This window comes from Kribbella lupini, from assembly GCF_039529595.1.
GTDB lineage: Bacteria > Actinomycetota > Actinomycetes > Propionibacteriales > Kribbellaceae > Kribbella > Kribbella lupini.
The window spans coordinates 2,327,601-2,438,260 of record NZ_BAAANC010000002.1; the positions used below are offsets into that span (position 1 = coordinate 2,327,601).

The following is a 110,660-nucleotide window of genomic DNA, read 5'->3' on the forward strand; positions in this document are numbered from 1 at the left end:
GCGTTGATGCGGTTCGTCGCGCCGATGGTGTCCGCGACCGCGGGTGCGGCCGGCGCCGGTGGGCTGGCGGCCAAGATGGTCGGCGCGGACAAGCTCGCCGACGGAGCCACCAAGAGCACCTCGAGCGAGAGCGACGGACCGACCGGTTCCCGCAACGTCGGTCGCCCCAGCACCAGCAACTCTTCCCCGCCGAGCTCCGGCCCGCGCGGATCCCAGAACTCCGGGCAGGCGAGCGGTAGCAGCGGTAGCAGCGGCGGCAGCGGTGGTGGCGGTGGCGGTGGCGGCGCGGGCGGCGGTGCCGGAGGCGGGGCCGGTGGTGGAGCCGGAGCCGGTGCCGGCGGAGGTGCTGGTGCCGGAGCAGGTGGCGCCGCGGGCGGAGCGAGTGGTGGTGCGGCCGCGGGCGGTGGCGCAGCGGCAGGCGGTGCCGCGGCCGGTGGTGGCGCCGCGGCCGGTGGCGCGGCAGCCGGAGGTGCGGCGGCCGGTGCGGGTGCGGCGGCAGGCCCGGTCGGCATCGCGGTGGTCGCCACCGCGGTGGCCGTCAAGAAGGGCGTGGACGGCGCGAAGGCAGTAGCAAGCGAAGCAACCGACGGTGCGGATGAGGGACCAAGTGGCAGCGGCTGACAGCGTACGAACGGCGCCGAGGACCTACGGCAACTGGCGGGCGCCCGCTTCGGCGGGCATCGCCGGGATGGGCACGCTCGGCACCGCCATCATGATGTTCGGGCTGGTGGTCACGATGATCGCCACCCTGACCAGCGGCGTGGCCGGCGCGCTGGTGTCACTGCTGATCGTCGGCACCGCGTTGCTGCTGCTGATGACCAAGGACAAGCACGGGCACTCCGCCCTGCAAAGGCTCTCGACCCGGATTGGATGGCAGCGAGCGAAGATGGCCAGGCACAACATCTACCGATCGGGACCTCTCGGCCGTACGGCGTGGGGCAAGTTCCAGCTCCCCGGTCTCGCCGCGGCCTCTCAGCTCAGCGAGTACCAGGACTCCTACGGCCGCCCGTTCGCGCTGCTCTTCTACCCGAGCACCCGGCACTTCACCGTGGTGATCAACGCCGAGCCGGACGGCGCGTCGCTGGTCGACGAGGACCAGGTCGACGTCTGGGTGGCGCACTGGGGTCAGTGGCTGGCCTCGCTCGGCCACGAGCCGGGCATCGTCGCCGCCTCGGTCACGGTCGAGACCGCCCCGGACACCGGCATCCGGTTGCGCCGTGAGGTCTCCCAGAACATGCAGGACGGTACGCCGGCGATCGCGCGCGCGATGCTCGCCGAGGTCATTCAGACCTACCCGGAGGGCTCGGCGCTGGTGTCGGCGCGGGTCGCGCTGACGTTCAAGGGCACCGACCGCAACGGCAAGCGCCGCAAGGAAGACGACATGGGCCGCGAGCTGGCGTCGCGGCTGCCGGCCCTGACCCAGAGCCTGAACTCGACCGGCGCGGGCGCCGCCCGTCCGGTCACCGCCCAGGAGCTGTGCGAGACCATCCGGATCGCCTACGACCCGGCCGCCGCGGTGCTGATCGACGAGGCCCGCGGCCAGGGCATCGCGCCGGAGCTGCAGTGGACCGACGTCGGCCCGGCCGGCGCCCAGGCGTTCTGGGACAAGTACCGGCACGACAGCGCCTGGTCGATGACGTGGCAGATGACCCAGGCGCCGCGCGGTGAGGTGTTCTCGTCGGTGCTGGCCCAGCTGGTCGGGCCGCACCCGGACATCGACCGCAAGCGGGTCACCCTGCTGTACCGGCCGCTCGACGCTGCCACCGCGGCCCGGATGGTGGAGGCCGACAAGCGCAACGCCTCGTTCCGCGCCACCGCGTCCGCGCGGCCGTCGGCCCGCTCGATGGCCGAGGCCCGGGCCGCCGATCGCACGGCGCAGGAAGAGGCCCGCGGCGCCGGCCTGGTGAACTTCGGCATGGTCGTCACCGGCACGGTGATGACCGCCGAGCAGCTGCCGGACATGATCGCCGCGATCGACAACCTCGGCGCCACCGCGCGGGTCCTGCTGCGCCCGGCGTACGGGTCGCAGGACTCGGCCTTCGTCGCCGGGCTGCCGCTCGGTGTCGTGATGCAGAGCCACCTGTCGGTTCCGGCCGGCCTCCGGGAAGCGCTGTGAGTCGACAGGAGAGCTTGTGAGCAAGAAGAAGAAGCCGGTCGACCCGAGCCGCGGCGGCCGCCGCCCGATGCCGCGCGGCTGGCCGGGAATGGGCGGCGGCTACTCGACGTACCTGCAGGCCCCGGCCGAGTGGCGCGGTACGACGGTGCAGGTGTGCGGCATGTGGCCGTTCGCGTCCGGCACCGGCAGCCCGATGGTCGGCGTACCGATCGGCCGCAACATCCTGTCCGGCGCGACCATGTGCTGCGACCCGATCAGCTGGTTCATGCGGGCCAAGCTGATCTCGAACCCGTCGATGTTCGTGCTCGGCAAGCCCGGTCTGGGCAAGTCGACGATCACGCGGCGGATGGCGCTCGGCCTGGCCGGGTACGGCGTGATGCCGCTGGTCCTGGGCGACCTGAAGCCCGACTACAAGGACCTCATCGAGGCGCTCGGCGGCCAGGTGATCCAGCTCGGCCGCGGCCGCGGCCACCTCAACGTGCTCGACCCCGGCGAGTCCCGCCAGGCCGCGCTGCGGCTGACCGGCTCGGCCCGGCAGGCGATCGAGGCCGACGCGCACGGCCGTCGGCAGACGATGGTCTCGGCGCTGATCTCGATCATGCGCTCGGCGCCGCCGACCGACCGCGAGGAGACCATCATCGACGAGGCCCTCAAGGTGCTCGACGAGCGCCACGAGGGCACGCCGGTGCTGCGTGACCTGCTCAAGGTCGTCCAGGACGCACCGGACCGGGTCCGCAACGTCACCCTCGACCGCGGCAGCCTGGACCGGTACCGGCAGATCACCGAAGGCCTGGAGGCCTCGCTGATCGGTCTGGTCGGCGGTGGCCGGCTCGGCGAGATCTTCTCCGAGCAGACCGACAACCCGATGAAGCTGGACCGCCCGGTCGTCTTCGACGTGTCCAACATCGACGACTCCGAGACCAACCTGCAGGCCGCCGTACTGCTGGCCTGCTGGTCGTACGGGTTCGGCGCGGTCGCCGTCTCGCAGGCGCTGGCCGACGCCGGCCTCGAGCCGCGGCGGCACTACTTCGTCATCCTCGACGAGCTCTGGCGCGTACTGCGGGCCGGGCGCGGCCTGGTCGACCGGGTCGACGCGCTGACCCGGCTGAACCGGCAGCGCGGTGTCGGGATGGCGATGATCTCGCACACCATGTCCGACCTGCTGGCGCTGGAGCACCCCGAGGACCGGATGAAGGCCAAGGGCTTCGTCGAGCGCTCCGGCATGGTGATCTGCGGCGGTCTGCCGCGGGCCGAGATGGAGAACCTGACCGAGGTCGTGCCGATGTCCGAGGAGGAGCAGAACATGCTCATCGGCTGGCAGGACCCGCCCGCGTGGGACCCGGCCACCGGCGAGGAGGCCGCACCGCCCGGGCGAGGCAACTTCCTGGTCAAGGTCGGCGGGCGGCCGGGCATCCCGGTGCACGTCGGGCTGACCTCGGTCGAGCGCGAGATCAACGACACCAACAAGCTCTGGAAGACCGGCGCCGACGGCCGCCCGCTCAAGGTGGAGATCGCCGACGACGGGACCGAGGAGGTGGTGGCCGAGTACACCTTCGACGACCCGGCCGCGCTGCCTCCGCCCGACCCCACCACCCGAGTGGTCGCCCGAAGCGGAGTTGACGACTGATGGCACAGGGACGCAAGAGCACCGGCGGGGCGGCGATCTCGCCCGAGGCGATCGCGCTGTTCGCACTGATCGGCATCGTCGCGCTGGTCTCGGTCGGGACCTGGGTCGCGGCCTCGATCGGGGCGGCGATCAGCGGGGACAAGAAGCCGGGCGGCAACCCGCTGTCGGTCCCGATCGACCTGATCTCCGGGGACTACGAGTGGCCGGGCGCGGCCACCGGCGTACTGATCGCCGAGATCGTCGTGGTCGCGGCGCTCATCGTCGGCGTCTTCGTGCTGCTGCGGCGACGGACCAGCAGCAAGTCCCGGGTCGACCGGCACGCGTTCCTGATGTCGAACCGCAAGGACCTGCGCAAGATCCTCCGCGAAGGCGCCCAGGAGACCGCGAACCGGCTCGGCGCCGGGCACGCCGGTCCGGGCGTCTTCATCGGCCGGACCGTGCGGGACGACCTCGAGCTGTTCGGCTCGTGGGAGGACATGCACATCGACATCTGGGGACCCCGGACCGGTAAGACCACGACCCGCGCCGTACCGGCCATCCTGGACGCGCCGGGCGCGGTGATCGCGACCTCCAACAAGCGCGACATCGTCGACGCCAGCCGCGGCCCGCGCAGCGCCAAGGGCCAGGTCTGGGTGTTCGACCCGCAGGGCGTCGCCGACGAGGAGCCCACCTGGTGGTGGAACCCGCTGAGCTACGTCACCGACGAGGTGAAGGCCCGGCAGTTCGCCGACCACATCGTCAACAGCCAGCGCCAGGAGGGCGCCCGGTCCGACGCCTACTTCGACACCGTGGCCGCCGACCTGCTGGCCGGACTGCTGCTCGCGGCCGCGCTGGCCAAGCGGCCGATCAACCAGGTGTACCTCTGGCTCGCCGACCAGCTGAACGACGAGCCGGCCCGGATCCTCGACAACACCCCGGGCTACGAACTGCCCGCGCAGCAGATGGCCAGCCTCTACAGCCTGCCGGACAAGCAGCGCGCCGGTGTCTTCGGCACCGCCCAGCCGAACGTGCAGTTCCTGCTGAACCGCCAGGTCGCCAAGTGGGTCAACCCGAACGGCCCGGCCGACAACCGGCCGCAGTTCAACCCGCACGACTTCGTCCGCAGCAGCGGCACGCTGTACAGCCTGTCCAAGGAAGGCACCGGTACGGCGGGCCCGCTGGTCGCCGGGCTCACCGTCGCGATCGTCGAGGCGGCCGAGGAGTACGCCAAGACCTGCCCGATGGGCCGGCTGCCTACGCCGCTGGTCGGCGTACTGGACGAGGCCGCGAACGTCTGCCGCTGGAAGGACCTGCCCGACCTCTACAGCCACTTCGGATCCCGCGGCATCGTGCTGATGACGATCCTGCAATCCTGGGCCCAGGGAGTGGAGTGCTGGGGCGAGCACGGCATCGAGAAGCTCTGGTCCTCGGCCAACATCCGCGTGTACGGCGGCGGTGTCTCCGACTCGAACTTCCTGGAGCGCCTGAGCAAGCTGATCGGCGAGTACGACATCAACTCGAACACGGTCTCGTACGAGGGTGGCAAGCGTTCGCACAGCAGCCAGGTGCAGCGGCACGCGATCATGGAGGTCTCCGACCTGACCTCGATGCCGCCCGGCCGCGCGGTCGTCTTCGCCTCCGGTACGCCGGCGACGATGATCAGGACGATCCCGTGGATGGCCCGCCCGGACGCCGCCTCGGTCCGGGCGTCGCTGGCGCAGTTCGACCCGGGCGCCGCGTCGACCGCAGGCCCGGCCGGCGCCGGATCGAACCCGTGGATCGCGGCCGGTCAGAAGGCGAAGCACAACCCGCTCGGTCCTGCCCAGGCGACCTGGCCGGCGGCGCCCGACAACCAGTCGCAACCTCCGCAGCCGGTGCAGCAGCCCGGGCAGCAGCAGTGGGGTCAGGCGCAGTGGAGCCCGCCGAACCCGAACGATCGCCGCGGGTGACAATGAGGTCTGCAACAAGGCGGCGTGACCGGAGTGGTCGCGCCGTCCGGCCGATCGGTAGCACTGGGCAAGGAGTGGAGCCATGGACGACGACGACGTGATGGAGCTGTACTACCCGCACGTCGCGGCCTTCGTGGAGGACCGGCTGGTCTACCTGTACGCGCGTCGCCTCGGCCAGACCTTCGTCTGGTGCCCCGAGTGGTTCCGGCACGCCGAGGCGCTGAGCCGGCTGGACTCGATCTGGCGCGCCTGGGAGCACCTGCGGCTGGACCCGGCGACCGGGATGTCGGTCTGGTGGCGCGACCACGCCGACCCGCACATGCACGTGCTGCTCAACCCGGACGGCCCGTTCGCCGGCTGCCGGGGCGCGCACAGCGAGTACACCGCCCGCCCGCTCGCGACCGTGCCGCCGCCCGAAGGCCTCTTCTACGACCAGCGCGAGCCCCACCTGCGCAGCATCTGATCCAGCAGCCGACAGGCTCTGGGAGAATAGAGATATGGCTATGGAATCCGCACGTCCGGTGTCGCTGACCGGGATCAAGCCGACCGGCGACCCGCATCTCGGCAACCTGATCGGCGCGATCCGGCCGGCGCTGCAGCTGGCCGACTCCTACGACGCGATGTACTTCATCGCCGACTACCACGCGCTGACCGTGCTGCGGGACGCCGAGCAGCTGCGGCACTACACCCGTTCGGTGGCGGCCACCTGGATCGCGGCCGGGCTCGACACCGACCGGATCACGATGTATCGGCAGTCCGACGTACCGGAGACGTTCGAGCTGCACTGGGTGCTGTCGACCGTGGCCGCGAAGGGCCTGATGAACCGGGCGCACGCGTACAAGGCGGCCCGGGACAAGAACGCGGAGGCCGGCAAGACCGACCTGGACGCGGGCGTCAACATGGGTCTGTACAACTACCCGGTGCTGATGGCGGCGGACATCCTGCTGATGGACTCCGACGTCGTACCGGTCGGCAAGGACCAGTCGCAGCACGTCGAGTACGCCGCGGACATCGCCGGGACGTTCAACCACCTGTTCGGCGAGAACAACCTCAAGGTGCCGCGCCTGGTACTGCCCGAGGACGACGCGGCCAAGACGCTGCCGGGCATCGACGGCCGCAAGATGAGCAAGAGCTACGGCAACACGCTGCCGCTGTTCGCGCCGGAGAACCAGCTGAAGAAGCTGGTCCGCCGGATCGCCACCGACAGCACGCCGGTCGAGGAGCCGAAGGACCCGGACAGCTCGTCGGCGTTCCTGATCTACGAGCAGTTCGCGTCGCCGGAGCAGCTGGCCGACATGCGCAAGCGGCTCGAGGCCGGCGGGATGGGCTGGGGCGACCTGAAGAACGAGCTGTTCGAGGTGATCAACGCCCAGATCGGCCCGCTGCGCGCCCGGTACGACGAACTGATGGCGCCGGGCAGCGACCTGGACGACCTGCTCGAGGCCGGCGCCGTCCGGGCCCGGGCCCGCGCCAAGGTCGTGCTGGACCGCGTCCGCGACGCGGTCGGCATCTCCCAGTAGGCGGCGACGCCGGCGCGGTCAGCGGACCGCGCCGGTGACCAGCCACGCGTCCCGGCGCTCCCGGGTGAGCAGGGTCAGCAGGCGGAGCAGCATGAACCCGCCGAACGCCCACCACAGGGCCACGACCCCGCCGTCGAACCAGATGACGCTGAGCGCCAGCGGGACGTACAGCACGAGCGCGATCACCCCGGCGACCGCCAGGTACGGGCCGTCGCCGGCGCCGATCAGTACGCCGTCCAGCACGAACACGACGCCGTTCACCGGCTGCCAGAGCGCCGCGACCAGCAGCACCGCCGAGAGCGAGTGCCGGACGGCGGGGTCCTCGGTGAACCAGGGCACGTAGACCGTGTGCAGGCCCCACAGCGCGAGGCCGCCGACGACGCCTGACCAGAGTCCCCACCACATCATCCGCCGGGTGATCGCGCGCGTGCCCTCGACGTCACCCGCGCCCAGCGCCCGCCCGGTCAGCGCCTGCGCGGCGATCGCGATCGCGTCCAGCGCGAGGGCCAGAAACGACCAGAGGGTGAACGCGACCTGGTGCGCCGCGACGGACGTCGTACCGAGTGAGGTGGCGACGAAGGTCGCCAGGATGATCGCGACCCGCAGCGTGAGCGTGCGGACCACCAGCGGTACGCCGGAGTGGGCCGAGGCGCGGATGCCGGGGAAGTCCGGGCGCAGCTTGGCGCCGTCGCGCCGGGCGCCGCGGACGACGACCACGACCAGCGCGACGCCGGCGGCGGTCTGGGCGAGCGCCGTACCGAGGGCGGAGCCGGCGATATCCAGGTCGAGCCCGTAGACCAGGACCAGGTTGAGCACGATGTTCAACAGGTTGGCCGTGATCGCGACGATCATCGGCGTCTTGGTGTCCTGCAGCCCGCGCAGTACGCCGGTCGCTGCGAGCAGCAGGAGCATCGACGGGATGCCGAGGCAGCTGATCCGCAGGTAGACCACCGCGTGGTCGGCGACGTCCGGCGAGGGGTTGAACGCGCCGATCGCGGCTGGCGCGAGCAGGACCCCGACCACCGCCAGTACGACGCCCAGCAGCAGCGCGAGCCAGAGGCCGTCGATGCCCTGGGCCAGCGCGCCCTTGTGGTCGCCGGCGCCGATGCGGCGCGCGACCGCCGACGTAGTGCCGTACGCGAGGAAGACGCAGATGCCGACCAGCGTCTGCAGGATCGTGCCCGCGATCCCGAGGGCGGCGAGCTGCGGGGTGCCGAGGTGACCGACGATGGCCGAGTCGGCCAGCAGCATCAACGGCTCGGACACGAGGGCGAAGAAGGCCGGCACCGCCAGCCGGAGGATCTCCCGGTCCTGGCTGCTGGTAAGGCGCATAGGCCTCATTGTGCCTGGCGCGGGCTGTGCACAACGCACCGGACCGAACTGTCTCGAATCTTTTTCTCCTCCACACCTGTGAGTTCGCAAAACCGCAGGTCAGAGGGATGTTGTGGAGCTTTCCCCACAGATATCCACAGGGTTGTTCCCAACCTGTGCACAGGAGTTCGCGGGGTTTCCCACAGGTGATCCACACCCCCTGTGGACATCCGGCTACCGGCTCGCGACCGTTCCGGCGTACCGTCGCGTGACCGACGCCGTCCGCCCGACTCGGGGGCCTGGGTGGGTCGGGGAAAACTGTCGGCGACGCCGGATACGGTTCGATCACGTGTTCGACCCGTTGGGCGGGTCGGTGGGCGGACGAGGAGGTCGGGCAGTGAGCGTTGCGGAGTTCCGCGGGGGGCCGGACGGCGGGAACGAGGAACGCAACCCGGCGATGGGCTTCGACCGCACGCCACCGCAGGACCTGGCCGCCGAGCAGTGCGTGCTCGGCGCGATGATGCTGAGCAAGGACGCGATCGCCGACTGCATCGAGACCGTCCGCGGCACGGACTTCTACCGGCCGGCGCACGAGTCGGTCTACGACGCGATCACCGACCTGTACGCCCGGGGCGAGCCGGCCGACGCGATCACCGTCGCGGCCGAGCTGACCAAGCGCGGCGAGATGGCCCGGATCGGCGGCGCGCCGTACGTGCACACCCTGGTCGCCTCGGTGCCGCTGGCCGCCAACGCCAGCTACTACGCGCACATCGTCCGCGAGAAGGCGATCCTGCGCCGCCTGGTCGAGGCCGGCACCAAGATCGTCCAGCTCGGGTACGCCGGCGAGGGCGAGGTCGACGACGTCGTCGACGAGGCCCAGGCCGAGATCTACCAGGTCACCGAGAAGCGGACCACCGAGGACTACGCGCCGCTGAAGGACATCATGGAGGGCGCCCTCGACGAGATCGAGGCGATCGACTCCCGCGGCGACGCGATGATCGGGGTCCCGACCGGCTTCACCGATCTCGACGAGCTGACCAACGGGCTGCACCCGGGCCAGATGATCATCGTCGCCGCGCGTCCCGCGATGGGCAAGGCGCTCGCGCTGGACACCCCGCTGCCGACGCCGTCCGGCTGGACGACGATGGGCGAGGTGGCCACCGGTGACGTGCTGCTCGACGCCGACGGCCGCCCGACCCGCGTGGTCGCCGCGACCGAGGTGATGGACGACCGGCCGTGCTACCAGCTGACCTTCTCCGACGGTACGACGATCGTCGCCGACGCCGAGCACCAGTGGGTCGTCGAGGACGGCGGCCAGCCGGTCGTCTGCACGACGCTCGACCTGCACAGCGCCATGTCGGCGTACCCGGGCCTGACCCCGGCGGTGCCGAAGTCCGCGCCGCGGGAGATCGCCGGGCACGGCGTCACGACCGGTGTGCTCGGTGAGCCCGACCGCCGGATCGAGCGGGTCGAGCCGGTCGCATCGGTCCCGGTCCGCTGCGTCGAGGTCGACAACCCCGACCACCTCTACCTGGCCGGCAAGACGATGGTGCCGACCCACAACTCCACGCTGGGCCTGGACTTCGCCCGCTCCGCGTCGATCAAGCACGGCCTGACCTCGTGCATCTTCTCGCTGGAGATGAGCCGCAACGAGATCACCATGCGTCTGCTCTCGGCCGAGGCCAAGGTCCCGCTGCACCACATGCGCAACGGCAAGATGACCGACGAGGACTGGGCCCGCCTGGCCCGCAAGATGGGCGAGGTCTCCGAGGCCCCACTGTTCATCGACGACTCGCCGAACCTCACCATGATGGAGATCCGCGCCAAGGCCCGCCGCCTCAAGCAGCGCCACGACCTCCGCCTGATCGTCATCGACTACCTCCAGCTGATGACGTCCGGCAAGAAGGTCGAGTCCCGCCAGCTCGAGGTCTCCGAGTTCTCCCGCTCGATCAAACTCCTCGCCAAGGAGCTCGAGCTCCCCGTCGTCGCCATCTGCCAGCTGAACCGTGGCTCAGAGCAACGATCCGACAAACGCCCGATGACCTCCGACCTGCGTGAGTCGGGCTGCCTGACGGCCGACACCCGGCTGATGCGCGCCGACACCGGCGCCGAGGTGACGCTCGGCGAACTGCTGGCCGACGACGCCCGGGACGTCCCGGTGTGGTCGCTCGACGACCGGCTGAAGCTGGTGCCGCGCACCCTGACGCACGCGTTCCCCAGTGGGGTGAAGGAGGTCTTCCGGCTCAAGCTCGCTTCCGGGCGGGAGATCAAGGCGACCGCGAACCACCCGTTCCTCACCTACGACGGCTGGAAGCCGCTGGGGGAGTTGACTCCGGGCGCGCGGATCGGTTCGCTGCGGCACGTGCCGCCGCCGCTCGAGCTGAAGCCGTGGGACGACGACGAGGTGACGCTCCTCGCCCACCTGCTGGGCGACGGCTCCTTCGTCCGCCGGCAGCCGATCCGGTACGCCAGCATCGACGAGCACAACCTCGACGCGGTCGCCTCGGCCGCCAAGCGCCGATTCGGGATCACCGGGGTGCGCGACGAGTACGCGGCCGCGCGAGTGACCACCCTCCGGCTGCCCGCGCCGTACCGGCTGGCCCGCGGCAAGCGAAACCCGATCGCCGCCTGGCTGGACGAACTCGGACTGTTCGGCCTGCGCAGCCACGAGAAGTTCGTACCGGCCGGCGTGTTCGGCCTGCCCAAGGAACAGGTCGGCAGCTTCATCCGGCACCTGTGGGCAACCGATGGTTCGGTCCGCTGGGACAGCAAGGCCGGTCAGGGGCGGATCTACTACGCGTCGACCAGTCGGCGTCTGGTGGACGATCTGGCCCGTCTGCTGCTGCGGTTCAACATCTTCAGCCGGATCAAGGTCGCCCGCAAGGACGGCTACCGCGACAGCTACCACCTGCACGTCTACGGCGCCGAGAACCAGCTCCGCTTCTGCGACGAGATCGGCGTGCACGGCCTGCGGGGCCTCAAGGCGCTCGAGGTGGCGACGGCCCTGCGTGACATCCGGCCCAACACCAACCTCGACACGGTGCCGAAGGAGGTCTGGTCACGGGTCCGCGCGGCCCTCACCGAGCAGGAGATCACCCACCGCGAGTTCGCCGCGGCGATGAGCACCCAGTTCTCCGGATCGACCCTGTGGAAGCACGCACCGAGCCGGCAGCGTCTTGCCCAGGTCGCCGACGTGCTCGGCGACGCGGATCTGGAAGTGCTCGCCACCAACGACATCTTCTGGGACACCGTCACCGCGATCGAGAGCATCGGCGAGCAGGAGGTGTACGACGCGACCGTGCTCGGCACCCACAACTTCGTTGCCGAGGGCATCGCCACGCACAACTCTCTGGAGCAGGATGCCGACATGGTGATCCTGCTGCACCGTGAGGACGCCTACGAGCGCGAGTCCACCCGCCCCGGCGAAGCCGACTTCATCGTTGCCAAGCACCGCAACGGCCCCACCGCCGAGGTCGTCGTCGCCTTCCAGGGCCACTACTCCCGCTTCGTCGACATGGCCCACGACGGCTGACCGGTTGGCGCGCGGTGGTCAGCCCTGGACGGTCGGACGGATGGTGAGTTCGCCGATCTCGACGTCCCAGGGCTGGTCGATCACGTACTCCACGGCGCGGGCGACGCTGTCGGGGTCGAGGGCGAAGTCGGCCATGCCCTGGCTGACCTGGGCACGGATGGTGGGGTCGGTGACCGAGTTGCCGAACTCCGTGCGGACGTAGCCGGGTGAGATCGCCGTGGTCTTGATCGTCCCGTCGGTGGACTCCTGCCGCAGGCCTTCCAAGATCGTGCGGACGGCGTTCTTCGTGCCGCCGTACACGGCCATGGTCGGAGTGATCTTGAGGCCGGCGGTCGACACGATCGTGACGAAGTGGCCTCGGCCCTGGTGCTCGAAGACCGGAAGCGCCGCGTCGATGCCGTGCAGTACGCCGCGCAGGTTCACGTCGATCATCGCGTCCCAGTCGGCGGCGCGGCGCGCGGCCATCGGAGAGATCGGGCCGATGCCGGCGCTGTTCACCAGGACGTCGAGCCGGCCGAACTCCGCGACGGTGGTCTGCACGGACCGGCGGACGGCGTCAGGGTCGGTGACGTCGACCGCCACCGTCGCGGCCCGGCCGCCGGCGGCGCGGATCTCCTCGGCCAGCGCGACGAGCCGGTCGGTCCGCCGGGCGCCGAGCACGATCGCGGCACCGGCTCGCCCCAGCCGCCGCGCCGTCGCGGCGCCGATCCCGCTGCTGGCGCCGAGGATCGCCACTACCTTGTCGTCGAGCACTGCCATGACTAGTCTCCGTAACCACTGAATCGGACAAAGTGTCCACTTCATTGAAGCGGACACTTTGTCCGTTTGCAACCCAGGAGGTGTCCGCACCGTGCGAAGCGACGCGTCCCGCAACCGGGCCGCCATTCTCGAGGCGGCCCGCGTGCTGATCGCCGGACCCGGCGAACTCAAGCTCAGCGCGGTCGCGAAGCAGGCCGGCGTCGGGCAGGGCACGCTGTACCGCCACTTCACCACCCGCGACGAACTGGTCGCCGCCCTGTACGCCGAGGAGATCGACGAACTCGTCGCGGAAGCCCGCCGGCTGCTCGAGCAGCACGAGCCCTTGGCGGCCCTCGAACGCTGGCTCGCCCGGCTCGCGGCGTACGCGCAGGTCAAGCGGGGGGTGATCGACGCGGTCGACGCGTCGGCCTGGGCCGAGATCTCCGCGGAGACGCACACCAAGCTCGGCCAAGCGTTGGGTGCGCTCCTGACGGCCGGCGCCGCGGCCGGCGTACTGCGCGAGGATGTCGACCCGCGCGACGTGATCCTGCTGTCGTGGTTCCTCGCGCACGTGAAGCCCGAGGAGTGGGACGACCGGGTCCCGCGGCTGCTCGAGGTCTTGCTCGCCGGGCTGCGGTCGGCCCGCTAGTCCTTCCAGCGGTCGGCGGAGATGGATTCTTGGGCGAGCAGGCGCAGCGACGCGATCAGGGTCTCGCCGAGGATGGTGCCGATGACCACGCTTTCGGCGATCTGGTCGGGGTTGGTGCGGGCGGTGACCGCGGCGACCTCGAGGGCGGTGAACTTCTCGACCGCGTCGGCGTAGGAGTCGAGGAAGTCGGCCAGGTGGTTCTGGTCGAGGGTGCGGAGGGCGGCGATCGTCTCGATCAGCGTGGTGAGCGCGGGGGCGTCCGGCTCGACCTTCCAGCCGCGGCGGGCGATCAGGTCGCGGACCTGGTCGGCTGCTGCCGTGCGTTCTTCGGTGCCGGCGGTGGGGGTGCGGGCCGGGGTGATCGCGCGGTGGGCGCGGCCGATCTGGTCGTGCAGCGGCAGCTCGTCGGAGTCCAGGCCCTCGAGGATCTCCTTCACGCGGGCGACCGGCACCTGGCCGAGGTCGATCAGCGCGCGGATCAGCCGCAGCCGGCGGAGGTGGGCTTCGCCGTACGACGCCTGGTTCGGGCTGGTCAGCTCGCCCGGCGGTAGCAATCCCTCGCGCAGGTAGTACTTGATCGTCGGCACCGGGACGCCCGACTGCCGGCTCAACTCCGCGATCCGCATAACTGCCTTGCCTTCCCTCGACCTGTGATGGATAGTAGCAGTATCCATTAACGGATAGTCCGACTATCCATTCGAAGGGAAGCCCCAGATGCTCCTCGATCTCGTGCTCGTCCTCGCGACGCTGGTCTTCCGCGGGCTCGGAGCGCTCGGCGTCCGCCGGTTCGCCCGCTGGCCGGTGGCCGCCGCGCACGGGCTGGCCGTGATGCTCGTGCTGACCGCGAGCGCCCACTTCGTCCCGGCCGGTGTGACCGTCATGCCCAACCACGCGGACATGGTTCGCATCGTCCCGCCGTTCGTCCCGTACGCCGACGCGATGGTCTACCTGACCGGCGTACTGGAACTGCTCGGCGCGCTCGGCCTGGTCCTGACCGCCACCCGCTGGGCGGCCGGCTGGTCGCTCGCCGCGCTGTTCGTCGCACTGCTCCCGGCCAACATCTACGAGGCCGTCGAGCAGATCTCGTTCGCCAACGGGGAGACCGCGACGCCGCTGTGGCAGCGCATCCCCGAGCAGGTCCTCTACATCGCGGTCGCCGTCTGGGCGGCCCGATCAACCCGTATGCCGTCCGCCGAGCCGCACCGCGAGCTCGTCGAGACCCACTGAAGGAGCACCCCCAATGACCGACCCGACCCGCACGCTGGCCGGCGTCATCCTGCTGACGATCGTCACGATCGAGTTCGGCGGCTGGTTCCTGACCAAGATCGCCCGCGGCCAAGTGCCGATGACCGACTTTCAGAAGGCGTTCGCCCGCGCCGGTCACGCTCACGCCGGCGTCCTGGTGATCCTCAGCCTGGTCGGTCTCCTGTACGTCGACCAGACCGGCCTCAGCGGTTTCTGGCTGTGGATCGGCCGGCTCGCGCTGCCGGTCGCGGCGATCCTGATGTCCGGCGGCTTCTTCGCCTCGTCCGCCGGCAAGAACGTCACCCAGCCGAACAAGTTCCTCGCGATCCTCTGGGTCGGCGCGGCCAGCCTCGCCGTCGGCGCCCTGACGCTGGGGATCGGGCTGATCACCGCCTAAGCAGACGACGAAGCGACGAGCCGCGCGCCGACCGACCGGATGATCGCCGCCGTCTCCGGCGGCGCCTCCAGCGTGAAGTCGGCGCCCAGGGCAACCACTCCGGCGACGTACTGGATCAGCAGCTGGGCCGAGTCGGCGCTCAGCGTCAGCACGCACGACTCCGGCCCGGTCGGTACGACGGTGCCCGGCAGCCACCACCCGTAGAAGCTCTCCCGAACCGCCTCCTCCGACAGCGCGACGCGCAGCACCGCCGAGTGCTTGTACGTCGCCGCCGCGAACGACTCGGCCAGGTACGTCGCGGCGTCGGCGGCCGGGATCTCCCGCCGGGCGAACTTGTGCCGGCTCGGCCGGACGTCGCTGATCCGGTCGACCCGGAAACTGCGCCAGTCGTCGCGGTCCGGGTCGAAAGCGAGCAGGTACCAGGTCCCCACCAGCGCGACCAGGTGATGCGGCTCGACCCGCCGGCTGGTCGTCTCACCGTGCCGTGATTCGTAGCTGAAGGCAACGATCTCCAGATCGCGGCAGCACGCGGCGAGCACCGCCAGTCGCCCGGGATCGACCTGCGGCAGATCCGCCCGGGCCACCACCGAAGACGCCCCGACCGCCGCGACCTGTGGACGAAGCCGCGGCGGCAGCACCTGCGACAGCTTCGCCAGCGCGCTCATCGAGCTGTCGTACATCCCCGTCATCCCGCCGCTGCCCGCGCCGGCCAGGCCGACCGCGACCGCCACCGCCTCCTCGTCCGAGAGCACCAGCGGCGGCATCGCGCGCCCCGACACCAGGCGGTATCCACCGGCCGTCCCCGTCGTCCCGACGACCGGGTAGTCGAGCGACCGCAGCCGGTCGACGTCCCGGCGGATGGTCCGGTCGGTCACGCCCAGCCGCTCGGCGAGCTCGGCGCCCGACCATTCCCGGCGCGACTGCAGCAGCGACAGCAGCCGCAGCAGTCGTCCCGGCAGGTCGTTCATATCCACAAAGATATCCACAGCTTGAGGACAACCTCTGTCCGGAACGCCGTCTACGGTCGGCGGCATGAGGACTTGGACCCCTGAAACCGACGGCTACGACGACCAGCGCACCGGCTTCCAGCGCCGCGATCCGCACCGGCCGGCGCGCATCTTCGGCGCGACCAGCGCGGCCGACATCCAGGAGGCGGTGCGCTACGCCCGCGACCACGAGCTGCGGCTCGCCGTCCAGGCGAGCGGGCACGGCCACACCACCCCGACCGACGGCGTGCTCGTCACAACCAGGGGGTACGCCGGTGTGACCGTCGACGCCGCGCGGAAGACCGCGACGATCCAGGCGGGCGCGACCTGGCAGCAGGTGACCGCCGCGACCAGGCCGTACGGGCTGGCTCCGCTGTCCGGCAGTTTCCCCGGCGTCGGCGCGATCCCGTACACGCTCGGCGGCGGGCTCGGGCTGATGGCGCGCAAGTACGGCTTCGCCGCCGACCACGTCCGCCGGATCGACCTCGTCACGCCCGACAGCGAGCTGCGCTCGGTCACGCCGGACGACAGCGAGCTGTTCTGGGCGCTGCGTGGTGGCGGCGGCAACTTCGGTGTCGTCACCGAGCTGGAGATCGGTCTGTTCGACGTCGCAACGGTTGCGGGAGGCAGCCTGTACTACGACCTGGCGACGACGCCCGACGTGCTCCAGACCTGGCGAGAGTGGACGGCGACCGTGCCCGAGGAGGTCACGTCAGCGGTCGGCGTACTGGTGCTGCCGGACATCCCGATGGTCCCGGCGCCGCTGCGCGGCAAGCACATCGCGCAGCTCCAGCTCTGCATCCTCGGCGACCTCACGCAGGCCGAGCAGCTGATCGCGCCGCTGCGCGCGCTGGGGGAGCCGGTGCTGGACACCTTCGGCGAGATCCCGTACGCCGAGTCCGGCCGTATCTTCGCCGAGCCCGAGCAGCCGCACGGCTACCGCGCCCAGAACATCCTGCTCGCCGACCTCGACCCGGTCGCACTCTCGACCATCCCCAAGCTGGCCGGCCCGGAGGCCCGCGCGATGTGCGTCGTCGGCATCCGTCACCTCGGCGGCGCGCTGTCCCGTCCGCCCGCGATCCCGAACGCGGTCGGCCACCGCGAGGCGCAGTACGCGCTGACCGTGCTCTCGCCCGGCGAGCAGGACTTCACCAAGCTGCACCGCCACATCCTGGAGCCGTGGACGTCGATCGGCCGCCAGCTCAACTTCAGCTTCGGCCCACTCACCCCCGGGCAGGTCGCCGAGGCCTACGACGACATCGACCGCCTCAAGCGGCTCCGCCAACAGCTCGACCCGACCGGCCTGCTGCAGCCTAACCATGCGATCTGAACGGTCGCCCGCTGGTCTCAGCGCCCGAGCGCCTGGCCGACCAGCTCCCCGATCAGCGCCGCCTTGCCCTCGCCGTACGCCGCCCGATCACTCGTCAGCAACGGCGCCAGCTCGCGCTTCCGCGCCGCGTACCGCTCCCGCGCGCCGGCGTCCGCTCGCAACAGATCCCGCAGGACGACGTGATCCCGGTGCGCTTCGTTGCCCTCGACGACGACGTACAGGTGGTGGTAGTGCGTCACCCCGGCAGGCAGCTCGAACGCCTCGCGGCCGGTGATCCCGAGATCGCCTTGATGCCGGTAACCGCCCGCGGCCAGCGCGGCGACGGCCGGCTTCACCTGGTCGACCGATGGCACCACGACGTCCAGGTCGATGATCGGCTTGGCCGCCAGGCCCGGCACCGCGGTGCTGCCGACATGCTCGATCACGTGCGGTACGTCGGTGAGCAACCCGTCGAGCCCGGCCCGGAGCTCGTCGAACCACTGCGGCCAGCGTTCGTCGTACTCGACGACCTCGGCGGGTGGGATCACAGCGCCGCGGTGACGTCGATCTCGACGAACTGGCCGGGGAAGCCGAGCTGCGCGACGCCGAGAAGGGTGCTGGCGGTCGTGAAGGCGGGGGCCAACGGCGAGGCGTTGAGCTGGGTCCACACCGCGGCCAGCTCTTCGCGGTTCTGGCTGACGACGTAGATGACCGTGCGGACGACGTCCTCGGGAGTCGCGCCCGCGGACTCGAGGGCGGTGAGGATGTTGCTGATCACCTGGGCGGTCTGGCCTTCCAGGTCCTCGGCGGCCAGATCGCCGGCGGGGTCCAACGGGCACTGTCCGGCCAGGAAGACCAGGCGGGACGCCTCGACGGTCGTCACGTGGTGGTAGCCGGGGGTCGGGTGCAGGGCCGCGGGATTGCTGCGCTCGATCGTCACGGGCCCAGCCAAGGCCACCACTCAGGAAGGGTCAACAGAATTAGCGAGTGAAGCGCCGGACGTAGCGCTTTTGCCAGGGCGTCTCCACGGCGTGCGAGCTGTAGTTCGCCCGCACGTAGGCAACGGCCTCGTCCGCCGGCACCCCGTCAAGAATCGCGAGACAAGCGAGCGCCGTACCGGTTCGTCCGCGCCCACCCCCGCAAGCGAACTCGACCCGCTCACCCCGTTGCACCCGGGCCAGCGCATCCACGAAGACCTCACGCGCTTCCACGGCGTCGGCCGGCAGCCGGAAGTCCGGCCAGCGCAACCACCGGCTCTCCCACTCGACGGCCGGCGGCTCCTTGCCCAGCAGGTACACGGCGTACGACGGCAGCGGCCCCGCCGGCATTGGATCCCGCAACCCGCGTCCACGCACCAACTGCCCGGACGGCAGCCGCAGCACACCCGGGTCCTCAGCCCTCCACGTCATCCACAAACCCTAGCCAGAACCACCGCGGCCCCGGGCGGGTGAACCGCTCCGGGGCCGAGTGGCGTAGTACGTGTCGAGCCGCTAGGCCGTACTACGGGCTGGTGGAGGAATCAGGCGTTGAGCCGTTCCTCGGTGGTGGTGGAGAACAGGTGCAGCTTGCCGGGCTCCGGCGCGAGGTGCACCAGCGACCCGGTCTCGGCCCGCGTCCGCGTGCCGACCCGCGCGATGACGTGCTGCTGGGTCGTGGTGTGCTCGGCGTTGCCGTACATGTACGCGTCCGAGCCGAGCTCCTCGATCACCGAGACGCGGACCGGCAGGCCCTCGTCGGCGATGTGGAACGACTCCGGGCGGATGCCCAGCGTCACGGTCTTGTCGTCACCGGCCTTGGCCAGCAGCGCGCGCTCGACCGGTACGACGAAGTCGCCGATCTTCGCGCCGCCGTCGACGATCTGGGCCTCGATCAGGTTCATCGCCGGCGAGCCCATGAAGCCCGCGACGAAGAGGTTCTTCGGGGCGTCGTACAGGTTCAGCGGGGTGTCGACCTGCTGCAGGAGACCGTCCTTGAGGACGGCGACCCGGTCGCCCATCGTCATGGCCTCGATCTGGTCGTGGGTGACGTAGACGGTGGTGACGCCGAGGCGGTGCTGGAGCTCGGCGATCTGCGTACGGGTCTGGACCCGCAGCTTGGCGTCGAGGTTCGACAGCGGCTCGTCCATCAGGAAGACCTGCGGGTTGCGCACGATGGCGCGGCCCATCGCGACGCGCTGACGCTGACCGCCCGAGAGCGCCTTCGGCTTGCGGTCGAGGTACTCCTCGAGGCCGAGCAGCTTGGCGGCCTCCTGGACGCGCTTGATCCGGTCGTCCTTGTGGATGCCCTGCATCTTCAGCGCGAAGCCCATGTTGTCGGCGACCGACATGTGCGGGTAGAGCGCGTAGTTCTGGAACACCATCGCGATGTCACGGTCCTTCGGCGGGCTGTTCGTGACGTCGCGGTCGCCGATGAAGATCGCGCCCTCGTTCACCTCTTCCAGGCCGGCCAGCATCCGCAGCGCGGTCGACTTGCCGGAGCCGGACGGGCCGACCAGAACCATGAACTCGCCGTCCTCGATGTCGAGGTCGAGCTGGTTCACCGAGGGGGTGTCGTTCCCGGGGTAGACCCGGGTCGCGCCCTTGAACGAGACGGTTGCCATCAAGCACTTCCTTCCTCCGCCGGCAGGAACGTGCCGGACGATCCGTGGCAAAGGCTTGTCGGTGATACATCACCAAAAGCTGTAGACCACAACATCCACAGGTCTGTCCGCATTCCGCTAGTAGTGCCCCTCGCCAGGCCGGACACCGTCCGCCATCAGATCGAGCAGCGCCGCCACCGCACGGCTGGGCGGGCGACCACTCAACGTGATCGCCGACAGGGTCCAGGTCAGTTCGATCCCGGTCAGTCGCAGCCGGGCGATGCCCGGGTGCTCCGGCCCCAGATCCGGTACGACGGCCACCCCGAGTCCCGCCCGCACGTACTCCGGCACCGTGGTCAGATCGGGTACCTCGACCTGCACCCGCCGCGGCATCCCGGCCGCGTCGAAGGCCCGGTCGACGTTGGTCCGGTTCCCGAACCCGGGCAGCAGGTCGACGAACCGCTCACCGCGCAGATCCTCCAGTCGTACGTCGGTCCGCGCCGCCAGCCGATGCGTCGTCGGCACCATCACGACGAACCCGACGGTCGCGAGCTCACGCGGCTCCAGTCCGACCAGGTCGGACCGGTTCGCGCCGACCAGCGCGACGTCGAGCCGCCCGTGCCGTACGTCGTCCGCCAACCCCGTCGAACCAGTCGGCGACGTCGTCACCTGGACGTCGACCAGGGGATAGCGCTGGTAGAACGCGCCGAGCAGGCCGGCCAGGTCGACCAGTCCGAGGCGGGTCATCGTGCCGATCCGTACGCTGCCGCGCAGTCCCGTCGACGCCTCCTCCACGACGGCCCGCGCCCGGTCGAGAGCCTCCAGCGCGGCCTTCGCCTCCGGCAGCAACGCCTGCCCGGCCGGCGACAGGCTCACCCGCCGGGTCGACCGGTCGAACAGCGTCGTTTTCAGATCGCTCTCCAGGCCGCGGATCGCCGCCGACACCGTGGACTGGACGGTGAACAGCCGCTGGGCCGCGCGGGTGAAGCTCAGTTCCTCGGCGACCGCGACGAAGTACTCCAGCTGCTTCGAGTCCACAGCAGCAATTATCGTCGGAGGCGATAAGAGAGTGCAAGAATCTTCGTTTGATTCGATAGATCATCGGGGTCACCCTGAAGACATGACAACAATCACCGGACCGCGGGCGGTCGACGCCGTCGGCACGAAGGTCCGTTTCTCGCACGGTCCGGGGTTCTGGACGATCGCCGCCGCCTTCCTCGTCACGATGGCGTTCTCCACCGTGCCGACGCCGCTGTACGCGATCTACCAGCAGCGTGACGGCTTCCCGACCTTCCTGATCACGGTGATCTTCGCCGCGTACGCCGTCGGCGTGATGGCGAGCCTGTACCTGGCCGGCCACGTCAGCGACTGGCTCGGCCGGCGCCGGATCGCGCTGCTCGCCGTGCTGGCTGAGGTGGTCGCCGCGCTGATCTTCCTGTTCTGGCCGGAGGTCCCCGGCCTGCTGATCGCGCGATTCGTGTCCGGCGTCGGCGTCGGCATCCTGACCGCGACCGCGACGGCGCACCTGTCCGAGCTGCGCAAGATCGCCCGGCCGGACGAGGACCCGAGCCGGTCCGCGCTGATCTCCAGCATGGTGAACCTGGGCGGTCTCGCCTTCGGTCCGCTGATCGGCGGGCTGCTGGCCGAGTACGTCGGCCGCCCGATCGAGCGGCCGTACGAGGTGTTCCTGGTGCTGCTCGTGATCAGCGCCGTCGGCATCGCGCTGGTGCCCGAGACGGTCGAGCGGCGCGAGACGCGTCCGGCGTACCGGCCGCAGCGGGTCGCGCTGCCGGCGGCCGCGAAGCCGCTGTTCTTCGCGTCGGCGGCGGGTGCCTTCGCGGCGTTCGCGATCTTCGGGTTGTTCACGTCGCTCGCCCCGACCTTCCTCGCAGGCACGCTGCACCACACGTCCCGGTTGCTCGCCGGGGTGGTGACCTTCGCGGTCTTCATCGCCGGCGCCGCCAGCCAGGTCGTCTTCGTCCAGCTCACCCGCACGCGTCAGTTGCAGCTCGGCCTGGCGTTCATGTCCGCCGGCCTGGTCGGAATCGCGGCCGGCGGTCTGATCCCGAGCCTCGCGCTGTTCGTGATCGGCGGCGTCGTCGCCGGCGCCGGGGTCGGCCTGGTCTTCCGCGCCGCCGTCGCCACCGCCGCAGGCCTCGCCGACGCCGGCTCCCGGGGTGAGGTCCTCGCGGCTCTCTTCCTGATCGCGTACGCCGGCCTCGCACTGCCCGTACTGGCCATCGGCCTCGGCATCGCCTTGCTCCCGGCCGAAGTAGCGCTGGTCGTCTTCGCCGCGATCATCCTGGTCATGGTCAATGCGGCCGGACTCCGCATGCTGGCCGCCCACCGCGGCTAGTACCGTGCGGCGCATGGGTGACTACGTTTCCGTCGGAAGTCTGACCGCCTACCTCGCCACCGGCCGCGCCAACGGTCCGGGGATGCTGCTGCTCCCGATGATCACCGGGATCGGCGAGCAGATCCGCGACTGGGCCGACGAGCTCGCCGCCCGCGGGATCACCGCGCTGACCTGGGATCCCTTCCACCGCCGCAGTACCGACAACTCCACCGTCGACGAGCTCCACGAGCTGCTCCTGCAGATGGACGACGACGCCGCGCTCGCCGAGCAGACCCAGCTCCTGGACCACCTGCTCGGCGACCTCGGCGCGGCAAAGGCCGGCGTCGCCGGCTGGTGCCTCGGCGGCCGCTTCGCGATCCTGCTCGGCGCCCGCGACCATCGCCTGGCCAACGTCACCGCGTTCCACCCGACCGTCCCTGCCGAGCTCCGACCCAACCAGACGCACGACGCGATCGCCGACGCCGCCGCGATCACCGCGCCCGTCCTGGTCAGCTACCCCGGCGCCGACGCCGCCGTACCGGTCGCGGACTTCGAGGCCCTGCAGACCTCGCTCCAGTCCCGCCCGACCGGCGCCACCGTCGCACTGTTCCACCCCGGCGCCGACCACGGCTTCACGAACCGCGACCGCCACGACAAACCCGTCAACGCCGACGCCTACCAGCTCGCCTGGCCGCAGGCCCTGGCCTTCATCGACACCACCACCGCTTGACGCAAGCCCGAACTGTCCCCGGCCGGCGCTAGCCTCGCCCGCGTGACTGACTACCTCGCCGACATCGCCTGGTCCTACGACAACGTGGCCGTCTCGTACGCCGAACGCGTGGTGGACGGCGCCGACCTGGAGGTTGAGTCCTTCGATCTCGTCGCGTCGCTGGCCGGAGACCGCCTGGTTCTCGACGTCGGCTGCGGTCCGGGACGCACCACTGCCTTGCTGGCGTCGCGAGAGTTGGACGTCGTCGGCATCGACCTGTCGCCCGGGATGATCGAGGTCGCTCGGCGCGATCATCCCGGCCTGGACTTCCGCGTCGGCTCGATGACGGCGCTCGACCTGCCCGACGGTTCGGTCGGCGGGATCGTGTCCTGGTGGTCGATCATCCACCTGCCGCGGGACGTCGTCCCGACGGCGTTCGCCGAGTTCCACCGGGTGCTCGCTCCGGGTGGAGTGCTCCTGGTCGGCTTCCACGTCGGCGACGAGTCCACGCACAAGACCTCCGGGTACGGCGGCCACCCGATGAACATCCACGTCCATCGCTGGACGGCCGACGCCTTGACCGCGGTCGCCGAGGACGCCGGGTTCACCCCGTCGCCCCTCACCTTCACCGCCGACGACCGCCTCCTGTTCCGGAAGTAGCCTCCGCGGGTCCCGCTGTCATCAGGCAGCAGTCGAGGCCCGTCGGTGGGCTGTCGGGTTCGTGCCGCGCAGCCGCTTGAACGCCACCGACAACGCGAACGCGTTCGCATAGCCCACCCGGCGGGCGATCGACTCGACGGTCTGGTTCGTCTCTCGCAGCAGATCGGCGGCGAGCGTGATCCGCCAGCCCGTCAGATAGGCCATCGGCGCTTCGCCCACGAGCGCGGTGAAGCGCCGAGCCAGGCTCGCCCGCGAAACTCCCGTCCGATCGGCCAGCTCGACGACCGACCACGGATGCGCCGGATCCTCGTGCAGCAACCGCAACGCCAACCCCACCACGGGATCGGCCTGCGCCTGGTACCAGCCCGGCGCGTGCGACTCCGGCCGCGCGAACCACGCCCGCAACGTCGTGATCAACGCCAGATCGAGCCAGCGATCCAGCACACTCTGCTGCCCAGGCTCGTCGCGCTGGATCTCGCCGAGCACCATCTCCATCACCGGCCCGGTGACCTCCGCCGCCGGTACGACGAGCACCGGCGGCAACGCGGTCAGCAGCCGGCGGCTGACATCTCCCTCGAGCTGATAGGTGCCGCTGACAACCATCGCCTCGCCCTCGGGCCGGCCGCCGTACGTGCGCACCCCGAGCCGCGCACTGTAGTCAACAGGTGCCCCAGGCAACGGTTCGCAGATGCCGCCCGGGTGGATCCGCAACTGCGGCTCGGTCTCCGGAGTGTCCGCCACGACGTACGGCTCGGGTCCGCACAGCACCGCGACGTCCCGCTCGTTCATCCGGACGGGGTCCATGCTGTCGCGCATGATCCAGGCCGACCCGCGGACCAGCGTGGCCAGTGCGAGCGGCGCCTCGTCGACGATGTGCAGACCCCACGGTGGGTCGAGCACGGTCAGGTTGAAGACCCCGCCACGCGCCCGGGTGCCGGCCAGCAGATCGTCGAGAACATCCATGCCGACCACCATAGCTGAGACTCTCAGACATCGAAATGCGCCGGACAACCATGGTTACTCTCACGCAAACACGATGAAGTGAAGCCATGACAACGACACCGATTCTGATCCTGAGTGGCAAGGGCAAGACCGGCCGACGCGTGGTGGACCGGCTCGAGCAGCGCGACGTCCCGGTGCGGCTCGCCTCGCGGTCCAGCGAGCAGCGCTTCGACTGGTACGACGAAGACACGTGGTCCGGCGTCGCCGCCGGTATCGACACGGCGTACCTGGCACCGCCGGTCGGCCCGACCGGGCTGACCCAGGCGGGCCGCTTCGTCAAGCAGGCGGCGGCCGAGGGCCTTCGCCGGGTGGTGCTGCTGTCCGGACGTGGCGTCGGCAGCCCGGAGCGTGAGTTCGCCGTCTACGAGAGCAGCGTCGAACTGGAGAACGCGGTCAAGGAGAGCGGCGCCGAGTGGACAATCGTCCGGCCCGCGTGGTTCATGCAGGGGTTCAGTGAGGACTTCCTGCTCGACTACGTGCTGGCGGGGGAGGTCCGGGTCTCGGCCGGCACCGGCGGCGAGGCGTGGATCGACACCAACGACGTCGGGGACGTAATGGCGACCGTGCTCCTGGATGACTCGCACAGCGGTCAGCACTACACGCTGTCCGGCCCGCGCACGCTGACGATGGCCGAGGTCACGGCCGAGCTGTCCGCCGCGACCGGCCGCGACATCCGGTACGTCGACCTCGAGCCGGAGCAGCACGTCGAGGAACTGGTCGGGATCGGCCTGGACCGCGAGGACGCCGAGTCGGTTCGCGACCTGTTCGCGGTGATCCGGCACCACCGGTCGGAGTACGTCTCCGACGACAGCGTCCGGGAGCTGCTCGGCCGGGCGCCGCGCGACTTCTCCGACTGGGCCCGCGAGACCGCGGCGACCGGAGTGTGGTCCGCATGACCAAGATCCTGACGCTCGCGGGCCTGCTCGGCAGTGCCCTGATGGGCGGACTCTTCTTCGCCTTCGGCACCTCGGTGATGAGTTCGCTCCAGCGGATGCCGGCCGGCCAGGGCGCGGCCGCGATGAACCTGATCAACGTCCGGATCCAGAACCCGCTGTTCCTGCTGGTCTTCTGCGGTACGGCGCTGGTCTGCCTGGCCCTCCCGGTCCTGGCCCTGGTCCGGGACACCCCGGGCAAGGGCTGGATCGTGGCCGGCTCGGCGCTCTACCTGGTCGGCGTGATCGTGATCAGCTTCGCGATCAACATCCCGCTCAACGACGGACTCGCCGCGGGCACGACCGACTGGACGTCGTACCTGGCCAAGTGGAACCCTGCGAACAACCTGCGGGCCGTCGCCGGGGCGCTCAGCGTCATCGCCTTCGGACTCGCGCTGATCAGGGCCGAGTAGGGAGTCCGGATGACCGAGCAGCTGCTGCCCGTGAACGGTGTCGAGCTCTGCGTCGAGACCTTCGGCGACCCGGCCGATCCGCCGGTGCTGCTGATCCACGGCGCCGCTGCCTCGATGGACTACTGGGAGACCCCGTTCTGCGAGCAGTTGGCGGCCGGGCCGCGGTACGTGATCCGCTACGACCACCGCGACACCGGCCGCTCGGTCAGCTACCCGCCGGGCGAACCGGCGTACGAGGGGCCTGATCTGTTCAAGGATCCGGTCGGCATCCTGGACGCGCTCGGCATCGAGCGGGCGCACCTGGTCGGCCTGTCGATGGGCGGCGCGATCGCCCTGCAGATCGGTCTCGACTTCCCCGACCGGGTGCGCAGCCTGACGCTCGCCTCCACCAGCCCGCTCGGCGACGACCTGCCTCCGCCGGCCGACCGGATCCGCGAGAGCTTCAGCAGCGAGGCCCCGCCGACCGACTGGTCCGACACCGAGGCCGCGCTCGACCAGCTGATCGCCGACGAGAAGCTGTACGCCGGCACGCTGCCGTACGACGAACCCGCCCGCCGCGACCTGCTCCGCACGATGATCGCGCGCACCACCAATCTCGCGTCGGCCGTCACCAACCACTGGGTCCTCCCCGACGACGACACCCCGCCGGCCCGCCCCCGCCTCGGCGAGGTCAAGGTCCCGGTCCTCGTCCTGCACGGCACCGAGGACCCGCTCTTCCCACCCGCCCACGGCGAGGCCCTCGCCCGCGAGATCCCGGGCGCCCACCTTGTGCTCCTCCCCGGCGCCGGCCACGAGCTCCCCGCCCCGACGTGGAACGTCGCCGTCCCGGCGATCCTCGCGCACACGACCGGCTGAAGGTTCTGCAAAACTTATGCGCCCGCTAGCGTGGGCGAGGTGATCACCGTCGAGCGTTCCGTCACCGTGGACCGGCCGGTCGAGATCGTCTTCGGCTACCTGTCCGACTTCGAGACCACCACCGAGTGGGATCCCGGCACCGTCCGCACCACCCGGATCTCCGGCGACGGCGGTCCTGGTACGGCGTACCGGAACGTCTCGACCTTCAACGGCAAGCGGACCGAGCTCGAGTACGTCGTCGAGCAGGTCGACCCGAACCGGCTGTTCCAGGTCCGCGGCCAGAACAAGACGATCGCGGCGCTGGACACGATGACCTTTCACGCCGACGGCGACCGCACCACGGTCACCTACCGCGCCGACTTCACCCTCAAGGGCCTCGCCCGCCTGGCCGAACCGTTCCTCAAGGCCCCGTTCAGGAAGCTCGGCGACGAGGCCGAGACCGGCCTCCGCGACACCCTGAACAAGTTGCAGGGGTAGAGCCTGCTCCACCCCCGATCCGGGCGCGGACGGGATGGGGGCGCGGAGCCGGAGGCGGAAGGGTTGGAAGCAACAGATTCCGACTCTCCCGGAGGACCTCCGATGAAGCGAAACAGCCGTGTCGCCGCCGCGTGGGCGGCTGCCGCCCTGCTCAGCGCCGCCGCGTTGCCCGCGGCAACTGCCGTGGTCGCGCCGCCGCACAGCGCCGTCAGCGCGGCCGCCCAGAACCCGGTGCCGGCGCTCAACCGCGCGGCGTACCCGTTGCTCTCGACCAAGGCAGCCGGGCCGGTGTACGACCTCAAGCCGCTCGTCCGGATGGTCGGCGACGCGCAGGTCGTCGGCATCGGCGAGGCGACGCACAACTCGAGCGAGTTCTTCACGCTGAAGCACCGCATCTTCCGGGCGCTCGTCGAGCAGCGCGGCTTCACCACCTTCGCGCTGGAGGCGAGCTGGAGCACCGGCGTCGCGCTCGACCGGTACGTCGTGCACGGCATCGGTGATCCGCGGGCGATCATGCAGCACGAGTTCCAGGGCTCGTACGAGTTCTGGAACGCCGAGGAGTACCTCGACCTGATCGAGTGGATGCGGTCCTACAACCAGACCCACGCCCGCAAGCTGCACTTCGTCGGTGACGACCTCGGCTACATCTCGCCCGCGACGCTCGACCTGGTCACGGCGTACGTCGGCAAGGTCCGCCCGGCGCTGGTCCCGCAGCTCACCAGCGCGTACGCCGGAATCCGGTCCGACGCGAACGCCGCCGACTTCCTCACCGGGCTGGTCGCGAAGCCGCTCGCCGAACGGCAGCGGATCGAGGCGGCAACCCGGCAGGCGCTGGCCGCGGTCGAGTCGCTGCCGAAGAGCGAGGCGCAGGTCTGGGCCACGCAGCACGCCCGCGCCGCCTGGCAGGTCGCGAAGTTCGTCTCGTACGACATCGAGGACCCGAAGGTGCTGCCGTCGGCGATGCGGTTCCGCGACGAGGTGATGGCCGCGAACACGCTCTGGTGGACCCGGCACACCGGCGCCAAGGTCGTGCTCGGCGCCCACAACGGACACATCGCGCTGACCTCGTCGATGCCGGCCGAGTACCCGAAGATCCAGGGCGAGTTCCTCCGCGAGCAGCTCGGCAAGCGCTACGTGCCGATCGGCCTGAGCTTCGACCACGGCTCGTTCAACGCCCGCGACATCAACGACGTGAACGGCGCGATCCGCGAGTTCACGGTCGCGCCGGCCGCGGCGGGCAACAACGAGTACACGCTCGACAAGGTCGCCTACCGCGACTACTACGTCGACTTGCGCACCCTGCCGCGCACCACGAAGACCTGGCTGTCCACCGAGCGCCCGACCCGAGACATCGGCACGGCGTATCCCTGGCCGGACTCCCCGGTCGCCCTCGCGGCGTCGTACGACGTCCTCATCCACCTCAACAAGGTGACCGCCGCCCACCTGCGCTGAACCGCCGAAGGACCTCGGGAGCACCCCGAGGTCCTTCGGTGTCCGGTCAGTCGGCCGACCTCAGCATCGTTCGGATGCCCACCGTCAGGCCCAGTGCGCCAGTGACGATCGCGGCGGCGAAGCCCCAGAGGACTGCCGAGGACCACACCTCGCCGGCGAACAGCGTGCGCTCGGCCTCGACCAGGTACGACAGCGGGTTGAACTTCGACGCGACGCGCATCCACTCCGGGCCGGTCTCCAGCGGGAGCAGCATGCCGGACAGGATCATCAGCGGGAACAGGAACGTCTGCTGCACCACCCAGAACATCCAGTCCTGCTTCCGTACGGCGATCGCGAGCGCGTAGCTGAACGACCCGAGCCCGATACCGAAGGCCGCGAGCAGCACCAGCCCGACGATCGCGCCGTCCAGGTGCAGGTCGAAACCGAACGGCACCATCACCGCGATCACGATCACCGCCTGGCCGAACAGCGGCACCATCTCCTTCAGCGCCCGGCCGACGAGCAGCGACGACCGGCTCAGCGGCGTCACCAGCATCCGCTCGTGCGCGCCGGTCTGGAACTCGAACAGCAGGTTCGACCCGGTCGCCGACGTACCGAACAGCGTGGTCATCACCAGGATCGCCGGCACGAACCACTGCCAGACGCCGCCGTCCAGCGTGCCGCCCATCGACCCGGCCAGCAGCGGACCGAACAGCCCGAGGAAGATCAGCGGCTGGATCATCCCGAACAGCAACGAGAACGGATCCCGCAGTACGGGCTTGAGCTCGCGCACCATCACGATCCGGATGTCGCGCAACAGGCTGCGGTCCTGCACCCGGGAAGTGGATGCGGAGACGGAAGAAACAGTCAAGGTGGTCATGCGGCGGCCTTTCCATTCGCGTCGCGCAGGCTGCGACCGGTCAGATTGAGGAACACGTCGTCGAGCGTCGGCCGGTGCACCTGAGCAGCAGCCACCGGTACGCCGTACTGCTGGGCCGCGCCGAGCAGGATCGGCAGGGCGGCGGGGCCGTCGGTCACCCGCAGGCTGACCTGGTCGCCCGCAACCTCGAACTCCCTGGCCCCAGGCAGCCTCGACGCCAACTCCCGCAGCCGTGATTGGTTGCTAGGAGCAACCGTCAGGGCCAGCCGATCACCGGCCAGCCGGCTCTTCAGCGCGTCGGCGGTGTCGTCCGCGATCACCTCGCCGTGGTCGACCACGACCACCCGCTCGGCCATCGAGTCCGCCTCGTCCAGGTAGTGCGTCGTCAGCACGATCGTCATCGCGTACTGCTCGCGCATCCGCAGGATGTGGTCCCACAGGTTGGCCCGGTTCTGCGGGTCGAGCCCGGTCGACGGCTCGTCGAGGAACAACAACCCCGGCGCGTGCACGAGTCCCATCGCGACATCGAGCCGGCGACGCTGACCGCCGGACAGCTCGGACACCTTGCGCTGGGCGAGCTCCTTCAGCTCCAGGCCGTCGAGCAGCTCCTCGGCCCGGTGCTTCGCGGCCCGGCGGTCCAGGCCGTAGATGACGCCCTGGCCGGCGAGCTCGTCGCCGACGCGGTGCTGGTGGCCGGCGCCGTTGCCCTGGCCGACGTACCCGATCTGCCGGCGGACCTGGGACGGGTGCGACGTCACGTCGTACCCGGCGACGGTCGCGGTGCCCGAGGTCGGGGCGATCAGGGTGGTGAGCATCCGCAGCGTGGTGGTCTTGCCGGCGCCGTTCGGGCCGAGGACCGCGACGAGCTCGCCGGGGTCGACGTCCAGGCTGATGCCGCGGACCGCGTGCACGGTCTCGGTACGGCTCACCACGAAATCCTTGGTGAGTCCTCGGGTGCTGATCACGGTCGGTCTCCTTCGTCGGGGGCTTTCTCGAGGACGACATTTCCAGGAGAAGAGGACAGGTTCTGGCCGGTACTTCTGGCAATCTGAGGTCATGTCCGAGACCTCCGCACGACTCCTCGCGCTGCTGTCCCTTCTGCAGGCGCGCCGCGACTGGCCGGGTGCGCTGCTCGCCGAACGGCTGGAGGTGAGCCCGCGCACGGTCCGCCGCGACGTCGACCGGTTGCGCGATCTCGGCTACCCGGTCCGCGCGAGCAAGGGGCCGGACGGCGGTTACCGGCTCGACGCCGGGGCCGACCTGCCGCCGCTGCTGTTCGACGACGACCAGGCGATCGCCGTCGCGGTCGCGCTGCAGACGGCGACGACCACCGTGACCGGCATCGAGGAGGGCGCGTTGCGTGCACTCGCGACGGTCCGCCAGGTGATGCCGGCCCGGCTGCGGCAACGCGTCGACGCGCTGCAGGTGACGACGGTCGACCGCTGGGCCGACTCGAAGCGGACCAAGGTCGACTCCGAACACCTGATCGCAATCGGTACGGCGGTCCGCGCGCGCGAGGTGCTGCGCTTCGACTACGCGTCGCCGGGCGCCTCCGAGGACGAGTGGGTGCCGCCACGCAAGGTCGAACCGCATCACCTGGTGACGTGGGGAGGGCGTTGGTACCTGGTCGGCTGGGACCTGGACCGGAAGGACTGGCGGACGTTCCGCGTCGACCGGATGCAGCCGAAGACTCCGTCGGGTCCGCGCTTCACCCCGCGTGAACTGCCCGAACCCGACGTCGCGACGTACATCTCGGCGCGCTTCTCCGGCCGCGGTGAATGGCCGTGCCGAGGGGAGGCGATCCTGCAGGCGAAGGCGTCGGACATCGCCCGCTGGGCCGGTCGCGACGCCGTGGTCGAGGAGATCACGCCGACGAGCTGCCGCCTGATCCTGCCGGGCTGGTCGTGGACCGGTCTGGCCGCCAACTTCGGCATGTTCGAGTGTGACCTCGAGTTCGTCGGCCCGCCGGAGCTGAAGGCCGCCGCCGCCACGCTCGCCGCCCGCTACACCGCCGCCGCCTCGTGAAGCCGATGGAGGAGCACGTCTTCGCCGACGTGGCGGCGTGGCACGAGTGGCTCACGGCCGAGCACCAGACGTCGGACGGCATCTGGCTCGTCCTGGCGAAGAAGGGGACGACCGACCCGACCAGCCTGACGTACGACGAAGCGCTGGAGGAGGCGCTGTGCCACGGCTGGATCGACGGGCAACGCGTGAGCCGCGACGAGCGAACCTTCAAGCAGCGCTACACCCCACGCCGTCCCCGCAGCAACTGGTCGCTCCGCAACGTCGGCATCATCAAGCGCCTGCACGAGGAGGGCCGGATGCGCCCGGCCGGCGTCGCCGAGGTCGAGCGCGCGAAGGCCGACGGCCGCTGGGACGCAGCGTACGGGGAGGCGACCACCCGCGAGGTCCCGCCGGACCTGGCCGAAGCGCTGGCCGCCGTACCGAAGGCCGAGGCGATGTTCGCGATCCTCACCCAGCAGAACCGGTTCGCGATCCTCTACCGACTTCAGACGTCCAAACGCCCCGAAACCCGCACTAAGTGGATCACCCGCTACGTCGACGAACTGAGCCGCGGCGAAACCCCTTATCCCCAGAAGCGCCGGCTGGACTAGCGCTCGGCGAAGCGGGCCACAGCCTGTTTCACCAGGTCCGAGACGCTCGTGCTGCCCGCGCCGTGCCCGGCGTCCTCGACGATCTTCAGCTCGGCGTCCGGCCACCGCTGTGTCATCTTCCACGCGGCTTCGACCGGACTGCTGAAGTCGAGCCGCCCGACGACCAGTACGCCGGGAATGCCGGCCAGTTTGCCTGCCTCCCGCTCGAGCACGCCGTCCTCGAGGAAGCCCGCGTGGCCCCAGTAGTGCGAGACCAGCCGGGCGAACCGCAACCGGAACCGCGGATCGGCGTACCGCTTGCTCGGCTGGATCCCCGCGCCGTGGGTCGCGACGTGCGTGTCCTCCCAGTCGCACCAGTTCCGCGCCGCGCGGTCCCGCGCCGCGCGGTCCCGCACCGCCGGATCCGGGTCGTGCAGCAACCGGCTGTACGCCAGCGCCAGATTCCCGTCCCGCTCGCCTTCCGGTACGCCGTCCCGGAAGCGCCGCCACTCGTCGGGGAACACCCGGCCCATCTCGCGGGTGATCCACTCGACCTCGCGCGCGGTCGTGTTGGTGACGCTGAACAGCACGATCTCCGACACCGCCGACGGGTGCTGCTCGGCGTACGCAAGCCCGAGCGTCGCACCCCACGACGCCCCGAGCACCAGCCACTGCTCGATGCCGAGCTGGTGCCGCAGCTGCTCCATGTCCGCGACCAGGTGGGCTGTCGTGTTGGTGCTGAGATCGACCTCGTCGTCACCGGCGTCCGGCGTACTGCGACCGCAGTTCCGCTGGTCGAACAGCACGACCTTGTACGTGCTCAGGTCGAAGAAGTCCCGCCAGAACGCACCCGCTCCCGACCCCGGCCCACCGTGCACGACGACCGCGGGCCTTCCGTCGGGATTGCCGCAGACCTCCCAGTACACCTGGTGCCCGTCGCCCACATCCAGCATCCCGTGATCGATCATCCGGCAACTGTAACAGCGCTGTTAGACTCTCCGCATGGACGGAGCGATCGGGACCCGACTGCGGCACCTGCTGGAGCAGCTCGACGGCGACGTCGCCCAGCTCTACCGCGACCTCGACCTGGCCGACTACCGCCCGCGCTTCTCGCCGATCGTGCGCACCTTGGTTGCCCAGGGTCCGCTTTCGGTGCGGGCCCTGGCCGATGCCGTCGGCGTCACCCACTCGGCGGCGAGCCAGACCGTCGCGCAGCTCACCAAGGCCGGCTTCGCCACCCAGCAGCCCAGTCCGACCGACGCCCGCCAGCGCGTCGTCCACCTCACGCCGCGGACCGAGGCCCTGCTCCCACTCATCGAGGCCGAGTGGAAGGCGACCACCACCGCGATGACCGCTCTCGACGAGGAGCTCCCCGTGCCGCTCGAGTCCTACCTGGCCGAGCTCCAGGCGGCCCTGACCCGCCGCCCGATGCACGCCCGGATCTCCGAGCACTTCTCGTCAGGCGGCGTCGTGCAGAACCAGACCAAGCGTGTGCCGAAGTCCTGACCGCACCGTGCTCACGCCGTGCCGCACCGGCGCCATGTCGATCGTCGCGCGGAAGTGCTCGGCCTCGGCGTACCAGCCGCTGATCTCCTGGCACTGCGCCGGAGTGAGCAGCGGTGGGGTCAGGGCGCAGCCGACGTCGTTGAGCTCTTCGATCCAGTTCATGCGGGTGGAACGGGCTGGGCGTTCAGAATGTGAGGACGCCCGTGTAGGTGAGCGCGAAAGTCCCGCAGGGAAAGAGGAACAGGCTCGCCAGGACGACGACCTGCTGGAAGGTCTGCCCCGGGCCGATCAGCCGGCGGTAGGCGACGACGAGGACCGGGACCATCACGACCTCCAGCGGCAGCATGCCGCGCGGGATCACGTGGTCCAGCGCGGCCAGTACGACGGACAGCGTCGCCGCCGCGATCCAGGCCGCGTAGCCGATCCGGTACGTCGCACGGGCGCCCAGCCGGACCGCGATCGTCTGGTACCCCGCGGCGCGGTCGGCGGGCAGGTCGGCGAGCGTCGTCGGAAGGTAGAGCCCGATCGCCGCGAGCGTGCCCTGCAACGCCATCACCCAGGGGAAGTCGCCGAGGTCGGGCGTGAACGCGGCCCAGCCCGCGAGCGGGCCGAAAGCGCCCAGGGCCAGCGAGTTCGACCCGACGTCGAAGCCCGCGCGGGTCTTCAGCCTGAGCGGGGGAGCGCTGTACGCCCAGCCGAGCAGCAGCGCGAACAGCACGCCGGCCGTGAACACCCAGCCGACGAAGGCGGCGACGGTCAGCGAAGCGATCCCGGCCAGCGCCGCGAGCTTCTTCGCCTCGGCGACCGTCACGCGCCCGTCGAGCAGCGGGGACTTGGACTTGCGCGGGTTGAGCAGGTCGCCGGGCAGGTCGTACGCGTCGTTGATGGCGAGCACCGCCAGCCAGAGCAGCGGGCCCATCACGACCGCGCCGAGCAGGAGCCGCGGCCAGGCGTCGACCGGCGGAACCAGTCGATGCGTGGCCAGCAGAATCCCCACGTAGTACGGCACGACCGACACGATCCAGAACGCCGGCCGCCCGACCAGGAGCACATCCCGCAGCCGGGGATGGGTCCGCACCGCCACCAGTGTGGTCACGGGTCCACACTCCTCTTCAGCGCTGCGGAGCACCTCCCTCCAGCGGGTGAATCACCTCACTCCTGAGGCTGAATGTGAGCAATGGAACCTCGCTCCAGCGCCACCCACACCGTCCCGTCCGTCGCCACCACCAGCCCGTGCGGTTCGGAACCGTCGCCCAGGGCAACGGTCTGCCGGACGACACCGCCAGCGTCCAGCCGCACGACCGAAGCCGAGCCCCACAACGTCACCCAGCACCCGCCGTCGGCCGTCGCCGCCACCGCGTGCGGCTTGGCGTCCCGATCCGGCAACGGCACCTCGGTGATCACCCCGTCCGCGTCGATCCGCCCGACCTGACCCGCCAGGATCTCCACGAACCACACGCCGTCGGGCCCGCCGCTGATCCCCACCGGCCCGGCCGCGTCCGTCGGCAGGGGATAGGTGGTCACCTCGCCGTCGACCGTCATCCGCCCGATCGCGTTCCCCGCGTTGAGGGTGAACCACAGTTCGCCCCCGAAGCTCGTGATCAACGCCGGAAACGCACCCGTCGTCCCGATCGGGAACTCGGTCACCACTCCGTCAGCACTCACTCGCGCGATCAGATCGGCATCCATCAAGGTGCACCACACAGCCTCGTCCGGCCCGACACAAACCCCGTACGGCGAACCGCCGACCTTCACCACCGACGCAACACCGTCGCTGATCCGCCCGAGCGAGTTGTCACCCGACCGCGTGAACCACAGCGTCCCGTCCGGCCCGGTGGTGATCACACTCGGGCGACTCTCCGCCGCGCCGAGATCCACCCGCTCGACCTCGCCGTCCACCAACCGCGCGACCACCCCCGCGTGCACGAGCGTCGTCCACACCTCCGCGCCGCGCAGCGTCACGCCGTACGCGCCCTGCCCTACCGCGAACTCACTGACTGACAAGGGATTCCTCCTCGATCGTGTGGATGGCGCCGCGCCACCGCGAGATGAAGCGACGGTCGTGCGTGACCACGACCAGCGCGCCGGGGTAGTCGTCGAGTGCTGCCTCCAGTTCCTCCACGAGCACCAGCGACAGGTGGTTGGTCGGCTCGTCGAGCAACATCCCGTCGTACTGCGACGTCAGCAGCCGCGCGAGCGCGAGCCGCCGGCGTTGCCCGGTCGACAACGCCCCGACCCTGGTCTGCAACTGGTCCGGCCGAAACAACCCCAACCCAGCCGCACCCCGATGCCGCGCGAGAGCCTTCCGCAACGACTCGTCAGGCCGGGCCTCGACGACCTCCTGCGCCAGATACCCGAGCCGTCCACGCCGCTCGACCACTCCACGATCCGGCGCCAACCGCCCGGCCAGGACGTCGAGCAACGTCGACTTGCCCGCACCGTTCGCACCGGTGATCAGCAACCGCCCACCCGCCGGAACCTCAACGGACACAGGCCGCAGCCGCCCCTCGACAGCGACGTCGACCGCTTCAACCAGTACGCCGTCCGCAGCACCCGCCGTCCGCAACGACACAGCGAACCGCAACGGCTTCGCCGGCACAGACGGCGGATCCGCCTCCAACCGCCGCAGCCGTTCCTTCGCGTTGCGGATCTTGCTCCGCTCCGCCTCGTTCACCCGCCCGGTCGCGCGGTCGTACGCGACCTTGTTGTTGTCCTTCATCGGCCGCCCGTACGCCACCCGGTCCGCGGTCGTCCGCACGGTCGCCCGCATCGCCGCGACGTCGTCCTCCCACACCTGCCGGGTCTGCTCGGCTCGAGCGCGCTCAGCCGCCTTCTCGGTCAGGTATCCGCCGTATCCGTTGCCATACCGCGTGATCCGGTGTGTGTCCCCGTCCACCTCGAACAGCGTCGACGCGACCCGCTCCAGGAACGCCCGGTCGTGCGACACCACGACCGTCGTCCCGGCCCGCGCCCGCAGGTGCTCCTCAAGCCACACGGTCGCCGACAGATCCAGGTGGTTGGTCGGCTCGTCCAGCAGCAGCACCTCCGGCGAAGCAGTCAGTACGGCGGCCAGGTGCAACCGCGCGAGCTCACCACCCGACAGCTCGGCCAGTCGCCGATCGCCCGGCAGGTCGGACAGCCCGAGGCCGTGCATCGCCTTCGCCAGTCGCGCGTCCGCGTCGTACCCCTCACGCGCCTCGAACGACTGCTGCACCTCGCCGTACTCGGTCATCACCGAAAGGTTGCCCTCAGCAAGCATGACCTCCAGCTCGCGGAGCCGCGCCTCGAGCGCGCGCAGATCGGCCAGCGCGTGGTCCGCGACCGCGGCCACGTCGAGGTGCAACGGCAACGGATTCTCCTGCGCGAGGAAGCCGAACCCTCCGTCGGCGACCAGCGTCACCGATCCGTCGTCAGGCGCCTCGACGCCGGCGAGCAACCGGAGCAGCGTGGACTTGCCGGAGCCGTTCTCGCCGATCAGCCCGCCGATCCGTCCCGGCGGGAACGCGCAGTCGACCTGGTCGAGCACGAGCCGGTGGTCGTAGGACTTGGTGAGGTGGTGCACGGACAGCTGGGTAGACATACGGGTCCTCCTGACGCGCGGGTTCGGACGGCGGGCCGATGCGGCCACCGGAACATCAGCGGGTCAGAGGATCACGGGCTACTCCTAAAGGCGACGAATGTTGCGTTAAGATGAAACCATGAATGCCGAGGCCGACGCAACCCCCTTTCCCGAACGCCGGCGCCCCGGCGGCCGGAGTGCCCGGGTCCGCGCGGAGGTCCTGGCCGCGGTCGAGCAGGAGCTCGCCGAGCACGGGTACGACGGCCTCACCGTCGACGACGTCGCCCGGCGCTCCGGCGTACACCGCACGACGATCTACCGCCGCTGGAAGACCGTCGACGCCCTGCTCGTCGCCCTGCTGGAAGCCGGCGAGGACGACACCTGGGCTCCCGCCGACACGGGCTCCCTCGCCGCAGACCTCACCGCCCTCAACCGTGAACTCCACGCTTCCCTGGCCGGTACGTCGCCAACCGGTGCCGTCATCGCCGCCGCCTTCCGCGCCCCGGCGGCCGCGGCCGCGCTGACCCGCTTCTGGGACGACCGCTACCAGCGCAGCGCCGCAGTCGTCACCCGAGCCGTCACCCGCGGAGAGATCCCAGAAGACACCGATCCCGACCGCGTTCTGATGGCCGCCACCTCTCCGCTCTTCCACCAACTGGTCCTCCGCAGACAACCGATGACCCCAGCCGAAGCGGACCGCTGGGCCGCCGACGCCGCCGCAGCCGCCGTGGCAGGCATCTACCGGGCCTGAGGTCCGCCACATAGGCTGCCTTCTACACCGATGGAGGAGGCTGGAGTGGCTGGACGTCTGACCGGCGAGGTCGTACTGGTGACCGGAGCGGCTCGCGGAATCGGGCGGGCGATCGCTCTCAAGGCTGCCGAGGAGGACGCCGCGGTCGGCTTGCTCGACATCCTCCCCGACGAGCTGGCCACGACCGCCGAGGAGATCGCCGCCACCGGAGCGAAGGTGGCCGCGGCGGTCGGCGACATCACCGACGAGAGCTCGGTCCGGACCTCGGTCGACGACCTGACCGACAAGCTCGGTCCCGTCACCGTGCTGGTCAACAACGCCGGCAAGAACGCGTACGCCGACGCGACCGCGATGACGGTCGACGAGTGGGACAGCGTCTTCGACGTCGACCTGAAGGGCGCCTGGCTGATGGCCCGCCAGGTGCTGCCGTCGATGATCGCCCACCGGCACGGCGCGATCGTGAACATCGCCTCGATCCACTCCAGCCTGACCACCGCCGGCATGTTCCCGTACGCCGCCGCGAAGTCCGGCCTGGTCGGGATGACCCGCAGCCTCGCCCTCGACGTCGCCCCGCACGACGTCCGGGTGAACGCGGTCAGCCCCGGCTTCATCGCCACCGACCTGCTCGAGGAGTTCTTCGACACCATCCCCGGCGCCCGCGACTCCGCCCTCGCGGTCCACCCGCTGGGCCGGATCGGCACCCCGGAGAACGTCGCCGAGGTGGTCTGCTTCCTCGCCTCCACCGCGGCGGCGTTCGTCACCGGCGCCAACTGGGCCGTCGACGGCGGCCTCGGCATCCGCTACGCCTGACCCACCGCCCGGCGATGCTGTCCCCATGGACGTCATGGACCGCCGAGCGCTCAACCGCGCCACTCTCGCGCGCCAGCTCCTGCTGGCGCGCGAGCAGGTCGCGGCCCTCGACGCCGTCCACGCCCTCGCCGGCCTGAACGCCCAGAGCGCGAAGGACCCGTACGTCGGTCTCTGGGCCCGCCTCGCCGGCTTCACCACCGACGACCTCGCCGATCTGCTGCACAGCAGACAGGTCGTCCGCGCCTGCCTGATGCGCTACACCCAGCACCTGGTCACCGCCGAGGACTACCAGGTCTTCCGCCCGGTCATCGCGCCGGTCCTCGTCCGGGCCCACCACAGCGCGTGGCGCAAACGCACCGAGGGCGTCGACCTCGAACAGCTCGTCGTACAAGGCACGGAAGCCCTGAACGGGGTCACGCTCACCCGTCCGCAACTCGGCAAGAAGCTTCAGGAGTACTGGCCCGACCACGAGGGCACCGCCCTCGGCTGGACCTTCCAGTATCTCGCTCCGGTCGTGCACCCACCGCCGGACGGGCTGTGGGGACGCAAGGGCGGCGCCACCCCGTTCGCCCTCGCCGAGGACTGGCTCGGCGTCGAACTGGGCGAGCCCGATCCCGCCGCCCTGATCCTGATCTACCTGGCCGCCTTCGGTCCGGCCGCACTCCGCGACATCCACGCCTGGTCCGGCCTGAGCCGGCTCGGTGAGGTCGTCGACGAGCTCAGGCCGCGGCTCGTCACCTTCACCGACGACGCCGGCACCGAGCTGTTCGACCTGCCCGACGCCCCGCGGCCGGATCCGGGAACGCCGGCCCCGGTGCGGCTACTGCCGGAGTTCGACAACCTGATGGTCGGCTTCCGCGACCGGTCCCGGGTGATAACGAAGGCGCAGCAGGCGCGGGTCTGCGTCGGCGCGTACATCGCGGCCACACTGCTCGTCGACGGCTTCGTCCGCGGGATGTGGAAGCTCGAGCTCACCGACGACACCGCGACCCTGGTGATCGAGTTGCTCGACGACAACGGCGGCAGCGACGTCGTACTGACTTCGGCCGAGCGCGAGGCCGTCGAGGCCGAAGGGCTGGAGCTGCTGCGGTTCGTGGCGCCGGAGCTGGAGCACCAGGTTCAGCTGGTCTGACAGCCGCACGAGTTGCGGTGCACGAGCGCCGGCTCGACCCGGATCGAGCGGGCCGGCAGCTCCGGCTCGGCGATCCGTGACGTGATCAGCTCCAGCGCGCGCGTCGCGAGCTCGGCGTGCGGCTGCGCGATCGTCGTGAGCCGAGGCTCGAACAGGTCGGCCCAGTCGAAGTCGTCGAAGGCCGCCAGCGCGATGTCGCCGGGCACCGACTTCCCGGCCTGGCGCAGGGCTCGCATCGCGCCGATCGTCATCTGGTTGTTCGCGACGATCAGCGCGGTCGGCGGATCGGCCAGCGCGAGCAGCCGCGCGGTCGCGCCTTGCGCCGGTACGGCGTCCGAGGCGCCGTCGGTGCGCAGCTCCGCGTCGTACGCGAGACCCGCTCGCTCCAGCCCGAGCTGGTAGCCGGCGATCCGTTCCTCCGACGTCGCGATGCCCGGCCGTCCGGCCACGATGCCGATCCGCGTGTGCCCGAGGCCGGCCAGGTGCTCGACCAGCTGGGCCGTCGCCTCGACGTTCTCGGTGCCGACCTCGTCCAGCCCGGATCCGATCATCCGATCCACCAGTACGACGGGAACGTTGCGCTGCCGCAGGTAGTCGAGCGTCGGCTCCGGCCGCGCCGAGACCGCGATGATGATCCCGTCGGCCCGGCGTTCGTGCAGGTCACGGACCACCTGCAACTCGCGTTCGGGGTCGTCGTGGGTGTCCGCGATCAGGATCGAGTAGCCGCGCTGTTCCGCCTCGGACTGCAGGTGGTGGGCCAGCTCCCCGAAGTACGGGTTCGAGATCGAGCACAGCGCGAGGCCGATCGTGTCGGTCTTCGACATCACCAGCGACCGAGCCACCGTGTTCGGCACGTAGCCGGTCTCCCGGACGGCCGCCAGCACCGCCTCGCGGGTCTGCGGCGCCACGAAGCGGGTGTCGTTCAGCACGTGCGAAACCGTCGTCACCGACACCCTGGCCCGCCGCGCGACGTCCGCCATCTTCACCACCCGTCCATTCTCTCCCCGGACGAGGGCGGCGGGGTCGCGTCAGTTCGTCGGGTGGTACGCGCAGGAGTCGGACAGGTCGCCGGCGTCGGGGGAGGCGGGCGGTTTGGCCGCGGGCTTGCCGGTCGGCTTCGTCGCCGGCTTGGTGGTGGGCGGGGCCGGCGTACCGGACAAGGCCTTCGCGACGATCTCGCGCATCCCCGCGTAGTTGGGGTTCCGCCCGTTCGGGAAGTTCTTCTTCTTGTCCAGGTCGACGTTGCGGATCTTCGCGCCCTTCACCTTCGCGCCCAGACCGGCGAGGTCGCCGAGCAGGGTCTGCGGGATGTCGGTCCGGATCAGCTGCTCGCCGGCCGCGGCGATCTCCTTGTAGTGCGTCAGCACGTTCTGCGGCGTCGCGCGCTCGACGATCGCCTTGATCGTGCAGCGCTGCCGCGCCTGCCGGGCCAGGTCCCCACCGGGCACCTTGTACCGGCCGCGAGCGAACCAGAGCGCGTCGAACCCGTTCAGCTTCCGGTCCGGTCCGGGCTGGAGGTAGCGGCCCGGCGGTATGTGCTTGTCGTCGTTGCCACCGACCGGGACCGGGTAGTTGACGTTCACCGTGATCCCGCCGAGGGCGGTCACCATCTGCTCGAACCCGGCCAGGTTGATCTGCACGTAGTAGTGCAGCTTCAGCCCGAGCGCCTCACCGACCGACAGCTTCAGCACGTCGGCGCCGGGGTTGTCGGTCTCGCCGAGCAGGTCGCCGTACTTGGGCGGGATGTTGCGGTACATCGCGTCCAGGTAGTACTCCGACTGCTCCGGTTCCGGGTCGGAAGGGTCCCAGTAGCCGGTCGGGAACACCTTGTGCAGCGGGTGGTCCTTCGGGAACGGCATCCGCATGAAGTTCCGGGTCATCGAGATCAGCGAGGTCTCGCCGGTGCGGGTGTCGATGCTGGCCACCATCACCGTGTCGGCCCGCGCGCCGTCGCGCCCCTCGCCGTCGTCCGCGCCGAGCAGCAGCAGGTTGATCCGGGGCAGCGACGCCCACGGGTCCTTCCGGTTGATCGTGGGCACCGTCGCGCTCTTCGACTTCTCACCCGCGAACACCTTGGTCACCAGGCTGCGCTGGGCGACTAGGTTCTGCGCCCCGAGCGCCGAACCGGAAGCGATCGAGAAGCAGACCAGCCCGACCACCAGCGCCCCACCGAGCCGAGCCAGTACGCCGGTCTGCAGCGGCCGCAGCATCTTGTACGACGTCACGAGCACGACGACCAGGAACAGCCCGATCACACCCAGCCCGGCGATCATCCCGGTCAGCACGTCCGGGTCGAGCGCCCACTGGATCACGTCGTCGCGGCGCAGCAGCACGACGTACGCCGCGACGCCGTACAGCAGGACGCTGAGCGTGGTGATCACCCCGCCGAGCCGCCTGCGCCCGGCCGCCAGGTACGCCGTACCGGGGATCAGGACGCCGAGGACCGCGATCGCCAGCGCGCCCGAAGGACGGCGCGACCGGCTGGTCCGGGGTCTGGCTCGTCGGGCTCTGGATGCGCTCGGGGACATGGCTCCACTCGATGCTCGGCGGCAGGGCAGTGGACGCCGCCCCTGATCAGCGCCCGCAGGTGTGAGTCCGCCCGGGCCCGAAAAGTTCGGCAGAATTCTCCGGGTGACCGAGATCGAGGTACGCCGAGCCAAGCCCGACGACGCCGCAGCACTGGTTCACCTGCGGGCGCTGATGATCGGCGCGATGGGCACCGACGTCGGCGACGAGCACGCTCCGTGGCGGTCCCTGGCGCTGCGCTACTTCTCCGAGCAGCTCGAGGCGACCGACCGGTTCGCCGCCTTCGTCGTGGACGATCCCGCCGTCGGCGTGGTCGCCGGGGCGGCCGGCCACCTCAACGTGCACGCGCCGGGCCCGGCCGACCTCTCCGTCGTCCGCGGCACCCTCTACAACGTCAGCACCGATCCCGCTTTCCGCCGCCGCGGCCTGGCTCGCGCCTGCGTCACCACGCTGCTCGACTGGTTCCGCGACGAGACCGACGCCGGCCAGATCGAGCTCCACGCCACGCAGCAGGGCGACGAGCTCTACCGCTCCCTGGGCTTCGTCACCAGCCGCTACCCGGCCCAACGCCTGCGCATCATCCGCTGAGCCAGCCCAGCATCCGGCGGTACTCCGCGTTGTTCTGGATGTGCCCGCCGGCGTACTCGATGCTCTCCGCGGCCGGGATCGCCGCCGCCAGGTGAGCGGCCTGCTGTCGATCCCGCTCACTCGCTGACCCGAACCACAGACTCACCGGCACCTCGATCGCGCCCAGCTCGAATCCCCAGTCCTGAGCGAAGGCCAGGTTGTCGTCGATCCAGCCGTCGTGACTGTCCACGAACGTCGCCCGGACCCGAGCCATCGCCTCCGGATCCTCCAGCGCCGGCGGACCGACAGCCTCGCCGGGTCCCGGCGGGATCTCCGGCCCACCGGCCTCGATCAGCGCCATGATCTGCTGCGCCGTCTCCTCGACCCCGGGCCTCAGCGCCTCGTCACCCCCGTGCGCGGCCAGCCAGGACGTCCGGTTCCGCCGCGGGTCCTCCTCGTCCTCGCCCGGCTCCGGCCCGTCGACCAACGGGGGAGCGATCCCGCCGATCACCGCACATCGGATCACCCGCTCCGGCATCAACGCCGCACACGCCAACGCGTGCGGCCCTCCACCCGATCCGCCCGCGACCGCGAACCGGTCCCACCCCTGTGCATCGGCCAGCAGCCGCACGTCGGCGACCACGTCGGCGATGCTGCGCCCGACCAGCCGCGTCGACTCGCCGTACCCGGGCCGGTCGAACGTCAGCAGCCGGACCCCACACTCCGCGGTCGCCCGTACGACGTCCGGCCGCCGCCACCGCGTGCTCGGTGAGCCGGTGTGGAAGACGACCGGCACGCCGTCCGGTGCGCCGTACAAGCTGAAGGCAACGAGCCGGCCGTCCGGCGTACTGATCGAGGTCACACCCGATCCAACCACCACCGCGCGCTCGCCCGCGTGTCCCGCAGCGCGTTGGTCGCGCAGTGGACCTCACCGCCGCCGAGATGCGACCAGAAGAAGTTGTCCACCCAGTGCACCCGCACTCCCGTACGCCTCAGTGCGCTCTCCGCGGTCGCCTTGAACACGTCCACGCCACGCACCTTCGGCCCCTGCGGATCCGGCGCCGCGAACTGCCGATCGGTCAGCGACAACCCGTTGACCAGCCCCGGCGTCATCGCCCGCAGCCCCGGCAGCACCGGGTGCGCCTCGAAGAACACCGGCAGCCGCACCAGCTCTTGCGACCGCAACCCCGTCGCCTTCAGCAGGATCGCCAGCTGCTCGTCGATCCGCTCGGCTGCCGCGCGGTTGTCGGCCAGATGCTTGCCATCAGCAAGGATCTCGTCGACGCTCGGCTTGCGCGGCGAGTTCGTGTCGGCGAACAACCGCTGCTTCCCCGCGCCGGCCCGCTGAGCATCCCGCAGCAACTTCTCGGCCAGCCGCGGGTCCGCGACGGCCAGCGTCCAACCTCGCGCGTTGTCAGCCCGTACGACGTGCGTCGTCTCGTCCGCATGCCCGATCGCCAGCCAGGAGGTGTCGACCCGCACCGGCTCCTGGAACCCCTGCCCGGTGATCAGCTCCAGGAACCCGGGATCAGGTTTCCGCTCGCCCGCGCCGTACAGGACTCGCCCGTTCGGATATCCGGCGTACGGCGGCAGCGCCTCGATGTTGCCGCCCATGTTGAGCAGGTCATCGGCGTTGGGTGAAGCCGTCGCGCTGAGTTCCTGCACGACGCCCACGTCCGGCCCGCGCAGATTCCGGTAGATCAACCGCCCGGCCGGCCGCGGAGTCGCGATGCCGTCGAAGCCCCACACGTTGCCAGACCGGATCAGCACGCGCATCGTGTGCGCACCACCGACGGCCGGCATGCTCGCGGTGGCCGGCTCGAACGTGTCCTGCAACCACATGTCCTTCCAGCCGCCCGGCGTGCCCTGCACGTACTGGAGTTTCGCGCCGCTCGACCGCGTCGCCTGGCCGAGAGTCTTCGCGAACGCGTCCCACTCACCGGGCACACCCGGCGGGTACGGCGCATCGCCCGGCCACCCGACGCCCTTGGTCGGCTTGCCGGCCAGCACGGTCTCGGCGCGTTGCAGATCGTTCTGCAGCATCAGGGGTGCGACCCGGAGCTTCACCACGTCGGTCGCGGTCCGGCCGTGGTCGGTGACGGTCAGCGTGACCGCGATCGTCCCGTCCCACCGGGTGCGGTCGCGCAGTACGTCGCGCCCTTCGAGCCCGAGCCTGACGCCATGTCGCAGCTGGTCGGCGTTCAACGCGTCGGCTGGTCGACCGTTCGCGAAGATCCGCGCCTTGTCCGCCGGTACGACGTCCAGCCGGCCGGTCGCCGACCGGCTGAGTCCCTGCGCGGCGGGGATCTCGAGCGGCGCGAGATCGTCGAGGTCCCTGGGCCCGTTGATCCGCTCGTCCGCGGAGTCGTTGCATGCGGCAAGCTTCGCGTCGACCGCCGAACCGACGGCCTCCAGGTCGGCCGGGGCGACGGTGCAGCGACGCTCGTCGTCGTCCACGTTCGCCAGGAAGATCGCCCCGCGCCGCGCCGACCAGGACGCCTCGCCGGCCTCGTCCGCCCGGGTCAACAGACCGTCGCGATCCACATCCGCCCGAAGGTCCGCCGCGACGCCGCGGCCCGTCCGCAGGTCGGTGCCGGTCGTCGGACCGGCACCCCACGCGACCATCGCGGGCGTGGACGCGGTCACCACCGCGGCCGCCACCACTCCTGTCACCCAACGCTTCATGTCACAGACTCCCCAGGTATTTGACACGCCCGTGTGATTTCCGTTCGAAGCTAACACGCCTGTACCAAAACCAGCCGGGGGATTTCCGCGGTCCACCCAGCGGTGGAGAAGGGTTTCTGCCCGAACAGGCAAGAACAAGTGAGGACGCGCTCACCCCTGGGGCGCGGTGAGGAGCCTGTAGATGCGCAAGGTGAGGATCGCCGGTCTGGGTGTCGTCGCGGCACTCGTGGTGGTCGGGTTGTTCGAGCTACCGGACAGCCCGTTCGCGCGGCGGGACCTGCCCGATCGCACGCCCGTCGTCGCGTCGCAGCCGCTCGACGTCGGCGACGCCGTGCCCGAGAGCAAGCCCAGCAAGGGCAGTCCGCAGGTCCCGGCCAAGCCCGCTGAGCCGGCGATCACCTACCCGGAGCAGGGCAGCGTTTCGTACTCGGTGCTACCCGGCACCCCGGAGACGATCGGCACCGCGGGCCGCCTGCTCACCTTCGAGATCGACATCGAGAACGGCATCAAGGGAATCGACCCGGCCGAGCTCGGCCGTTTCGTCCGCGCGACGTACGGCGCTCCGGAGGGCTGGGCGGCCGGCGGGAAGTGGCGCTTCCGCCAGGTCGGGCCTGGTCATGATCCCGGCTTCAAGCTGATGTTCGTCACGCCCGCGACCCGGGACCTCCTGTGTGGCGGCGGGTACGACCACTACACGAGCTGCCGGATCGGAGAGCGCGTCGTCCTGAACATCGCGCGGTGGGCGAACGGCGTACCGAACTACGGCGCTTCGCTCACGGAGTACCGCAAGTACATGCTCAACCACGAGACCGGCCACCGCCTCGGCGAAGCGCACGAGCTCTGCCCCGGTCCGGGGCAGCCCGCGCCGGTGATGCAGCAGCAGACCCTCGGCCTGCACGGCTGCACCCCGTACGCGTGGCCGTACCGGGACGGTCGTCGTTACGAAGGCCGGCTCGGCAAGTACGACGACGCGATCCCGGCCAACTGAAATCCCGGGGTGAGCCGCCGCCCGGGCCAGGCTCATTCCTCGATGATCGAGAGCACGTTGCCCGCCGGGTCCTTGAACCAGGCGATCGGCGGCCCGTCGGTCCGCTTCACGCCGAGCTCGTCGTGCCCGTCGCCGTACCGCTCGAACGTCACGCCGCGCGACGCCAGCTCCCGAGCGGTCGCCGCGATGTCGGCGACCGGGAAGTTGAGCGTCGTGTAGGCGGCCGGCACGTGATCTTCCTTGGGGTAGACCAGCACCGGACGCCCGCCCGCGATCCGCAGCTGCAGCATCCCGTGATCCTCGTCGACCTCGAGCCCCAGCGTCCCGGCGTAGAACGCTTTCGCCGCCGGGATGTCGTCCACCGAGAACCCGCTGTACGCGTGAGTCTGTCCGAACATCAGCTACCTCCTACCAGGTCGGTCATTCACCCAGTACGTCGGCAGCACCTCCGCCTTCTCGACATCACCTCCGCGGTGGGCTCAGTTGTTGAGCGCCTGCGGAACGACCTGCCCGACCGCGGCGGTGACCGTGGCCGTCTCCAGTCCATCGGCCACCGTGTGCAGCAACCGCACCAGCTGCGCCGCGTCCGCCGGCCCCAGAATCCCCGTGATCACGTCCAGCACCCGAACTGTCAGCGCGTCGAGCTGTGACAGCCGCGCCTGACCCATCCCGGTCACCATCAAGGTCGGCTCGGTCTTCACCAGCCCGAGCCCGGCCAGCTCCGCGATCGCCAGCTCGGCCTCGCCGGTCGTCGTCCCGACCTGCTCGGCGACGGCTGTCGCCGAGTCCCGCCCGTTGGAGATCGCGCTGAGCACGAGCGCCGCCGGCATCTTCATCCCGACCGCGTCCTGCAGCCCCAGGATCAACGGGTGCGCGTGCCCCCGGACCCGCTCCACCGCGTCCAGCAAGCGCAGCGCGTCCCCCACGTCACCGATCAGCTGCTCGGTCTGCACCGTCGCGATCCCGCTCAACGGCACATCCCGCTCGGGCACGGCCAGCGCCCTGGTCCCCGTCTCTTCGATGGTCACCGTTCCAGCCTACGGACCCCCGCTGACAGTTCGGCGTGTCGTTCCTGAGGAAACCCTATGAATTACCCCTCACCCAACACCCGAACATCTGTTCCCACCGCGATCTTCGCCAGAAAGCGCTCGAATCCAGGATCGAACCGCCCGCACCCACCCGCGATCTCCGCCGGCGTCCACCACCGAACCCCCGCGAACTCACCGGACCCGTCGACCACCGGCATTCCCCGCCACCCCTCCAGCGCGAACCACAAACTCACGTCCACGTGCCCGCCACACGCTCCGACCGTCTCGGAAACAGTCACGAATGCAGGCCGCCGCTCCGGATCGTTGAACACGGCCCCAATCCCCAACTCCTCCCCAACCTCCCGAGCCGCCGCGTCCGCCGGATGCTCGTCGATCTCCACATGCCCACCGGTCGGCAACCAGCGCCCCGCCTTGACGTGGTCGACCAGCAGCACACTGCCGTCGGTGGGATCGACGACCACGGCGTACGAGACCAGGTGCGGCGAAGGCGTCGCCGGCTTCGCCCGCCGCCAGATGTCGTCGGTGCTCGCCAGCCACTGCAGGGTCCGGAGCCGGTCGGCGGCCTCGAGATCGTCGACCGGCTCGAGGGCGGTGACCAACTGGTGGACTTCTTCGACCGAGGTTCGCATCCGCCGACCATTGCAGCGGGCACCGACAATTCCCCGCGCAAAAGCCGGCCGCTCACCCGAACAAAGGAACATGTGTTCGAAGCAACTGGTCAAGAAATCCACTTTTCCGGCAGAGAAATCCGAACCCGGGCGTGACCTCCGCTCCCGGTCGTGCGTTGCAAGTGACGTGACGGTGAACACACGGCTAAACCGTCATCGCGCTCGCTCCGCGTCCTTGGCCGACCACCCCTCAGATCTGCCTCAGGAGGACCAGTGACAACCGCCACCGCCACCCAGACGTCCGAGCGCCGACGCGTGCGAGTCTGGTTCGGTGAGCACGTGATCGCCGACTACAACGCCGAGCCGGCGTTGGCCGAGCGGTACGCCCACGCCATGAGCCGTCGCTTCGCCGGACTGCGGGTCACCAACGACCCGATGCCCGCCGTGGACCGGCTCCCCGACCCCCTGCCCGGCGAGCGCATGTGGGACGTAGCCCCGCGCTGACCGAGTACGTACTGCGCACTCCCTGTTGACGCAGCACGATCGACCCGGTGCGAACCACGAGTACGACGACGAACCGCCCGCACCACGGCCCACAAGGCCGGGTGCGGGCGGTTCCTGCGTCCACCGGTGTCGAAGTACGCCGCAGGTCTCCGACGTCCCCGGCATGACCAACCCGGAGAACAGCACGGTGACCCGCCCCGTTCTGAACAGCATGCTGCTCGGCAGCACCGACCCCGACCGCCTGAAGACCTGGTACCGCGACGCCTTCCACGCCCGCGTCGACGGCTACGGCAACCTCGACCTCGGCGGCTTCGGCCTGGTGATCGAGCACCGCGACGACGTCGCCGCGCAGGCGCCCGAGCCCGGCCGGTTCATCGTCAACTTCGCCGTCGACGACATCGAGGCCACTGCCGAGCACCTGCGCACGCTCGCCGTCGACTGGCTGGTCGAGCCCGAGGACCGCGGCATCGGAAAGTTCGCCACCCTCACCGACCCCGACGGCAACTACGTCCAACTGATCCAGATGAAGCCCGAGTACTACGCCAACCGCTGACGTGCGGGGGCGGCCCGGCCGGCCCGGCCGTGCTCCCCGGCCCGGCCGCCGCCCCGCCGTCTCACCCTGGCCGCCGCCCCGCGTCTCACCCCGGCAGGATGTTCTGGTTCAGGTGGAACACGTTCGCCGGGTCCCACACCGTCTTCAGCGCCCGCAACCGCGCGAGCTTCGCCGCCGGGAACGCCCGGCGGACCGGCTCCCCGTTCAGCGTGTTCACGTACGCCCCCGACGCGTACGGCTCGAGCCCGGCGGCGTACTCGCGCACCATCGCGATCCGCGCGGCGTCGTCGGCCGGGTCCTCCCACCGCGTCGCGGTCACGAACTCGAAGGCCGTGTCCCGGTGACTGAAGGCCGCGTCCGCGTCCGGCACGTCCGCGATCGCCCCGCCGTACGCCTGCAGGCTTGCCCCGATCCCCGGGTTCCGCAGCAACGCTCGCAGCGCCTCGTCCGGCAGCGCCGTGAAGTAGTGGCCCTTCCAGTACCGCCGGTACCGGTGGCCCTGCACGTTGTCATCGCGCGTCTGCAAGGTCAGGTACGACATCTCCTCCACCGTCTCCTCCACAACGGTCCCGAGCCCGCGCAACGCCGGCAGCAACTCAGCACCGCGAGCCGGATCCCCGACCCACACGAACCCGACCCGTAAGACGTCCCCGACGACCGACGCCGTGAACGTCGCCTCCCGCGGCGCGGAAGCACTCAGATCCCGCCACCCCGCCAGCACGCTGAAGCCCTCCTCCGCGGCGTACGAGAACTCGGCGACCAGCGTCGACGTCCCCACCGCATGCAGCCGGAACTCGAACGACGTCACGATTCCGAAGTTCCCGCCCCCACCCCGCAACCCCCAGAACAGCTCCGCGTTCTCGTCGGCCGCAGCGCGCACCACAGCACCCTCAGCGGTCACGACCTCGTACGAGACGACGTTGTCGCAGGCCAGCCCGAACCGCCGAGCCAGCCACCCCATCCCGCCGCCCAGCGTCAGCCCACCGACCCCGGTGTGCGAGACGTTCCCAGCCGTCGTCGCCAGCCCGAACTCCTGCGCCGCCCGATCCAACTCGCCCAGCAACGCGCCGCCCTGCACCCACGCCAGCCGCCGCTCAGGATCAACAGATACGCCGCCCATCAGCGTCAGGTCGATCATCAGCCCGCCGTCCGGCACCGCGAGCCCGGCGATGTTGTGCCCACCGCAGCGCACCCCGATCTCCAGCGCCCGGCTGCGCGCGAACCGCACCGCCGCGGCCACCTCCGCGGTGGACGAGCACCGGGCGACGAACGCCGGCCGCCGGTCGACCATCGAGTTCCACACCGTGCGCGCCTCGTCGTACCCCGGGTCGCCGTCCTGCAGCAGCACCGGCAGCTGGATCTCGGTCATCGTCATCGCAAGGCTCCTTTGTCCACAAGTGCTGGTGTATTCACCCTGACAGCGCCCCACGGCGCGGATAAGGTCCAATTCCATGAGCCGTTCGAGGACCGGTTCCGGTACCGGTGAGCTGCTGGTCGAGATCCAGCGCAACAGCGCCGTGCCCTTGCACCAGCAGCTGGAGACCGGCATCCGCGAGCGGATCCGCGAAGGCCTGCTCCGCGCGGACGCCGTCCTGCCGTCCTCCCGCGCGCTCGCGAACGACCTCGGCCTGTCCCGCGGCGTCGTGGTCGAGGCCTACCAGCAGCTCGTCGCCGAGGGGTACCTGGTCAGTCGCACCGGCGGCTACACCCAGGTCGCCCAGACCGCCCGCCCTCGACCGGCGAATCGCACCGACCACAAACCGGCGGGCCCGCCGAGGATCGACTTCAAGTACAGCCGCCCCGATGTCACCCAGTTCCCCCGCGCGGCCTGGCTGCGATCCGTCCGCCGCGTGCTGAACGAGACCCCGCACCGGACCTTCTCCTACCTGAGCGGCCAGGGCTCGCTCGACCTCCGCGAGGCGCTCGCCGACTACCTCAACCGCGTCCGCGGTACGTCGGCCCGCCCGGAGAACATGCTGATCTGCCATGGTTTCGCCCAGGGCTCCCGGCTGCTCTTCCACGTCCTCGCAGCGGCCGGCTACCGGAAGATCGCGCTCGAGGACCCCTCCGACTACGACCTGCGCGACGTCGCGGTCACGGCCGGCCTGGAAGTCGTCGGCGTACCGGTCCTCGACTCGGGCGTCGACGTCGAAGCCCTCGACCGGTCGGGCGCCGACCTCGTCCTGGTCACCGCCGCCCACCAGATGCCGATCGGCGCCGTCACGTCGCCCGAGACCCGCGCCGCGCTGGTCGAGTGGGCCGTCCGCCGGAACGCGCTGATCCTCGAGGACGACTACGACGCCGAGTACCGCTACGACCGCGAGCCGATCGGCGCCATCCAGGGCCTGGCCCCCGACCGCGTCGTCTACGCCGGTACGGCGAGCAAGACGCTCGCGCCCGGTCTCCGCCTCGGCTGGCTGGTCCTCCCGGAATCGCTGGTCGAGCCGATCGCCGCCGCGAAGCTGGTCGACGACCGCGGCTCGTCGGTCCTGGACCAGCTGACCTTCGCCGACTTCATCGCCCGCGGCGAGTTCGACCGGCACCTGCGCCGGATGCGCCCGCGGTACCGGAACCTCCGCGATCTCCTGGTCACCCAACTGGCCGACCGGCTCCCCGACTTCAAGCCGGTCGGCGTCTCGGCCGGACTCCACCTGCTCACCTGGCTCCCTCCCGACCTCCCCGCCGAGGCCGTCGCCGAGGTAGCGCGCGCTCGCGACGTCGGCGTCTACCCACTGACGCCGTACTGGTTCGACCCACCCGGCCCACCGGGCCTGGTCTTCGGCTACGGCAGCCTCAACGAACAAGCCGTTGCCGAAGGCATCGACCTGCTGGCTGATGCCGTGCGCACGGTCCGATCATGATCGACGACTTCCGCATCGCCGTGCCGCAGGACGATCTGGACGATCTTCGGGATCGCCTCGCGCGGACCCGCTGGCCGCGCGAGCTGCCCGCTGCCGACGACTGGTCCCGCGGCGTCCCCGTCCGGTACCTCCGCCAGGTCGTCGAGCAGTGGTTGGACAACTACGACTGGCGGGATTGGGAAGCCCGACTGAACGCCTTCCCGCAGTTCACGACGACGATCGAAGGCCAGCCGATCCACTTCCTGCACGTCCGCTCACCCGAGCCGGACGCGCTCCCGCTGATTCTCACCCACGGCTGGCCCGGCTCGGTCGCCGAGTTCCTCGAGATCCTCGGCCCGCTCACCGACCCCAAGGCGCACGGCGGCGATCCCGCCGACGCCTTCCACGTCGTCGCCCCTTCGGTCCCCGGCTACGGATTCTCCGTACCGCTGAAGGACGTCGGCTGGAACCACCTCCGCATCGCCCACGCCTGGGCAACGCTGATGGACCGGCTCGGCTACGACCAGTACGTCGCGCAAGGCGGCGACACCGGCTCGGTCGTCTCCCCGCTGCTCGGCCAGGTCGCCCCCGACCACGTCGTCGGCGTCCACCTCAACGGCGGCCTCGCCCACCCGTCCACCGACCCCGGCTACCGCCCGGGCGACTTCGACGACCTCAGCCCGGCCGACCAGGCCAAGCTCGCCTTTGCCGACCACGTCCGCGCCACCGGTACGGCGTACGCGGAACTTCAGGGCAGCAAGCCGCAGACTCTCTCCTTCGCCCTGAGCGACTCACCGGTCGGGCAGCTCGCCTGGATCCTCGAGAAGTTCCACGACTGGTCCGACCCGGCCCGCCCGCTGACGGACCACGCCCTCGACCACGTCCTCACCGACGTCTGCCTGTACTGGTTCACCAACACCAGCGCCACGTCGGCCACCCTCTACGCCGAACCAAGCAGTCCGCTGACCAAGAGCGGAGTCCCGACCGGTGTAGCGGTCTTCCCCACCGACCCGGCGATGCGCCACATCCTCGCCCGCACCCACCACCTCACCCACTGGACCGAGCACCCCCGAGGCGGCCATTTCGCCGCCCTCGAGGTCCCCGACCTCTTGGTCGAGGACCTCCGGACGTTCTGCCGACTGCTCCGCGCTCACTGACGCCAGAACGCCTCGACCTCGGAGGCGGCGTACACCTGCTCGCACGGCACCCCGTCGCGGTCGGAATCCAGCCGGTCCGGCATTCCCGAGTACCACCAGTACGTCACCGCTTCCCCGTACGACGCCCCGAGCTCGGCCAGATCACGGCAGAGCAACCCGTCCGGGACCGAGTCCAGCGTGCTCACCTTGCGCCCCTGCCAGTACTTCCCGACGTCCGCGCGCGGGTACTCCGGCTCGCACGGGATGCCGTTGCGGTCGGCATCCAATCGCCGCGGTTGGCCCTGGATGCGCCAGTAGTCGACGGCGGCGGCGTACCCGTACCCTCGCTGCCTCAGGTCCCGGCACAGCAGTCCCACCGGCAGCTCCCGGACGTCCCCGAACGCCTTCACCGACGCGGCGGTCGAGGACGGCCGCGGCGTCAACGGAACGGTCGGGACCGGCGTCGGCTGGGCCGCCCGACCGGGCGCGACGGCTTGGGTCCGCGGGCCGCTGTCCTCGGGCTGATGCATCGCGAGCACGACGAGCCCGGTGACCAGTACGGCGACGAGCCCGGCGGTGATCCCCGCGACAGCGGCCAGCACCGCGTTGCCGGCCGAGAAGCGCGCGCCCGAGTTCCCCATGGTTTCCCCCTGCTCCCAGTGAAGCCACCCGGGACGCGGATGTCCATGGGTGAACGCGACGGGTCGCACGACAAGGGCGACGGGGCAACCAGTGGCGCCGGCGGTTCATCGGGAGAACACCTGCACGTCACGCAGAAAGGCGATGATCCCGGCGGACTCCGCCATCCGAGAGGACGCACGATGGGACACTCCCACGACCACGAAGGTCACGGCCACGGGCACGGTCATGGACACGGCCACGGTCATGACCACGACCACCACCACCCGAACACCGAGCTGGACGCCGCGACCCTGGCCGCCCTGGACGAGTCGATCCCGGACGCCGACCTCTCGCCGACGGAGGTGAGCCGCCGGTCGCTGCTGCGCTCGGCCGGCATCCTCGGCGGTACGGCGGCCCTGGCTGTCACCGGCGCGCAGGCGGCCGCCGCCGCGGCGCCGAAGAACGCGCCGGGCTGGATCTTCCAGCAGCACCAGCGCCCGAACGTCTGGCTGGCCGGCGACCACCACATCCACACCCAGCTGAGCTCGGACGGCCTGTACCGGGTGATCGACCAGGCCCGCCACGCGACGGCGTACGGGCTGGACTGGCTGGTGATCACCGACCACGGCGGCGCCACCCACGCCCGGATCGGCGTCGACCTGGTCAACCCGCAGATCAAGGCCGCCCGGACCGAGCTGAAGAACACCCTGATCTTCCAGGGCCTGGAGTGGAACATCCCGGCCGCCGAGCACGGCACGGTGTTCGTCGCGCCGGGCAGCCGCGAGGTCGAGGTGCTCAAGCAGTTCGAGAACAGCTACGACGGCAGCGTGAAGAACGCCGGCAGCAACACGCCGGCCAACGAGCAGCTCGCCGTGGCCGGCATCCAGTGGCTCGGCCGGCAGGTCGACCGCCGCCGGGTCCAGGACGCGCTGTTCCTGGCCAACCACCCGGCCCGCAACGGCATCGACAGCCCGCACGAGATCCGCAACTGGCGCGACGCCGACCCGCGGATCGCCGTCGGCTTCGAGGGCGCGCCGGGTCACCAGGCCGGTGGCCTGCCCGCCTCGATCGGCGCCGGCGGGGCGCGCGGCCTGTACGGCAACGCCCCGAACGCGAACTCGTTCCCCGGTTACCCGGCCGAGTCGTACCGGACCTGGGGTGGTTTCGACTGGATGACCGCGACCGTCGGTGGCCTGTGGGACAGCCTGCTCGCCGAGGGCAAGCCGTGGTGGGTCAGCGCGAACTCCGACAGTCACGTGAACTGGAACGAGACCGCCCGCCGCCCCGACGGCTCGGACCAGGCGCAGTTCGACCGCGACGGGCGCTACATGGACCCGGTCTACAGCGGCACCGTGAACCGGACCGCGGCCGACTTCTTCCCCGGCTACTACAGCCGCACCCACATCGGCGCCGACCGCCGCGACTACCTGTCGGTGATGGAAGGCCTGCGGGCCGGCCGGATGTGGGTCGACCACGGCATGCTCGCCAAGGGGGTCGAGGTCGAGGTCCGTGAGGTCGGCCGCAAGTACGGCGAGCCGCTCGGCGGCGCGCTGACCGTACGGCGCGGCCGCGCGGTCGAGCTGGTCGTCCGGATCACCACCCAGACGATGCCGAACTGGTCGAACTTCGTCCCGCAGCTGAACCGGGTCGACGCGATCCGCGGTGCCGTCAAGGGCACGGTCAGCAACCGCGACACGTTCACCGCTCCGGACACCAAGGTCGTCCGGCAGTGGGACACCTCGGGCAAGCGCGGCACGTTCGAGCTGGTGCTCCCGCTGGGCAAGGCCGAGGAGCCGTTCTACGTGCGGGTTCGGGGCACCGACGGCAACCGCAGCCAGCCGGGCTACCTCGGTGCGGCGATCGACCCGGCGGGCCCGCAGCTCGACGTGGTCGGCGACGCCGACCCGTGGGCGGACCTGTGGTTCTACACGAACCCGATCTGGGTGCTCCCGGCCCAGTGATCATCGCCGTCGACGCGGGCAGCCGCGACACCGCCGCGGCCGAGCACGTTCTGCACGAACTGCTCGGCCCGGCGCCGACCCCGGTGATCGCGTGCACGCACCGGATCACCGGCGGCGAGACGCCGCACGTCGCCGTCTCCATCACCGCGCCGACGGCCGAGCTCGAGAACCGCGTCCGCGCCTGGTGCACCGACCACGGCGCGGGCTCGGCCTTCACCCACCCCGGCGCGACCGCGCCCGACCTGGCCGGCCCGAGCAACCTCGTCCGCGGCGCGTACGTCGCCGCGGTCGAGACCGCCCTCGGCTCCGGCCGCCTGGTCCGCTGGCCCGGCCGCGAGCACGCGTACGGCGTACAGACTGCTGCTGCTCTGCGCGCCAAGGCCGGCATCGACTACGTCGAGGCCCTCGGCGGCCTGCCGATCACCGACGAGACCATCATCGACACCCGCGACTTCGTCCGCCCCTTACGCCGCGAAGGCCAGATCATCCTCCAGGTCCAACCGGCCGCCGGCGGAGTCCTGATCCCCTTCGAAGCCGAACACCAGCAGAAGTGCTGCGCCGACCACTAACTCCTGACGTCCCAGGCGTCTGACTCGGCCAGTACCTCAGGCAACTCACCGATCACGCCGAGGCGCTGGGTGCAGCGGGTCAGTGCGACGTACAGGTCGCGCAGGCCGCGCGGCGACTCGAGCATGATGCCCTCGGGATCGACCACCAGGACCGAGTCGAACTCGAGTCCCTTCGCGCCGGCCACCGTCAGCACCGTCACGTCGGGCAGCGCACCGACCGCCTCCTGCACCAGCTCCAGCCGCAGCCGCGAGGTGATCACCCCGACCTGCCCGTGCTGGACCTCCTCGCCGGCGACCTTGCTCACGTACGCCGCCTGCTCGGCCGGTACGACGTCGACGTGCCACGGCTTCACCCCGGTCGAACGGACCGACTCCGGCGCCTTCGCCGTCGGGTCCACCAGCTGCAGCACGTGCCCGGCGAGCTCCATCACCTCGGCCGGCGTCCGGTAGTTCATCGTCAGCTCGGCCAGCCGCCAGCGATCGCCGAACGTCGACTCCAGCGCCTGCCGCCAGCTCGTCCCGCCCCCGGCCGCGCTCGTCTGCGCGACGTCGCCGACCAGCGTCATCGACCGCAACGGGCACCGGCGCGCGATCGCCCGCCACGCCATCGGCGACAGCTCCTGCGCCTCGTCGACGATCACGTGCCCGTACGTCCACCGCCGATCGGCCGCGGCGCGCTCGGCGAGCGTCCGGTCGTCGTCCGCCTCGAACCGCTCGGCCAGCGCCTCGGCGTCCAGGATGTCCCGCGCGGTCAGCACCTCCGACTCGTCGTCCTCGTCGAAGTCCGTGGACCCCGAGCCACTCAGGACGTCGAGAGACCCTTGCGCGTAAGCGATCGCGCGAGCCCGCTCCGCCTTCAGCCGGGCCGCCTCCTGCCCGTCGTCACCGAGCAGCTCGGCCGCCTCGTCGAGCAGCGGTACGTCGGCCGGGCTCCAGTCGTCGCCGTACCGGAGCAGGTGCTCGCGATCCAGCTCGCTCAGCTGCGGGGCCGCTTCGGCGAGACGCCGCTCGTCGCCGTACAGGTCGACCAGCAGTTCGCGGGGGCTCAGGTTCGGCCACAACCGGTGCAGCAACTCCTGGACGGCCGGCTCGGCGATCACCTCCTTGCGCAGCTCGGCCAGGTCGTACTCGTCGAGCAGGTTCTCCCCGCCGAGCGGGTCGGCGCCGATGATCTCGGCGTACTGGTCGGTGAGCGCGTCGACGATCTCGGTCAGGAAGAACGGGCGAGCCTGGTTGTGCGTCAGCCGGCGCTCGCGCGCCCTCGCGCGGGCGTCCTCGGCAACGGTCGGGTCGAGCCGCAGGACGGTCCGGTCGACGGTCACCTCGAGCGGCTTCGCCGGAACCCACTGCCGGTTCGCGACCGCCTGCGCGATCACCTCGGCCATCACCGCCCGACCCTTCACCTCGGCCGCCTCCGCGGACTCCGGCCGGGTCGCGGTCAGGCCGGGGTAGAGCTCGGCCAGTGTGACGAGGCGAACACCGTCCTCACCCAGCGACGGCAGCACCTGCCCGATGAACTTCAGGAACGTCGGATTCGGCCCGACGACGAGAATTCCGCGCTTTTCCAGCTGATCACGATGCGTGTAGAGAAGATAAGCCGCGCGATGCAATGCGATCGCGGTCTTTCCGGTTCCCGGACCACCCTGGACGACCAGGACTCCGGGCAGCTCGGACCGGATGATCCGGTCCTGGTCGGCCTGGATCGTCTGCACGATCGACTCCATCGTGCCGGTCCGGCGGGCCTCGAGCGCCTTCAGCAGCACGGCCTCGCCCATCACGCCGGTGCCGAGCCGCGACTCGCCCTCCGCCGTCCGGCCGAGGTCGAGCTGCTCGTCCTGGACGTCGACCACCTTGCGCAGCCGGCTCTGGATGTGCCGGCGCCGTACGACGCCCTGGTTGTGCACCGCCGTGGCCACGTAGAACGGGCGGGCGGCGGGCGCGCGCCAGTCGACGAGCAGCGGTTCGTAGTCCTCGTCGTGCAGGCCGATCCGGCCCAGGTGCAGCACTTCGCCGTCGCTGTCGTCGAGGCGGCCGAAGTACAGGCCCTCCTCGGCGGCGTTCAGCCGGGCCAGCCGGGCGTTCAGGTCACGGACCCGGCCGTCACGCTGGTGCAGAGCCTGCGCGTTCCGCGTCCCGGCCACCTGCTCGCCCTCGCGACGGCTCTCGGCCTGGCCGCGCTCGCGGTCCAGCGCCGCGTAGAACGTGGTCAGGTGAATTTGTTCGGACTGGACCGGATTCTGCAATTCCAACCCCTTGTGATAAAATGCCGCAGGTCGGCTCCCAGAACAATTCTGGTTGATCCCACAAATCCTCGATTTTAGCCTAATTCCTCCTTTCGGCCAGCGGGTCGCTCCGTGGACGGGCTTGACCTCAAGTCGTGTTGAGGTATTACCGTCCGACGACGTGACCGTTCATCCGCTCCGCCTCGCCCTCCTCGTCCGCAGCGCGGAGCCGAGTCCGTTCTGCCGGACGCTGATGACCTGGTTCGCCCGGCAGGTAGAGAGCCGGGACGACTTCAAGCTCGATCTCGTCGACCTGTCGACCACCGGTGATCTCCGGCGGCGCATCGCCGACGCGGACGCGGTCGTGATCCTGGCGCCGGAGTACAACCACGCCTACCCCGGCGACCTGAAGACCGCGATCGACTCCGTCCGCGAGCCCTGGTACGGCAAACCGATCGGCTTCGTCGTGTACGGCGGCCGCTCGCGCGGACTGAGGGCCGCGGAGCAGCTGCGACTCGTCTTCGGCGAGCTGCACGCCGTCACCGTTCGCGAGACGCTCAGCTTCCAGCAGTACCCGGGATCGGACGACCCCGAGGAACTCGACGACCTGGCCACCGCCGCGGCCGCCACCGCGCTGTTCGACCAGCTCGCCTGGTGGGCCCGCGCTCTCCGCGACGCCCGCGCGGCGTCGCCGTACCCGGCCTGATTAGCTAGACCCTTGTGACCCACGTAGTCGACGTCACCGCGTTCGGCGCGGACCTTGGCGGCATCCAGGACAGCACTCCGGCCGTGGTCGACGCGCTGGCTCACGCGAAGTCCTTGGACGGGCCGGTCCGCCTGCTGTTCCCGCGGGGCACCTACCAGCTCTATCCCGAGCACGCGGTCGAGCGGGAGTTCTACATCTCGAACACGGTCGGCGCTGACCAGGCCCACCGCCACAAGCGCTTCGCGTTCCTGGTGGAGGACTTCGAGGACCTGACCATCGACGGCGACGGGTCGACCTTTCAGCTGCACGGGCTGATGGGCCTGTTCGCCGTGGTCCGCTCCGAGCGGGTCACGATCCGCGACTTCGCCTTCGACCACTCGGCGCCGAAGGTGGTCGACGTGACCGTCGCGGAGGCAGGTCTGGGGTACCGGGTGCTCAGCATTCCGCCGGGCAATCCTTATGCGGTCGATCGCGGTCTGACCTTCCTGGGCGAGACCAGCCCGGCCACCGGTACGCCGTACTGGCGGCACACCACCGACGAGATGTGGTACTCCCAGCTCCACGACCCAGCGACCCAGCGCACGTGGCGCGGGCCGAATCCGCTCTTCGTTGACGTTGCCGCGCTGACCGATCTCGGTGATCACCGCGTACGCGTCGACTACTCCGCCGCGGTGGTTCCTTCGGACGAGGGGCTCGTCTACCAGTTGCGCGAGCCCACCCGCGACACCGCCGCCGGCTTCATCTGGGAGTCCGCGCAGGTCACGGTCACGAATCTGAAGGCGGGCTACCTGCACGGCTTCGGCATCGTCGCCCAGCTCAGCACGGACATCACGGTGACGGACAACGAGTTCCACGCCGACCGCTCGATCGGGCGCAGCACGGCGGCGTTCGCGGACATCCTCCAGCTGTCGGGCGTGCGGGGCACGGTGACGATCACCGGCAACCTGTTCGACGGCGGCCACGACGACCCGATCAACGTGCACGGCACGTACGTCGAGGTGGTCGCCCGCTCGCGGGATCAGCTGAACCTGCGGTACATGCACCACGAGACGGCGGGTTTTCCACAGTTCCACCTCGGCGACGTCGTCGAGTTCGTCGACAAGCTGACCATGGTCGGCGTCGGCCAGGCAACGGTCACCAGGGTCGAAGGCCCGACCGGCGTCGACAGCAGCAAACCGCTGACCACGATGATGATCACGCTCGACCGCGCCGTACCGGATGCTGTCGTGCCCGGCGGACACGTCGTCGAGAACGTCACCTACGCGCCGAGCGTGCGGATCGCCGGCAACACCTTCCGCAACATCCCGACCCGCGGCGTCCTGCTCACGACGCGGGGGAGCAGCGTCATCGAGGACAACGTGTTCGACGGGATGAGCATGGCGAGCATCTACGTCTCCGCCGACGCGCACCAGTGGTACGAATCCGGGCCGGTGCGCGATCTCGTCGTCCGGGGCAACCAGTTCCTGCGGCCGGCGACGCCGGTGATCTGGTTCGACCCGACCAACCAGGTCGAGGGCGAGCCGGTGCACCGCGGCGTACGGATCGAGGACAACGAGTTCCGGCTGACCGGCGACGGCGAGGTACTGCGGGCGAAGAGCGTCGGCGGGCTCGTGTTCACCGGCAACCGGATCATGGGCGGCGAGCCGTCGTACACGTTCACCGGGTGCGTGGATGTGAGCGTGGATGGTGTCGACGTTCCGGTGGCCGGCGCCGCCGTGGAATAGGACGCCGTACCGGCCGGTTGGGGTTGAACGTGACGAGTGAAGCGATGCCGCTGTCCGTGCTCGACCTGTCTCCGGTGCCGACCGGGACCAAGCCGTCCGAGGCGTTGCACGAGACGCTCGAACTGGCGAAGACCGCGGAGGCGGCCGGCTACAGCCGCTTCTGGCTGGCCGAGCACCACAACATCCCGAGCGTCGCGAGCTCGACGCCCGAGGTGATGATCGCCGCGGTCGCCGGCGTCACCTCGACGATCCGCGTCGGCTCCGGCGGCATCATGCTGCCGAACCACTCCCCGCTGAAGGTCGCCGAGACCTTCCGCGTCCTCGCCGGCCTGCACCCCGGCCGCATCGACCTCGGCATCGGCCGCGCGCCCGGCACCGACCAGCGCACCGCGCTCGCCCTGCGCCGTAGCCGCGAGGCCCTGGCCGCCGACGACTTCCCCGACCAGTACGCCGAGCTCCGCGCGTACGCCGAGGGCTTCCCCGCCGACCACCCGTTCGCCCCGATCACCGCGCAGCCGTCCGACGTACCGCTGCCCCCGGTCTGGATCCTCGGCTCCAGCACGTACGGCGGCCAGGCCGCCGCGATCCTCGGCACCGGCTTCGCCTACGCCGGCCACTTCGGCACGCTCGACCCGGCCGGCGTGATCGGCAAGTACAAGGAAATCTTCCAGCCGTCGGCCGAGCGCGCGGAACCGCACGCCATCCTCGCCCTGGCCGCGATCGTCGCCGAGACCGAAGAGCGCGCCCAGCAGCTCGCCCAGGCCAACGCCCTTTCCATGCTCCGCCTCCGCTCCGGCCGCCCCGGCCCCCTCCCGTCCCCGGAGGAGGCCGCCGCCTACCCGTGGTCCGAAGGCGAAAAAGCAGCCGTCGAGGAGTGGACCAACGTCGTCTCGGTCGGCACCCCCGACCAGGTCGCCGCCGACCTGGGCCGCCGAGCCAACCAGGCCGGCGCCGACGAACTCATCATCACCACAGCCATCCACGACCCAGCCGAACGCCGCCACTCGTTCACGCTCCTCGCCGAAGCCTGGGGCCTGAAGCCCCGCTAACGGAGAGTTGTCCACAGGCCTGTGGGTGCGGAGTTATCCACAGGTCAGGTTCTGACGTGCTCGAAGATGAGGCTGGTTTCCGCGTGAACCACCGCGGGATCCGCCGTCAGGTGGTCGAGCACGAAGTCGCGCAGCGCGTCGGGGGACTCGGCCGCGACGTGCAGCAGGTAGTCGTTGGCGCCGCTGACGTGGAAGAGCGACAGGACGCCGGGTAGCCGCGGCACCATCGCGCGGAAGCGGTCGATCTCGTCGCGGGAGTCGGCGCCGATCCGGATCGCCACCATCGCCTGCAGCGGGCGCCCGAGCGCCGCCAGGTCGACGTCCGCGTGAAAGCCGCGGATCACCCCGCGGTCGCGCAGCGCGCGGACGCGCGCCAGGCAGGTCGACGGGGCGATCCCGGTCGCCTCGGCGAGCGCGTTGTTCGGCATCCGGCCGTCCGCGGTGAGCAGCCGGACGAGCTCCAGGTCGACCTCGTCGAGTCCCGCGGGGATCGGCCGGGGGGCCGGTCCGGGGCTCCGGCGATCCTTCGGCATGACCTCACTGTAAGGGCCATCCACAGAATCCACAGCGTGTGGATAGACCTGTGGACGAATTTTCTTCGGAACTATTGCCCGAAACTCGCAGAAGATTCCACCCTGGCCGCACCGCAGACGGACCAAGGAGGCTCGATGACCGCATCGGACACCCGCGCCGTGCACGCCGGCCGCGACGACCTGACCGCACTCGGCGTGCACGTCCCCCCGATCGACCTGAGTACGACGTACCCGCTGACCGACCTGCAGGCGGGCGGCGCGGCGTACGACCGCCTGGCGACCGGCGGCGACCCGGCCGACGGCAGCCTCGTCTACCAGCGGCTGTGGAACCCGAACGTCGCCCGCCTCGAAACCGCCCTGGCCGAGCTGGAGACCTGCGACGGCGCAGTGGCCTTCAGCAGTGGCATGGCCGCGCTGACCGCGGTCCTGCTCGCCACAGTCGCCGCCGGCAAGCCGCACGTCGTCGCCGTCCGGCCCCTGTACGGCGGCTCCGACCACCTGTTGTCCACAGGCCTGCTCGGTACGACGGTCAGCTGGGCCACCCCCGACACCGTCGCCGAAGCACTCCGCCCCGACACCGGCCTCGTGCTGATCGAAACGCCGGCCAACCCCACCGTCGAGCTAGTCGACATCGCCGACGTGGTCCGCCAGGCGTCCGGCGTACCGGTGGCTGTGGACAACACGTTCGCGACGCCCGTACTTCAGCAGCCCGCGCAGCACGGCGCGACGCTCGTGCTGCACTCGGCGACGAAGTACCTGGGCGGCCACGGCGATCTGATGGGCGGACTGGTCGCCGGACCGACGGAGTGGGTCGCCCGGCTCCGCCAGCTGCGTGCGGTAACCGGCGCGCTGCTCTACCCGCTGGCGGCGTACGAGCTGCACCGGGGGCTGCAGACGCTGCCGGTCCGCGTCCGCGCTCAGCAGGCCGGCGCGGCGAAGGTGGCTGACTGGCTGAGCACCCACCCGGCTGTGGACAAGGTCTACTACCCCGGTCTGCCCGAGTGCGATCCGCGCGGGCTGGTCGGTAGGCAGCTGAGCGGTCCGGGCGCGGTACTGGCGTTCCGGACGAGTCGGGCCGACCAGCTGCTCGCCAGGCTCGAGCTGATCACCCACGCGGTCTCACTGGGCGGTGTGGACACCCTGATCCAGCACCCGGCTGCTCTGACCCACCGCTTGGTCGCCGAGCACGCCAAGCCCGACCCGGACCTGCTCCGCCTGAGCATCGGTCTGGAGGACCCCGAAGACCTGGTCAAGGACCTCGCACAGGCCTTGGCCTGACAGCCGCCGGGGCCCGCAGCTCGGGGGAGCGGGCTCCGGCCAGTACGACGCCCGGCCGGCTCAGACGACGGTCCAGAAGCTGACCCAGCCGGCTCAGACGCTGACCGGCTGGGTCAGCACCCGGTCGATGATCCCGTAGTCCAGCGCCTGCTCCGGCGTGAACCAGCGATCCCGGTCGAAGTCCTCGGTGATCCGGTCGACGCTCTGCCCGGTCCGCTCACTCAGCAGCGACGCCAGCTGCTTCTTGGCCAGCAGCGACTGCTCCGCCTGGGTCTTGATGTCACTGGCCGTGCCGCCCATCCCGCCGGACGGCTGGTGCATCATGATCCGCGCGTGCGGCAGGCTGAACCGCTTGCCCGGGGCACCGCAGGCCAGCAGCACCTGTCCCATCGACGCGACCAGGCCCATCGCGTACGTCGAGACCTCGTTGCTGATGAAGTTCATCGTGTCGAGGATCGCCAGCCCCGCCGACACCGAGCCGCCGGGGGAGTTGATGTAGAGCGAGATCTCCGCCTTCGGGTCCTCGGCGTTCAGCAGCACCAGCTGGGCGCACAGCGCGTTGGCGTTCTCGTCCTTGATCTCGTCGCGCAGGACGACGATGCGCTGCCAGAGCAGGCGTTGGTAGATGTGCTGGTCGAGGTCGGTGGTTCGCTGGTTCTCGCTCATGGTTCCCAGCGTGACCGCCGCGGGGCCGGCCGTCCCGGGAATCTGCCCTTGGCAGATCTGCCCACCGCAGACCCGCCGGGGGTGGCACACTCGGTACAAGGACCACTGACCGAGGAGGACCAGACGTGCTGCTACGCCAGGTGATCGGGAACGTCTTCCGCCGGCTGCGGCGCGAGCGGGGGATCACCCTGCGCGAGCTCGCCGAGGTGGCCCAGGTGTCTGTGCCGTACCTGTCCGAGATCGAACGCGGCCGCAAGGAGCCCTCGTCGGAGATCCTGGCCGCGATCTGCCGGGCGCTCGACCTGGAGCTGTCCGACCTGCTGGCCGAGGTGCAGTTCGACCTCGCTACGGCCGTCCGGGCCACGATGCCGGTCCGCCTGCAGACGGCGGCGATCCGGGTCCAGGAGTCGGCCCCGCAGCGGATCGGGACCTCCTCCCCGCAGACGTACTCGACCACCGCGCAGGCGTTCGCCCTGGTCGCGTAGCCGGTGCTGTACCGGGCAGAAGCCCGCACTCGGCCTACGACGCCGGCATCTGCAGAGGTGCTGGCGTTCCACCTGACGTTGGCCGATTACGCCCCTACACCGCTGCACGACGTACCAACGCTGGCAGCTGAGCTGGGAGTCGGACGCCTGCTGGTGAAAGACGAGTCCCGGCGCCTCGGCCTGCCCGCTTTCAAGGCCCTCGGCGCGTGGTGGGCGATCCACCGCGCGCTTCAGCCCGACACTGAGGTCCTCGTCACCGCGACCGACGGCAACCACGGCCGCGCCGTCGCCCGCCGGGCCCGCATGCTCGGCCTCCGCTCCCACGTCTTCATCCCCGACGTGGTCAGCACTGCAGCGATCGACGCCATCCGCTCCGAGGGCGCCGAGGTCACCGTCCTGCCCACCTCGTACGACGACGCCGTGCGCGCCGCCGCGGACTCGATCACCACCGGCCGCCTCCTGATCCAGGACTCCGCCTGGCCCGGCTACGAGGAGATCCCGCAGCTCATCGTCGACGGCTACTCGACCCTGTTCCACGAGCTCGACGTCGACGCCGACCTGGTCGTCGTACCGATGGGCGTCGGCTCGGTCGCCCAAGCAGCAGTCGCCCACTGCAGCACTGTCCTCGGCGTAGAGCCCAGCAGTGCCGCCTGTGTCACCACCAGCTTGCTGGCCGGTCACCTGGTGACAGTGGAAACCAGCAGCACAGTCATGGCCGGCCTGAACTGCGGTACGCCGTCCAGCCTGGCCTGGCCGGTACTGCGCGACGGCCTACACGCGTCAGTCACGGTAGAGGATGCCGACGCGCTGCAGGCGTCAGACGACCTTGCGGCGTTGGGCATCTCGTCCGGCCCGAGTGGAGCAGCCACACTGGCCGGCCTGCGCGCTGCACGCTCCGCGCTCGACCTGACCGCCGGCAGCACCGTCGTACTGATCAGCACGGAAGGACGCTAAGTGGAGCTGCGGGTGCGATTCCCCGTTGACGACGAAGTGCTCTCGGCCCTGCACTCCTTGGCCTTCGACGTTCCGGGCGAGGTCCAGCCGTGGGCCGCCCGCTTGGAACGGCACGCGCTCACCTGGGTCGGTGCCTTCGACAACGACGAGCTGATCGGCTTCGTGCAGGTCTGCTGGGACGGCGGAGCCCACGCGTTCGTGCTGGACACCGCCGTGCACCCGGACCACGGCCGCAAGGGGATCGGCTCCCAGCTGGTGGCCCGTGCCGCGGACGAGGCGCGCGCGGCCGGCTGCGAGTGGCTGCACGTCGATTACGAGCCGCACCTTGCAAGCTTCTACCTCGACTCGTGCGGGTTCAGGCCCACCGATGCAGGGCTGCTCAAACTGCGCTGAGCGCGGTCAGGCGTTCGGTGGAGACGCAGGAGATCAGGCAGCGCTCCTTGGCGTCGCCGAGCAGGTCAGCGGTCCAGCGGGTGAAGCCGCCGTCGCCCAGCTCGTTGCCGGCCACACCGATGCCGATCGCCGTACCGGCGTAGTAGCCGGCGCCCTTGGTGCGCTCGGCGTCCTCCGCGAACTCCACCGGCAGTCCAGGCCGCACGGTGTCGTCGATCCGCTCCCGGACCGCACCCGGCGTGAACGTGGTGAAGCTGAAGTCCGCCTGCTCACCAAGTACGGCGTACCAGTAGCGCAGGTGATCCAGCAGCAGCTCCGCCTCCGTGCGGCCCGACCCGGTGTCCCGCGCGGACGACACCAGCGCGAACAGCTGGAAGTGCGCGGACATCCCCGGAGCGTCGTTCGCCTGCGCCCGCACCACCCGCTGACAGGTCGCCAGGTCGACCCGCTCGGCACCGGCACGTCGCCGTACGGCGGCCTCGAGTGCGAGCTCGTTGGTCGGGTCGCTGGCGACCTCGGTGTTCCGCATGGTGCTCAGGACCATGTTCTGGTGGATGGTGGACACGACCGAGCACGTGCCGAGCGGCGTCACCGGTGACAGCTCGACGCCGGCGAACCGGTCCGGCAGCAGCTCCCACATTCGGGCCTGGGTACGGACCAGTGCCCGCGGATCGGCCTGGGACGGCTGCACGAAGCGGTCGTTGCGCCAGCGGTCGAAAACCCGGGCCGGAGTCAGCTTCGCGGCACGTTCACGGCTGACGTCCAGGAACGCGCTCTGCAGGTCGGACGGGCTCAGTTCGCCGACCAGCGCCTCGCGGGTCCCGGCGGGGAGCTTCGACCAGATCCGATCGCTCGTCATGGCCCAAGCCTGGCCGAAAGTGTGGACGGGCGCGCGGCAATTAGCTCTGTACCTACTAGTATGTTCAGCACGTCGATCGAGAAGGAGCGGACCGTGTACGCGATGCAGTACGAGGTGACCTTGCCGGCGGACTACGACATGGGGATCATCCGGCGCCGGGTGGCGGAGCGCGGCGCGTCGACCGACGACTTCGACGGGCTCGGGTTCAAGGCCTACCTGATCCAGGACCAGGCGAACGGCGCCATGGTGAACCAGTACGCGCCCTTCTACCTGTGGAACGACTCCGCCGGGATGGCGCGGTTCCTGTGGGGCGGCGGGTTCTTCACGGGGATCTGCCAGTCGTTCGGGCGGCCCAGCGTGCGGCACTGGACCGGCGTCGACTCGCTGGCTGGGCCGGACGTCGACCAGCCGGCCGTCGCGGCGACGAGGAACACTCTCGTCCTGCCGCCCGACGTCGATCCCGTCGGACCGGTGGCCGAGGCTGTGGATTCGTTGTGCGCGACCGCTCAGCTGCCGGGGGTGCACAGCTCGGCGATCGCGGTGGATCCGACGCGCTGGGAGCTCGTGCACTTCACCCTGTGGAGCGGTGAGCCCGGCATCGTGCCGGGAACGCGCTACCAGGTCCTGCACTTGTCCACACCCGGGACAAAAGAGCTTCTCGCGCGGTGAGGTCGCGGGTATTTTCTAGGCATGAGATACCCGAGCCCGTTCCTTTGACGTCCTGACCGCTTGTCCGTCCGCATCGTCGCCTACGAGGCGTTGCAGGACCTGATTCCGCTGTACCCGCTGTACCAGTTGCTGTTCGAGGATCACGGACTGACGTCCACCGAGATCTCGACCCTGTTCATCATCTGGTCGGCGACGGCGTTCCTGCTGGAGATCCCGTCCGGTGCCTTGGCCGACGTGTTCTCCCGCCGCAAGCTCCTGATGCTCGGCCCTGCCCTGACCGGCCTGGGGTACGCGGCCTGGATCACCGTGCCGTCGTACGCCGCGTTCGCGCTCGGCTTTGTCCTCTGGGGAGCAGGCTCCGCCCTGATCTCCGGCACGTACGAAGCCTTCGTGTACGACGAGCTGGCGGCCCGAGGCGCCACGGCCAAGTACGCAGGCCTCCTGGGCAAGGCCAGATCAGCAGCCCTGACCGCCAACCTGACCGCCACCCTGCTGGCCATCCCGTTGTTCGCCCTGGGCGGCTATGTGCTGGTCGGCGTGCTCAGCGTGATCAGTTGCCTTGCGCAACTGATTGTCGCAGCCTCTCTCCCGGAAGCAGCCCGAGTAGCTTCGGCCGACGAAACCGATCCAGAGGAAGAGGACGGCGGCTGGCGAGGTGCTCTCGAGCGGTACGTCGGGATGCTGCGGGCTGGTCTTCAGGAAGCCTCCACCAGCCGGGTGGTTCGGCGGGCGGTGGGACTGGTTGCTCTGTTGGGCGGGTTCCTGGCGTTCGACGAGTACTTTCCCTTGCTGGCCAGGGGAGTGGGAGCGACCACGACCCTGGTGCCACTGCTGATCGCGGGGACCGTGGCAGCGCAGGCGATCGGTGGTGCGCTGGCGGGACCGGCGTACCGGCTGCCGGCCTCGGTGTTCGCGGTAGGGCTGGGAGCGACGGCGGGACTGATCTCCTGGGGATCGTTGAGCGGGACGGCGGCGGGGTTCGTTCCGATCGCGGTCGGGTACGGCGTGATGCAGCTCGTCATCGTCGTCGCGGACGCGCGCCTGCAGGACGCCATCGAGGGGCCGGCCCGGGCGACGGTGACGTCGGTGTCCGGCTTCTTCGCCGAGGTGTTCGCGGTCTCGGTGTACGCCGGGTTCGCGCTCGGCGCGGTCTGGGTCAGCCTCCCGGTCCTGGTCGCCGGGCTGACCGTGCCTGTCCTGCTCACCGCGCTGATCACCCCGAGATCGCTGCCTGCCCCATCGGAGAAGGAGACCGCCTAGCCCTCACACGTCCGGGCCGCCAACCGTTCCATCACCAAAGCCGACGGTTGGCGGCCCCAGCCCTGCCGGCAATTCGGTGTCGGCCGAACAATCCGGCGCCTACGGTCGGCCCATGACAACCCCGAGGAGAACGCAGTGACAGACCGGCGACAAGCAGTTCTCGCGGCAGGCGCGGCGGCCATCACCGTCGTGCTGTGGGCCTCCGCCTTCGTCGCGATCCGTCACGTCGGCCACGAGTTCTCGGCCGGCGCACTCTCCCTCGGCCGACTCGTCGTGGGAAGCCTCCTCCTGGGCGCACTCGTGTTCACCCGCCCCCGCCGCTGGCCGGCCAAGCGCGACTGGAAGCTCCTGCTGGTCTGCGGCCTGCTCTGGTTCGGCATCTACAACGTCGCGCTCAACGAGGCCGAGCAACGCCTCGACGCCGGGACGGCGGCCATGCTCGTCAACATCGGCCCGCTCCTCATCGCCGTGCTGGCCGGCCTGCTCCTCAGCGAAGGCTTCCCGCGCCGTCTGGTCATCGGCAGCGCGGCCGCGTTCGCCGGCGTACTGCTGATCGGTACGTCGTCGTCCAGCGGCCAGGCCGAGACCTGGGGAGTCGTCCTCTGCGTCGCGGCCGCTATCGCCTACGCGATCGGTGTCGTGGCCCAGAAGCCCTTGCTGGCCAGGCTTCCCGCCCTCGAGGTCACCTGGATCGCCTGCACGATCGGCGCGATCAGCTGCCTTCCCTTCGCGCCGGCACTCGTCAGCGAGACCGCCGACGCCAGACCGTCGACGATCTGGTGGGTCGTGTTCCTGGGCGCGTTCCCGACCGCGCTCGCGTTCACCACCTGGGCCTATGCTCTCGCGCGGACGAGCGCCGGCCGGATGGGCGCGACGACGTACCTGGTGCCGCCGCTGACGATCTTCCTCGGCTGGCTCCTGCTCGACGAGTCACCCGCACCACTCGCGTACGCCGGGGGCGCGCTCTGCCTGCTCGGTGTCGCGATCTCCCGCCTGAAGGCCGGTCAGCGCAAGGTCGACTCGATGCCGCTGACCAGCACCGTCAACGCCGACTCGAACCCGCTGTCGAAGTCGTAGTGCAAACCGTCCCGCCCGAGGGCGAGCACCACCCGACTCAACGTCGGTGCCTTGCCCTCGGGCAGTTTCTCCACCCGGTCGACCAGGTCCGGTGCCAGGTCGAAAGTCGCGGCTCGGACCGACAGCTCGCCGAGCAGGAAGCCGTGCACGAAGTCGACGAGCGTGTTCACCGACTCAAAGATCGCGCGCGGTTCGAGACCACCGCGGTCGAGCGCACGGTAGAACGGCTCGACGGTCACCACCACGACGTCCGACACGGCTGACGGATCCGACAACACCTGCAGCGCCAGATTCGGGTGCGCCTGCAATGCGGCCCGGTACGCACGCGCCGCGTCCTTCAGCTCCTCCTGCCACGACAACCCCGCCCGCGGCTGGACGGCGTCCAGCCCCGCGAACACCACCTCGGCCAGCCCGGCGAACACCGCCGCCTTGTTCGGCAGGTGGTGGTAGATCGACATCGGGTTCACCCCGAGCGTCCCGGCCAACCGGCGCATCGTCATCGCCTCGACGCCTTCGTCGTCGACGATCCGCAGCGCGGCCGTCAGGATCGCGTCCCGGCTCAGCCGCTCCGCCCCCGCCCGCGGCCGACCCGGCTTGCCAGCAGTATTCATACGCCGTATGGTAGCGGAATCGTACAGCGTATGGTTAAGGAAGGTGGGCGGGATGCCGAAGAAGCCTCTGGACGGCAAGGTGGCGCTGGTCGCGGGCGGGACCCGGGCGGCGGGCCGCGGGACGGCGATCGCCCTGGGCGAGGCCGGCGCGACGGTGTACGTGACCGGCCGGACCACGCGCACCCAGCAGTCGGAGATGCAGCGGCCGGAGACGATCGAGGAGACCGCCGAGCTGGTCGACCGGGCGGGCGGCCACGGGATTCCGGTCCAGGTCGACCACCTCGAGCAGGACCAGGTGCGCGACCTGGTCGCCCGGATCGACCGTGAGCAGGGCGCGCTGCACCTCCTGGTCAACGACATCTTCGGCCTGACCACGATGGAGTGGGACAAGACCGTCTGGGAGTCGTCGCTCGACGTCGGGCTGCGGACCTTCCGGCTCGCGGTCGAGACGCACGCGATCACCAGCCACTTCGCGCTGCCGCTGCTGATCAAGCAGCCCGGCGGCCTGGTGATCGAGATGACCGACGGCACTGACGAGTACAACGCGACCAACTACCGCGTCTCGTTCTTCTACGACCTCGCCAAGGCGGCGGTGAACCGGATGGCCTTCTCGCTCGCGCACGAGCTCAAGCCGTACGGCGGTACCGCCGTCTCGCTCACGCCGGGCTGGCTCCGGTCCGAGGCGATGCTCGACGGTTTCGGGGTCACCGAGGAGAACTGGCGCGACGCGACCGAGAAGATCCCGCACTTCGCCATCTCCGAGAGCCCGCTGTACGTCGGCCGAGCGGTCGCCGCGCTCGCGGCCGACCCCGACGTCGCGCGGTGGAACCAGCAGTCCCTGTCGAGTGGTCAACTCGCCCAGGTCTACGGCTTCACCGACGCCGACGGCAGCCAGCCGGACGCCTGGCGCTACATGGTCGAGGTCCAGGACCCCGGCAAGCCCGCCGACACCACCGGCTACCGCTGATCGCAGCTGACGTGTGCGGCCGCGATGGGCACGCCCAGCTCGGCCGCAAGCCGCAGTACCTCCCGGCGGGACGTCGTAGCGACAGCAGGTTCCTGCTCGTAGACGTAGACCAGCTCCGGCCACCTGGCCTGAGCTGGATGCACCAGCACGTCCCCGGCGATCAGTGCCTGGTCGGTGAGCACCGACTGATGCCCCGGCGTGTGTCCCGGGGTCGGCAGCAGTGTCAGCCCGGCAACAGATGCCCTCCCGTCCACAGCCCGCAGCTGCGACCCGAGCGGCGCGATGAGCTTCCGGTACGTCGTACTGCCCCGCGCGTGGTCCAGCTCAGCCTGCTGCACGACGTATTCCGCGTTGCCGAACCGCGGTCGATCGCCCTCCACGTTCCAGCCGGCGTGGTCGAGATGAACATGCGTCAGGATCACCGTGTCGATCTCGTCTGCGCGGACGCCGGCAGCCTCCAGCAGGCGAGGCAACCGCCCCGCCGTACCCAGCCACTCGGCCGCCTCGCCGCCGGCCGGCCCGACGCCGGTGTCCACAAGCACGGCGTACTGATCGCTGGTCACCAGGTACGAGTGGAAGTGCAGCAGTCAACCACCGTCGGCCGCGACGTTCCCCGGCGCCTCCACCTCGGCCCACTGCTGCTGCTCGGCCGACCATCCCGGCAGGGCGTCGCCGATCGGCTCGGGAAACACCGCCACGGCGTCACACAGCACAGTCACGTCCACCCGCCCATTGTTGGGACTCAGGGGAGCAGCATCCAGGTGCCGAGGGCGGTCATCACCACGGCGATCGCGCCGTCGAGGAACTGCCAGGCGCGGGCGCGGGAGAAGACCGGGCCGAGCTTGCGGGCGAAGTAGCCGAGGGAGAAGAACCAAAAGAAGCTGCCGGCCACCGCGCCGATGCCGTAGAGCCAGCGGCCGTCGGTGCCGCGTTGGTTGGCCAGAGAGCCGAGCAGGACGACGGTGTCGAGGTAGACGTGCGGGTTGAGGTAGGTGAACCCGAGGCAGGTCAGCAGCACGCTGCGCAGCGCGGCCGGGGCGTGGTCGGCGGCGGTCAGCGCGCTCGGCCGCAACGCGCGGCGGGCCGCGACCACGGCGTACCCGAAGAGGAAGAGCGCACCGGCGTACTTGGTGATGGTCAGGGCGGTGGCATTGCCGGTGAGCAGCGCGCCGAGGCCGGCGATGCCGCTGGTGATCAGCAGCGCGTCGGACAGGGCGCAGATCAGGACGACCGGCAGGACGAACTCGCGGCGCAGCCCTTGGCGCAGGACGAACGCGTTCTGCGCACCGATGGCGACGATCATGGACAAGGTCGTGGCGAAGCCGGCCAGGAGGTTCACACCGTCGACGGTAGGAAGATTGGGCTTCGTAAACCAGCTAAAGATTCTTCACTGCCATTAGCATTGCTTCACATGCAGCTCGACTCGTCCCAGCTCGGCACCTTCGCGGCGGTGATCGACGAAGGCAGCTTCGACCTGGCGGCCCAGCGGTTGCGGATCACGCCGTCGGCGGTGAGTCAGCGGATCAAGGCGCTGGAGAGCCGGGTCGGTCAGGTCCTGATCCAGCGCGGCAAGCCCGCCCGTACGACGGCCGCCGGCGACGCGCTGCTGCGACTGGCCCGGCAGGTTTCGCTGCTCGAGGTCGAGGCGATCGCGGCGGTGAAGGGCTCCGTCGAAGGGCTGCGCGTGCCGATCGCGGTCAACGCGGACTCGCTGAACGGCTGGTTCCTGCCCGCGCTGCTCGCCGTACCGCAGGACCTGGTAACGGCGTTCGACCTGCGCCAGGAGGATCAGGACCACTCCGCCGAACTACTCCGCGCCGGGACGGTGCTCGCGGCGGTCACCGCCGACCCGCGACCGGTGCAGGGCTGCCGAGTGATGCCGCTCGGGCGAATGCGGTACCTGTCGATCGCCACACCGTCGTACGCGGAACGCTGGCTGACCGGCCGCCCGCTGCCGGAGGCGCTCGGGGACGCGCCGCTGCTGGTGTTCAACCCGAAGGACATGCTGCAGCACCGCTTGATGCGCAAGGTGACCCGACGACGGCTCGACCCGCCCGTCCACTCGATCCCCGCGCCCGGTCCGTTCGTCCGCGCGATCCGGCTCGGGCTGGGCTGGGGGATGATCGAGGAAGAGGTCGTCGAGGCCGACCTCGCCGCCGGCACGCTCGTTGAAGTTGCCCAGGGCAAGTATGTCGACGTACCCCTGTACTGGCAGTACTGGAAGCTCGACTCGCCAGTCCTGGACGCGCTCACCGAAGCCGTACGGCAGGCTGCGGCCGACGGGCTTCGTACTGGTTGACCCCAGCGTTGCGGTTGCCAACTCACTTTGAACTACTGTCCAAGACATTCGTGTGACGACATGGCTACGATCGTCAGATGGGCAATCGTGAGGCGTTGATCGAGGGCGCAAAGACATGCCTGCGGGAGAAGGGCTACACCCGAACGACCGCGCGGGACATCGCCACCGCAGCCGGCGTGAGCCTGGCCGCGATCGGCTACCACTTCGGCTCGAAAGACGCTCTCCTGAACGAGGCGATGCGCCAGGCGCTCACCGAGTGGGGCGACGAACTGAGCCGCACGATGACCGCTGGCCCGAGCACCCGGGCATCGAAGTCCGCGACGCCAACCACGCACGCTGATCGACCCGCCACAGACGCTGGCTCGCCCGCTACCGATGCCGGCCGGACCGCCGCGGACGGCGTACCGGAGGACCGGTTCGTTGCCACCTGGGCACTGGTCGCCGAAACGTTGTCCGACCCAGCGAGCCGGGCGTTGTGGACAACGCAGTTCGAGATCCTCAGCCAGGGATCACAGTTGCCCGATCTGTTGCAGGCGGTCGCCGCGATGCAGGTCGACGCGCGGGAGGGCCTGGCCGCACTCTTCGGCGTAACTGATGCCGACGCCCACGCTCACACCCCCGCCGACGCCGCCCCCGACTCCGCATCGGGCTCCGGCCCCGACTCCGCCTCGGGCCCCGCCCGCGACGCCGCCTCGGACTCCGCCTCGGGCTCCGACGCCGACTCCGCCCCCGACCCCGCCTCGGACTCCGCCCCCGACTCCGCCTCGGGCTCCGCCCCGGACCAGGCGAGCGCGCAACAGGTCGGCTCGTTCCTGCAGGCGCTGCTGCTCGGGGTGGTCGCGCTGACGATGTTCGACCCCGAGCGCGCTCCTCGCGGCGAGGACCTGTCCGCGTCCATCCAGCTGATGGCCGCGAAGCTCGCCCGCTAGGCTCCCCTCAACCGGTCGGCTCCTGCATCCCGGCCAACTCCCGTTGCTGAGAGGTCGTCCTCCTGTGAAGAAGATCGTCGCGTGCGCCTTCGGCATCCTGCTGACCGTCGCCGGCGTGGTCTGGACCCTGCAGGGCCTCGGCTACCTCAAAGGCAGCTCGATGACCGGCAGCAGCTTCTGGGCGCTCGTCGGCCCGGTGGTCGCCGCCCTCGGCGTCGCGCTCCTGTACGTCACCTTCCGCGGCCAACCCAAGCGCTGACTACCAGCGGCCAACCGAAACGCCGGCTCCCTGGGTCAGCCCAGGCGCCGGCTCCCTGCAGCCAACTCAAGTGCCGACACTTGCGCCCAGCCCAAGCGTCGCCTCCCGTGTCCCGCCCAAGCGCTGACTCCGTGCGTCCGGCCCAAGCCGACTCTCCGCGCCCGGCCCGCCAACTGATCGGCGCTTCCGGCTAGCTGAGCTCGGACTCCGGCCACCGCAACGCCATCGGGTTGTCCGGTGGGATCAGCCCCGACGACATCACCAGCGTGCTCATCGGCCGCACCAACCGCTCGAGCTCATCAGCCTTCTCGTCGCCGAGCGCCCGCCACCCCTGCTCGGCCAGCCGGTCGGTCGTGTCCTCGACCTCCTGCCGTACGGCGTACCCGCGCTCGGTCAGCACACCGTCCACGCCCAGCAGCCCACGCTCCTGAAGATCCCGCTCTGCCTCGGCCCACTCGTCGTCACTCCACCGCCGAGCCTGCCGGTACACCTCCTTCGACGGCCCACCCGACGCCGCCAGCGTCAGGTTCGCCTGACACGGGCTGATTCCAGCCGCGACCAACGCCGCGACATGCCCGTCACCCCGCGACTCCCGCAGGATCGTCGTTGCCTGCCACAGCACCAGATGCGGTTCGTCCGCCCACTCCAGCGCGGCATTCGCCGCCGCCAACGCCCGCCCGGCAGTCGGCGCCACCTCAGCCGCCTCCCGCGCCACCTCCGCCGCCCGCCGCACCGTCGTACTGCCGACGACGTCAGGCAGCAACCGCCGCACAGCCTTGTCCACAGCCTCCAGCCGTACGCCGATCAACTGCTCCGGCGACGCATACGCCCAAGCATCCGGAATCGCCCGAGCCACCATCCCCGGATGAAAGTTGTAAAACGCAGCCGCCACCACCTCCGGCCCCACCGCCCCCAACGGAGCCGCCCGGCAAGCGAAGTAACTCATCCACCCACCCCGCAACCCCAAGGCGTCCGTAGCCGTCCGAGTCTCCGGCGCGAAGTAAGTCACCGCATGAACCGGCTCCAACACCCGCCACAACCGCCGCGCCCGAGTCTCCGTCATCCCCCGATCCAAACACGCCACCCCACTCCCCACACCCCATGTGACCCATCAGCCATCGCGAGCAAGCAGATGGTGACGGTCCTCGGTTCCGATCGGGTGAAGGCGGACCGGCTGGATGAGAAGGTTCCGGCATGGGAATTCGGGTGCAGTGTGTGAACTACGACGCGATCGATCCGGCCGCGCAGGCGCGGTTCTGGGCCGAGGTGCTGGGGTGGCGGATCACGGTCGAGCACGAGAAGGAGTACGTGCTGGAGCCTCCGGCGGGGAGTCCGGAGGACGGGATCGTGCCGGACATCCTGTTCCTGCGGGTGCCGGCTGATGAGGTGAAGTCGGTGAAGAACCGGGTGCACATGGATCTGCGTCCGGAGGACCAGGCCGCTGAAATCGCTCGCATCGAGTCCCTCGGTGGGAAGAAGGTCGACATCGGCCAGGACGACTCGGCGTCCTGGGTGGTGATGGCTGACCCCGAAGGCAATGAGTTCTGCGTACTGCGTGCCTTCACCGCTGAGGAGCTCGCCTCGTTCTGACGGGACGAGTAGCACCGCCCGCGAGCTCGGCCCTCCACCTCGACGTGCTGGCCGCTCCGGGCTGTGAACCGCCAAGCAACGGTTGAGGTCGGCGGCGGTACTGCACATTGCCCGGCGCGGGAGCGTCAGGGGCTCGTACGTCGGAACCGTTGAAGGAGCTGACCCGAGGCGATGCAGGCCGCGTCGTCTGTCCGGGTTGCCCAAGCGTCGCCTTCGGCCGCAGGGTGGGGCTCCAGTTGGGGCCGCGCTGTGGTCAGGGCAGGGGGCGGTGCATGACGTGGAGGCCTACGTAGCCGTGGGTGGGGTGGTGGAAGGCCTCGGGGACAGTGCCGATGATGGTGAAGCCCAGGGACTGCCACAGATGGACTGCTGCGGTGTTGGTTTCGACCACGGCGTTGAACTGGATGGCTCGAAAGCCTTCGGTGGTGGACCAGGTGATCACGTCCTGGCAGAGGGCTCGGCCCACGCCCTTGCCTCGGGCGGCGTCGGCGACCATGAAGCTGGCGCTGGCGACGTGGGCGCCAGGGCCGGGGCGGTTCGGGTACATGTTGGCGCTGCCGAGAACGGTGCCGTCGGCATCGACCGCGACCGTGGTGCGGCTCTTGGTCGCGCTGGACGGTGACATCCACAGGTCGCGCGCCTGGTCGTCGGTCAGCGTGGGGTCGTACGCGTAGGTCTCGCCGGCGTCGACGATCTCGCGGAAGAACGGCAAGATGGCCGGCCAGTCCTCCGCCCGAGCGTCCCTGATCTCGACCGTCATGGTGGTCCTTTCGATCTCGGTGGGCGGCTCGTGCTCGGCCTGGTCAGACCGCACGGTTCCACCTCCGGGGCTGTCGTGGTGATCGGATCGGTGCGAAAAGGATCACGGTGGCAGCGGTTGGGTGCCAACTGGTTTGTGGGGGAGCGAATAGAATCTCGGGGGATGACGAACTCCGTGGTCCATGGGTTGCCGCGCTGGAGTCTGGCCGTGCCCCCGCTCGCGCTCGTTGTGCTGGTGCTGTCCTGGGGACGGGATCTCGGGGCGGTCCTGCTGGTGCTCGTGTGCGCCGGCCTGGGGGCCGCGGTGATCGCGGCCGTGCACCATGCCGAGGTTGTCGCCCACAAGGTGGGTGAACCGTTCGGCACGTTGATCCTCGCGCTGGCGGTCACGGTGATCGAGGTCGCGCTGATCGTCACGTTGATGGCGTCCGGCGGTGACAAGGCCGCGTCGCTGGCGCGGGACACCGTGTTCGCCGCGGTGATGATCACCTGCAACGGCATCCTCGGCCTGTCGCTCGTGGTCGGCTCCCTGCGGCACCGGACGCAGCAGTTCCGCGTGCATGCCTCTGGGAGCGCGCTCGCGGTGATCACCGCGCTGGTGACGCTCAGCCTGGTGCTGCCGACGTTCACCACCAGCACGCCCGGGGCGACCTTCAGCGGCGCGCAGCTGGCGTTCGCCGGGGTGGTGTCGCTGGTGATGTACGGCGTGTTCGTGTTCGTGCAGACCATTCGTCATCGCGACTACTTCCTTCCGGTTGAGCACGACGCCGAAGCCCAAGCCGACAAGGCGCTCCGCACCGGCGTGGCGGCGCGGGCTCGAGACGGCGAAGCGCTCAGCACCGATGGGCTGGTGCGGACCGGGAACTCCGACCGCCCGGACACCGAACTCTCCACGGCCGGCGATGCTTCGGTGGCGGCCAGGGACGGGCAGTCCGAGGCCGCCGCGGACCCGGTCACCGAGGTCGTCGACAACGCGAACAACGAGCGCGACGAGCGCGACGAGGACGACGAGAACGGCGACGCCGAGACCCACGCTGCAGCGCCTAGCGGACGGGTGGCGCTCCTCAGCCTGGGCATGCTGTTCGTCTGTCTGGTCGCCGTGGTCGGGCTCGCGAAGACCGTGTCCCCGAAGCTGGAGGAAGCGGTCGCGTCGGCCGGGGCTCCGGTCGCCGTGGTCGGTGTGATCATCGCTCTCCTGGTCCTGTTGCCGGAAACGGTCGCCGCCGTCCGGGCCGCCCTGCGGAACCGGCTGCAGACCAGCCTCAACCTCGCGCTCGGGTCCGCGCTGGCCAGCATCGGGCTGACCATCCCGGCCATCGCGCTCGCGTCCATCTGGCTCGACGGACCGCTCGTGCTCGGCCTCAGCGGCACCGAGATGGTGCTGTTCGCGCTGACCGTCGTGATCAGTCAGCTCACCCTGGCAACCGGTCGGGCCACCCTGCTGCAAGGTGCCACGCACCTAATGGTCTTCAGCGCCTTCCTGTTCCTCGCCGTCAGCCCTTAGACCGGAAGTCTCCAAGGCAGCCAAGTAGTCGACGACTTCCTGCTGGTGGTTGAACTCGGCCCAGCCCAGCGGAGTGCTCTGATAGGCGGGATCGCGAACCGTCGGATCAGCGCCCAGCTCGATCAGCTTCCGCACGGTCGCCAGGTGGCCATGGAAGGCCGCCTGGTGCAACGGGGTCGTCCTGCCCGGCAGAGCGAGGTCCCAGCCGAGATCCTTCAAGGCCTGCAGGGCTTCCGTGCGGCCCAGCTCGGCGGCCCGGACCGGCAGGTACGGATTGCGCCGCACCGCCCGCGCCGCGAGCGAGGGATCGACATCGCCCACCGTGCCGCTCATCACGGCCTGGAAGAGCTCGTGCACGTCGTCCAGCGGCGCCGCTCCCGCCTTCCGTAGCAACTCGGCGACCTCCGTGTGTCCGTGCACCGCGGCCAGCTCGAAGGCTCGATGGCCGAAGAAGATCGGATGCGCCGTCCCTCGCGCGTCCGGATCGACTCCCGTCTCCAGCACCAGTCGCACCCGATTCACCAGACCCGCCGACGAGGCGAAGACCAGTTCGTCCTCCAGCAGCTGGCGCGGCGTCGCGTGCGCCACGGTCAGCCGCCGGCGCCACGGCCCTCCGTCGCCCTGACCGAGCCCGAACTCCAGCAACATCCGCAGGTGGTCGTCGTCGTACGGCGGTGGGCAACCGAGGCCGCAGTTGTACATCGTCTGGCCGTCGTTCGGATCGGCGCCGGCCTCCAGCAGCAGCCGTGCCAGCTCCAGTCGGTTCTGATGCGGCGGCTGATTCCCCTCGCCCCGGCCGAACGCGCCGGTCAGCGCGGTGAACGGGGACGGCAAGCCCGCCCAGAGGAAACCGGCGTTCGGGTCTGCGCCGTGGCGGAGGAGGAGGCGGGCGATCTCCAGTGGGGCTTCAGGGGAAACCTCCAGACGTGAGTAGGTGAGGTAGAGAAGGGGTTCCCAGCGGAACGGGCCGCCTTGGAGTCCGGCCAGCTGAGGTGACCGGTCGAGCTCAGCCCGTACGGCGCCGACGTCACCGGCGACGACCATGGTGAAGATGTTGCTGACAGCAACATCGGGGAAGCGGGCCAGAAGCGCGCGGGCCTGGTCGGGCCGCTGAGGGTCGTCCTGCCCGTAGTGCAGCGTCGCCAGCCGCAGGAACTCGTCGGCCCGCTCGCCGGGGGTCTCGACCGGTCCACCAACGCTCTGCCGGTGAGGCGACCGCGTGTACCGCTCGATGATCCCCAGGTGCCGGCCGAGTTGCGGCCAGCTCGGGAATCCATAGCTCCGGGCGACCACCAGCTGTGCGTCGGCAAGGCCGCGGATCGAATCGGCCGAGTCTGCTGGATGGAACTCGGCAACCAGCGCGAGCGCGTCGGCGTCACCGGCGCGGACCTGCTTCAGCAAGGTCTTGGCCTGGTTGCGCAGGTGCTCGAGGTTCGGATCGTCGGGAAGACGGCGGGTCGGCATGGCGACCTCCTCTCTGTGTGCCTGCTGTCCGCGTCGTCAGGCGAGAAAGGAGGTGGGCTCGGGCCACCCGTCAGCGCACCAGCGCTGAGCAGGCACCCCGGTGGTGCACAACCTCGACCGCTCAGGTGGGCTGAGCCCTTCCCGCGGACCGGTGGCACCCTGCGTGCCGGTTTCCCACAGTACGCCGGATCACGGCGCCTGCATCCACCACTCGGTGAACTCGTGGGCGCGTCCGCTCCGGTCCAGGCGGATCACCCACAGGTTGCTGAACAAGGTCGGCGGGTTGGTCAGGTACGTCGTCCAGCCGCGGACGAACCCCACCCCGTCGCCGAATCCGAGCACCTCGTACTCGAAGGCGGTCTCGCCCGCGGCGTCGGCGACCTCGAGCCAGGCGCGCACGATCGCGTCCCGGCCCTGCACCGGCTCCTCGTCGGGGCGCCGGAAGAAGACGGCGTCCTCGGTCCACAGCGCGCCGATGTCCTTGGGGTCGTTGGACTCCCAGGCCCGCCGGTACCGCCCGACCCACTTGTCCAGGTCCTTCTCCCGCATGTCTGCATCCTGCCTCCTCGAAGAGCCGCTCAGAAGGCCGTTCGGCCCTCTTGCCAGAGAAGATACGAAGATGACGACCTGGACCTTCGAGGGACTTTCGCTGCCTGTGGACAAGTCGGTCCGGCTGCGCTTCGGCTCAGGGGAAGAGGACAGCCTGCCCGGAAGGTTCGCGCTCCCAGGCCTGGTCGACGCGCACTGCCACCTGACCGTCGACGCCGACGAGCGGGGACCCTTCCTCGCGGGCAGCACCGAGGCGGAGGATCGGCTGGACCGGCTCGCGCAGGCCGGCGTGAGCGCGGTCCGCGACGTCGGCGGCCGCCGTGAGATCACGCTCCGGCTCGCGCGCGAACCGCGGGAGGACCGCCCGATCGTGCTCGCGGCGGGCCGGTTCCTCGCGCCGAAGGGCCGGTACTTCCCGCGCATGCACGACCCGGTCGAGCCCGACGAGCTGCTCAAAGCCGTCGAGGCCGAGCTGGACGACGGCGCGACCTGGGTCAAGCTGGTCGCGGACTTCCCCGCCGTCGGTCCGGACGGTCCGATCCGCGGCAGCGCCGTCGAGCCGACGTACGAGCTCGGTCTGGTCGAGCAGGTGGTCGCGACTGCGCACGCGAAGGGCGGGAGAGTCGCGGCGCACACCAACAGCGCGGTCGTGAGCGATCTGGTCCGGGTCGGGGTGGACTCGATCGAGCACGGCACGAGCATCACCGAGCAGGACCTCGAGATCCTCGGCGCCCGCGGCGGCGCCTGGACACCGACCCTGTGCGCCTCGATCGACACGCACGCAAGCGAAACGCTGGAGCAGCGCGACAGGCGCCTGACCAAGGCGAAGTACCTGACCAGCATGCTCGAACTGGCCGACCAGTACGGCGTGACGGTGCTCACCGGTTCAGACGTCGTCGGCTCGGTCGCACGGGAGATCGAGCTGCTCAGCCGGCACGGCCTCGACGTCACCCAGGCGATGGCCGCGGCGACCACGAAGGCCTGGGACTACCTCGGTCTGCTCGATGACGGCAACCTCGTCACGTACGACGAAGACCCGCGCGAACGCCCCGGGATCCTCGCAACACCCGCCGCCGTGATCCTGCACGGACGCCGGATCCGGTAAGCGCTACTCCCCGACGAGCCCGTCGATCCGCTCGCGCAGCAGGTCGGCGTGGCCGTTGTGCCGCGCGTACTCCTCGACCAGGTGGAGGTAGAGCCACCGAAGCGACAGATCAGGTCCACCGCGCGGCCGGGTGAAGTGGTGGTCGAGGTCGTAGCCGCGGGCAATCGCATCCGACTCCGCGACCACCTGGTGGAACGTCGCGAGGTCCGCCTCGGCCTCGGCCTCGGACACCAGGTCGAAGTCGCCGTCCGGGTGCTCGTCGGTCCACAACTTCAACGCGTCCACGCGTCCGTCCAGCGACGCCTGGAACCAGTACCGCTCCACTTCGGTCAGGTGCCGGACCAGTCCGAGCAGCGTCATTCCGGACGGATCGACGGTCGGCCTGACCAGCTCCTCGCCGCTCAGCGCGGACACCTTCCAGAGCAGCGTGCCGCGGTGGAAGTCGAGAAATCCCTGCAGCATCGCGCGTTCGTCACCGGTCGACGGCGGGTCGGTACGGAACTGCGAAGAGGTGTCGGTCGTCACAGCCAGGACCGTACCGCGACCGAAGTCACTGGGGAGGCGAACCACGATGCCGTATGCTGGGTGTTGACGGTCCGCCCAGTTCTGCCTCGGACCATTTGGCAGTCGACCCCCACGCGCCGCGGCCTGTGATGCCGCGCCGGGCAGGACGACCCTTTTCGACTTTCTTGGAGTACCAGATGGCGGTCAGCCGCCCCATGCCCACGCCCGAAACACGTTCCGCGCGCCCGGACGGACCGGCGCGCCCCCGTCGCCGCCGCCGTTCAGGTGCCAGCGGCAACCAATCCGCTCCGGCCGGAACCGGCCAGAGCACCGCACAGAGCAACGAGAACCGCACGCAAGGTGAGCGTCGCCGCGGCGGCAAGCAGGCCCCGGCCGTTCAGGCCGTGCAGGTCACCGAGCAGTACGACGACATCGAGCCGCTCGTGGTCCCCGACGACCTGACCTTCGCCGACCTCGGCCTGCCGGCCGAGCTGGTGTCCGCGCTGGCGAAGACCGGCGTCACCAAGCCGTTCCCGATCCAGGCCGCGACGCTGCCGGACTCGCTGGCCGGCAAGGACGTGCTGGGCCGCGGCCGGACCGGTTCCGGCAAGACCTACGCGTTCGTGCTCCCGCTGATCGCACGGCTCGCGTCCAGCGGCACCCGCCGCCGGCCGAACCAGCCGCGCGCCCTGATCCTGGCGCCGACCCGTGAGCTGGCGACCCAGATCCAGGCCTCGATCACGCCGCTGACCGACGCGTTCGGCCTGCGCACGATGACCGTCTTCGGCGGCGTCGGGCACGGTCCGCAGATCACCGCGCTGCGCAAGGGCGTCGACATCGTCGTCGCCTGCCCCGGCCGGCTCGAGGACCACGTCAAGGCCGGGCACGCGAAGCTCGACGCGGTGGAGATCACCGTGCTCGACGAGGCCGACCACATGGCCGACCTGGGCTTCCTGCCCGCCGTACGGCGGCTGCTCGAGGCGACGCCGGCCAACTCCCAGCGGCTGCTGTTCTCGGCCACGCTGGACGCCGGTGTCGACGTGCTGGTCAAGCGGTTCATGCGCAACCCGACCACGCACAGCGTCGACTCGGCGCAGTCGCCGGTCTCGAAGATGACCCACCACGTCCTGCACCTGCAGGCCGACAGCCGGCTCCCGGTGCTGGTGGACCTGGCCGCGGCTCCTGGCCGCACGCTGGTCTTCACCCGGACCAAGTACGGCGCCAAGTCGCTCACCAAGAAGCTGATCGCCCAGGGCGTTCCCGCGGTCGAGCTGCACGGCAACCTGTCCCAGGGCGCTCGCACCCGGAACCTGGAGGCCTTCTCCGACGGTTCCGCCCGGACGCTGGTCGCCACCGACATCGCGGCCCGCGGGATCCACGTCGACGACGTGTCGCTGGTGATCCACGCGGACCCGCCGATCGAGCACAAGGCGTACCTGCACCGCTCCGGCCGGACGGCGCGCGCCGGGGCCGAGGGCACCGTGGTCACGCTGATGACCGATGACCAGGTCAGCGACGTCCGCGACCTGACCCGCAAGGCCGGGATCGCGCCGAAGGTCACCAAGCTGCGCGTCGGTGACCCGCTGCTGGCCGAGCTCGCCCCGGGCGAGCGCACCTACGTCGAGCCCACGGCCAAGCCGGAGAGCGACCAGGTACGCCGCGGCGGTGGCGAGTCGACCGGACGGGGACGCGGCGGTCGTGGCCGACGCTCCGCCTCCGGCCCGGGCCAGTCCGCTCCGGCAGCCCGCGGCGCGGCCAACGGCGGTGGCCGTGGATCCGGCGGCGGCGCCCGCAACGGCGGAGCCGGCGCAGGCCGCAGTGGCGGAGCACGCGCCGGAGCCGGCGGCGGTGGCCGTGGCGGATCGGGTGGCCGCGGTGGTTCCGGTGGAGCGCCGAAGAGCTACAGCACGACGACTCCGGGGGCCAGCGCCCGTCCGGCGGGAGCGGCGGCCTTCTCGGCCGGCACCCGTGCGGGCAGCGGCCGTCGCGGCCGCTGACGCTGCACACCAGGTCACGGGCCGGATCCGGTGCAGATGTCACCTGATCCGGATCAAACCGCCTGACCCGACCGACAGAGCCCAGGATGCCCGTGGCAGCCTGGGCTCTGTCGCGTCGTGAAGGGGAGAACCGATGGCCGTCGTACGGACCGTGCTGGGCGACGTCGCACCCGAGGAGCTCGGAATCTGCGACGCTCACGACCACCTGTTCATCCGCAGCGCGATGATGCCGCCGGGCCAGGAGCTCGACGACTACGACGCCGCCGTGCAGGAGGCGACGCTGTACGCCGAGGCCGGTGGCCGGTCGATCATCCAGTGGACGCCGTACGGCCTGGGGCGGCGCGCCGACCTAATGCCGAAGCTGTCGGAAGAGACCGGCGTCCAGCTGGTCGCTGCGACCGGGCTACACCGCTCGGAGCATTACGACAAGCTGCCGGACCAGGACCTGGCTGAGCTGTTCGTCCGCGAGCTGACCCAGGGCATCGGCGACGGCGGGGTGCGTGCCGGGCTGATCAAGATCGCCAGCGGGTTCCACGGACTCGACAAGCACACCTCCTGGGTGCTGGACGCCGCCGCGGAGGCCCAGAGGGCGACTGGCGCGCCGATCGGCATCCACCACGAGCTGGGTACCGGAGCGGACGCCGTACTGGATCGTCTCGAAGGACACGGGGTCGCGCCGGACCGGATTGTGCTCGGGCATCTGAACCGTTTCCCCGACCACCAGGTCCACCAGGAATTGGCCGCCCGCGGCGCGTTCCTCGCCTTCGACGGACCGTCGCGGGCCAACCATGCGACCGACTGGCGGATGGTCGACTGCCTGGCAGCGCTTGTCGAGACCGGGTATGCCGAACACCTGCTGCTCGGCGGTGACACGACGAGCGCGCGGGCGCGACTCGCGACCGGCGAGGGCCCGGGAATGCCGTACCTGTTGACGAATCTGCGCCCCCGGCTCACCCGCCGGCTCGGCGAGGACGTCGTCGAGCAGATCTTCGTCACGAACCCGGCCCGCGCCTTCGCGACCGACTGGAAGTGACGGCACGAATCCACCAACCGTGACGTCGCGTTGCCCAGGGCATCCGAGCGGTACGGTTCGCAGGTGAACACCGTCGCGCAGATCTTCGTCGCCCTGGCCGGAGTCCTTCACCTGGTCTTCTTCGCCCTGGAGAGCGTGCTCTTTCGCAAGCCGAGCGTGCAACGGCGGTTCCTGGTCAAGACCGAGGCGGAGGCGGAAGCGGCGCGGCCCTGGGCGTTCAACCAGGGCTTCTACAACCTGTTCCTGGCGGCCGGCGCGATCGGTGGCCTGATCGCCGGTGGCGACCGCGGGCACGCGATCGCGCTGTTCTCGTGCGCGTGCATGCTCGGCGCCGGGCTGGTGCTGATCGGCTCGGACCGCCGGATGGCCAGGTCCGCCGCGATCCAGGCGGTGCCGCCGCTCCTCGCGCTGGTGCTTGCTGCGGTTCTGTAAGCAGGCCATTGACTTCAAGGGTGGTTGAAGTCCGAGAGTTCTCGGCATGACCACGACGATCGCGGCCCCTCGCCCGCCCGGAGTTCTCGCCCCGCAGTACCGTGCGCTGACCGTCGGGATGGTCGCGCTGATCACGCTCGTCGCGTTCGAGTCCCTCGCCGTGACGACCGCGATGCCGACCGTCGCGCAGGCGCTCGACGGGCTCTCGCTGTACGCGCTGGCGTTCGGCGGACCGCTGGCCTCGGGCGTCGTCGCGATGGTCGTCTCGGGCACCTGGTCCGACCTGAAGGGCCCGACGCGCCCGCTCTGGCACGGTACCGGCTGGTTCCTGACCGGCCTGGTGATCGCCGGACTCGCGCCGACCATGGAGGTCCTGGTCGTCGGCCGGGTGATCCAGGGATTCGGCGCCGGTCTGCTCACGGTCGCCTTGTACGTCGTCGTGGGGCACCTGTACCCGGCGGAGCTGCGGCCACGGATCTTCGCCGCGTTCGCGACCGGCTGGGTCGTGCCGTCGCTGGTCGGTCCCGCGATCGCCGGGCTGATCGTCGAGCACGCGAACTGGCGGATCGTCTTCCTCGCCGTACCGGTGCTGGCCGTTCCGGCGGCGCTGATCATGCGACCAGGGCTCTCCAAGAGCGACCACGCGACGCGGTCGGGCAAGCTGTGGAGCGAGCAGGCCTGGTACGCCGTGGGTGCCGCCATCGGCGTCGGGCTGCTGCACTACGGCGGTCAGCAGCACGGAGCGATCCAGCTGGTCCTGCTCGGCGCCGGACTGGCCGCGGTGGTCGTGTTCGCGCCGAAACTGCTGCCGAAGGGAACGTTCACGATCCGCGCTGGGCTCCCGTCGGTGATCGCGCTGCGCGGTCTGGTCGCGGCCGCCGGGTTCGGTGCCGAGGTGTTCCTGCCGCTGATGCTGACGCGGGAGCGCGGCCTGTCGCCGGCGTTCGCGGGCCTGGTGCTGACCGTCAGCGCGCTCAGCTGGACCGCGGCGTCCTGGTACCGCGGTCGCCCGAGCCAGCCGTTCGAGCCCCACGTGTTCCTGCAAGCCGGCATGGTCTCGGTCCTGCTGGGCATCGCGACCGCGGCCGCCACCCTCGACGACCGGGTGCCGGTCGTGGTCGGCATCCTCGGCTGGGCGCTGACGGGACTCGGGATGGGAACCGTGTTCCCGACCGTGTCCGTCCTGGTCCTGGAGTACTCGAGCCTCGAGCAGCAGGGCGCGAACAGCTCGGCGCTGCAGCTCAGCGACTCGTTGCTGACCGCAACGGTGCTGGCGGTCGGCGGTTCGCTCTTCGCGGCCATCGAGCCGCACTCGCCGACCACCGCCTTCCTGACCGCCTTCGGCCTGCCCGCAGCCCTGGCCGTCGTCGGCGTCCTCGCGGCCCGGCGAACAGCAACCGGTCACCCGAGGTAGTCACCGGAGCAGGTGGGGAAGATCACCGGCGCGCCGCCTTCCGTTGACCGGTCACGAACCAGGCCGCTACCGTTCACGAGTCAACCTGCGGTGCCATGAGGGAAACCGGTGAGAGACCGGTACGGCCGCGCCACTGTGAGCGAGCAGCTGCTCGTGAGTCAGGACGCTCGGGCACTCGCAGCCTTTCGATGGGGACGCGCACTTCCCCAGGAGGTCCACAGATGCCTGCTCCTGCCCGCTCGGTCGCCGTACCGGCTGTTTCCCCGCGCCTGCTCGCGGTCGCCCTGCTCACCATCGGCGTGCTGCTGATGCTGGCCTACCTGGTCGCCTTCGACCAGGGCGCGATCTCGCAGTCCGGGATGTACCTGCACGAGCTGATGCACGACGGCCGGCACCTGCTCGGCGTGCCCTGCCACTGACGTCCTGCAGTTCTCCTCACTCCCGACCCGTTCGGGCTGAACCACTGACAGGACCGTCATGCGTACCTTCGGAAACCTCCTGGTGCGCGGACTGATCGTCGGCCTCTTCGCCGGCCTGCTGGCCGGAACCTTCGCGTACGTGATGGGCGAACCGCACATCGACGCCGCGATCGCGATCGAGGAGGCCGGCGGCGCCGCGCACACCCACGGCGACGAACCCGCCGCTGCCGGGGAAGAGGAACCCCTCGTCAGCCGCACCGGCCAGCGTTTCGGGCTCTTCCTCGCCACCAGCCTGTACGGCGTGGCGCTCGGCGGCATCTTCGCCGTCGGTTTCGCGCTGCTCCGCCGCCGGCTGCGCACCCCCAGCGACTCGTACGCCGCCCTCGGGCTGGCCGCCGCGGGATTCGTCGGGATCGTGCTGGTCCCGTTCCTCAAGTACCCGCCCAACCCGCCCGCTGTCGGCGACCCGGACACGATCACCAAGCGCACGGTCACGTACCTGCTGACGCTCGTGATCGGCCTGCTCGCGGTCTGGGCCGGCGTCGCGGCGTCCCGCTGGGCGCAGCGTTTCGGCGACGCGCCCTGGATCCGGCTCGCCGTCGGCGGCGGCGCCTTCGTGGCGACGATCGTGGCGGCGTACCTGATCCTCCCGGCGATCAACGAGGTGCCCGGCTCGTTCCCGGCGACGTTGCTGTGGCAGTTCCGGTTCGCCTCGCTCGGCACGCAGGCGGTGCTGTGGACGCTGCTGGGATTCGGTTACGCTGCGTTGGTGGACCGTAACTCCCAGGTCACGACGCCAGCGGAAGGGGCCACGGCGTGACGACGACGCTGACGCTGGTCGCGCATGCGCTGACGCCAGGTCTGCGCGGACTCGTTCTCGGTGGAGAGTCCGCACCCGACCAGGCCGGCCTGGAGGCAGCCCGCGACCTGCGGGTCGACGCCGGTACGACGTACTGCGGACCGGAGCCCGCCGCGATCCTGACGGCCGAGGCGATCGGCCTGCAGCCGGTCGTGGTCGGCGCACTGCGTGACCGCGAGTACGGCGACTGGACCGGGCGCGACCTGGAGGAGCTGCTGACCACCGAGACCGCGGCGGTCTCGGACTGGCTGGAGCGGCCCCACACGGCGCCGCCCGGCGGGGAGACGGCCAACGACCTGATCGCCCGCGTCGCCGACTGGCTGGGCGACCTGACCGAGGACCCGGGCCACGCCGAGCGGCGTACGGTCGTTGCCGTGGTCCACCCGGCCGTCGTCCGCGCGGCGGTGCTCTACGCGCTGGAAGCCCCGGCCGAGTCGCTCCGGCACGTCGACGTCAGACCCCTGGCAACGGTCGGTCTTTCCGCGCACGCCACGTCCTGGTCACTCAACCTGCACTGACAAACCGGTCTGCAGCGGTTTATCGTTCGCCCACAGCATCCCGACGCCCCTGAGGATGACGATGAGCTTCGACGACCTGCTGGAACGTGTCACCGACCTCCCGGCCGAGAAGGCCGCTCGGGAGGTCCGGGACTACTTCGCCGCGCTTCCGCAGGACGCCGCGAGGGCGCTCGCGGAGAGCAGGACGCGCGAGGTCGGCGGCCTCGACGGTGTGCCGGCGCCGCTGCGGTACCGCGCCAACCACCTGCGCCTGGTCGAGGCGCACGAGGGGCTTCGAGCGAGGCTCGACAGCGCCTCGAACGACGAGGTGACCCGCTACAACACGCTGTCCGAGATGCTGGCGCCGGTCGGGCAACGGCTGGACGTCGATGCCGACGGCAACCGCATCGTCGTACCGGTGCACCGGCAGTTCCTGCTCGCCGAGCCCGAGGGCCAGGGCCGGATGGTCGAGGTGCTCGGTGACCTGGCCACGGCCGATCGGGTGAGCGTCCTGGTGCCTGGGATGAACAACAACCTCGACAAGGTGCGCTCGCAGATCGCGCGCGCCCAGGACCTGCAGACGGAGAGCGGTCCTGGATCGGCGACGGTCGTCTGGCTCGGGTACGACGCTCCGCTCACGCTCGAAGCAGCGATGTCCAAGGAGAGCTCGATCGCGGCCGCGCCCCTGCTGGCGAGGTTCACGGCCGGGCTCCGCACCGAGGTCAGGCCGGACGCGGACAAGACCCTGATCGGCAACAGCTACGGCGGCCAGGTGGTCGGCCAGGCGATGCTGCGCGAGGGAGTGCGCTTCGACCGGGTGATCCTGACCGGCTGCCCCGGCGTCGAGCCGCACGTCCGCGGCGCGGCCGACTTCGTGCCGGAGGGCGTGCCGCTGTACGTCGCGCGAGCGCCCGGCGACTACATCTCGTACGCCGAACCGCACGGCCCGGACCCGGCGTCGTTCCCCGACGCGATCCGGTTCGAGACCAACGACGGCAAGGTCGCGGTCCGCGGGCACCTGAGCTACTTCGCGCACGACAGCGAGTCGCTGCGCAACATCGGCCGGATCATCCGCGGCGACCTGCAGGCGGTGACCCGGACGAGTACGACGCCGGAGGAGGAGAGCCGGGTGCTGCCGGGGCTCTCCTGGGCCGAGCCGCTGCGCCAGGCGACGGCCAGTCCGGTCGCCGTACCGTTGGCGAAGGTGTTCGACGGCGTACGGGCCCTCGGCAAGCTCAGCGCCCCGCGGCCAGAACCTGTGAACGACGGAGCCCGGGTACGGCGTACGCCGAGCCCGGGCGTCACCAGACGACCGGAAGGACCCACCCGATGACGCTGACCGAGGCCCGCGACCTGCTGCGCGAGGAGCTGCTCGCCGTAGCGGCGGCCGCCGTACCCGGGCAGCAGGCTGTCGTCACGCACGACGTGGGCCCGGTGAACCCGCACGTGCTGGAGGACGGGGACGGGCCGCAGTCGGTCTGCCTGATCACGGTGGAGAACGGCGACCCGACCGTCGTCGACCCAGTGGGCCAGGTGGAGGCAGCCGTGGCGGCGCTGACCGCTCGCGGCTGGCAGGCGGAGGTCCAGCCGGTCGAGAGCGGGCACCACCGGGCCTCCGCGCGCCGCGACGGCTACGGCATCGTCGTCCACAGCTGGGACGGCGAGTGGCGCCTCACGCTCTCCGGGCAGACCCCGGAGATCGTCAGCTAGTCAGAGCCGGCTAGCTGGTCGCAGCGCGTTCGGCCGCCGAGCGGAGCACGCAGAACTCGTTGCCGGCCGGATCGAGCATCACCACGAAGCCGGTGCCGTCGGGCTCGCGGCGGTCGTGCTCGATCGTCGCGCCCAGGGCGACCAGCCGCTCGACCTCCTGGTCGCGCGGGATGTCCGGCTCGAGGTCGAGATGCACCCGGTTCTTGGCCCGCTTCGGGTCGTTGTTGCGCTCGAACAGCAGCTTCACCGTCCCGGTGTCCACCGCGGCGTACGGGTCGTCGGGGAAGTCGTCGTCCGGCCGCTCGACGCCGAACACCTGCAGCCAGAAGCCGGCCAGACCGTACGGGTCGGCCGCGTCGAACGTCACCGTGCGCACCATCGAAGTCATGCGGCAGACCATGCCGCACGCGCGGCTCACCCCGCCACCGGAATACGGCGGCGGGGTGGGGACCACGGCTCAGGCCTGGCGAAGCTCCTGGCGCTGCCGCCCGAGGCCCTGGATCTCGCACTCGACGACGTCACCCGGCGCCAGGTACGGGAAGCGGCCGGACAGCGCGACACCTTCCGGCGTACCGGTGTTGACGATGTCGCCCGGGTCGAGCGTCATGTACTGCGACAGGTCGCGGACCAGCGCGGCGACCGAGAAGATCATGTCGCGGGTGTTGGAGGCCTGCCGCGGCTCGCCGTTGACGAACGACTTCAGGTCCAGCGCCTGCGGGTCGCCGATCTCGTCGGCAGGGACCAGCACCGGGCCGAGCGGGTTGAACGTCTCGCAGCACTTGCCCTTCGACCACTGGCCGCCGGACACCTCCAGCTGGAAGGCGCGCTCGGAGACGTCGTTGGAGACCGCGTACCCGGCGATGCAGGCCAGTGCCTCCTCGTCGGAGCTCAGGTAGCGGGCGGTCTTGCCGATCACCACCGCAAGCTCGACCTCCCAGTCGGTCCGGCGGGCGTCCCGCGGCACCAGCACGTCGTCGTACGGGCCGACGACGGTGTTCGGGTGCTTGAAGAAGACGATCGGCTCCTTCGGCGGCTCGGCGCCGGACTCGGCCGCGTGGGCGGCGTAGTTCTGGCCGATGCAGACCACGGCGGTCGGCTTGGCGATCGGCGCGCCGATCCGCAGGCCCTCGACGTCGGCGGCCGGCAGCGAACCGGCCTCCAGCGCGGCGCGGGCCCGGGCGATCCCGTCGGAGGCCAGGAAGGCCCCGTCGATGTCGGCGGTGACGGAGCTCAGGTCGTAGGTGGTGCCGTCGGTGGCGCGCACGTACGGGCGCTCCTCACCGACCGCGCCGAGGCGCAGCAGTTCCACGAAATCTCCTTAGACGGATTCATTCTTGGTCGAACACGGGCCGCAGCCGGGCCCGTGACGCTTCGATGTGCGAGCGCATCGCGGCGGCGGCCTGCTCGGGGTCGCCCTTGCGGACCGCGGTGACGACCGCCTTGTGCTCGCGGAGCGCCTGGGTCGCGATCCCGCCGCCGTAGTACAGCCGGAACAGGTGCAGGTGGCAGTGCGTCCGGGCGAAGGACTGCCGGGCCGTCTCGTTGCCGGACAGCTCCAGCACCAGGTCGTGGAAGCGCTGGTCGTGCCCGGCCATCGCCTTGTACGAGTCGTAGTCCGGCCGTTCCGGGACCTCGGTGTAGCTGAGCATCTCGTCCTTGAGCCGGACCAGGTCCTCGGCCGACGTCCGCTCGGCGGCGCGGCCGGCCGCCCACGGCTCGATGTGCAGCCGGTACTCGAAGAGGTCCTCGAACTCGGCCCGGGTCAGCGTCGAGGAGACCCGGTAGCCGCGCAGCGGCTCCTTGATCACCAGCCCGTCGGACTCCAGCCGGGCCAGCGACTCGCGGATCGGGGTCTGGGAGATGCCCAGCTCCCGGGTCAGCGCGTCGATGTTCAGCCGGGTGCCCGGCGCGACCACGCTGTCCATGATCAGGCCCTTGACCGTCTCGTAGACGTCGTCGCTCAGTACCTGTCGCTGCGGCAGGCGCGTGAGCTGCCCCGCCAGACCCACATGCGCATCCGTCACCGTCGCTCCTCCCGAAGCATCCCATTCTGCCTGACCCGGCGGTCGTGCTCAGTCGTTACCCGGGCAAGGGTTGACGCCACCAGTGTGAAGCGGCAGCATCAGCTTCGCAATATCCTATAGGATCTTCGAGGGAGCGCCCCATGCCCAAGCCCGCGTTGTGGTACCGCAGGACGGCCGTCGCCGGCCTGGCCGTGGTCGCCCTGGCCGCCACCGGTTGCAGCACCAAGAGCTCGAACGACAGCACGGGCGGTACGGCGGGTGACGACGCCTCGGCCGGCTCGACCGGCGGTCCGGTCACCCTGAAGGATGCCTCCAGCGTGAAGCTGGCGCTCATCCCGGGGGGCGCTCACCCCTACTTCCAGCCGTGGAAGGCCACCGCCGACCTGGACAAGACCGAGTTCAAGCTGGGCGATGTCACCTTCGACGAGACCGGCGAGTGGGACCAGAGCAAGCAGAACAACGTGATCAGCTCGCTGGCCGCGCGCGGCTTCAACGCGTTCGGCATCTTCGGCGTGTCGCCGACCGACATCAACACCACCTTCGAGGACCTGAAGTCGAAGGGCTTCGCGGTCGGCTCGCTGGCCTCGTGCCCGGCCGGCGACACCAACTCGGCCGACTTCTGCCTGTCCACCGACGTCGAGGCGGCGGCGTACAAGGCGGCCAAGGCGACCATCGAGGCGATCGGTGGCGAGGGCACGATCGTGCACCTGACCGGCAACAACGTCGACTCCAACACGCAGCGCCGGATCGCCGGGGTGAAGAAGGCGGTCGCCGAGACTGGCGGCAAGGTGACGGAGCTGCCCGTGGTCACCGACATCGACAAGGACCTGCAGACCGCGCAGCGCTCGGTCGCCGACCTGCTCGCGGCCAAGGGCAAGGACATCAAGGGCATCGTCACCACGGCGTACAACCCGGCGGTGGCCGCGGCCGACGGCGTGGCCAGCAGCAAGCTGCCGATCAAGGTGGTGGCGATCGACGACGACGCCAAGATCCTGTCCGGGATCAAGTCCGGCGGCGTCTCGGCGACCGTCGCGCAGAACCCGGTCGGTCAGGCGTACGTCGGTGGCTGGCTGCTCGCGCTGCTCGGCTCGAAGCAGTGCACGATGAAGACGCCCGGCGTGATCGTCGACTCCGGCTCGTTCGTGGTGACCAAGGCCAACGTGGACACCTACGACGACGAGCGCAAGGCCAAGACCAAGGAGCTCCAGACCGAGTTCGCGAGCCAGTTGAGCTGCCAGTGACCATCACACGCGCTGAAGCCTTCCTGGTCGATCTCGAGGTCGAGACCGTTCGGACCGACGCGGTCCAGTCGTTCCTGAAGCAGGAGACGATCTTCGTCGAGCTGGAGACCTCCGACGGGGCTGTTGGGCTCGGCTACTCCTACACGATCGGCACCGGCGGTACGGCGGTGCTGGCGATGCTGCGCGACCACCTGCTGCCGCGGCTGGTCGGTGCGGACGCCCGCAACATCGAGGGGCTCTGGTACGACCTGTTCGCGTCCACCCGGGCCACCACGGTCGGTGCGATCACGTCGCTCGCCCTGGCCTCGGTCGACACGGCCCTGTGGGACCTGCGCTGCCGCCGGGCCGGTGAGCCGCTCTGGCGGCTGGCCGGCGGCTTCCGCCGCAACGTGCCGCTGTACGACACCGAGGGCGGCTGGCTGCACCTGTCGACCGACGAGTTGGTAGCTGGTGCGCTGGCCTCGCAGAAGGCGGGCTGGCCCGGGGTGAAGCTCAAGGTGGGCAAGCCGCGGGTGCACGAGGACGTGGAGCGGCTGCACGCCGTACGGGATGCTGTCGGGCCGGCGCTGGACATCATGGTCGACGCCAACCAGTCGATGACGTACCCGGAGGCCAAGCGGCGTGCTGCCGCCTTCGAGCCGCTGGACCTGAGCTGGTTCGAGGAGCCGCTGCCCGCGGACGACCTCAGCGGGCACGTGCGGCTGGCAGCGTCCACGTCGATCCCTGTCGCTGTGGGCGAGTCCATGTACTCGGTGTCGCAGTTCCGCGAGTACGTCGCGGCCGGCGCGGCCGGGATCGTCCAGGTGGACGTGGCCCGGGTCGGTGGCATCACACCCTGGCTGAAGGTGGCGCACCTGGCCGAGACCTTCAACCTGGAGGTCTGCCCGCACTTCCTGATGGAGCTGCACGTGAGCCTGACTGCCGCCGTACCGAACGGCCGGTACGTCGAGCACATCCCGCAGCTGCGGGCGATCACCCGGACCGAGATGGAGATCTCCGACGGGCACGCGGTCGCTCCGGACGCGCCGGGCCTGGGCATCGACTGGGACCGGGACGCGATCGACAACCGGCGCGTCTCGTGAGCGCACCGGTCTCGGAGACCGCCACCGCGGCCCTCCAGGAGCCGGACCAACCGCCTCCGTCGTCCCGGGGTGGTCGGACTCCCTGGTGGGCGAACCAGCGGGTCGGTCTGCTCGTGCTGGTGGTGCTGCTGGCGGTCCTGTTCGGCGTACTGCGTCCTGCGTTCTTCAACCAGCAGCTGGTGGTGTTCCCGCTGCTGCGGGACATTGCCATGTTCACCGTGGTCGGACTGGCCCAGCTGTGCGTGCTGTCGATCGGGCACATGAACCTGGCCGTCGGCCGGATGGCCGCGTTCTCGATGATGATCACCGGCATCTCGTACGACCTGTGGCACTTCAGCCTGTACGCCGGGTTGCTGGTCGGCCTGATCGCCGGTGCGGCCATCGGCGCGCTGGCCGGGTGGGTGATTGCGCGGACCGGGGTCAACTCGTTCGTCGTCACGCTGGCGCTGGACTTCCTGCTGCTCGGTCTGATTCCGCTCGTCTACACGGCGCTGACCGACAACGCGGCGTTCGTGACGAAGCCGGACGGGATGCGGGAGATGCGCAACTACTCGCTCGCCGACATCTGCATCGGCAACGTCTGCGGCTCGCCCGCCGTACCGCAGCTCGCGCTGTTCGCGGTGATCGCGATGGGTGTGGTCGGCTGGATCTACAGCCGCACCAAGCTCGGCCGTGAGCTGCTGATGACCGGTACGTCGGTGAAGGCGGCCGAGCTGTCCGGGATCCCGACCGCACGGCGCGTCATCACCGCGCACGCGATGTCGGGCTGCCTGGCGGCACTGGCCGGCTTCATGCTGGCGGTCAGCACCGGCTCGATCAAGGCGACGATCGGCGAGGAGTTCATGCTGCCGTCGTTCCTCGGGCCGATCCTCGGCGGCACGTTGCTGGCCGGTGGGTTCATCTCGGTCTGGGGCACGCTGCTCGGGACCGCGCTGACCTCGGTGATCCGCAAGGGGCTCGACCTGCTCGGCGTCGGGCTGGAAAGCCTGAACATCTACCTCGGCCTGATCCTGCTCGTTGCCTTGAGCACCGACCGGATCCGGACCGTGCTGTCGGAGCGGCAGGAGGTGCGACAACGATGAGGCGTTTCGTGAAGACGACCGAGATGACCTTGCTGGTCATCTGCGTGGTGTTCTTCGTCGGTCTGGTGATCGCGTCGCACGGCGACCTGCTCTCGGCGAATTCCCTAAGAGTGCTGCTTCAGTTCCTGGCGGTGCCCGTTCTGATCGGGTTAGCTCAAATGGTGGTCCTCGCAGTGGGCCAACTGAACCTGGCGGTCGGCGCCGTCGGGGGATTCGCAGCAGCCGCGATGGGGGTGATGATGGCCGACCACGGAGTTCCGGTGCCGCTGGCGCTGCTGTTCGGCTTCCTGCTCGCGACCGCGGCCGGGTTGGCCAACGGGCTGCTCGTCGTCCTGACGCGGATCAACGGGTTCATCGTCACGCTGGCGACGATGACGGTGCTGCTCGGCGTGCAGTACCGGTTGGTCGGCACGCGGACCGTCGACGCCTATCCCGCCGGGTTGAAGAGCTTCGGGTCGCACGCGTTGTTCGGGGTGCTGCCGCTGATCTTCCTGGTGGCGTTGGCGGTGGCAGGTCTGTTGGCGCTGATGCTGCGGCGGACCGTGCCGGGGCGGCAGTTGCTGGCCTCGGGTGGGAACCCGATCGCCGCACGGCTGTCCGGGATCTCGAACGACCGGTCCGTGATCCTCGCGCACACCTTGTCCGGGGCGATCCTCGGGGTCGCGGCGATCCTGACCGTCGCGTCCTCGCCGGGGGTGAACAAGAGCATCGGTGGTGACTGGCTGCTGCCGTCGTTCGCGGCGCCGATCATCGGCGGCGCGCTGCTCACGGGTGGTTCCGCGGTCGTGCTGGGGACGGTGCTCGCGGCGTTCATCGTTCGCTTCGTGGACACGGCGCGGGCCGAGTTCTCGCTCGAGCCGAGCTGGGTGAACTTCGTCGTCGGTGCGGTGGTGCTCGGGTCGGTGGTGCTCGGGCAGGTCCGGACCAGGCGGCAACAGCGCCGTACGGTCGTGAAAGCGCCCGACGCGGCAGTGGCCGGAGGTGTCTCGTGACGTTGTTCGTGGCCGAGAAAGTGGACAAGCTGTTCCCCGGCGTACGGGCTCTCGACGGGGTGACGCTGTCACTCGAGGCGGGCTCGGTGCACGCGCTGCTCGGGGAGAACGGCGCCGGCAAGTCGACGCTGATCAAGGTGATCACCGGGCTGTACCGGCCGGACGGCGGGCGGTTGCTGCTGGACGGGTCGGAGGTGAGCTTCGGGTCGCCGCACGAGTCCGCGTCCGCGGGCATCGGCGTGGTGCACCAGGAGCGCAACCTGATCCCGGGCTTCACCGTGGGCGAGAACATCCTGCTCCAGAAGCTGCCGACGTCGCGCGGGCTGGTGGACCGGGCGGCGATCCGGTCGGAGGCGTCGCGCTGGCTGGCGGAGCTCGACCTGGACATCGATCCGGATCAGCCGGTGACGGAGCTGTCGGTCGCGCAGGCGCAGCTGGTCGAGATCGCGAAGGCGCTGTCGGTGGAGAGCCGCGTGCTGCTGCTCGACGAACCGACCGCGTCGATCACGCCGAACGAGGCCGAGCGGCTGTTCCGCGTGGTCGAGAAGCTGAAGAACGACGGGCGCTCGGTGCTCTTCGTCAGCCACAAGCTCGAAGAGGTCTTCCAGATCTGCGACACCGTCACCGTGCTGCGGGACGGTTCGTCGGTGCTGGAATCGGGTGCGCTTGGTGATCTGACGCGTGATCAGGTGGTCGACCTGATGGTCGGGCGCGTGCACGAGGCGTTGAGCTTGCCGCCGCGGACTGTGGATCGGTCTGTGGATCCGTTGCTGGAACTGTCCGGCGTCGCGACGGCGACCGGACATGCCGACGTCGACCTGGCCGTGCGGCCGGGTGAGATCGTCGGGCTGTACGGGCTCGTCGGTGCTGGGCGTAGTGAGCTGGCGAAGGCGTTGCTGGGCCTGGACCGGATCACCGCGGGCACGGTGCGGGTCCGGGGCCAGGAGGTGCGGATCAAGAACGTCCGGGACGCGCTGCGGAACCACAAGATCGGGTACGTCACCGAGAACCGCAAGGAAGAAGGCGTCTTCCTCGAGCAGTCCGTCAGCCGCAACATCGCCGTCACGATCTGGGACCGGCTGCGCAAACTGCTCGGCTACGTCCCCGCCAAGGCCGAGTCGGCGCTGGTCGCGCAGTACGTCGAACAGCTCGGCATCCGGATCGCCTCCCCGGCCCAGCTGGCCGGCACGCTGTCCGGCGGCAACCAGCAGAAGGTCTCCCTGGCGAAGTGGCTCGCCGCGCAGACCGAGATCCTGATCATCGACGAGCCCACGGTCGGCATCGACGTCCGCACCAAGGACGCCTTCCACACGCTGATCTGGGACCTGGCCGCGAACGGCCTGGCGATCCTGCTGATCACCTCGGACCTGCCCGAGATGATCACCCTCGCGGACCGCGTCGTGGTCATGCGCGACCACCGCGTTCAGGGGGAGGTCGCCAACGACCACGACTACGACCGAATCAGCCAGCAGGTCATCCGGCTGATCCACGCGGAGAAGGCGGCCGTCGGGTGAGTGTTCCGAGCGGTGGTCCGGCGGGTGTCCCGAGTCGGAGGAGTGGCGGTCGGATGAGAGTTCCAAGCCTGAAGCAGTGGTTAAGTGAGGGAGTGATGGCCGGATGAGCCGGGTGGACGCGCACCACCACGTCTGGGATCTGAGCGTTCGCGAACAGAGCTGGATGGTCGGTTCCGCGATGGATCCGATCCGGCGCAACTTCCTCGTGGACGACCTGGCGCCGCTCGCCGCGGCCGCCGACGTCACGCAGACCGTGCTGGTGCAGACGGTCGGGCTGGCCGCCGAGACACCGGAGTTCCTGGCTGTTGCTGACAGCAACGAGCTGGTGGCAGGCGTGGTCGGCTGGGTAGACCTGACCGCCGACGACGTCGAAGCCGCTCTGGCCGGTCTGCTGAACCGCCCAGACGGCCAATGGCTGAAGGGAATCCGGCACCAGGTCCACGACGAGCCCGACGTCGAGTGGCTCAACCGCCCCGAAGTACGGCGTGGGCTCGAGGTGGTCGCCGAGGCCGGCCTGGTCTACGACCTGCTCACCAAGACCCCCCACCTGCCGGCCGCGGTCGAGACGGTCCGCGCGCTACCCGAGCTGACGTTCGTAGTCGACCACATCTCAAAGCCAGTCATCGGCGGAGACCTGGAGCCGTGGGCCACCGGCCTACGCGACCTAGCCGCCGAGCCGAACGTCACCTGCAAACTCTCCGGCATGGTGACCGAAGCGTCGTGGACGGATTGGAAGGTCGCCGACCTGAAGCCGCACGCCGACGTGGTGCTGGAGGCGTTCGGCCCAGACCGAGTGATGTTCGGCTCCGACTGGCCGGTGTGCCTGCTGGCCGCGACGTACGGTCAGGTCGTCGAGGCAGCGGAGCAACTCACTGCCGAGCTGACCCCCGCCGAACGCGACGAGGTCTTCGGCGAGACAGCCCGGCGTACGTACCACTTGTAGGCGAGGAACGGCGTCGATCCGGCGACAACTGACTGATGGCGCCGCCCCCCGCCGAACGCGCCGAGGTCCGCGCACGCTGTCCGATGGTCGACGCCCACCACTGGCCAACCCAGCGCCTGGCGGTCTTGAGCCTGTGTGTTGAGCGTGGGTGGCGCCGGCGGCCGGTGGTTGATCAGTGGTGGGCGTCGGCCGATCGGCGGTGTCGCGTCTGCATGTAGGCGGTTGGTGTCCGCGTGGGGTGGTGGCTACTGACGGTGTCGCGCGGGCTGATCGGTGGTCAGTCCGCGCGACAACTGGTCAGAAGCCTGGGAAGATTCGGCGGAGGTGGTCGAGGGTGATCTTGGTGCTGGTCAACGTGACGGACGCCGGGGTGTACTGCGGGGCGTTTCGGCCGGTGATCAGGCGGACGAGGTACTCGGCGGGGGCGTTCAGTTCGCCGTCGGGGGTGGTGGGGGCGTCGGTGAGCTCGACGGTGTCGGCGATGGTCAAGCCGAAGGTGCGGTCCGGCGCTGTGGTGTTGACTGTCAGCGTGGCGGTGCCGTCGTACTGGTCCGCCTTGCCGGCCCAGCCGAGGAGGCGGCCGGCGCTGTCGAGCAGGATCTCGGTGGCTTCGGGGGCGAGGGCTGCGTCGGGGTCGAAGCCGACGCGGACGTCCCAGCTGTGCAAGGCGAACTCGCTCAGCCGCATCCCGACCGCGGTCTCCACGTCGACGGGCTCGGGCAGGAAGCCGAAGTCGACGCGCAGGTCGGTGAGTTGCTCGTCGGACAGGCCCTCGTAGCGCTGGATGAGCTTCTGGTTGGTGGTGAGGAAGTTCGACGCCTGGTCGGCGGGGCTCATCGCGTTCCAGCGGTCCCAGGTCTTCGGGTTGAAGTCGTCCGCCGGGCGTCCGGTGCCGTCGATCGCACCTTCGAGGATCGCGAGGTTGATCTCCGCGCCGCTGCCGAGGTGGCTCAGGACGTCGGCGACCTTCCACTCGCTCGCGCCGGAAGGACGGACGAGGTCGTCCGGCTGCAGCCCGCCGACGAGCTCGGCGAGGGTGTCGTAACCGGTACGCAGGGCGCTGATCGCGCGCTCGGCCTTGCTGGTCATCAGGTGTCTCCCGGTGATGGATGAACGATCAAGTAATCACAGCAACCGAACTGCGCGATTACTTCCCGATCGGACCGGGAAATTCTGGTGACTTGTTCAGGGGAGGCGGACGTAGCCGAGGGTGACCTTGGTGGTGATGGTTCGGAGGGCGGGCAGGTCCTCGGGGCGGCCGGAGGCGGCGAGTTCGAAGCCGGTGGTGGTGGCGTCGTCGATGGTGACGAAGCGGTCGACGACCAGACGGGTGCCGCGGGCTGGATCGGTGTAGGTGTAGGTCAGCGTCGTGTACTGGAAGGTGACGCCGGCGAAGACCTCGCTGGTTGCCTTGGCGGCGCTGTGGGTCCGGGAGATCAGGTGGAAGTCGGGGGTGGACCGGAGCGCGGCCAGCTTCTGGGTGACGTAGGTGGCGCGGGGCTGGGGCTTGGCGAGTACGCCGTTGAGACGCAGGTTCCAGAGCTTGTTCGGGCTGGTGAAGCGGGACTCGAAGGTGGAGACCTTCGTCATCGACCAGGTGCTCGGGATCGGGACGATGACGCCGAGCTCGGTCTTCGGGTCGCCCCACGTTCGGTTGACGTAGGTCAGGCCCTGGGTGGTGAGGGGCGCTGGGCCGCTGGGTGAGGTGGTCGCTGGGCTTGCCGAGGTCGGGCCGCTGGGTGACGTCGTCGCGGGCGGCGTACTGGGAGAACCCGCGGCGGGACTGGAGCTGGACGGGTTCGCCAGGAGGAGGGCCGTGGTGGCGCCGGCCGCGAGTACTGCGGCTGCGGTGATGGTGACGATGCGCGTGCGAGGCCTCATGGTGATGCCTTTCCGGTGGGCTGCCGGCGGTTGGATGCTGCCCGCTGGGGAAAAGTTGGCGGTCAGTCCGCCTCGGTCCCGTCGGCGTCCGCAGGCGGCGGCGCGAACTCGGCCCGTACGCCGAGCAACCGGACCGGGCGGCGAAACTCGAACTTCGCCAGGATGGTCAGCGCCGCGTCGGCCACCACGGCGGGGTCCTGGGTGGGCGCCGGTAGTTTGCGCGACTTGATCGGCGTGAAGAACGTGATGAACCGGACCTTCACGTGCACCCGCTGGATCCAGCGGCCCTCGGCGACCACCGAGCGGGTGAGCTCCTCGGCGAGTTCGCGGACCTTGTCCTGGATCTCGGCCGGGTCGGACAGGTCCTCGGGATAGGTGACCTCGTGGCTGCGGGAGACGGGTTCGCGCGGTACGTCGGTGACCTCGGTGTCGCCGAGGCCGCGGCCGAGCGCGCCGTACCAGGTGCCCATCTTCGGACCGAAACGTTCGCGGAGGCCGTCGAGGTCGGCGGCGGCGAGGTCGGCGACGGTGTGCAGGCCGAGGTCGTTCAGGTTCTGCGACATCCGGGCGCCGATGCCCCACAGGTCGCGGACCGGGCGGTGGTGCATCACCTCGGCCCAGTTCTCCTGCGTGAGCCGGAAGGTCCCTCCGTCGCCGGCGCGCTGGTCGGGCCCGGGTTTCGCGAATCCGGTCGCGAGCTTGGCGCGCACCTTGTTGTCGCCGATGCCGATCGAGCAGGTCAGTCCGGTCCGCTCCAGCACGGCGGCCCGCATCTCGGCCGCCAGCGCCTCGGGATCGGACGTGGTCGCGCCGACGAAGCACTCGTCCCAGCCCCACACCTCGACCGTCACCGGGAACGACCGCAGCACGTCCATCACCTCGGTCGAGGCCGCCTCGTACGCCGCGGGGTCCGTCGGGAGGAACACCGCGTCCGGGCACTTCTTGTACGCCGCCTTCAACGGCATCCCCGAACCGACGCCGAACACGCGCGCCTCGTACGACGCCGTCGCCACCACCTGCCGCGCCTGCTGCGGATCCCCTGACCCGCCGACCACGACGGGCAACCCCCGCAGCTCAGGCCGCCGCCGGATCTCCACCGCCGCGATGAACTGATCCATGTCCACATGCAGCAACCACCAGGCGGCCCCCGCGGGGGCGGGCACGCTGCTCGGGTCCGCGCGCCCCGCCCCGGCGCCGGCGCGTTCCGCTCCGCCAACCGCGCGCCCCGCCCCGGCGCCCGCGCTCTCCGCCCCGGCGCCCGCGCGCTCCGCCCCGGCGCCCGAATCGGCTGGGTCCGGCTCGGCTGCGGCTTCCGACGGTCTCATCGGCGGCTCCTCGGGATCGATACCCCAGGGGTATCACAGGCGCCCGAACAGGTCTTGGAAATCCCCCACCGCACACCAGCAGAGTGGGAGGTGAGCAAAGGAGAACTCAATGAAGGTGTTCCTGACCGGTGGATCCGGCTACATCGGCGCGGTGGTCATCGAGGCGCTGCTGAGGCACGGGCACGAGGTGACCGCGCTGGCGCGCAGTGAGCGTGCTGTCGACGTCGTGACCAAGCTCGGGGCGAAGGCGGTGGTCGGCGAGTTGACCGACGTCGACGTACTGCGGGACGCGGCGGCCGCGGCGGACGGCGTACTGCATCTCGGGGCTTCGTACGAGCGGAGTGCCGAGGTGGACCGGGCGGCGGCGGATGCGTTGCTCGAGGGGCTCGACGGGCGGGGGACGTACGTGCACACCGGCGGGGTCTGGGTGTACGGCGACACCGACGGCGTGGTGGACGAGGACGCGGTGAAGAAGCCGCCGGCGATCACGGCTTGGCGGTTGGAGAACGAGGCGCGCGTGCTGGCGACGGTCGAGCGTGGCTGGCACCCGGTGGTGGTCATGCCGGCGCTGGTCTACGGACGGTCCCAAGGGTTGATCGAGACGTTCTTCGTCGAGCCGGCGCGGGAGAACAAGGCGGTCGGGCTGGTCGGTGACGGCTCCAACTACACGACGCTGGTGCACGTGGACGACCTCGCGGAGCTGTACGTGCTCGCGCTGGAGAAGGCACCGGCGGGATCGGTGTACGTTGGGGTCGCGCAGAACGCGACCTTCGCGGAGCTCGGGCCGGCGCTCGCGAAGGCGGCAGGGCAAGAGCACGTAAGGCACCTGGACGACGCGGCCGAGCAGATGGGCCCGATCGCCGAGGCGTTCGCGCTGGATCAGCGGATGACCGGCGAGCGGGCCCGGCAGGAGCTCGGGTGGATTCCGCAGCACCTGGATGCGATCAAGGACCTGGCCGCCAAGCGATGACCTAGAGCTGTTTGCGCATCATCTGGCTGACGGTCTCGAAGCCCAGCGACTCGTACAGGTTGATCGCGGTCGCGTTGTTGCCGAAGACGTTGAGGTCCAGCTGGGTGTACCCGCGGCGCCGGCACTCCTCCTCGGCGGCGACCATGATCGACCGGCCGTAGCCCTTGCCGCGCTGGGCTTCGGCCACCTCGACCCCGTAGACGTACGGGACCGGCGTCAGCACGCTGATCCACAGGCTGCCGACCAGCGTGCCGTCGTCGGCGAACGCCGTCCAGAGCAGGTGCTTGTCGGTCCGGAGACCGTCCGGGAGCAGCTTGTCGACCTCGGCCCGGGCGAACGCGAGCGCGGCCTCGCCGTCCAGGCCGCGCAGCGGGCCGATCCCGGCGGCGAAGGACTGCGCGTTGCGGTCCTGCCAGCCGGCGTACTCGGCGTCGGTCATCGCGCGCAAGGTGACCGGGGGCGGGGTGCTCATTTCGCCGACGATAGTCCCCGGGCGGCCAGATGGCGATCGTGTTGCGGTCGGCGCTCTGTTGGTTCACAGGCCGCTCCGTCACGCACAGTGCTCATAGGGTGTCTGCCGAGGTAGTTGCCTTTGGCCACCAGGAGGAGCAATCGTGCGCGTCTCACCCGTACGCACCACGGCGGTCGGCGTCCTGGCCGCGGCCGTCGCGATCGGCATCGGGCAACTGCCCTCGAGAACGGCCGCTGCCGGTACGACGCCGGGCGGCGACCCCGTCGCCTCCCAAGGCAAAGGCGCCCGCGCCGACGAATTGGCCAACCCGCTCGAGGACAAGCGGCGCGAACTGCGCGAGGCCGCGCTGAACGGTGTGCTCAACGGCTCGGTCAAGGCCGAGCAGCGCGGCCCGAGCAAGGTGGTCAAGGTCGGCCGGGAGATCGCCGTACCGACCGCGCGGGACGGGCTCGGCCGGATCAAGTTCGCCGAGCAGCGCAAGGCCCAGTACGTCGAACTGGCGCGCGAGAAGACCGACAAGATCTTCGTCATCCTGGCCGAGTTCGGCACCAAGCGGCACCCGGACTTTCCAGACCGCGACACCGACCCGGACACCGCGGGCCCGACGACGTACGACGGGCCGCTGCACAACGCGATCCCGGCGCCCGACCGCAAGACCGACAACTCGACGGTCTGGCAGGCCGACTACTCCGCGCAGCACTACCGCGACCTGTACTTCGGCAAGGGCGAGTCGGTCAAGACGTACTACGAGAAGCAGTCCTCGGGCCGGTACAGCGTCGAGGGCACGGTCTCGGACTGGGTGAAGGTGCCCTACAACGAGGCGCGGTACGGCCGGTCCAACGGGACGCCCTGCGCCGACACGATCTGCAGCAACACCTGGGCCCTGATCACGGACGCGGTCGCCCAGTGGGTGACGCTGCAGCAGGAGGCCGGCAAGTCAGCTGCCGACATCCGCAACACGCTGCAGTCCTACGACCAGTGGGACCGCTACGACTTCGATGCCGACGGCAACTTCAACGAGCCGGACGGCTACCTGGACCACTTCCAGATCGTGCACGCCGGCGGCGACCAGGCCGACGGTGACCCGCACCAGGGCGAGGACGCGATCTGGTCGCACCGCTGGTACGCCGACCAGAACACCTCGACCGGCCCGGCCACGAACAAGCTCGGTGGGGTCCAGATCGGCAGCACCGGTCTGTGGGTCGGCGACTACACGATCCAGCCGGAGAACGGCGGCCTGAGCGTCTTCGCGCACGAGTACGGTCACGACCTCGGGCTGCCGGACCACTACGACACCTCCGGCCGGCCGAGCCAGAACCCGGTGAACTGGTGGAGCGTGATGTCGCAGTCGCGGTCCGGCGCCAAGGGCGACCTCGGGATCGGCCTCAAGCCGCAGGACCTCGGTACCTGGGACAAGTTGCAGCTCGGCTGGCTCGACCACGTGACGATCAAGGCCGGTCAGACCAAGACGGTGGAGCTCGGCCCGCACGAGTACAACTCGACGCGTCCGCAGGGGCTGGTCGTCTCGCTGCCGAAGAAGAAGGTGACCAAGCAGCTGGTCGCTCCGGCGGCCGGCGCGAAGTCGTGGTGGAGCGGGACCGGCGACAAGCTCGACAACACGCTGACCCGCAAGGTGACGCTGCCGGCCGGCAAGGCGTCGCTGACGTTCCAGGCGAACTGGCGGATCGAGGACTGCGGGGCCGACGCCTGCGACTACGCGTACGTCGAGGTAAACGACGGGTCGGGCTTCAAGGCGATCGCCGGCACCATCACCCAGGCCGCCGAGGCCAACGGCATCGACGGCAACTCCGGTGGCTGGAAGCCCGCGACGTTCGACCTGTCGGCGTACGCCGGGAAGACGGTCGAGCTGCGGTTCCGGTACGCGACCGACTCGGCGACGCACGAGCTCGGGTTCTTCGCCGACGAGATCAAGCTGACCGCGAACGGGCAGGCGCTGGTCACGGACGGCGCCGAGAGCGGCCCGGCGGGCTGGACCGCGAAGGGTTTCCAGGCGGCCGGTCAGTCGGTGACCACCGAGTACGACCACTACTACCTGGCGTCCAACTACACGTACAACTCGTTCAACCGCTACCTGCAGACCGGCCCGTACAACTTCGTCGGCAACCCGCGGCCGAACTGGGTCGAGCACTACCCGTACCAGGACGGCCTGCTGATCTCGTACTGGGACACCTCGCAGTCCGACAACGAGACCGCGGTGCACCCGGGCCAGGGCCAGTGGCTGCCGATCGACGCGAACCCGACGCTGCGGCCGAACCCGGCCGGCGGGTTCTGGAAGAGCACGCTGCAGAGCTACGACTCGACGTTCGGGCTGCAGAAGTCGGACTCGTTCGACCTGACCGTGAACGGGAAGAAGAACCACTTCGCCGGGGCGGACGGTGTCGCGACGTTCGACGACCGGAACGAGTTCTGGTCCGCCAAGGTGCCGTCGTACGGCGTGAAGCTTCCGCACGTCGGGGTGACGATCAAGGTGATCGGTCAGCGCAGCACCAACGTGCGCGTGGTGGTCGGGCGCTAGCCACGCTCGGTGAGCGTTTGCAGTCGGGTACTGAGCTGGGGTGAGTTTCTACCGTCCGCTGCCGAGGACGCTCCGATGAGGCGCAAACCGCCCGCCGGGGCGGTCACCAAGGCGCCCGACGGCCTGCCGTCGGCCATGATCGAGAACTGGGCGTGGCACGACCACGCCGCGTGCCGGGACGTGAACCCCGAGTTGTTCTTCTCCGCCGAGTCCGAGCGCGGGCTGCGCAAGCACGCCCGCGAGCTGCTCGCGAAGTCGCTGTGCGGGACCTGCCCGGTCCGGCAGCAGTGCCGCGAGCACGCGCTGATGGTCGGCGAGATGTACGGCGTCTGGGGCGGCACGACCGAGGAGGAGCGCGAACCCGCGCTCCACGGCCGCCACCGCTGACTCAGTCGAACAGTTCGTCGAAGAAGGACTTCTTCTTCTTGCGCTGCGGGTACTGCTGGCCGTACTTGTTGCGGTCGTCGTACCGGCGGTCGCTGTCGTGGCGGCGGTCGTCGTACCGCTTCTCCTCGTACCGCTTCTCTTCGTAGCGGGGCTCGGGCGCGCGGGTCTGCTGCGGTCCGTTGTAGGCGACCTCGGCGTCCACCAGCTTCTCCAGCTCGCCGCGATCGAGGAAGATGCCGCGGCACTCGGTGCACTGGTCGACGGTGACGTTGCTGCGCTCGTAGGTCCGCATTGTGCCCCGGCACTTCGGGCAGATCAGGCTCTCCATCGCACCACCCTAAGTGACGAAAAGGCCGCCCTGACGCGGTTTCAGCGAACTCTCAGGAACCCACACAGTGACGGCTGGAAACTCTCAGGGAACGAACCGGTCCTGCTCCGAAACAGCCTGCTCCGTCAGGTGATCGCGGCCCGGCGGAGCGTCGTACGGCTCCGGCCAGAAGTCGGTGACGCGCGCGATCAACCCGTCGCGCAGCTCGAGGAAGACCACCGCCACCAGTTGCCGCCCGCCGACCGTGAAGAGCAGCGACGCCGACGCGGTGCTGCCGTCGGCGAGCAGGCGGGTCACGCGCAGCTGCCAGGCGCCCGGGTACTCCTGGTTGAACCGCAGGTAGTTGCCCCGTCCGGTGATCCGCTCACCGGTCTGCGGCAGCTCGTACCGGACGTCGTCGGTCAGGAGCGCGCCGAAGGCGGACCATGCGCGGGCGTTCATCGTGGTGAAGTAACGCTCGGCCACGGCGCGGGTGTCTTCGGTGGCGGTCATGTCGGCGACGGTAGCCCCGGGGACCGACATTCTGTGATGAGAGGATGCAGACCGGTCGTGACGAGGGAGTGTGGGAATGGCTGAGCAGTCCGCGGGGCTGCTGGCGCGGCGGCGTGCTCGGGGTTTGTGGGTGCGTGGGGCGCGGCAGCTGGGGTTTGCCAAGGCTGACGAGAAGGCCATGACGGTGGACAAGCCGGCGGCGCTGGAGAACTTCACCAAGGCGGTCGAGCTCGATCCGGGGATGACCGATGCCTGGCTCGGGTTCCACGCGGCCGGCGGGGATGCCGACACCGCGCTCGACAAGCTGGTCGCGGGCGTCAAGCGGTTCGGCGAGGAGCGGGACGCCGACAAGCGGCGGCTCAGCTCGTCGTTCCGGGCCGGCTGGTGGTTCACCCACTCGCTCGAGACGACCGACCACGTCTGGCACGCGGAGGCGCTGCGGCGGCTCAGTGCCGGCAACGCGGCGGGTGCGGCCGAGGCGACCGCCGAGGTGATCGAGGACCTGCGCCGCAACTTCCTCGAGGCCGCGGTCGCGATGAACCGGTCGGAGTTCGAGACCGCGATCGGCATCCTGCGCCGGATCCCCACCGACGGGCACCTCGGCGTCGAGGCGCAGCTGCGGCTCGGCATGCTGCTGGCGACCGTCGAGCAGTGGAGCGAGGCCGAGACCATCCTGCGCCAGGCCGCCGGGCAGCAGCTCAACTCGTTCGTCGCCGTCGACGCGGAGTACTACCTCGGCTTCGTCTACCGCGGCACCGGCCGCGAGCAGAACGCGATCCGCCAGTTCGAGTGGGTCTACGAGCGCGACAACTCCCACCGCCAGGTCGCCGAGGCGCTGGCCGACTCCAACGTGCGGCTGAGCACCCGCCGTACGGAATCCCGCGGGACGACGTCGCAGGCCGCGCCGGTGATCCGCCGCGGGTCGCCGTCCGCGCCCGCGCTGCACCGCCAGCCGGACTGGGGTGCGGTCCAGGGCATCCTCAACGAGCTCGACCGCAACGTCGGCATGCAGGACGTCAAGCAGCAGGTCTCGGCCGTCGCCGCGCAGGTCCGCGCCGGGCTGATGCGCGCCGAACGCGGGCTGCCCACGGCCAAGCTCGGCGGCCACCTGATCTTCGCCGGACCACCCGGCACAGGGAAGACCACGGTCGCCCGCGTCGTGGCCCGCCTGTACTGCGCGCTCGGGCTGCTCGCGGCGGACACGGTGATCGAGACCGACCGGTCGGGCCTGGTCGCGGACTGGATCGGCCAGACCGCGACGAAGACCAACGAGGTGGTCGACTCGGCGCTGGACGGGGTGCTGTTCATCGACGAGGCCTACGCGCTGAAGAAGAAGGGCACCAGCACCAACGACTTCGGCACCGAGGCGATCGACACGCTGCTGAAGCGGATGGAGGACGACCGCGACCGCCTGGTGGTGATCGTCGCCGGGTACTCCGAGCCGATGGCCGAGTTCCTGGAGGCGAACCCGGGGCTGCGCAGCCGCTTCTCGACCCGGATCGACTTCCCGCGCTACACCGCCGACCAGCTGCGTGAGATCGCGCTGCGGCTGGTCGACAGCCGGGGCGACCACATCACGCCGGACGCCGTGACCAGCCTGACCGCGGCCCTGGACCAGGTCTGCGCCAACGGCCGGATCGACGACCTCGGCAACGCGCGGTTCATCCGGACCGTACTGGAGACGGCCGGCAAGCACCGCGACCTGCGGCTGTTCCACTCGCCGGGCTTCCCGACCGACCTCGAGCTGGTCACACTGGACGGCTCCGACCTGAAGTCGGCCATCCAAGAGATCCTCAGCTTTTAACAGGGGGATGGGGAAGGACTGTGCAGGCGCCGCCGCTGAGGTGAAGGTGGGCGGCTAAGTGCGGTCGCCTGTGGTTTTAGGCTCGTCGGGTGGTGGGCCTGTCGGCGAGGTGGTGGGGATTGGGCGGACTATTTGGTGCGGCCGCCTTTCCCGGGTGGGGAAGGCGGCCGTCGTCCGGGTCTACTTGAAGCGGGTCAGGAAGTTTTTCAGGATCGGGCCGGC

Annotated in this window: 118 protein-coding genes and 1 riboswitch (2 of these 119 cut by a window edge); of the genes, 69 read left to right on the top strand and 49 right to left on the bottom strand. The window is 70.2% G+C overall.

Annotated elements, in window-relative coordinates; genetic code table 11:
• From ABD235_RS24430 to ABD235_RS24455, 6 genes are all read left to right on the top strand, one after another.
• Positions 1–621, top strand: partial view of a TrbL/VirB6 family protein gene (locus ABD235_RS24430; protein ID WP_344177918.1) — the 3' end only. The gene continues 942 nt to the left of window position 1, outside the view; 621 of the gene's 1,563 nt are visible here — the last part of the coding sequence; the start codon falls outside the window, past its left edge; it ends in the stop codon at positions 619–621.
• The gene (locus ABD235_RS24435; RefSeq protein ID WP_344177920.1) at positions 608–2,116 is read left to right on the top strand and encodes an SCO6880 family protein; all 1,509 of its coding nucleotides are present in this window, start codon (positions 608–610) and stop codon (positions 2,114–2,116) included. Before ABD235_RS24430 ends, ABD235_RS24435 begins: the two co-directional genes overlap by 14 nt.
• Before the next feature lie 16 nt (positions 2,117–2,132).
• Positions 2,133–3,743 carry an ATP/GTP-binding protein gene (locus ABD235_RS24440; protein WP_344177922.1) on the top strand — a complete coding sequence of 537 codons (1,611 nt, stop codon included), beginning with the start codon at positions 2,133–2,135 and terminating at the stop codon, positions 3,741–3,743.
• A complete protein-coding gene (locus ABD235_RS24445) occupies positions 3,743–5,671 on the top strand; it encodes a type IV secretory system conjugative DNA transfer family protein (RefSeq protein WP_344177924.1) in 1,929 nt (642 codons plus the stop codon). The genes ABD235_RS24440 and ABD235_RS24445 overlap by 1 nt, the downstream gene beginning before the upstream one ends.
• A gap of 82 nt (positions 5,672–5,753) precedes the next feature.
• The gene (locus ABD235_RS24450) at positions 5,754–6,134 is read left to right on the top strand and encodes a DUF4913 domain-containing protein (RefSeq protein WP_344177927.1); all 381 of its coding nucleotides are present in this window, start codon (positions 5,754–5,756) and stop codon (positions 6,132–6,134) included.
• Between the two features lie 40 nt (positions 6,135–6,174).
• Entirely contained in the window at positions 6,175–7,191 is a 1,017-nt protein-coding gene (locus ABD235_RS24455) for a tryptophan--tRNA ligase (RefSeq protein ID WP_344177929.1), read from the top strand.
• An 18-nt stretch (positions 7,192–7,209) separates the two neighbouring features.
• Here ABD235_RS24455 and ABD235_RS24460 read toward each other — a convergent pair whose 3' ends face one another.
• Positions 7,210–8,523, bottom strand: a complete 1,314-nt coding sequence (locus ABD235_RS24460; RefSeq protein ID WP_344177931.1) for an MATE family efflux transporter — start codon at positions 8,521–8,523, stop codon at positions 7,210–7,212.
• Between the two features lie 376 nt (positions 8,524–8,899).
• Between ABD235_RS24460 and ABD235_RS24465 the strand changes: the two genes are divergently transcribed.
• The gene (locus ABD235_RS24465) at positions 8,900–12,034 is read left to right on the top strand and encodes a replicative DNA helicase (protein ID WP_425553168.1); all 3,135 of its coding nucleotides are present in this window, start codon (positions 8,900–8,902) and stop codon (positions 12,032–12,034) included.
• A gap of 18 nt (positions 12,035–12,052) precedes the next feature.
• On the opposite strand, the gene ABD235_RS24470 is transcribed toward ABD235_RS24465, so the two are convergent.
• Complete coding sequence (locus ABD235_RS24470; protein ID WP_344177934.1) at positions 12,053–12,793, bottom strand: SDR family oxidoreductase; 741 nt, start codon at positions 12,791–12,793, stop codon at positions 12,053–12,055.
• 91 nt (positions 12,794–12,884) lie between these two features.
• Here ABD235_RS24470 and ABD235_RS24475 point away from each other — a divergent pair, with 91 nt between their 5' ends.
• A complete protein-coding gene (locus ABD235_RS24475; protein WP_344177936.1) occupies positions 12,885–13,421 on the top strand; it encodes a TetR/AcrR family transcriptional regulator in 537 nt (178 codons plus the stop codon).
• Here the strand turns inward: ABD235_RS24475 and ABD235_RS24480 are convergent.
• Positions 13,418–14,047, bottom strand: coding sequence for a MerR family transcriptional regulator (locus tag ABD235_RS24480; RefSeq protein ID WP_344177938.1), 630 nt, complete (start codon positions 14,045–14,047; stop codon positions 13,418–13,420). The two genes, ABD235_RS24475 and ABD235_RS24480, sit on opposite strands and share 4 nt — an antisense overlap.
• Positions 14,048–14,135: 88 nt before the next feature.
• On the opposite strand from ABD235_RS24480, the gene ABD235_RS24485 reads away from it, so the two are divergent.
• Both ABD235_RS24485 and ABD235_RS24490 read left to right on the top strand, forming a co-directional pair.
• Positions 14,136–14,648 (top strand): DoxX family protein, encoded by a 513-nt coding sequence (locus ABD235_RS24485; protein WP_344177940.1) that lies wholly within the window; start codon positions 14,136–14,138, stop codon positions 14,646–14,648.
• A gap of 13 nt (positions 14,649–14,661) precedes the next feature.
• The gene (locus ABD235_RS24490; RefSeq protein WP_344177942.1) at positions 14,662–15,063 is read left to right on the top strand and encodes a hypothetical protein; all 402 of its coding nucleotides are present in this window, start codon (positions 14,662–14,664) and stop codon (positions 15,061–15,063) included.
• Here the strand turns inward: ABD235_RS24490 and ABD235_RS24495 are convergent.
• Entirely contained in the window at positions 15,060–16,031 is a 972-nt protein-coding gene (locus ABD235_RS24495; RefSeq protein ID WP_344177944.1) for a helix-turn-helix transcriptional regulator, read from the bottom strand. The two genes, ABD235_RS24490 and ABD235_RS24495, sit on opposite strands and share 4 nt — an antisense overlap.
• A gap of 64 nt (positions 16,032–16,095) precedes the next feature.
• On the opposite strand from ABD235_RS24495, the gene ABD235_RS24500 reads away from it, so the two are divergent.
• Complete coding sequence (locus ABD235_RS24500; protein WP_344177946.1) at positions 16,096–17,379, top strand: FAD-binding oxidoreductase; 1,284 nt, start codon at positions 16,096–16,098, stop codon at positions 17,377–17,379.
• 17 nt (positions 17,380–17,396) lie between these two features.
• On the opposite strand, the gene ABD235_RS24505 is transcribed toward ABD235_RS24500, so the two are convergent.
• From ABD235_RS24505 to ABD235_RS24525, 5 genes are all read right to left on the bottom strand, one after another.
• On the bottom strand, positions 17,397–17,906 hold the full coding sequence (locus ABD235_RS24505) for a GrpB family protein (protein ID WP_344177948.1): 510 nt from the start codon (positions 17,904–17,906) through the stop codon (positions 17,397–17,399).
• A complete protein-coding gene (locus ABD235_RS24510; protein WP_344177950.1) occupies positions 17,903–18,298 on the bottom strand; it encodes a RidA family protein in 396 nt (131 codons plus the stop codon). The genes ABD235_RS24505 and ABD235_RS24510 overlap by 4 nt, the downstream gene beginning before the upstream one ends.
• A gap of 40 nt (positions 18,299–18,338) precedes the next feature.
• The gene (locus tag ABD235_RS24515; RefSeq protein ID WP_344177953.1) at positions 18,339–18,767 is read right to left on the bottom strand and encodes a protein-tyrosine phosphatase family protein; all 429 of its coding nucleotides are present in this window, start codon (positions 18,765–18,767) and stop codon (positions 18,339–18,341) included.
• A gap of 110 nt (positions 18,768–18,877) precedes the next feature.
• A complete protein-coding gene (locus tag ABD235_RS24520; protein WP_344177955.1) occupies positions 18,878–19,957 on the bottom strand; it encodes an ABC transporter ATP-binding protein in 1,080 nt (359 codons plus the stop codon).
• A 117-nt stretch (positions 19,958–20,074) separates the two neighbouring features.
• Positions 20,075–20,974: a LysR family transcriptional regulator gene (locus tag ABD235_RS24525; RefSeq protein WP_344177957.1), complete on the bottom strand. Its 900-nt coding sequence runs from the start codon at positions 20,972–20,974 to the stop codon at positions 20,075–20,077.
• An 82-nt stretch (positions 20,975–21,056) separates the two neighbouring features.
• On the opposite strand from ABD235_RS24525, the gene ABD235_RS24530 reads away from it, so the two are divergent.
• Genes ABD235_RS24530 through ABD235_RS24540 form a run of 3 tightly spaced genes read left to right on the top strand, consistent with a single transcriptional unit; the run spans position 21,057 to position 23,640 of the window.
• Positions 21,057–22,292, top strand: coding sequence for an MFS transporter (locus ABD235_RS24530; protein ID WP_344177959.1), 1,236 nt, complete (start codon positions 21,057–21,059; stop codon positions 22,290–22,292).
• Positions 22,293–22,305: 13 nt separating this feature from the next.
• Complete coding sequence (locus ABD235_RS24535) at positions 22,306–23,001, top strand: dienelactone hydrolase family protein (protein WP_344177961.1); 696 nt, start codon at positions 22,306–22,308, stop codon at positions 22,999–23,001.
• Positions 23,002–23,043: 42 nt separating this feature from the next.
• Complete coding sequence (locus ABD235_RS24540) at positions 23,044–23,640, top strand: class I SAM-dependent methyltransferase (RefSeq protein ID WP_344177963.1); 597 nt, start codon at positions 23,044–23,046, stop codon at positions 23,638–23,640.
• A gap of 21 nt (positions 23,641–23,661) precedes the next feature.
• On the opposite strand, the gene ABD235_RS24545 is transcribed toward ABD235_RS24540, so the two are convergent.
• A complete protein-coding gene (locus ABD235_RS24545; RefSeq protein ID WP_344177965.1) occupies positions 23,662–24,603 on the bottom strand; it encodes an AraC family transcriptional regulator in 942 nt (313 codons plus the stop codon).
• A gap of 86 nt (positions 24,604–24,689) precedes the next feature.
• On the opposite strand from ABD235_RS24545, the gene ABD235_RS24550 reads away from it, so the two are divergent.
• The 5 genes from ABD235_RS24550 to ABD235_RS24570 all read left to right on the top strand — a co-directional run bounded on the left by ABD235_RS24550 (position 24,690) and on the right by ABD235_RS24570 (position 28,771).
• On the top strand, positions 24,690–25,538 hold the full coding sequence (locus ABD235_RS24550) for an NAD(P)H-binding protein (RefSeq protein WP_344177968.1): 849 nt from the start codon (positions 24,690–24,692) through the stop codon (positions 25,536–25,538).
• Positions 25,535–25,987 (top strand): anthrone oxygenase family protein, encoded by a 453-nt coding sequence (locus ABD235_RS24555; protein ID WP_344177970.1) that lies wholly within the window; start codon positions 25,535–25,537, stop codon positions 25,985–25,987. Before ABD235_RS24550 ends, ABD235_RS24555 begins: the two co-directional genes overlap by 4 nt.
• Positions 25,988–25,996: 9 nt before the next feature.
• Positions 25,997–26,842, top strand: a complete 846-nt coding sequence (locus ABD235_RS24560) for an alpha/beta fold hydrolase (protein ID WP_344177973.1) — start codon at positions 25,997–25,999, stop codon at positions 26,840–26,842.
• Positions 26,843–26,881: 39 nt separating this feature from the next.
• Positions 26,882–27,319 (top strand): SRPBCC family protein, encoded by a 438-nt coding sequence (locus tag ABD235_RS24565; RefSeq protein WP_344177976.1) that lies wholly within the window; start codon positions 26,882–26,884, stop codon positions 27,317–27,319.
• Positions 27,320–27,421: 102 nt separating this feature from the next.
• Entirely contained in the window at positions 27,422–28,771 is a 1,350-nt protein-coding gene (locus ABD235_RS24570; RefSeq protein WP_344177978.1) for an erythromycin esterase family protein, read from the top strand.
• Between the two features lie 46 nt (positions 28,772–28,817).
• On the opposite strand, the gene ABD235_RS24575 is transcribed toward ABD235_RS24570, so the two are convergent.
• On the bottom strand, positions 28,818–29,585 hold the full coding sequence (locus ABD235_RS24575; protein WP_344177980.1) for an ABC transporter permease: 768 nt from the start codon (positions 29,583–29,585) through the stop codon (positions 28,818–28,820).
• Between the two features lie 41 nt (positions 29,586–29,626).
• Positions 29,627–30,595: an ATP-binding cassette domain-containing protein gene (locus tag ABD235_RS24580; RefSeq protein WP_344177982.1), complete on the bottom strand. Its 969-nt coding sequence runs from the start codon at positions 30,593–30,595 to the stop codon at positions 29,627–29,629.
• Between the two features lie 91 nt (positions 30,596–30,686).
• Here ABD235_RS24580 and ABD235_RS24585 point away from each other — a divergent pair, with 91 nt between their 5' ends.
• Both ABD235_RS24585 and ABD235_RS24590 read left to right on the top strand, forming a co-directional pair.
• Entirely contained in the window at positions 30,687–31,655 is a 969-nt protein-coding gene (locus ABD235_RS24585; protein ID WP_344177983.1) for a helix-turn-helix transcriptional regulator, read from the top strand.
• A gap of 5 nt (positions 31,656–31,660) precedes the next feature.
• Positions 31,661–32,245, top strand: a complete 585-nt coding sequence (locus tag ABD235_RS24590; RefSeq protein WP_344177986.1) for a YdeI/OmpD-associated family protein — start codon at positions 31,661–31,663, stop codon at positions 32,243–32,245.
• Here the strand turns inward: ABD235_RS24590 and pip are convergent.
• Complete coding sequence (gene pip / locus ABD235_RS24595) at positions 32,242–33,192, bottom strand: prolyl aminopeptidase (protein WP_344177989.1); 951 nt, start codon at positions 33,190–33,192, stop codon at positions 32,242–32,244. The two genes, ABD235_RS24590 and pip, sit on opposite strands and share 4 nt — an antisense overlap.
• Positions 33,193–33,226: 34 nt before the next feature.
• Here pip and ABD235_RS24600 point away from each other — a divergent pair, with 34 nt between their 5' ends.
• Positions 33,227–33,730, top strand: a complete 504-nt coding sequence (locus ABD235_RS24600; RefSeq protein ID WP_344177991.1) for a MarR family winged helix-turn-helix transcriptional regulator — start codon at positions 33,227–33,229, stop codon at positions 33,728–33,730.
• On the opposite strand, the gene ABD235_RS24605 is transcribed toward ABD235_RS24600, so the two are convergent.
• Genes ABD235_RS24605 through ABD235_RS24620 form a run of 4 tightly spaced genes read right to left on the bottom strand, consistent with a single transcriptional unit; the run spans position 33,683 to position 37,310 of the window.
• Positions 33,683–33,892 (bottom strand): 2OG-Fe(II) oxygenase, encoded by a 210-nt coding sequence (locus tag ABD235_RS24605; protein ID WP_344177994.1) that lies wholly within the window; start codon positions 33,890–33,892, stop codon positions 33,683–33,685. The two genes, ABD235_RS24600 and ABD235_RS24605, sit on opposite strands and share 48 nt — an antisense overlap.
• Before the next feature lie 22 nt (positions 33,893–33,914).
• Positions 33,915–34,826 (bottom strand): UbiA prenyltransferase family protein, encoded by a 912-nt coding sequence (locus ABD235_RS24610; RefSeq protein ID WP_344177996.1) that lies wholly within the window; start codon positions 34,824–34,826, stop codon positions 33,915–33,917.
• A gap of 56 nt (positions 34,827–34,882) precedes the next feature.
• Positions 34,883–35,734, bottom strand: a complete 852-nt coding sequence (locus tag ABD235_RS24615) for a Vgb family protein (RefSeq protein WP_344177999.1) — start codon at positions 35,732–35,734, stop codon at positions 34,883–34,885.
• A complete protein-coding gene (locus ABD235_RS24620) occupies positions 35,721–37,310 on the bottom strand; it encodes an ABC-F family ATP-binding cassette domain-containing protein (RefSeq protein WP_344178001.1) in 1,590 nt (529 codons plus the stop codon). The genes ABD235_RS24615 and ABD235_RS24620 overlap by 14 nt, the downstream gene beginning before the upstream one ends.
• Before the next feature lie 118 nt (positions 37,311–37,428).
• Here ABD235_RS24620 and ABD235_RS24625 point away from each other — a divergent pair, with 118 nt between their 5' ends.
• Genes ABD235_RS24625 through ABD235_RS24635 form a run of 3 tightly spaced genes read left to right on the top strand, consistent with a single transcriptional unit; the run spans position 37,429 to position 39,982 of the window.
• The gene (locus ABD235_RS24625) at positions 37,429–38,040 is read left to right on the top strand and encodes a TetR/AcrR family transcriptional regulator (RefSeq protein WP_344178003.1); all 612 of its coding nucleotides are present in this window, start codon (positions 37,429–37,431) and stop codon (positions 38,038–38,040) included.
• Positions 38,041–38,085: 45 nt separating this feature from the next.
• Entirely contained in the window at positions 38,086–38,850 is a 765-nt protein-coding gene (locus ABD235_RS24630; protein WP_344178005.1) for an SDR family NAD(P)-dependent oxidoreductase, read from the top strand.
• 25 nt (positions 38,851–38,875) lie between these two features.
• Entirely contained in the window at positions 38,876–39,982 is a 1,107-nt protein-coding gene (locus ABD235_RS24635; RefSeq protein WP_344178007.1) for a winged helix DNA-binding domain-containing protein, read from the top strand.
• Here ABD235_RS24635 and ABD235_RS24640 read toward each other — a convergent pair.
• Positions 39,970–40,962, bottom strand: a complete 993-nt coding sequence (locus ABD235_RS24640; RefSeq protein WP_344178742.1) for a LacI family DNA-binding transcriptional regulator — start codon at positions 40,960–40,962, stop codon at positions 39,970–39,972. The genes ABD235_RS24635 and ABD235_RS24640 overlap by 13 nt on opposite strands.
• 48 nt (positions 40,963–41,010) lie before the next feature.
• A complete protein-coding gene (locus ABD235_RS24645) occupies positions 41,011–42,510 on the bottom strand; it encodes an LCP family protein (protein ID WP_344178009.1) in 1,500 nt (499 codons plus the stop codon).
• Positions 42,511–42,613: 103 nt separating this feature from the next.
• On the opposite strand from ABD235_RS24645, the gene ABD235_RS24650 reads away from it, so the two are divergent.
• Positions 42,614–43,096 carry a GNAT family N-acetyltransferase gene (locus ABD235_RS24650; protein ID WP_344178011.1) on the top strand — a complete coding sequence of 161 codons (483 nt, stop codon included), beginning with the start codon at positions 42,614–42,616 and terminating at the stop codon, positions 43,094–43,096.
• On the opposite strand, the gene ABD235_RS24655 is transcribed toward ABD235_RS24650, so the two are convergent.
• Positions 43,086–43,937: an alpha/beta fold hydrolase gene (locus ABD235_RS24655; protein WP_344178013.1), complete on the bottom strand. Its 852-nt coding sequence runs from the start codon at positions 43,935–43,937 to the stop codon at positions 43,086–43,088. The genes ABD235_RS24650 and ABD235_RS24655 overlap by 11 nt on opposite strands.
• Positions 43,934–45,760 (bottom strand): protein-arginine deiminase family protein, encoded by a 1,827-nt coding sequence (locus ABD235_RS24660; RefSeq protein WP_344178015.1) that lies wholly within the window; start codon positions 45,758–45,760, stop codon positions 43,934–43,936. The genes ABD235_RS24655 and ABD235_RS24660 overlap by 4 nt, the downstream gene beginning before the upstream one ends.
• 181 nt (positions 45,761–45,941) lie before the next feature.
• On the opposite strand from ABD235_RS24660, the gene ABD235_RS24665 reads away from it, so the two are divergent.
• The gene (locus tag ABD235_RS24665; RefSeq protein WP_344178018.1) at positions 45,942–46,748 is read left to right on the top strand and encodes a DUF3152 domain-containing protein; all 807 of its coding nucleotides are present in this window, start codon (positions 45,942–45,944) and stop codon (positions 46,746–46,748) included.
• 32 nt (positions 46,749–46,780) lie between these two features.
• Here the strand turns inward: ABD235_RS24665 and ABD235_RS24670 are convergent, their stop codons facing one another.
• The 3 genes from ABD235_RS24670 to ABD235_RS24680 all read right to left on the bottom strand — a co-directional run bounded on the left by ABD235_RS24670 (position 46,781) and on the right by ABD235_RS24680 (position 48,606).
• The gene (locus tag ABD235_RS24670) at positions 46,781–47,146 is read right to left on the bottom strand and encodes a VOC family protein (RefSeq protein WP_344178020.1); all 366 of its coding nucleotides are present in this window, start codon (positions 47,144–47,146) and stop codon (positions 46,781–46,783) included.
• A gap of 81 nt (positions 47,147–47,227) precedes the next feature.
• A complete protein-coding gene (locus ABD235_RS24675; protein WP_344178023.1) occupies positions 47,228–47,776 on the bottom strand; it encodes a MarR family transcriptional regulator in 549 nt (182 codons plus the stop codon).
• Between the two features lie 62 nt (positions 47,777–47,838).
• Positions 47,839–48,606: an NUDIX hydrolase gene (locus tag ABD235_RS24680; protein ID WP_344178025.1), complete on the bottom strand. Its 768-nt coding sequence runs from the start codon at positions 48,604–48,606 to the stop codon at positions 47,839–47,841.
• A 72-nt stretch (positions 48,607–48,678) separates the two neighbouring features.
• Here ABD235_RS24680 and ABD235_RS24685 point away from each other — a divergent pair, with 72 nt between their 5' ends.
• Complete coding sequence (locus tag ABD235_RS24685) at positions 48,679–48,909, top strand: hypothetical protein (protein WP_012924486.1); 231 nt, start codon at positions 48,679–48,681, stop codon at positions 48,907–48,909.
• A 163-nt stretch (positions 48,910–49,072) separates the two neighbouring features.
• The gene (locus ABD235_RS24690) at positions 49,073–49,462 is read left to right on the top strand and encodes a VOC family protein (protein ID WP_344178029.1); all 390 of its coding nucleotides are present in this window, start codon (positions 49,073–49,075) and stop codon (positions 49,460–49,462) included.
• Between the two features lie 85 nt (positions 49,463–49,547).
• On the opposite strand, the gene ABD235_RS24695 is transcribed toward ABD235_RS24690, so the two are convergent.
• Complete coding sequence (locus tag ABD235_RS24695) at positions 49,548–50,837, bottom strand: FAD-binding oxidoreductase (RefSeq protein ID WP_344178032.1); 1,290 nt, start codon at positions 50,835–50,837, stop codon at positions 49,548–49,550.
• A gap of 76 nt (positions 50,838–50,913) precedes the next feature.
• Between ABD235_RS24695 and pdxR the strand changes: the two genes are divergently transcribed.
• Together pdxR and ABD235_RS24705 are read left to right on the top strand one after the other, a co-directional pair.
• Positions 50,914–52,323 (top strand): MocR-like pyridoxine biosynthesis transcription factor PdxR, encoded by a 1,410-nt coding sequence (pdxR, locus tag ABD235_RS24700; protein WP_344178035.1) that lies wholly within the window; start codon positions 50,914–50,916, stop codon positions 52,321–52,323.
• Positions 52,320–53,459 (top strand): epoxide hydrolase family protein, encoded by a 1,140-nt coding sequence (locus ABD235_RS24705; RefSeq protein WP_344178037.1) that lies wholly within the window; start codon positions 52,320–52,322, stop codon positions 53,457–53,459. Before pdxR ends, ABD235_RS24705 begins: the two co-directional genes overlap by 4 nt.
• Here the strand turns inward: ABD235_RS24705 and ABD235_RS24710 are convergent.
• Positions 53,453–54,079, bottom strand: a complete 627-nt coding sequence (locus ABD235_RS24710; protein WP_344178039.1) for a hypothetical protein — start codon at positions 54,077–54,079, stop codon at positions 53,453–53,455. The two genes, ABD235_RS24705 and ABD235_RS24710, sit on opposite strands and share 7 nt — an antisense overlap.
• A gap of 180 nt (positions 54,080–54,259) precedes the next feature.
• Here ABD235_RS24710 and ABD235_RS24715 point away from each other — a divergent pair, with 180 nt between their 5' ends.
• On the top strand, positions 54,260–56,020 hold the full coding sequence (locus tag ABD235_RS24715) for a histidinol-phosphatase (RefSeq protein WP_344178041.1): 1,761 nt from the start codon (positions 54,260–54,262) through the stop codon (positions 56,018–56,020).
• Positions 56,017–56,589: a hypothetical protein gene (locus ABD235_RS24720; protein ID WP_344178043.1), complete on the top strand. Its 573-nt coding sequence runs from the start codon at positions 56,017–56,019 to the stop codon at positions 56,587–56,589. Before ABD235_RS24715 ends, ABD235_RS24720 begins: the two co-directional genes overlap by 4 nt.
• On the opposite strand, the gene ABD235_RS24725 is transcribed toward ABD235_RS24720, so the two are convergent.
• Complete coding sequence (locus ABD235_RS24725; RefSeq protein ID WP_344178045.1) at positions 56,586–58,832, bottom strand: HelD family protein; 2,247 nt, start codon at positions 58,830–58,832, stop codon at positions 56,586–56,588. The genes ABD235_RS24720 and ABD235_RS24725 overlap by 4 nt on opposite strands.
• A 160-nt stretch (positions 58,833–58,992) precedes the next feature.
• Here ABD235_RS24725 and ABD235_RS24730 point away from each other — a divergent pair, with 160 nt between their 5' ends.
• The 3 genes from ABD235_RS24730 to ABD235_RS24740 are packed head-to-tail and all read left to right on the top strand — an operon-like array spanning position 58,993 to position 62,290.
• Entirely contained in the window at positions 58,993–59,517 is a 525-nt protein-coding gene (locus tag ABD235_RS24730; protein WP_344178047.1) for an NADPH-dependent FMN reductase, read from the top strand.
• A gap of 14 nt (positions 59,518–59,531) precedes the next feature.
• Positions 59,532–61,241, top strand: coding sequence for an alpha-1,3-galactosidase-related protein (locus ABD235_RS24735; protein ID WP_344178049.1), 1,710 nt, complete (start codon positions 59,532–59,534; stop codon positions 61,239–61,241).
• Positions 61,242–61,270: 29 nt separating this feature from the next.
• Positions 61,271–62,290 carry an LLM class flavin-dependent oxidoreductase gene (locus ABD235_RS24740; RefSeq protein WP_344178052.1) on the top strand — a complete coding sequence of 340 codons (1,020 nt, stop codon included), beginning with the start codon at positions 61,271–61,273 and terminating at the stop codon, positions 62,288–62,290.
• 44 nt (positions 62,291–62,334) lie between these two features.
• Here the strand turns inward: ABD235_RS24740 and ABD235_RS24745 are convergent, their stop codons facing one another.
• Positions 62,335–62,823 carry an Lrp/AsnC family transcriptional regulator gene (locus ABD235_RS24745; protein ID WP_344178054.1) on the bottom strand — a complete coding sequence of 163 codons (489 nt, stop codon included), beginning with the start codon at positions 62,821–62,823 and terminating at the stop codon, positions 62,335–62,337.
• A gap of 135 nt (positions 62,824–62,958) precedes the next feature.
• Here ABD235_RS24745 and ABD235_RS24750 point away from each other — a divergent pair, with 135 nt between their 5' ends.
• Entirely contained in the window at positions 62,959–64,101 is a 1,143-nt protein-coding gene (locus ABD235_RS24750; protein ID WP_344178056.1) for a trans-sulfuration enzyme family protein, read from the top strand.
• A gap of 93 nt (positions 64,102–64,194) precedes the next feature.
• On the opposite strand, the gene ABD235_RS24755 is transcribed toward ABD235_RS24750, so the two are convergent.
• Positions 64,195–64,809 carry a ClpP family protease gene (locus tag ABD235_RS24755; protein WP_425553181.1) on the bottom strand — a complete coding sequence of 205 codons (615 nt, stop codon included), beginning with the start codon at positions 64,807–64,809 and terminating at the stop codon, positions 64,195–64,197.
• 83 nt (positions 64,810–64,892) lie between these two features.
• Here ABD235_RS24755 and ABD235_RS24760 point away from each other — a divergent pair, with 83 nt between their 5' ends.
• The 3 genes from ABD235_RS24760 to ABD235_RS24770 are packed head-to-tail and all read left to right on the top strand — an operon-like array spanning position 64,893 to position 66,599.
• Positions 64,893–65,252, top strand: coding sequence for a helix-turn-helix domain-containing protein (locus tag ABD235_RS24760; protein ID WP_344178061.1), 360 nt, complete (start codon positions 64,893–64,895; stop codon positions 65,250–65,252).
• A 57-nt stretch (positions 65,253–65,309) separates the two neighbouring features.
• Positions 65,310–66,206, top strand: coding sequence for a pyridoxal-phosphate dependent enzyme (locus ABD235_RS24765; protein ID WP_344178063.1), 897 nt, complete (start codon positions 65,310–65,312; stop codon positions 66,204–66,206).
• A 12-nt stretch (positions 66,207–66,218) separates the two neighbouring features.
• On the top strand, positions 66,219–66,599 hold the full coding sequence (locus tag ABD235_RS24770) for a GNAT family N-acetyltransferase (RefSeq protein ID WP_344178065.1): 381 nt from the start codon (positions 66,219–66,221) through the stop codon (positions 66,597–66,599).
• Here ABD235_RS24770 and ABD235_RS24775 read toward each other — a convergent pair.
• Positions 66,586–67,458 carry a hypothetical protein gene (locus ABD235_RS24775; RefSeq protein ID WP_344178067.1) on the bottom strand — a complete coding sequence of 291 codons (873 nt, stop codon included), beginning with the start codon at positions 67,456–67,458 and terminating at the stop codon, positions 66,586–66,588. The two genes, ABD235_RS24770 and ABD235_RS24775, sit on opposite strands and share 14 nt — an antisense overlap.
• 60 nt (positions 67,459–67,518) lie before the next feature.
• On the opposite strand from ABD235_RS24775, the gene ABD235_RS24780 reads away from it, so the two are divergent.
• From ABD235_RS24780 to ABD235_RS24790, 3 genes are all read left to right on the top strand, one after another.
• Positions 67,519–68,127, top strand: a complete 609-nt coding sequence (locus ABD235_RS24780) for a DUF4865 family protein (RefSeq protein WP_344178069.1) — start codon at positions 67,519–67,521, stop codon at positions 68,125–68,127.
• 60 nt (positions 68,128–68,187) lie between these two features.
• On the top strand, positions 68,188–69,387 hold the full coding sequence (locus tag ABD235_RS24785) for an MFS transporter (protein WP_344178071.1): 1,200 nt from the start codon (positions 68,188–68,190) through the stop codon (positions 69,385–69,387).
• 135 nt (positions 69,388–69,522) lie between these two features.
• Positions 69,523–70,464, top strand: coding sequence for a DMT family transporter (locus ABD235_RS24790; protein ID WP_344178073.1), 942 nt, complete (start codon positions 69,523–69,525; stop codon positions 70,462–70,464).
• On the opposite strand, the gene ABD235_RS24795 is transcribed toward ABD235_RS24790, so the two are convergent.
• Entirely contained in the window at positions 70,392–71,075 is a 684-nt protein-coding gene (locus tag ABD235_RS24795) for a TetR/AcrR family transcriptional regulator C-terminal domain-containing protein (protein WP_344178075.1), read from the bottom strand. The two genes, ABD235_RS24790 and ABD235_RS24795, sit on opposite strands and share 73 nt — an antisense overlap.
• 52 nt (positions 71,076–71,127) lie before the next feature.
• Here ABD235_RS24795 and ABD235_RS24800 point away from each other — a divergent pair, with 52 nt between their 5' ends.
• Complete coding sequence (locus ABD235_RS24800; RefSeq protein ID WP_344178077.1) at positions 71,128–72,042, top strand: SDR family oxidoreductase; 915 nt, start codon at positions 71,128–71,130, stop codon at positions 72,040–72,042.
• Here ABD235_RS24800 and ABD235_RS24805 read toward each other — a convergent pair.
• The 3 genes from ABD235_RS24805 to ABD235_RS24815 are packed head-to-tail and all read right to left on the bottom strand — an operon-like array spanning position 72,033 to position 73,381.
• The gene (locus ABD235_RS24805; protein WP_344178079.1) at positions 72,033–72,605 is read right to left on the bottom strand and encodes an MBL fold metallo-hydrolase; all 573 of its coding nucleotides are present in this window, start codon (positions 72,603–72,605) and stop codon (positions 72,033–72,035) included. The two genes, ABD235_RS24800 and ABD235_RS24805, sit on opposite strands and share 10 nt — an antisense overlap.
• A gap of 24 nt (positions 72,606–72,629) precedes the next feature.
• Positions 72,630–72,767, bottom strand: coding sequence for a hypothetical protein (locus ABD235_RS24810; protein ID WP_344178081.1), 138 nt, complete (start codon positions 72,765–72,767; stop codon positions 72,630–72,632).
• A 17-nt stretch (positions 72,768–72,784) separates the two neighbouring features.
• Positions 72,785–73,381 carry a LysE/ArgO family amino acid transporter gene (locus ABD235_RS24815; protein ID WP_344178083.1) on the bottom strand — a complete coding sequence of 199 codons (597 nt, stop codon included), beginning with the start codon at positions 73,379–73,381 and terminating at the stop codon, positions 72,785–72,787.
• Between the two features lie 72 nt (positions 73,382–73,453).
• On the opposite strand from ABD235_RS24815, the gene ABD235_RS24820 reads away from it, so the two are divergent.
• The 3 genes from ABD235_RS24820 (at position 73,454) to ABD235_RS24830 (ending at position 75,529) form a co-directional block, all read left to right on the top strand.
• Complete coding sequence (locus ABD235_RS24820; protein ID WP_344178085.1) at positions 73,454–74,341, top strand: LysR family transcriptional regulator ArgP; 888 nt, start codon at positions 73,454–73,456, stop codon at positions 74,339–74,341.
• A gap of 77 nt (positions 74,342–74,418) precedes the next feature.
• The gene (locus tag ABD235_RS24825) at positions 74,419–75,270 is read left to right on the top strand and encodes a TetR/AcrR family transcriptional regulator (RefSeq protein ID WP_344178088.1); all 852 of its coding nucleotides are present in this window, start codon (positions 74,419–74,421) and stop codon (positions 75,268–75,270) included.
• A gap of 64 nt (positions 75,271–75,334) precedes the next feature.
• Positions 75,335–75,529, top strand: coding sequence for a hypothetical protein (locus ABD235_RS24830; protein WP_344178091.1), 195 nt, complete (start codon positions 75,335–75,337; stop codon positions 75,527–75,529).
• A 190-nt stretch (positions 75,530–75,719) separates the two neighbouring features.
• Here ABD235_RS24830 and ABD235_RS24835 read toward each other — a convergent pair whose 3' ends face one another.
• Positions 75,720–76,592, bottom strand: a complete 873-nt coding sequence (locus ABD235_RS24835; protein ID WP_425553170.1) for an SCO6745 family protein — start codon at positions 76,590–76,592, stop codon at positions 75,720–75,722.
• A 131-nt stretch (positions 76,593–76,723) separates the two neighbouring features.
• On the opposite strand from ABD235_RS24835, the gene ABD235_RS24840 reads away from it, so the two are divergent.
• On the top strand, positions 76,724–77,119 hold the full coding sequence (locus ABD235_RS24840) for a VOC family protein (protein WP_344178095.1): 396 nt from the start codon (positions 76,724–76,726) through the stop codon (positions 77,117–77,119).
• A gap of 253 nt (positions 77,120–77,372) precedes the next feature.
• Here ABD235_RS24840 and ABD235_RS24845 read toward each other — a convergent pair whose 3' ends face one another.
• Complete coding sequence (locus ABD235_RS24845; RefSeq protein WP_344178098.1) at positions 77,373–77,933, bottom strand: GNAT family N-acetyltransferase; 561 nt, start codon at positions 77,931–77,933, stop codon at positions 77,373–77,375.
• Between the two features lie 108 nt (positions 77,934–78,041).
• Here ABD235_RS24845 and ABD235_RS24850 point away from each other — a divergent pair, with 108 nt between their 5' ends.
• Complete coding sequence (locus ABD235_RS24850; protein WP_344178100.1) at positions 78,042–79,382, top strand: calcium:cation antiporter; 1,341 nt, start codon at positions 78,042–78,044, stop codon at positions 79,380–79,382.
• Here ABD235_RS24850 and ABD235_RS24855 read toward each other — a convergent pair.
• Positions 79,338–80,846, bottom strand: coding sequence for an ankyrin repeat domain-containing protein (locus ABD235_RS24855; protein ID WP_344178102.1), 1,509 nt, complete (start codon positions 80,844–80,846; stop codon positions 79,338–79,340). The genes ABD235_RS24850 and ABD235_RS24855 overlap by 45 nt on opposite strands.
• 189 nt (positions 80,847–81,035) lie before the next feature.
• A complete protein-coding gene (locus ABD235_RS24860; protein ID WP_344178104.1) occupies positions 81,036–81,395 on the bottom strand; it encodes a YybH family protein in 360 nt (119 codons plus the stop codon).
• Between the two features lie 70 nt (positions 81,396–81,465).
• On the opposite strand from ABD235_RS24860, the gene ABD235_RS24865 reads away from it, so the two are divergent.
• Positions 81,466–82,500 (top strand): amidohydrolase family protein, encoded by a 1,035-nt coding sequence (locus ABD235_RS24865; RefSeq protein ID WP_344178107.1) that lies wholly within the window; start codon positions 81,466–81,468, stop codon positions 82,498–82,500.
• A 3-nt stretch (positions 82,501–82,503) separates the two neighbouring features.
• Here ABD235_RS24865 and ABD235_RS24870 read toward each other — a convergent pair whose 3' ends face one another.
• The gene (locus ABD235_RS24870) at positions 82,504–83,025 is read right to left on the bottom strand and encodes a DinB family protein (protein WP_344178109.1); all 522 of its coding nucleotides are present in this window, start codon (positions 83,023–83,025) and stop codon (positions 82,504–82,506) included.
• Positions 83,026–83,408: 383 nt separating this feature from the next.
• Between ABD235_RS24870 and ABD235_RS24875 the strand changes: the two genes are divergently transcribed.
• The 9 genes from ABD235_RS24875 (at position 83,409) to ABD235_RS24915 (ending at position 91,365) form a co-directional block, all read left to right on the top strand.
• A complete protein-coding gene (locus tag ABD235_RS24875; RefSeq protein WP_425553171.1) occupies positions 83,409–85,001 on the top strand; it encodes a DEAD/DEAH box helicase in 1,593 nt (530 codons plus the stop codon).
• A gap of 133 nt (positions 85,002–85,134) precedes the next feature.
• A complete protein-coding gene (locus ABD235_RS24880; RefSeq protein ID WP_344178113.1) occupies positions 85,135–86,034 on the top strand; it encodes a phosphotriesterase family protein in 900 nt (299 codons plus the stop codon).
• 63 nt (positions 86,035–86,097) lie between these two features.
• The gene (locus tag ABD235_RS24885) at positions 86,098–86,466 is read left to right on the top strand and encodes a DUF1304 domain-containing protein (RefSeq protein WP_344178115.1); all 369 of its coding nucleotides are present in this window, start codon (positions 86,098–86,100) and stop codon (positions 86,464–86,466) included.
• Positions 86,467–86,512: 46 nt separating this feature from the next.
• Positions 86,513–87,880, top strand: a complete 1,368-nt coding sequence (locus ABD235_RS24890; protein ID WP_344178117.1) for an MFS transporter — start codon at positions 86,513–86,515, stop codon at positions 87,878–87,880.
• Between the two features lie 53 nt (positions 87,881–87,933).
• A riboswitch (cobalamin riboswitch) is annotated at positions 87,934–88,070 on the top strand.
• A 31-nt stretch (positions 88,071–88,101) separates the two neighbouring features.
• Entirely contained in the window at positions 88,102–88,299 is a 198-nt protein-coding gene (locus tag ABD235_RS24895; RefSeq protein WP_344178119.1) for a CbtB domain-containing protein, read from the top strand.
• A 58-nt stretch (positions 88,300–88,357) separates the two neighbouring features.
• Positions 88,358–89,119, top strand: a complete 762-nt coding sequence (locus ABD235_RS24900; RefSeq protein ID WP_344178121.1) for a CbtA family protein — start codon at positions 88,358–88,360, stop codon at positions 89,117–89,119.
• Positions 89,116–89,676, top strand: a complete 561-nt coding sequence (locus tag ABD235_RS24905; RefSeq protein ID WP_344178123.1) for a histidine phosphatase family protein — start codon at positions 89,116–89,118, stop codon at positions 89,674–89,676. Before ABD235_RS24900 ends, ABD235_RS24905 begins: the two co-directional genes overlap by 4 nt.
• Positions 89,677–89,737: 61 nt before the next feature.
• On the top strand, positions 89,738–90,988 hold the full coding sequence (locus ABD235_RS24910) for an alpha/beta hydrolase (protein WP_344178125.1): 1,251 nt from the start codon (positions 89,738–89,740) through the stop codon (positions 90,986–90,988).
• On the top strand, positions 90,985–91,365 hold the full coding sequence (locus tag ABD235_RS24915) for a hypothetical protein (protein WP_344178127.1): 381 nt from the start codon (positions 90,985–90,987) through the stop codon (positions 91,363–91,365). Before ABD235_RS24910 ends, ABD235_RS24915 begins: the two co-directional genes overlap by 4 nt.
• Positions 91,366–91,375: 10 nt before the next feature.
• Here ABD235_RS24915 and ABD235_RS24920 read toward each other — a convergent pair whose 3' ends face one another.
• The 3 genes from ABD235_RS24920 to ABD235_RS24930 form a co-directional block, all read right to left on the bottom strand.
• Complete coding sequence (locus ABD235_RS24920; RefSeq protein ID WP_344178130.1) at positions 91,376–91,753, bottom strand: VOC family protein; 378 nt, start codon at positions 91,751–91,753, stop codon at positions 91,376–91,378.
• A 69-nt stretch (positions 91,754–91,822) separates the two neighbouring features.
• Positions 91,823–92,674 carry a fumarylacetoacetate hydrolase family protein gene (locus ABD235_RS24925; RefSeq protein WP_344178132.1) on the bottom strand — a complete coding sequence of 284 codons (852 nt, stop codon included), beginning with the start codon at positions 92,672–92,674 and terminating at the stop codon, positions 91,823–91,825.
• A 19-nt stretch (positions 92,675–92,693) separates the two neighbouring features.
• Positions 92,694–93,389, bottom strand: coding sequence for a GntR family transcriptional regulator (locus ABD235_RS24930; protein WP_344178134.1), 696 nt, complete (start codon positions 93,387–93,389; stop codon positions 92,694–92,696).
• A 140-nt stretch (positions 93,390–93,529) separates the two neighbouring features.
• Between ABD235_RS24930 and ABD235_RS24935 the strand changes: the two genes are divergently transcribed.
• The 6 genes from ABD235_RS24935 (at position 93,530) to ABD235_RS24960 (ending at position 100,243) form a co-directional block, all read left to right on the top strand.
• Positions 93,530–94,630 (top strand): sugar ABC transporter substrate-binding protein, encoded by a 1,101-nt coding sequence (locus ABD235_RS24935; protein ID WP_344178136.1) that lies wholly within the window; start codon positions 93,530–93,532, stop codon positions 94,628–94,630.
• Positions 94,627–95,712 (top strand): mandelate racemase/muconate lactonizing enzyme family protein, encoded by a 1,086-nt coding sequence (locus tag ABD235_RS24940; protein ID WP_344178138.1) that lies wholly within the window; start codon positions 94,627–94,629, stop codon positions 95,710–95,712. The genes ABD235_RS24935 and ABD235_RS24940 overlap by 4 nt, the downstream gene beginning before the upstream one ends.
• A complete protein-coding gene (locus ABD235_RS24945) occupies positions 95,709–96,794 on the top strand; it encodes an ABC transporter permease (RefSeq protein WP_344178140.1) in 1,086 nt (361 codons plus the stop codon). Before ABD235_RS24940 ends, ABD235_RS24945 begins: the two co-directional genes overlap by 4 nt.
• Positions 96,791–97,786, top strand: a complete 996-nt coding sequence (locus ABD235_RS24950; protein ID WP_344178143.1) for an ABC transporter permease — start codon at positions 96,791–96,793, stop codon at positions 97,784–97,786. The genes ABD235_RS24945 and ABD235_RS24950 overlap by 4 nt, the downstream gene beginning before the upstream one ends.
• Complete coding sequence (locus ABD235_RS24955) at positions 97,783–99,300, top strand: sugar ABC transporter ATP-binding protein (protein ID WP_344178145.1); 1,518 nt, start codon at positions 97,783–97,785, stop codon at positions 99,298–99,300. Before ABD235_RS24950 ends, ABD235_RS24955 begins: the two co-directional genes overlap by 4 nt.
• Positions 99,301–99,403: 103 nt before the next feature.
• The gene (locus tag ABD235_RS24960; protein WP_344178147.1) at positions 99,404–100,243 is read left to right on the top strand and encodes an amidohydrolase family protein; all 840 of its coding nucleotides are present in this window, start codon (positions 99,404–99,406) and stop codon (positions 100,241–100,243) included.
• Between the two features lie 297 nt (positions 100,244–100,540).
• On the opposite strand, the gene ABD235_RS24965 is transcribed toward ABD235_RS24960, so the two are convergent.
• The 3 genes from ABD235_RS24965 to ABD235_RS24975 all read right to left on the bottom strand — a co-directional run bounded on the left by ABD235_RS24965 (position 100,541) and on the right by ABD235_RS24975 (position 103,287).
• Positions 100,541–101,332 (bottom strand): maleylpyruvate isomerase family mycothiol-dependent enzyme, encoded by a 792-nt coding sequence (locus ABD235_RS24965; RefSeq protein WP_344178149.1) that lies wholly within the window; start codon positions 101,330–101,332, stop codon positions 100,541–100,543.
• Between the two features lie 96 nt (positions 101,333–101,428).
• Complete coding sequence (locus ABD235_RS24970) at positions 101,429–102,124, bottom strand: hypothetical protein (RefSeq protein ID WP_344178150.1); 696 nt, start codon at positions 102,122–102,124, stop codon at positions 101,429–101,431.
• A 62-nt stretch (positions 102,125–102,186) separates the two neighbouring features.
• Complete coding sequence (locus ABD235_RS24975; RefSeq protein ID WP_344178744.1) at positions 102,187–103,287, bottom strand: DNA polymerase IV; 1,101 nt, start codon at positions 103,285–103,287, stop codon at positions 102,187–102,189.
• Between the two features lie 271 nt (positions 103,288–103,558).
• On the opposite strand from ABD235_RS24975, the gene ABD235_RS24980 reads away from it, so the two are divergent.
• On the top strand, positions 103,559–104,419 hold the full coding sequence (locus tag ABD235_RS24980; RefSeq protein ID WP_344178152.1) for an NAD-dependent epimerase/dehydratase family protein: 861 nt from the start codon (positions 103,559–103,561) through the stop codon (positions 104,417–104,419).
• Position 104,420: 1 nt separating this feature from the next.
• On the opposite strand, the gene ABD235_RS24985 is transcribed toward ABD235_RS24980, so the two are convergent.
• Positions 104,421–104,891 carry a GNAT family N-acetyltransferase gene (locus ABD235_RS24985; protein ID WP_344178154.1) on the bottom strand — a complete coding sequence of 157 codons (471 nt, stop codon included), beginning with the start codon at positions 104,889–104,891 and terminating at the stop codon, positions 104,421–104,423.
• A 142-nt stretch (positions 104,892–105,033) separates the two neighbouring features.
• Here ABD235_RS24985 and ABD235_RS24990 point away from each other — a divergent pair, with 142 nt between their 5' ends.
• Together ABD235_RS24990 and ABD235_RS24995 are read left to right on the top strand one after the other, a co-directional pair.
• On the top strand, positions 105,034–107,427 hold the full coding sequence (locus ABD235_RS24990) for an immune inhibitor A domain-containing protein (protein WP_344178157.1): 2,394 nt from the start codon (positions 105,034–105,036) through the stop codon (positions 107,425–107,427).
• A gap of 75 nt (positions 107,428–107,502) precedes the next feature.
• Complete coding sequence (locus tag ABD235_RS24995) at positions 107,503–107,814, top strand: WhiB family transcriptional regulator (RefSeq protein WP_425553172.1); 312 nt, start codon at positions 107,503–107,505, stop codon at positions 107,812–107,814.
• A gap of 1 nt (position 107,815) precedes the next feature.
• Here the strand turns inward: ABD235_RS24995 and ABD235_RS25000 are convergent, their stop codons facing one another.
• Together ABD235_RS25000 and ABD235_RS25005 are read right to left on the bottom strand one after the other, a co-directional pair.
• A complete protein-coding gene (locus ABD235_RS25000) occupies positions 107,816–108,142 on the bottom strand; it encodes a TFIIB-type zinc ribbon-containing protein (protein WP_344178159.1) in 327 nt (108 codons plus the stop codon).
• 84 nt (positions 108,143–108,226) lie between these two features.
• Entirely contained in the window at positions 108,227–108,634 is a 408-nt protein-coding gene (locus tag ABD235_RS25005; protein ID WP_344178161.1) for a nuclear transport factor 2 family protein, read from the bottom strand.
• A gap of 76 nt (positions 108,635–108,710) precedes the next feature.
• Here ABD235_RS25005 and ABD235_RS25010 point away from each other — a divergent pair, with 76 nt between their 5' ends.
• On the top strand, positions 108,711–110,438 hold the full coding sequence (locus ABD235_RS25010; RefSeq protein ID WP_344178163.1) for an AAA family ATPase: 1,728 nt from the start codon (positions 108,711–108,713) through the stop codon (positions 110,436–110,438).
• Between the two features lie 180 nt (positions 110,439–110,618).
• Here the strand turns inward: ABD235_RS25010 and ABD235_RS25015 are convergent, their stop codons facing one another.
• Positions 110,619–110,660: the end of a penicillin-binding transpeptidase domain-containing protein gene (locus tag ABD235_RS25015; protein WP_344178164.1), read on the bottom strand. The gene runs 1,866 nt beyond the window's last position; 42 of the gene's 1,908 nt are visible here — the last part of the coding sequence; its start codon lies beyond the right edge, outside the window — the gene reads right to left on this strand; the stop codon is at positions 110,619–110,621.

What these genes read in the sequence shown, in the direction of transcription:
- ABD235_RS24895 (WP_344178119.1), top strand. Translation starts at nt 88,102, where the DNA reads ATGCCTGCTCCTGCCCGCTCGGTCGCCGTACCGGCTGTTTCCCCGCGC.
- ABD235_RS24460 (WP_344177931.1), bottom strand. Translation starts at nt 8,523, where the DNA reads ATGCGCCTTACCAGCAGCCAGGACCGGGAGATCCTCCGGCTGGCGGTG.
- ABD235_RS24880 (WP_344178113.1), top strand. Translation starts at nt 85,135, where the DNA reads ATGGCCGTCGTACGGACCGTGCTGGGCGACGTCGCACCCGAGGAGCTC.
- pdxR (WP_344178035.1), top strand. Translation starts at nt 50,914, where the DNA reads ATGAGCCGTTCGAGGACCGGTTCCGGTACCGGTGAGCTGCTGGTCGAG.
- ABD235_RS24915 (WP_344178127.1), top strand. Translation starts at nt 90,985, where the DNA reads ATGACGCTGACCGAGGCCCGCGACCTGCTGCGCGAGGAGCTGCTCGCC.
- ABD235_RS24450 (WP_344177927.1), top strand. Translation starts at nt 5,754, where the DNA reads ATGGACGACGACGACGTGATGGAGCTGTACTACCCGCACGTCGCGGCC.
- ABD235_RS24530 (WP_344177959.1), top strand. Translation starts at nt 21,057, where the DNA reads ATGACAACAATCACCGGACCGCGGGCGGTCGACGCCGTCGGCACGAAG.
- ABD235_RS24900 (WP_344178121.1), top strand. Translation starts at nt 88,358, where the DNA reads ATGCGTACCTTCGGAAACCTCCTGGTGCGCGGACTGATCGTCGGCCTC.
- ABD235_RS24605 (WP_344177994.1), bottom strand. Translation starts at nt 33,892, where the DNA reads ATGAACTGGATCGAAGAGCTCAACGACGTCGGCTGCGCCCTGACCCCA.
- ABD235_RS24965 (WP_344178149.1), bottom strand. Translation starts at nt 101,332, where the DNA reads ATGACCAGCAAGGCCGAGCGCGCGATCAGCGCCCTGCGTACCGGTTAC.
- ABD235_RS24490 (WP_344177942.1), top strand. Translation starts at nt 14,662, where the DNA reads ATGACCGACCCGACCCGCACGCTGGCCGGCGTCATCCTGCTGACGATC.
- ABD235_RS24495 (WP_344177944.1), bottom strand. Translation starts at nt 16,031, where the DNA reads ATGAACGACCTGCCGGGACGACTGCTGCGGCTGCTGTCGCTGCTGCAG.
- ABD235_RS24935 (WP_344178136.1), top strand. Translation starts at nt 93,530, where the DNA reads ATGCCCAAGCCCGCGTTGTGGTACCGCAGGACGGCCGTCGCCGGCCTG.
- ABD235_RS24640 (WP_344178742.1), bottom strand. Translation starts at nt 40,962, where the DNA reads ATGGCGGACGTCGCGCGGCGGGCCAGGGTGTCGGTGACGACGGTTTCG.
- ABD235_RS24920 (WP_344178130.1), bottom strand. Translation starts at nt 91,753, where the DNA reads ATGACTTCGATGGTGCGCACGGTGACGTTCGACGCGGCCGACCCGTAC.
- ABD235_RS24555 (WP_344177970.1), top strand. Translation starts at nt 25,535, where the DNA reads ATGACCAAGATCCTGACGCTCGCGGGCCTGCTCGGCAGTGCCCTGATG.
- ABD235_RS24800 (WP_344178077.1), top strand. Translation starts at nt 71,128, where the DNA reads ATGCCGAAGAAGCCTCTGGACGGCAAGGTGGCGCTGGTCGCGGGCGGG.
- ABD235_RS24985 (WP_344178154.1), bottom strand. Translation starts at nt 104,891, where the DNA reads ATGAGCACCCCGCCCCCGGTCACCTTGCGCGCGATGACCGACGCCGAG.
- ABD235_RS24690 (WP_344178029.1), top strand. Translation starts at nt 49,073, where the DNA reads ATGACCAACCCGGAGAACAGCACGGTGACCCGCCCCGTTCTGAACAGC.
- ABD235_RS24445 (WP_344177924.1), top strand. Translation starts at nt 3,743, where the DNA reads ATGGCACAGGGACGCAAGAGCACCGGCGGGGCGGCGATCTCGCCCGAG.
- ABD235_RS24825 (WP_344178088.1), top strand. Translation starts at nt 74,419, where the DNA reads ATGGGCAATCGTGAGGCGTTGATCGAGGGCGCAAAGACATGCCTGCGG.
- ABD235_RS24780 (WP_344178069.1), top strand. Translation starts at nt 67,519, where the DNA reads ATGTTCAGCACGTCGATCGAGAAGGAGCGGACCGTGTACGCGATGCAG.
- ABD235_RS24455 (WP_344177929.1), top strand. Translation starts at nt 6,175, where the DNA reads ATGGAATCCGCACGTCCGGTGTCGCTGACCGGGATCAAGCCGACCGGC.
- ABD235_RS24820 (WP_344178085.1), top strand. Translation starts at nt 73,454, where the DNA reads ATGCAGCTCGACTCGTCCCAGCTCGGCACCTTCGCGGCGGTGATCGAC.
- ABD235_RS24550 (WP_344177968.1), top strand. Translation starts at nt 24,690, where the DNA reads ATGACAACGACACCGATTCTGATCCTGAGTGGCAAGGGCAAGACCGGC.
- ABD235_RS24635 (WP_344178007.1), top strand. Translation starts at nt 38,876, where the DNA reads ATGGACGTCATGGACCGCCGAGCGCTCAACCGCGCCACTCTCGCGCGC.
- ABD235_RS24590 (WP_344177986.1), top strand. Translation starts at nt 31,661, where the DNA reads ATGGAGGAGCACGTCTTCGCCGACGTGGCGGCGTGGCACGAGTGGCTC.
- ABD235_RS24980 (WP_344178152.1), top strand. Translation starts at nt 103,559, where the DNA reads ATGAAGGTGTTCCTGACCGGTGGATCCGGCTACATCGGCGCGGTGGTC.
- ABD235_RS24660 (WP_344178015.1), bottom strand. Translation starts at nt 45,760, where the DNA reads ATGAAGCGTTGGGTGACAGGAGTGGTGGCGGCCGCGGTGGTGACCGCG.
- ABD235_RS24585 (WP_344177983.1), top strand. Translation starts at nt 30,687, where the DNA reads ATGTCCGAGACCTCCGCACGACTCCTCGCGCTGCTGTCCCTTCTGCAG.
- ABD235_RS24890 (WP_344178117.1), top strand. Translation starts at nt 86,513, where the DNA reads ATGACCACGACGATCGCGGCCCCTCGCCCGCCCGGAGTTCTCGCCCCG.
- ABD235_RS24715 (WP_344178041.1), top strand. Translation starts at nt 54,260, where the DNA reads ATGGGACACTCCCACGACCACGAAGGTCACGGCCACGGGCACGGTCAT.
- ABD235_RS24850 (WP_344178100.1), top strand. Translation starts at nt 78,042, where the DNA reads ATGACGAACTCCGTGGTCCATGGGTTGCCGCGCTGGAGTCTGGCCGTG.
- ABD235_RS25000 (WP_344178159.1), bottom strand. Translation starts at nt 108,142, where the DNA reads ATGGAGAGCCTGATCTGCCCGAAGTGCCGGGGCACAATGCGGACCTAC.
- ABD235_RS24665 (WP_344178018.1), top strand. Translation starts at nt 45,942, where the DNA reads ATGCGCAAGGTGAGGATCGCCGGTCTGGGTGTCGTCGCGGCACTCGTG.
- ABD235_RS24500 (WP_344177946.1), top strand. Translation starts at nt 16,096, where the DNA reads ATGAGGACTTGGACCCCTGAAACCGACGGCTACGACGACCAGCGCACC.
- ABD235_RS24910 (WP_344178125.1), top strand. Translation starts at nt 89,738, where the DNA reads ATGAGCTTCGACGACCTGCTGGAACGTGTCACCGACCTCCCGGCCGAG.
- ABD235_RS24775 (WP_344178067.1), bottom strand. Translation starts at nt 67,458, where the DNA reads ATGACGAGCGATCGGATCTGGTCGAAGCTCCCCGCCGGGACCCGCGAG.
- ABD235_RS24470 (WP_344177934.1), bottom strand. Translation starts at nt 12,793, where the DNA reads ATGGCAGTGCTCGACGACAAGGTAGTGGCGATCCTCGGCGCCAGCAGC.
- ABD235_RS24950 (WP_344178143.1), top strand. Translation starts at nt 96,791, where the DNA reads ATGAGGCGTTTCGTGAAGACGACCGAGATGACCTTGCTGGTCATCTGC.
- ABD235_RS25005 (WP_344178161.1), bottom strand. Translation starts at nt 108,634, where the DNA reads ATGACCGCCACCGAAGACACCCGCGCCGTGGCCGAGCGTTACTTCACC.
- ABD235_RS24560 (WP_344177973.1), top strand. Translation starts at nt 25,997, where the DNA reads ATGACCGAGCAGCTGCTGCCCGTGAACGGTGTCGAGCTCTGCGTCGAG.
- ABD235_RS24970 (WP_344178150.1), bottom strand. Translation starts at nt 102,124, where the DNA reads ATGAGGCCTCGCACGCGCATCGTCACCATCACCGCAGCCGCAGTACTC.
- ABD235_RS24705 (WP_344178037.1), top strand. Translation starts at nt 52,320, where the DNA reads ATGATCGACGACTTCCGCATCGCCGTGCCGCAGGACGATCTGGACGAT.
- ABD235_RS24520 (WP_344177955.1), bottom strand. Translation starts at nt 19,957, where the DNA reads ATGGCAACCGTCTCGTTCAAGGGCGCGACCCGGGTCTACCCCGGGAAC.
- ABD235_RS24480 (WP_344177938.1), bottom strand. Translation starts at nt 14,047, where the DNA reads ATGCGGATCGCGGAGTTGAGCCGGCAGTCGGGCGTCCCGGTGCCGACG.
- ABD235_RS24620 (WP_344178001.1), bottom strand. Translation starts at nt 37,310, where the DNA reads ATGTCTACCCAGCTGTCCGTGCACCACCTCACCAAGTCCTACGACCAC.
- ABD235_RS24645 (WP_344178009.1), bottom strand. Translation starts at nt 42,510, where the DNA reads ATGTCCCCGAGCGCATCCAGAGCCCGACGAGCCAGACCCCGGACCAGC.
- ABD235_RS24745 (WP_344178054.1), bottom strand. Translation starts at nt 62,823, where the DNA reads ATGCCGAAGGATCGCCGGAGCCCCGGACCGGCCCCCCGGCCGATCCCC.
- ABD235_RS24695 (WP_344178032.1), bottom strand. Translation starts at nt 50,837, where the DNA reads ATGACGATGACCGAGATCCAGCTGCCGGTGCTGCTGCAGGACGGCGAC.
- ABD235_RS24600 (WP_344177991.1), top strand. Translation starts at nt 33,227, where the DNA reads ATGGACGGAGCGATCGGGACCCGACTGCGGCACCTGCTGGAGCAGCTC.
- ABD235_RS24625 (WP_344178003.1), top strand. Translation starts at nt 37,429, where the DNA reads ATGAATGCCGAGGCCGACGCAACCCCCTTTCCCGAACGCCGGCGCCCC.
- ABD235_RS24835 (WP_425553170.1), bottom strand. Translation starts at nt 76,592, where the DNA reads ATGACGGAGACTCGGGCGCGGCGGTTGTGGCGGGTGTTGGAGCCGGTT.
- ABD235_RS24570 (WP_344177978.1), top strand. Translation starts at nt 27,422, where the DNA reads ATGAAGCGAAACAGCCGTGTCGCCGCCGCGTGGGCGGCTGCCGCCCTG.
- ABD235_RS24865 (WP_344178107.1), top strand. Translation starts at nt 81,466, where the DNA reads ATGACGACCTGGACCTTCGAGGGACTTTCGCTGCCTGTGGACAAGTCG.
- ABD235_RS24485 (WP_344177940.1), top strand. Translation starts at nt 14,136, where the DNA reads ATGCTCCTCGATCTCGTGCTCGTCCTCGCGACGCTGGTCTTCCGCGGG.
- ABD235_RS24795 (WP_344178075.1), bottom strand. Translation starts at nt 71,075, where the DNA reads ATGAATACTGCTGGCAAGCCGGGTCGGCCGCGGGCGGGGGCGGAGCGG.
- ABD235_RS24535 (WP_344177961.1), top strand. Translation starts at nt 22,306, where the DNA reads ATGGGTGACTACGTTTCCGTCGGAAGTCTGACCGCCTACCTCGCCACC.
- ABD235_RS24710 (WP_344178039.1), bottom strand. Translation starts at nt 54,079, where the DNA reads ATGGGGAACTCGGGCGCGCGCTTCTCGGCCGGCAACGCGGTGCTGGCC.
- ABD235_RS24995 (WP_425553172.1), top strand. Translation starts at nt 107,503, where the DNA reads ATGAGGCGCAAACCGCCCGCCGGGGCGGTCACCAAGGCGCCCGACGGC.
- ABD235_RS24670 (WP_344178020.1), bottom strand. Translation starts at nt 47,146, where the DNA reads ATGTTCGGACAGACTCACGCGTACAGCGGGTTCTCGGTGGACGACATC.
- ABD235_RS24750 (WP_344178056.1), top strand. Translation starts at nt 62,959, where the DNA reads ATGACCGCATCGGACACCCGCGCCGTGCACGCCGGCCGCGACGACCTG.
- ABD235_RS24860 (WP_344178104.1), bottom strand. Translation starts at nt 81,395, where the DNA reads ATGCGGGAGAAGGACCTGGACAAGTGGGTCGGGCGGTACCGGCGGGCC.
- pip (WP_344177989.1), bottom strand. Translation starts at nt 33,192, where the DNA reads ATGATCGATCACGGGATGCTGGATGTGGGCGACGGGCACCAGGTGTAC.
- ABD235_RS24960 (WP_344178147.1), top strand. Translation starts at nt 99,404, where the DNA reads ATGAGCCGGGTGGACGCGCACCACCACGTCTGGGATCTGAGCGTTCGC.
- ABD235_RS24855 (WP_344178102.1), bottom strand. Translation starts at nt 80,846, where the DNA reads ATGCCGACCCGCCGTCTTCCCGACGATCCGAACCTCGAGCACCTGCGC.
- ABD235_RS24545 (WP_344177965.1), bottom strand. Translation starts at nt 24,603, where the DNA reads ATGGATGTTCTCGACGATCTGCTGGCCGGCACCCGGGCGCGTGGCGGG.
- ABD235_RS25010 (WP_344178163.1), top strand. Translation starts at nt 108,711, where the DNA reads ATGGCTGAGCAGTCCGCGGGGCTGCTGGCGCGGCGGCGTGCTCGGGGT.
- ABD235_RS24515 (WP_344177953.1), bottom strand. Translation starts at nt 18,767, where the DNA reads ATGACGTGGAGGGCTGAGGACCCGGGTGTGCTGCGGCTGCCGTCCGGG.
- ABD235_RS24840 (WP_344178095.1), top strand. Translation starts at nt 76,724, where the DNA reads ATGGGAATTCGGGTGCAGTGTGTGAACTACGACGCGATCGATCCGGCC.